Genomic DNA, 115,343 nt, shown 5'->3' on the forward strand with positions numbered 1-115,343 from the left:
ACCGGAAAATAGAACAACACCCAACACCACAGCATACAAAACCCATTTTTTTATTCCTTGTGATATGGTAGTGGTATACCCCACAAATAATAAAAGTAAAGCATGGTACATTTGATAACGTACACCTGTCTCAAAGCTCCTCAGACTCTCTTCAGGAATTAAGTCTTTAAGCCCATGGGCACCAAATGCTCCAAAAATAACACCTGTTACCCCCAAAAAGCAGCCTACAATTACTATTTTTCTATCCATGTTTAAATATTCTTAAAACGCACATCTAATTTTGTTAAATTCGCAAAACATAAGTCTATGACTAACTTAAATTTTGTAGACACAAAATTAATCATCCTAAAATAATATGCGAAAAATTTTAGTTATTGGTTCTGGTAAATCGTCATCTTATCTTTTAAAATATCTGCTGGATAAATCGGTTAAGGAAGAATTGTTTATTACCGTTGGAGATGTCCATATAGAACACGCAGAAAAGGTTATAAACGGCCATGTTAATGCCAGAACGATACCCTTGAATGTTAATGATGACGCCTCAAGAATGAATGCTATAAAAGCTGCCGACATTGTGGTTTCGATGTTGCCGGCACGATTTCACATTCAAGTGGCCAAGGACTGCATTACATTTAAAAAGCATATGGTCACTGCCTCCTATGTCAGTCAGGAAATGCAGGATTTAGATGAAGTGGCGAAGCACAATAACATTATACTTCTGAATGAAATTGGGGTGGATCCCGGTATAGACCACATGAGTGCCATGCAAGTTTTAAATAACATTCGCGATAATGGCGGTAAAATTATTCTGTTTGAATCGTTTACAGGCGGATTAATTGCACCAGAAAGCGACACCAATTTATGGAATTATAAATTTACATGGAATCCAAGAAATGTAGTTCTGGCAGGACAGGGTGGTGCTGCAAAATTTCTTCAGGAAGGAACCTATAAATATATTCCCTATCACCGATTGTTCAGGCGAACTGAATTTCTGGACATCGATGGTTTTGGAAGATTTGAGGCCTATGCAAATCGAGATTCACTAAAATACCAAAGTGCCTACGGATTGGATAACATTAAAACACTGTACCGTGGTACCATGCGACGTGTCGGATTTAGTCGGGCATGGAACATTTTTGTAGTTCTCGGAATGACAGACGATAGCTATACTCTTGAGGATAGTGAAACCATGAGCTATCGCGATTTTATAAATGCATTCCTTCCCTACCACCATACCGATTCGGTAGAGTTAAAATTACGTCATGCCCTAAAAATTGATCAAGATGATATCGTTTGGGATAAGCTTGTAGAGCTCGATATTTTTAATGCAGATAAAAAAGTTGGATTAAAAAATGCCTCGCCGGCACAGATCCTGCAGAAAATACTAATGGATAAATGGACACTGGCCGAAGACGACCGGGATATGATCGTTATGTATCATAAATTTGGCTATGAGCTCAACAGCAAAAAACACCAGATAGATGCAAATCTGGTGGTTCTTGGAGAAAACCAGACTTACACTGCCATGGCCAAAACCGTTGGTTTACCCGTTGCAATGGCTACATTGGCCATTTTGAATGGTCATATTACCACCCCGGGGGTCCAGATTCCTATTACCAAAGAAATATATGATCCTATCTTAAAAGAACTGCGAGAATTCGGTATCCGTTTTAAGGAAAAAGAAGTTCCCTATTTGGGGTATAATCCTCTAAATAATTAAGGAATATCGAAATCATTCCTCTCAAATGCTTTAATTTTCCTGGTCTGAATAATTTCAATTTAAAAGTAAATCCATATTTTTATCTTGAAATTAATAGAGCTATATGCGACGAAAAACTAAAACTGTTACCATAGATGGTATTGATAAAAAAATACTTCGAATGCTCATGGAAGATGCCCGAACTCCAATTTTAGAAGTTGCAAGACAAGTTGGCATTTCCGGTGCAGCCATTCATCAGCGACTAAGAAAATTGGAAAAGGCAAATCTTATTTCCGGATCACAACTCATTGTTAATCCAACTATTTTGGGATTTACAATGTGTGCCTTTGTTGGAATTTATTTTGATAAAGAAGCTGATGCACCGCTGGTAATAAAGTTATTAAAAAGGGTTCCCGAAGTCGTGGAATGCCATTACACCACTGGCCAATGGAATATCTTCTTAAAAGTACGCTGTAAGAATGGCGATCACCTTGTTCAAATTTTAAACACGTTGCAGGAGATACGTGGTGTTTCGAGAACAGAATCCTTTATTTCTCTCAATCAGGACATTGAAAGACAGGTAAAAATTTAGCCTATCGCATTTGTTGGTATAAATTACATGATGTAAATGCCGACTTGCTCACGACATATCAGCTTCAGGCTAAAGCCCCTCGAATAAATACTATCTACGTCAACTTTCAAAAAAGGGATGTAGCGTATCTCGCAGTAAAAAGAAGAGGTCCTAAAATACTTTGGAGTTACATGCGCATCAACCAAGAACGCATATCTACGTCTTGCTTGATAACCCGTCGTAAATCTTCTATTTTAACCCGTTGTTGCTCCATGGAATCCCTGTGGCGAATGGTAACCATACCGTCCTCCAAGCTGTCATGATCTACCGTAATACAAAATGGTGTCCCGACGGCATCCTGTCTCCTGTAACGTCGCCCAACCGCATCCTTTTCATCGTAGTCAACATTAAAATCCCACTTTAAATCTTCCACAATTTGTCGTGCGATTTCAGGCAGACCGTCTTTTTTTACCAAAGGCAGAACCGCAGCCTTAACGGGAGCCAAAACACTGGGTAACCGCAATACTGTTCGGGTTGTCCCATTCTCCAATTCCTCCTCTGTCAGTGCATTAGAAAATACAGCAAGAAACATGCGATCCAAACCAATAGAGGTTTCTAATACATAGGGGATATAACTTTTATTCTCTTCCGGATCGAAGTACTGGAGCTTTTTCCCCGAATATTTTTCATGCTGGCTTAAATCAAAATCGGTGCGGGAATGAATGCCCTCCAATTCCTTAAAACCAAATGGAAACTTGAATTCAATATCACAAGCTGCATCGGCATAATGCGCTAATTTTTCATGATCATGAAAACGATAATTAGTTGCTCCCAAACCTAGGCTTAAATGCCATTTCAACCTGGTTTCTTTCCAGTGTTCATACCATTTGTGTTGTGTCCCCGGTTTGATAAAAAATTGCATCTCCATTTGTTCAAATTCACGCATTCTAAATATAAATTGTCTCGCAACAATTTCATTCCTGAAGGCTTTACCAGTTTGTGCTATGCCAAATGGAATCTTCAATCGGCCTGTTTTCTGAACATTCAAAAAGTTAACAAAAATACCTTGAGCCGTTTCAGGCCGCAAGTACAGATCCATGGCACTATCTGCAGAAGCACCTAACTTGGTAGCGAACATGAGATTGAACTGTTTAACGTCCGTCCAGTTTTTGCTGCCAGTTAAAGGATCGGCTATTTCCAATTCTTCAATAAGTGCCTTAACATCGGCTAAATCATCATTTTCTAAGGATCTGGCCATTCGGGATAAGGTCGTGTTAATTTTTTCCTGATATCCCAGAACTCTCGGATTTGTAGACACATACTGTTCTTTATCGAATGCATCACCGAATCGTTTAGCAGCCTTAGACACTTCCTTCTCAATCTTTGCTTCAATTTTAGCGCAATAATCTTCAATTAAGACATCGGCGCGATAGCGTTTTTTAGAATCCTTATTGTCAATTAAAGGGTCATTAAAGGCATCGACATGACCAGAGGCTTTCCAAGTCGTTGGATGCATAAAAATAGCGGCATCTATACCTACAATATTCTCATGCATCTGCACCATGGCCTTCCACCAGTAATCACGAATGTTCTTCTTTAGTTCGGCCCCGTTCTGCGCATAATCATAAACTGCACTTAAGCCGTCATATATTTCACTGCTCTGGAATATATACCCGTATTCCTTCGCATGGGAGATTACCCTCTTAAAAGTATCATCTTGATTTGCCATAGGTGCAAAAATATAAAACCCTTTCAAACATAAAGCCTTCTCTATTGAATTTTGCATCATTTTCCTTGAGAAATAATTATATTCGTAACCCTGTGCATATGAATTACAGTTTTTTCCGAATTTTATCGATATGCTGAAGCCCCTAATCAATCTGTTTTTCCCTGAAGTATGTTGTGCTTGCCACAACCTTTTAAAGGATAACCAGGATACGATTTGCACTTCCTGCAGACATCAGTTACCGGTTACCAATTACCATTTTAACAATGACAACACTGTTGAAAAGGTTTTTTACGGACGGGTTAAAATTGAACAGGCTACGGCGCTTCTTAGATACGAGAAAAAGGGTCTGGTACAACAACTCGTCCATGGACTAAAATATAAAGGGTATGAAAGAATTGGTGTGCTGTTGGGTAATTGGCTCGGTGGAGAACTAAAAACGCTGAATAGCTATAATTCCATTGATCTCGTGATACCTGTTCCTTTACATAAAAAGAAATTACGAACGAGAGGCTACAATCAGGTAGCAAAATTTGGACAGCAAATAGCAAAAAAATTAGGCGCCTGTTATAGAGATGATATCCTGATCAAGACCACTCACACAGCATCTCAAGTCACTAAAAAACGAATGGCACGCTGGCAAGGTGGAGTCTCTCTGTTTGGTGTTCGCCATTTGGATACCATCGCGAACAAGCACATTTTGCTCGTTGATGATATCATTACCACTGGAGCTACGATAGAAGCTTGTGCCCAATTGTTGTCACAAGGCCATAATGTAAAAATTAGCGTTGCCAGTATGGCTATAGCCTAAGTCGTTTCGTCTTGTATTCGCGTTATAAAACACCCGATAATTAGGGATATTTAGGTCAGACTGGAAAACCTTCAAATGAAAAAATTCATGTACTTTTACCGAAATTTAAAACACTCCATGCAGAAGTCAATTTGGAATATCGTTTTATTCATATCAATAAGCTTTCTATTTATTACATGTGCCAATAAAGGCACACCCGGAGGTGGTCCGAAGGATGAAACACCTCCGGAAATTGTAAAGTCAGAACCGGATAATTTCTCAGTACATTTCAATACCAATGAAATCAAAATATATTTTGATGAGTATATAAAGTTAAAGGATATACAAAAACAGTTAATTATTTCGCCCCCAATGAAAACCCAGCCATTAATCAAACCACTGGGAGGGGCCAGTAAATTTATTACCATTACGATTTTCGATACACTTCAACCCAACACAACCTATGCCTTTAACTTTGGAAATAGTATCCAGGATAACAATGAGGGTAATCCTTTTTCTTATTTTCGATATGTCTTTTCTACGGGAGAATATATTGATTCCTTAACGGTAAGTGGTGCGATAAAGGACGCTTTCGATAAAGAAACAGAGTCTTTTGTGAATGTCGCCTTATATGAAGTCGATTCCACATTTAAGGATTCAATCATCTACAAGGAAGTTCCAAAATACATCACGAACACCTTAGACAGTCTAACTACTTTTACCATTGAAAATATAAAAGAGGGTAAGTATCTGCTGGTTGGTTTGAAGGATAATAACGGGGATAACAAATTTCAACAGAAGTCGGATAAAATTGCATTTCACGACAAGATCATAAATGTTCCTTCCGATACGACTTATGTCCTGAGATTGTTCAAGGAAGATATTGATTTCAAATCGATTCGGCCTAAATTGCTGGCCGGAGAAAAGATTGCCTTCGGATTTGAGGGCGATCACAAAAACATGAATATTACCCTTCTTTCGGAGGTTCCGGAAGATTTTGAATACAGAATTACCAAGGATGAAAAAACAGATTCCCTGTATTATTGGTATAAACCGAGATTGGAATCCGATTCATTACATTTTAAGGTCACGCATTTGGATTTTGAAACGGAATACATGGTGAAGATTAGTGATCAAAAACGCGACAGTTTAGTGATCAGCGCCTCCCCTTCGGGAATCATAGGCTTCGATGAGGCTTTTAAACTTCGCGGTTCAACACCCTTCATGAGTTTTGACGAGGCCAAATTCAGTATTATGGATAAAGATTCGACTGATGTACCCTTTTCTGCCATTTTAGATAGCGTACAGAACATGTACCATATAAATTTTGACAAAACGGAGGGGAATAAATATCGCATTCAGATTTTACCGGAAGCATTATTTGATTTATTTGAAAACACCAACGATACCTTAAACTATACTGTAAACACGAAAAAAGTGTCTGATTATGGTTATGTTCGCATCAATATGGTCAACGCAAAATATCCGGCAATTGTGCAACTTACGGACAGCAAAGGTGAGGTAAAAGCAGAACACTATGCCTTGGAATCCAAACCTTTGGATTTTTTGAATCTCAGTCCCGGAATTTATTCCATTCGCGTTATTCACGATGCTAATGGAAACAAAAAATATGACACGGGAAATTATCTCAAAAAGATTCAGCCCGAACACGTGAGTCATTTCGAAATGTCTGAAGAAGTACGTTCCGACTGGGGGCTTATAGAGACCCTTCAATTCAATCCAAACTAAAGTGATCTCTATCACTTAAGAACTGCAATTTAGTTCTGTAAAAATGAATGTGTTTCTTCTCTAAAGTTACAATTTCGATATGTTCTCGGTTGGGTTTCAGGGGGGTGATGGCATTTCCCAAAATGTCATAAACAGCCGAGTGACCACAATATTCATTTTGTGCCTCGTCAGTTCCAACCCGGTTAACCCCAATACAATAACACATGTTTTCTATGGCTCGGGCCTTTAACAATATATCCCAGGCCTGAATTCTGGGTTTTGGCCAGTTAGCGACATACAACAGAATGTCATACTCCTCAACATTCCTGGACCAAACAGGAAAACGCAAATCATAGCATATCAGCGGACATATTTTCCAACCCTTATAATCAATTATCAGTTTTTTATTTCCGGCTGTATACACCTTATGCTCATTTGCTAAAGTAAAGGTATGTCGCTTATCGTAATACAATAAAGCTCCGGATGGTTCGACAAAAATTAACCGGTTATAAAACCTGGTGTCTTCCGTAATTATAAGACTTCCAACAATTGCCGCTCTGGTTTTCATCGCTTTTTTCTGCATCCAACTCACCGTATCTCCATCCATTGGTTCTGCGACTTTCGAAGCATTCATGGTAAACCCGGTTGAAAACATTTCCGGAAGGACAATGACATCGACATCCTCCTTGATACTCTTTATTTTCTCTGATAGCTGTTTTCTGTTTTTTTTGGGGTTTTCCCAAACCAAATCAGATTGTATACTCGCTACTTTTAGAGGCTCCTGCATGGTTAAATAGAATTAATAATTTCTGCTGCCCGCTTCAGGGTATCATCCTTTTTCGCAAAGCAAAAACGCAATACCTTATGATCTAAATTATCTGTGTTAAAAACCGATAATGGAATCGAAGCAATACCAAAATCCCGGGTTAATCGTCTGGCAAAATCAACATCGTGTTCATCAGTGATAGCTGAATAATCAAGCACCTGAAAATAGGTGCCCCTGGACCGTTTGAAGCTAAATCTTGAATCCTTAATTAAATCCAGAAACAGATCCCTTTTCCTTTGATAGAATGCCGTTAAATTCAGATAATGTTCCGGGTTTTGCATAAAATCTGCAATCCCTTTTTGTGTGGGGTGATGCACACAAAAGACATTAAATTGATGCACCTGCATAAAGAGATCCATGAGTTCCTTTGGTGCGCAACAATAGCCAACACGCCACCCCGTATTATGAAAGGTTTTACTAAAAGAAAACACAACAAAACTCCGCGATTTTAACTCCGGATATAAGCACACACTCTGATGTTCTTCGCCATCGTAAATCATATGCTCATAGACCTCGTCACTCAGGACAATGATATTAGTGTTTTTAGTGAGATCCTGCAATTGAAGCATATCAGACTTCGATAATACGGTCCCCGAAGGATTATGGGGTGTATTGATGATCATCATTTTAGTTCGAGAACTTATCTTTTCTTTCACCTCATTCCAGTTTACCCCATAATCCACGGCTTCCAATTGTATGGATACGGGTACACCGCCGTTTAATGTCACTGCCGGTTCATAACTATCGTAAGCAGGTTTAAAAATAATGACTTCATCACCAGGCTTGACAAAGGTGTTAATAATCGTAAATATAGCCTGTGTTGCTCCTGCTGTGATCGTTATTTCAGACTCCGGGTGATAATTGACCTGGTATAACAAGTCCATTTTATTCGCAATGGCTTCCCGAAGCTCATGATTTCCATACATCGGAGCATATTGATTGTAACCCGAATTCATGGCCTTGCAGACTAAATCGGTGAGTTCCTGATCGCTTCCAAAATCAGGAAACCCTTGCGATAAATTAATCGCATTATACCTTTTGGCCAAGGTACTCATAATCGTAAAAATAGTAGTTCCTACTGCGGGGAGCTTGGAGGTATGCTGCATGGCATATGCATTAATGATCTATACCCCTAATTTAGTAAGTAATTCTTGTTTATAGGTCCTTCCTATGGGAATTTTATTTGAATTTATAAACAGTGTGTTACCGGAAATTTTATCGACCATCTTTGCATTTACAATAAACGATTTATGTACCTGTATAAACTGATGTTCCGGCAATTTTTCTGCCCAATTTTTAAGGGAATCGATAAACGATAATTTCTTATTCTCAGTAACTATGGTAACATAATTTCTTTCAGACTCGATGTAACATATGTGGTTGAGAACCAATTTATGAAATGTTTTGTCTACATTTAAGTAAACCGTTTCCTCACTGTGTTCATTATTCACCTTACTCGCCTCCAGTCTGATTTTTGATTTGTTGACCGCTTTTAAAAACCTGTCAAACGAAAAAGGTTTTACCAAATAGTCTACAATGGTGTCCAATTCAAAACTTGGAACTGCAAATTCAGGATAGGCAGTTGTAATGACAATTGCCGGAGGATCTTTAACCGTCCTAATAAAATCAATACCGGAAATATCGGGTAAATTGATATCCAGGAACACAAGGTCAATGTTTTCAGCATTTAATACTGAGTTGGCCTCAATAGCCGCTTTAAAAACACCTATTAATTTTAAGCTAGGGATTTTACTTATAAAACGTTTTATAATATTTTGGGCTGGAATTTCGTCTTCAATAATAATACAGGTCATAATTGGGTATACATGTATCCGATTAAAACATACTCTGATGTTCTGATGTCTAATTTATAAATTCATATTGAGTTGCACCTGAAACAAATCAGTTTTATCAATTTTTAAACTATAATTATCCTTATAGATTAATTCCAATCTTTTTTGCAGGTTTTTCAGACCAATTTTCAATGCGTTTGTCGACACTTTTAAGGGGTCAAAACTGTTCTTACAAAGAAAGTGCAGCACAGCCTTATGAACTTCTATATGTATGGTAATATCACTGTTCAGTGTGCTATGCTTAAAGGCATTTTCAATGATCGTTATTAAGAGTAACGGTGCGATCTCATAATCAAAAGAATCGATGGATTTGGTATACTTAATCTTCTTAACACCCTGAGTTCGCAACTCCTGAAACTTAATATAATTGTCTATAAATTCAATTTCCTTTTCCAGTGAAATGGTTTTTTCATTACTCTCATAGAGCACATGTTTAAGATTATTGGACAGCATTAGAATAAGGTCCGGGGCTTCAGCGGGCTTTTCCAAAGCATAGGAATAAATCGTATTTAAATTATTAAATAAGACATGAGGATTAATCTGCGATTTTAAAAATTTAAGTTCCATTTCAGCATGCTCCAGCTTTACAGCTTCAAATTCCTCCTGCTTATCTAAAAAACGGTAAAGCATCCAAACAAATGAGAAAAAGATGAGTGGCACCAGGCTTTGCCATAAATAGTCACTTAAACATTTAAAAACAGTACAGCCACATTGGGCAAAACTGTAACAGTACACCAGAGTTGCAAAAAAAGCTATGGCAACAAATAGTAATACATAAAGCAAATGCCATTTCCTTTTCACAAAAAAAGGCAACAGTAAAAAATGATTGAGATAAACGATCACCACCAGGATGGATACATATTGAAGGAACGGGTTATCTCGCCAATGGTATTCCGGAAACAAGTACAAAGAGACGACCACAAATAAAACCCAGAAGAGTAAATGCACCAATACTTGAGAAATATGTCTTCGATTCAGCACCATTGAAAATTGAAAATACATAGAATTAGCCTTAGACTCAAAAAATGATGTACAAAATGACTTTTCAAAGATACCAACAACACATTTGTATTGATCTGTGAGACATTTAAAAGAAATTCCATGTTTCTCCAAATAATCAAGATCAAAAGCACATGCCTTTATTCTAAGATCCAGAGTGATTGATAAGATGTCTATTTTAGCCTAGCCCAAATTAAAATAGGTTGACGCCATATCACGTATGCGATCACCAATAGCCAGGCAAGCGGTGGCGGCGGGTGATGGTGCATTAAGAACGTGAATACATCTTTGATTCCCAATAATTTTAAAATCATCCTCCATCGCTCCGTCCGCTCTCAAAAGCATGGCTCTTACACCAGACCTCCCTGGCTCAATATCCTCAAGTTTGAGTGAAGGAATCAAACGCTGCAAGGTTTTTAGAAATCGCTTTTTTGAAAAAGCCCTGCGGTATTCATTAATGGCAAATCCCGTGTGATTGTATAACAACTTCCATGTTCCGGAGTAACTAAGTGCATCATATGCGTCCTTCATATTAAAATCGGTTTTCCCATAACCCTCCCTTTTAAAGGTTAATACCGCATTAGGACCACATTCTACATCACCGTCGACCATTCTGGTGAAGTGCACCCCTAAAAATGGAAAAGCAGGATTGGGTACGGGATAAATCAAATTTTTAACCTTATTTTTTGCCGATTCGGTCAAATTATAATAATCGCCTCTGAATCCTACAATGCGCTCTCTCAAATGGAATCCGTCTTTTATGGCCAATCGATCTGATTGCAGGCCACCACAATAAATTATTTGATTCACCAGATAATTATTTTTCGAAGTCACTATGATTGATGTTTCAGAATTGTGATGAACTGTCAATACTTCCTCACCGAGGATAATTTTACTCTTCGGTTGCATGGTGGTTAGCAATTCAGCAAGTTTATTGGTAATCCCGATAAAATCAATTATTCCTGTACATGGCACCCAGATGCCGCCAATGCTATTCACATAAGGTTCGATATCTCTTACCTGATTTCCTGATATTTTAGCAATACCTTCGGTTCCATTGGCTTTTCCGTTTTCATAAATATGGTCCAAGTGGGGTAATTCCTCATCATCAACAGCAACCACAACTTTTCCACAGACATCGTGATTCACATTATAGGATTTTGCAAATTCAACTAATTGCCTTCGGCCACTCACACAATTCCTGGCCTTAGCAGATCCCGGCTTATAGTATAAACCCGAATGGATAACCCCGGAATTATGACCGGTCTGATGCGCCGCCAATTCCGATTCTTTCTCTATAAGCACCAATTTGAGATCCGGATATTTTAACTGGATCTTATAGGCGGTGGCCAGACCTATTATACCGCCTCCAACAATACCAATATCAAAGCTGTTTTCTAATTTCAACGAACTGTCTTTTTAAACAATATTCATCTTTTTGAGCAAAAATGAGGCGTTCATATTTTTACATATGCCCTGTTTTAATTTGTAGTCAAAATAAAGTTCTCCATTGACAATCTCGGCTTCAAAGAAATAATTTCTTACTTCCGCAAACTCCTTTTCTAATTCACACAGGCTTAGGTCATGAGTTGCAATAATCCCAGTAGCGTTTGTTTCAACCAGTTTTTCAACAAACTTTCTCGATCCAATGGCCTTGTCGGTGCTGTTAGTTCCCTTCAATATTTCATCTAAAACAATAAAATAAGGCGCTTTGTCAATTGTGTCCACTATAAATTTTAAACGGGATAATTCCGAAAAAAAATAGGAGCTATCATCTGTTAGAGAATCCCTGGTGCGCATACTGGTAATGAGTTTTATAGGACAATAAGTGCTCTTTTTTGCACATACGGGCAAGCCCATATTGGCCATCACGATATGTAAAGATACTGTTCTCAGAAAGGTGCTTTTACCAGCCATATTTGCCCCGGTAACAATAAAGAATTCCTCTCTGTCAATCCTAACATGACTGTCCACCCGTCTCGATGCATCCAACAGCGGGTGCCCTAGATCCTCTGCAACAATTATTGGGCCTTCTTCCTTTATCTCCGGAAATACAAAGCCAGGATGATTAAAGGCATAATTCCCCAATGTGTTGTAGGCATCAAAAAAAGAGACCACCTTAAACCAGTCTTCCACTTTGTCCGCATATTGGACTATCCACTGTTCAATCTTATAACTATTCCTGATGTCGTTAAGAAAGTACCCATTACCAAATATAGCCCCGATAAGATTGTTTCTGTTGTCCAAAGCATTCAAGGATCCGGAAAGTACTTTAAAAATTTTCGATGCTTCAAGGCTTTCAGACTGTATTTGTTGCTGTTTTTGTATTAGGAATTCAGAAGAAAATGTTTCACTCTCAATATAATCCAGTAGTAGGGCATATTGTTTAAAGGTATTTCTAACCTTATCGGTATGATATGCCAATAGGTTGACTTTCTTCAAATACCCGCCTGAAATCAACAGTCCAATAAGAAGCCAATTTGCCAAAACAAGGGGACTCGTAATAATTTGAAACGCAGTAAGAGCAATGAAAATAATTGATAATATGGTGAAGACCAAAGGTATCCAACGCATCGTTTTAGGTAGAAATGGCCTATGATTTTTAAGCCAAGAAATAATGTCTTCAGCAGGTGTTTGAATGGTAACAACACTGGAAGTGGCCTGATAGTATTGACGCCATTTTGGTTTTTTACTCAATTCTTTCACGGCCTCCTGCTTCATCATTATGTCCTCGACCGAATTTGCCTTTAAGGCCTTTACCAAGTGTTCCGTTCCCTCTTTCAAGGCAGTTCTGTTTATGAACTGAAAGAAGGAACCACGTCCGAACAAATCAATATCGGAACTGTAATAGTGACCGGGGTCCTGAAATTCCAATCCTTCATCACGATGGAGAAAACTTCCGGAGCCTATCTTTAGCTCTTCTTCATTTATTCCTGCCAGAGTGCTATTGAATTGATGCAAATGCTTCAGGTCCGTATATTTTAAAAGCAAGACCATAAAAACAGCAAGGCCTGTTCCTCCAATAAGCAAGGCCAGATACAAATGTTCAAAGGCGAAATAAACACCAAAACCTGTGATCACAAAGGTGGCCACCCGGTAGAAACTAAAAACCGTCATTTTTTTATAAATGCGTTCGGCTTCCGCTGTATACATCTTAAAGTGATCTTGATAATAGCTTAATGGCATGTGGTATGTTTAATATAAGTAAACGGTAAAGAAACAAAAAAGCCCTGAAACATTTCAGGGCTTATATTATTTTTTAGGCCGAACTAATCTCTACCTCCAAACACCTGGAATGCCCAGTACAGAAGGTTGGCCAATGCACCAATAGCAGCTACCAGATAGGTTCTGGCCGCCCATTTCAAGGCATCTTGTGAGCCTTGATACTCCTGCTGAGAGACCATGTTCTTGTTTTTTAACCAGGCCAAAGCACGGTTACTGGCGTCATATTCAACAGGTAGGGTAATAAAACTGAACAAGGTCGCAAAACCCATAAAGGCTACCCCCGCAGCAGCAACCCACCAGCCAAGTCCCATACCGGCAGCACCACCAAGTATCAGTCCTCCAATAATCAACCATTGAGACATCCCTGAGGTAACACTGACCACAGGTACCAAGGTAGAACGCATTTGCAACCAACTGTAAGCTTTGGCATGTTGCACCGCATGACCACATTCGTGAGCAGCGACTGCGGCAGCCGCAGCGTTACGCTGATGATACACCGATTCACTTAAATTCACCGTTTTGTTCTTAGGGTTGTAATGGTCGGTTAACTGACCAGGCGTCGAGATCACTTCAACGTCATAAATACCGTGATCCGCCAACATTTTTTCCGCAATCTCGCGACCACTCATTCCATTTCTCAAATGGACTTTCGAGTATTTTTCGAATTTTCTTTTTAAGGTATTACTTACTGCCCAACTCACCAGGGCAATTCCACCAATAATTATATAATATCCTAACATATGTTTTTAAATTTTATAATGAAGTAATATAGCAATAATCGCACCAATTAAAAAAAATGAAAGTTTGTCAGTCCTTACGCATTAATATCTCAAAATTCAACATGGGTACTTGGTCCAAAACGGTGCTGTCACCCCACGATATTCACTATCTTTCCCGGTACGACGATTACTTTTTTTGGTGTACGCCCCTGTAGCTGCTCCTGGGTCTTCTGATGGGCCAGAACAGTGGCCTCTATGGCTTCCTTGCTCATATCCAGTGGTAATTCCAAAGTAAAGCGGAATTTTCCATTAAATGAAATAGGATAATTTTTAGTGCTTTCCACCAAATGTTTTTCCTCGAATATCGGGAAGGGTTCTGTTGAAATCGACTCCTGATGACCCAATGCCTCCCATAATTCTTCCGCAATATGAGGCGCATAAGGAGATACCAAAATTAAGAGCGGACTTAAAATTTCTCTGGAATTGCACTTTTGAGACGTAAATTCATTGACCGCAATCATAAAAGTCGAAACGGTGGTATTAAATGAAAAATTCTCAATGTCCTCCTGGACCTTTTTAATGGTCTTATGAAGGGTTTTCAAATTTGCTTTTGACGCTTCCGAATCTGTTACCCTGAAGCCACTATCATCGTAATACAATCTCCATAGCTTTTTTAAGAAACTATGAACCCCCGTAATTCCAGCCGTGTTCCATGGTTTGTACTGCTCTAATGGCCCCAGGAACATTTCATATAATCGCAGACTATCGGCACCATACTGAAGACAAATGTCGTCCGGGTTCACAACGTTATATTTCGACTTCGACATTTTTTCCACATCCCTGTTTACCCTGATAACACCTCTTTTCGACTCCTCCTCAGTACCTATAAATTGAACATGTTCATAATTATAGTCCTTCATCCATTGTTTAATACCTGAAGCGTCAACCTCATCAGAGGAATTTACAAACTTTACATCCACATGAATAGGGTCTAACTGGATATCGGTCAAATCATCACCTGTAAATTGCCGTATCACTGCCAATGCCTCAGATTTACTTTCAGGGTTGTTGTAATCATTGTATAACGCCCCCGAGATAAAAAAATCAGGTTTTTCATTAATCCGGTATACAAAGGCGCTTGTCCCCAATATCATGCCTTGATTAATGAGTTTTTTTGCATATTCATCGTATGGTACCAGGCCTTTATCGAACATGAATTTTTGCCAAAAACGGGAATAAAGCAAATGTCCCGTAGCATGCTCACTGCCTCCTATGTATAAATCGACCTGTTGCCAGTAATTAATAGCCTCCTGCGAAAAGATTTCCTCATCGTTATGCGGATCCATATAGCGATTGAAATATTGCGAGCTCCCTGCCCAACCTGGCATGGTGTTTAGTTCCAAAGGATAAACGCCATTATCAGCATCTTCCGCTGATCCACTGGAATCCGATTGACACAGCGCATTGGAAACAACTTTGTGGTTTATGGTATCCCAAGACCAAACCGTGGCATTTCCCAGTGGTGGTTCACCGGTTTCAGTAGGCAGGTATTTTTCAACCTCAGGCAAGGTTATGGGTAAGTATTGCGCGTCGATCATCTGCGGCATTCCATTAACGTAATACACCGGGAAGGGCTCACCCCAATACCGTTGGCGACTAAACACCGCATCGCGCAACCTGTAATTCGTTTTGCCTTCGCCCTGACCCAGATGTTCCAATGCTTCAATGACTTTTCGGGTTGCATTTTCATAGTTTAGACCGTTAAGGAAATCACTGTTGGCTATAATGGTGTTCTCTTTATCGACAAAGGCCTCTTTTGAAATATCAACGCCTTCAAAAATGTTCGGAATGGGAATATTAAAATGTTTTGCAAAATCATAATCACGCTGATCACCACATGGTACGCTCATCACCGCACCGGTCCCATAACCTGCCAGCACATAATCTCCAATCCAAATAGGAATCGGTTTCCTGGTGAAAGGATGTTCAGCATAAGCTCCTGTAAACGCCCCCGTAACGGTCTTTACATCGGCCATGCGATCGCGTTCACTGCGCCTGGCTGTGGCGGCAATGTAGGCCTCAACTTCAGCCTTCTGTTCTGGCGTTGTAATCTGAGCTACGAGTTCATGCTCCGGCGCCAATGTCATAAAACTCACACCAAATATGGTGTCGGGTCGGGTAGTGAATACCGATATCACCAGAGATTCTTGGCCACCCTGCTCAGCCGGAAGGACGGGGAACACCACACGCGCTCCAACCGACTTACCAATCCAATTGCGCTGGCTTTCCTTGAGGGAATCGGTCCAGTCAATGGTTTCCAAGCCCTGAAGTAAGCGTTCTGCATAAGCAGAAATACGCATACTCCACTGGGTCATTTTTTTACGTATAACCGGGTGCCCTCCGCGTTCAGAAACCCCATTCACAATTTCATCATTTGCCAAAACAGTTCCCAGTGCCGGGCACCAGTTCACTTCGGTTTCAGCAAGATAAGTCAGCCGGTATTGCAATAAAATACGCTGCTGCTGTTCAGAGGAAAAGGCATTCCATTCATCTGCTGTAAACGTGGCAACAGCATCATCGCAAGCCGCAGAAACACCGGCATTACCCTCAGCTTCGAAGCGTTTGATCAATTCCGAAATGTCTTCAGCTTTATCTTCTTTCTTGTTATACCATGAATTGAACAGTTGAATGAAAATCCATTGGGTCCATTTGTAGTATTTAGGGTCCGAAGTTCGGACTTCGCGTGACCAATCGAATGAAAAACCGATTTGATCCAGCTGACGCCTATAGGTCTTAATATTTTCTTCGGTGGTAATAGCAGGGTGCTGCCCCGTTTGAATGGCATACTGCTCTGCAGGTAAACCAAAGCTGTCATAGCCTTGCGGGTGCAATACATTAAAGCCCTGATGGCGCTTATAGCGGGCATAAATATCGGAGGCTATATAGCCCAGCGGATGTCCGACATGCAGCCCTGCGCCACTCGGATATGGGAACATGTCCAACACATAGTACTTCGGCTTATCACTGTGATTTTCGGCCTTAAAGGTTTCATTCTTGGCCCAATACGCCTGCCATTTAGCTTCTATATCGTTGAAATTGTATCTCATAATTTTAGCCAACCGTTAACTCTTAAGCTTTTTAAAGGTTCATTCTTCGAAGGTGCAATCAAAATCCGCTTTTAATGGCCTTACCACTTGCGTAAAGATTGCACATGCCTCCCCGGGGAAGGACAATTTTAAAGTGGCAAATTTACGCTTTAAAAACTAACTGGAAAACCTTTGGTTTTATTTAATACCGGGTTTATGAACCAAAAAGTCATTTTGTATGATAATAGCCTTATTTTTACCCTGTTTTGAAAACCAAACCTCTGTGATCGCAAATACGCTTAAAGCTCATTTGGCCTTATTGGGTGCAAATCTCATTTACGGCTTCAATTATATTATTGCAAAGGGTATTATGCCGCATAAAATAAATGCCTCTGCATTTGTATTTATACGCCTTTTTTGTGGCACCATCCTGTTTTGGATAGTTAAGTCTGCCATAAAAGAAAAAGTGGCCAAAAAGGATATGCTTCGCTTAGTGCTTTGTGGTCTGTTGGGCGCTGCCGCCAATCAGTTGCTGTTTTTTAATGGCCTTAGCCTCACCTCACCCATAGATGCCTCTATTATAATGACCTCCACGCCCATCTTGGTGCTGGCATTTAGCGCCCTTATTCTAGATGAAAGATTGACTTATTTCAAACTATTGGGTACAATGCTTGCAGGTGTCGGTGCCATAGTCTTAATTGTACATGGGAATCGATCGGCCGGTACAAGTTCACTCCTGGGGAATATGCTTGTTTTCTTGAATGCCACAGCTTATGCCCTGTATTTGATAACGGTAAAACCACTAATGAAAAAATATAACCCACTCACCTTGATCAGCTGGGTATTTTTATATGGTTTTATTTTTATGCTGCCCTTTGGCCTGCCGGAAATTATAACGACCTCTTTTAAGGACTTTACCATCAGCACCATTTTGGCCATTGGATTTGTTGTTGTTTTCACGACCTTTTTCGCGTACCTGTTCAACATATATGCACTTAAGTATGTGTCTCCATCCGTTAATAGCAGCTATATCTACCTGCAACCGGTTGTGAATTTTGTGATCGTGAGTGTATACGCTGCACTTATCACCAACAGCGTGTATTCACAAGATATCGATATCGTAAAAATCATGAGCTGTATTTTGGTAATTACCGGCGTATATTTGGTCAGTAAAACGGGAAGACAGAAGTCCTTACTTTAGATATTGACAACAAATCTAAAAGTTTAGACGTTGTACATTGAAACACTTGAGAAACTTTATTACTTTTACGCGCAAACCCAATCTCTTATGAGTTCTTCTTTTGAAAAACATCAAAGGCGTCGGCTTATCTCTTCCTATTTTTCGGTGGTACTGAGTATTGCTCTGGTCTTGTTTTTACTCGGATTATTGGGTATGCTGGTACTGAATGCGAAAAAAGTTTCTGATCATTTTAAGGAACAGGTGGTATTGACCATTTACTTGAAAGATTCTGCGAAGGAAGTGGAAACAAATCAGCTTAAAACGAGTTTGGCCATGGCAGATTATGTAAAGTCCACCGAATATGTTTCAAAGGAGCAAGCCGCAGAATTTATGAAAGCTGAAAACGGTGAAGACTTTATGGATTTTGTAGGCTATAATCCTTTACAAAATTCAATAGACGTTCATTTAAAAGCGGACTTTGTGACTTCGGAACAATTGGAAAAAATAGCCATTGAGGCTATGAACAAGAATTTTGTCGATGAGGTGAGCTATGATAGCGATTTGGTGAATTTAATGAACAACAATGTTCAGAAAATAAGTTTTTGGGTTTTAATAATAAGTGGCATTTTTACCGTTATCGCTGTTCTACTGATTAACAGTTCCATAAGACTGTCCGTGTATTCGAAACGCTTTACTATCAAAACCATGCAGATGGTTGGGGCTACAAAACAGTTCATTCGCCGACCTTTTGTTTGGAAAAGTGTTCGATTGGGTATCATAGGTGCTGTCCTGGCATTGGCAGGGATGGCCGTGGTCCTGTATTATCTCAACAGAACATTCGTAGAACTAGGACTTTTAAATAACCCCTTATTGATAAGTTTGCTTTTTGTTCTGATTTTTTTGTTGGGTATTGTGATTACCTGGGTAAGCACCCATTTTGCCACGCAGCGATTTTTGAATTTAAAAACAGATGACCTTTACTATTGATCTTACTATTGGTGTTGTAATGATCCCACGATCCTCCTGAACCAACAGCACCTCCTTTTTTTAATTTTAAAAGGCCATTAAGACATCTGTTTTAAATAAAACCGTTACTTTGCAATATGAGCATTAAAGATTATGGGAGAAAAAAAACGTAAAGACAAGGTCAAACCAACCTTTGTTTTCGGTAAGAAAAACTACAAGTTTATGTTTATAGGTTTAGCCTGTATTGCACTGGGATTCATATTAATGTCCGGGGGCGGAAGCGACGATCCCAATGTGTTTAATCCTGAAATCTTCTCATGGCGACGTATACGGTTAGCGCCTACATTGGTGCTCATCGGGTTTGGTATTCAGGTTTATGCGATACTATTAAATCCCGAAAAGGACTGAGTTTGTCCTTTTGGCTCAACGATCAGATTAAATTTTTGGCAAACCGCTCTGCCATTTCCCTTAAGTAGTACGAACTGTTTGCCATGGCATCTTCGATATCCCTGGCGTAATTCATAACCGCATCTGTGTAATGTATTCCCAGCGTTTTTGCCTGATCCGGATCTAAATCGACGGCGCCGCATAAGGCGGCAATTTTAATGCCCTTCACCTCAGCCGAGGCCTTCACGCCTTGAATGGTTTTACCGGACAGCGTTTGTCCATCCAATCGTCCTTCACCTGTAATGATCCAACTGGCATCTTCTATTCCCGTATCAAATTGCGCCAGATCCTTAACAAGGTCAATCCCCGGTTGCAAGGTGCCATTCAAAAACAGCTTTGATGCAATTCCCATACCACCGGCGGCTCCGGCACCTTTTACAGACTGTGCATCGACTCCGAACTGGCGTTTCAGAACAAGAGAAAAACATTTTAAACCCTTATCCAAAAGTTTGATATCATCTTCAGACGCCCCTTTTTGTCGGCCATATACCTGGGCTGCACCATTTTCACCATACAAGGGATTTGTTACGTCACAGGCTATTTTAAATTCAACCTCGTTCAGTTTAGGATGTATTTGAGACATCTCTATTCTGGAAATAGCAGCTAATTGCGCCCCAATGGGTTTCACTTCCCTGTCATTGTTATCCAAAAAGCGATATCCCAAAGCCGTGGCCATACCAATACCGCAGTCATTGGTCGCACTTCCACCAATGCCCAAAAGGATGTGTTTGGCTCCTCTATTTACAGCATCCCTAATTAATTCGCCAGTTCCCAGGGTAGTGGCATTTTTACAATCAAATGTTTCCGGCTTTAGAATCTTTAATCCCGATGCCTCGGCCATTTCAATGAATGCCGTCCTTGTTTTCTCAGAATAGAAGTAAGTCGCCTCAACAGGCTGAAAAAAAGGATTGCTCACCTGAATGTGAAATGTTTCACCATTCAAATAATAATTCACAACTTCAATAGTACCGTCGCCTCCATCCGCCAAAGGTAATTTTATAATAGTAACATCTTCTTTTACCCTTTGTATCCCCTCCTCAACAGCATTGCAAAATTGTCCTGCAGTTAAAGACCCTTTAAACTTATCGGGCGCTATTACAATTCTCATAAATGTAATTTTAGTACTTTTAGTTCTATCAAATATACGTATTATGGAAATTTTAGTAACCCTGGTCATTGTGGTTATCGCGATGGTTGTGGCCGCCTCAAAGTACAAATTCCATCCCTTTTTATCCTTGATTTTAGCTGCTCTTGTTATTGGATTCGTCGGCGGACTTAATGAAGAAGAACTGACCTATGCCCTGACAAGCGGGTTTGGTAAAACCCTGTCGAGCATTGGCATTATCATTGCCTTCGGATCGATTATAGGTGCTTATCTGGAAAAAAGTGGGAGCGCCAAAGCCATGGGTGACTGGGCTTTGAAAACCATCGGTAAAAGTCGGTCGGTACTGGCCATGAATATCACTGGATTTGTGGTTTCCATACCCGTGTATTGCGATTCGGGATTCATTATCCTGTCCTCATTGAATAAAGCTATAAGCAAGCGCACCAAAATACCGATGGTCGTCCTGGCTGTGGCATTAGCAGCAGGATTGTATACGGCTCATGTGTTCGTGCCTCCTACTCCGGGTCCGCTGGCGGCCACTGCGGCCTTAGATGCCGATTTGGGCATGGTTATTATCCTGGGGCTTGCCGTTGCCTTTCCCGTTTCCTTGGTCGGATATTTCTGGTCAAAATTTTTACAACGACGTTACAGTTACAGCCCTGACAACGATAGCCAAAAAACGAAGATAACCGCATCTGAAAATGAAAAACCACCCAAAACCAGGTCTACCTTTATGCCTATAATTATCCCCATTATTTTAATTGCCCTGAAATCGGTTTCCAACTATCCCACCCATCCGTTTGGTGAAGGCCTGGTTTCTAAGATTATTAATTTTATCGGTAACCCGGTAATCGCTCTGTTGGTTGGTGTTTTTCTTGCCTTTACCTTAAAAAAGAAGGTCAAGGAGGCGACGCATTACGACTGGGTGACCAGTGGCTTAAAAGAAGCGGGAATCATTATTCTTATAACCGGAGCGGGAGGTGCTTTCGGTGCTGTTTTACAAGCCACAGGAATTGGCGACATTATCGGGAACACCTTTTCTGATATCAACCTCGGCCTATTTTTACCCTTTTTAATTGCGGCCATTTTAAAAACAGCTCAAGGATCTTCAACGGTATCCATCATTACAACCGCTGCCATTATGGCCCCAGTATTAGAATCTTTCGAGCTGGCTTCACCATTGGGAAGAACATTAACTGTGCTTGCCATAGGTTCAGGAGCCATGACCGTATCGCATCTAAATGATAGTTTTTTCTGGGTCGTAGCTCAATTTTCTGGAATGAATACAGCAACCGCCTTAAAAACCCAAACGGTCTCTACTATGCTTCAAGGGTTTTTTGGAATACTTTTAATCATGACCATTGGTTGGCTATTTATTTGATTCGATTTTTATGCGCCCTGATTATGTTTAGACATCATGATTAGCTATTTTTACCCCATGGATATAATTGATTCGATCATTCTTGGAATCGTTCAGGGGCTCACTGAATTTCTACCGGTTTCGTCCAGTGGACATTTAGAGCTGGGAAAAGCCATTTTAGGTGACCAAACGGTCCCCGAAGAACGTTTACTCTTTACGGTAGTTTTACACTTTGCAACGGCCTTAAGCACCATTGTTGTTTTCAGAAAGGATATCGTTATGCTTTTAAAAGGAGCCTTGAAGTTTAAATGGAATGATGATTTACAGTTCATTATGAAGATCGCAGTTTCCATGATTCCGGCAGTTGTTATTGGTGTTTATTTTGAAACGGAACTGGAACAGCTTTTTGGCGGTCAGATCCTGTTGGTGGGCTTCATGCTCATAGTTACGGCTCTGCTCTTGTTTTTAGCTGATAAATCGAAAAACACCACGAAATCCGTTTCATTTAAAAATGCCTTTGTAATTGGAATTTCACAGGCCATAGCCATGCTTCCCGGCATTTCAAGATCGGGTGCAACCATTTCGACTTCGGTACTGTTGGGAAATGACAAAACCAAGGCAGCTCGATTTTCGTTCTTAATGGTGGTGCCTCTTATATTTGGTAAGATTGCCAAGGATGTTTTGAGTGGTGAAATTTCCGCTGCGAACCAAAACTTTACGGTCTTAAGCATTGGGTTCATCGCTGCTTTCGTCTCAGGACTGTTTGCCTGCACCTGGATGATTGCCTTAGTTAAAAAAAGCAAATTAACGTATTTTGCCGTGTACTGTTTCATTGTAGGCTTAATTGCCATTGGAATTTCCATTTTTAAATAGAACTTAAACTGTGAAGTACAGCGAGGACCATTTCCTATCCGGACACGTATTGCTTATTGATAAGCCTTTAGAATGGACCTCGTTTCAGGTGGTCAACAAAATTCGCTGGGAAATCAGACACCAGTTCAACTTGAAAAAAATTAAGGTTGGACATGCAGGGACCTTAGATCCTTTGGCCACTGGACTCCTCCTGATATGTACTGGAAAAATGACAAAAAACATCAATACCTATCAGGCACAAACGAAGGAATATACCGGCACGATTACTATAGGACATACGACACCATCTTTCGATTTGGAAACAGCCATCACTAAAAGCTTTCCCATCTCCCATATTGATGAGCAACTCATTCATGCCACTGCCAAGACCTTTTTAGGCGACATCGAACAATACCCTCCGTTGTTTTCAGCGGTAAAAAAAGACGGCAAGCGATTGTACGAATTCGCACGAGCGGGCGAGGCCGTGTCTGTTGAAGCCCGGAAGGTAACCATTTCGGAATTCGAAATTCTTAAAATTGATATGCCATCTGAGGCCGATAATGCTTCCATAAATGTTGATTTTAGAGTGGTCTGCAGTAAAGGGACCTACATTCGATCTCTAGCCAATGACTTTGGCAAGGCCTTGGATTCAGGCGCCTATTTATCGGCTCTGAGGCGCACGAAAATTGGAGACTTCACAGTAGATGATGCCATAACGATCGAGGCCTTCGTAGATGCCCTAAAAGACTAAACTGCATTATTTTACGTATATTGGCTTACCAAACCAAATCAAAATAAGACGATTTGCACCTAACAGATCAACATAAAGCCCTACTTATAACGTTTCTTCTTTCCGGAACCGTTGTCCTTTCCGTATTTAATTTGAGCCTGAGAAAACAAAGTGCACGTGTTGCTGAAAGTTATTACATGCTTGAACCGGAAGAAGAGCTTACGGAAGAGGAAATTAAAATTCTGGAAGCCCTTGAACGACTCAATGCCTCGAAAGCAGAAACAAATCAGGCCTTCAATGAATCCCAACAAAGCAAACAATTTGCACAGGCCTATAAACCCATAGCTCCACCTGAAGATTATGTTCCTAAAACCACCGGGTATGTGGATGGTCCCAATACAGCGGCTAAACATTATGAGGAAACCGAGGTCGAAAAAATAAATGATGATGACATTTCTAAATTCAGCAAGGTAAACGAGCTTTTAAAACAGCAGCAAGATGAAGGAAACAATGCGAAAAGCACCATAAGTTTTTCATTAAAAGGCCGCAGTAAGGTCTATATTCCCATACCGGTTTATTTATGTGAAGTCGATGGAAAAATTGTAATTAACATAACCGTGAACGCCGAAGGGAATGTTACGGATACCTATGTTAATTCATCCTCAAATTCGAGTAACCAGTGTTTAATAGAACACGCTTTGGAGTATGCCAGGGAATCGATGTTCAGCCCCGATCCGAGTACACCTTCCCAGATCGGTTCAATTACGTTCTATTTTATTGGCAAAAACTAGGTGTTGAATCACAGAGCATCTGGGTAATATCCTCGATAATATTTTGACCCTTATTATTGTTATACCAGTGCTGTAAATCCGCTTTAAATTCAGGAGTTAACTCCCCATTTTCAGATATAAACCTGTTCACATAGTAGGACGCTTCACTCGGCCTTGGTCCAAAGGTATTTAACACTTCACCTGACAGATCATCGATCATAATGAGTTTAGGGATTGCGCGCTTACCATAGGTCAGAAAGGCATCCATAAGTTCAGGATTTTCATCTCTTAAAACGAGTCGTAAATCAATAGTGTCGCTTAAATCGGCAATGGCATTCAGAACGGGGATGACGTGGGCAGAATCCGGACACCAGCTTTCAGCGATAACCAGCCAGGTCACTTTTTCTCTGAACGATTGGATACGTTTCGCAGTTTTCCCTGAAAGTTTAATTTTCTTATCCCAACGTTTCATTCGGCTATAGTTCAGCTTGGTTTGTTGGATATTGATCTCGGTTTTCTCATCTCCCGTCGTTGACTGTTCATCTGCTAATTGACCGACTAACTCGCGGTACGCCTTATAAGACATACTCTTGCTTAAACTTTTTGCTAATAGCGTATCCATTTTTCTGTTTTATCAATATGGACAAATTTAATATCTTGCCCTAACGAATAAGATGATATTTGTCATGCTTTAGACATTTACCTTGCGAGATACTATGAATACAAAACACAAATGTGCCTGGTGCATTGGAGATCCCTTGTATGAAACCTACCATGACACAGAATGGGGCGTTCCGCTCTATGATGATAGGAAGTTATTTGAATTTTTAACGTTGGAGACCTTTCAGGCTGGTTTGAGTTGGATAACCGTATTGCGAAAACGCGATAATTTCAGAAAGGCTTTTGATGCGTTCAATTATAAAAAAATAGCCGAATACGAGCAGCCCAAAATAGATGCTTTATTACAAAATGCCGATATAATAAGGAATAAACTAAAAATAAATGCGGCTATAACCAATGCGAGAGCCTTTATGAAAATTCAGGAGGATTTCGGTAGTTTTAGTACCTATATTTGGGGGTTCGTTGATGGTAAGCCTATTAAAAATGAATTTAAAAGTCATAAAGAGATACCGGCCAACACCCCTTTAAGCGATACCATAAGTAAGGATTTAAAACAACGCGGATTTAAATTTGTAGGTACGACAGTAGTTTATGCCCACATGCAGGCAACGGGTATGGTGAACGATCATGAAATTGACTGCTTTAGATATCATGAAGTACAGGTATAAAATTTTTATCGTCCTGCTGCTCTGGTTCCAATACAGCGTGCAGGCACAGACCAAAAGAGAATATGAAGTTCGGATAGATGCAACAGCATTTCCTGATACTGCCATGGCCTTATTGAGAGCAATACCTCTAAAGGAGAAACGCCTAAAATATTTTAAAGAAACCAATCATGATAAGGTAAGTTACGAAGCCAAGTTTAAATTTAATAGAAAACGATACAGTGTTGAGTTTAATGAAGCCGGTCAATTGGAAGACATAGAAATCACCATAAAAAAATCAGAGATTCCCGAGACTGCCTTAACTGCCATTGAACAGTATTTGAATGCGCACTGCGATTCGCACCATTTTATCAAAATACAAAAGCAATACCCCCAAAAAGAACCTTTTACGGCACAACAAGTCCTGAAAAACGCATTGCAGAATAACAATAATGGGACTGTAAATTTTGAGATTGAAGTTGATATGATGACCAGAAAGAAACACACGGCCATGGAATATTTATTTAACGCTAAGGGAAGTTTACTTTCTCAACGCATAATTGAGCCCGCTTCATATCAACATGTTCTATATTAAATTTTATCCCTTCCTAATCCTGTTTCTTTATTCTTGTTTAGGCTTTTCACAAGACAACTTTTCACTCTTTTCAGAGCCATCAGTAGCGCTTAATTACGGGGCTTCAAACCGCTACAAGGGTCATTTCTCCTTTAAAGGAAGGGAATACTTATATAATGAGTCTCAGTTTTTTTTAAAGCAGCGCCAATTAGAAATTAATCATTTCTCAACATGGTCATTCCCCAGGGGGCAGAACATAAGTGTTGGTGTTCTTTTTAGGAATAGATCTTGGTTTGAGGCGTCGAGCAATGAGGTACGATTAACTGGACAATTCGGTACCAAGAGCATGCTGAATCATCTGAGAATAGGGCATCGGTTTCGTTTTGAAACGCGGTTTTTTGACACCATTACCATCTTGCGATTGCGTCATCGATTTGCCATTGATTTCGCACTGAACGGAGAAAAACTCGATATTGGTGAAGCCTATTTAATAGCCACAACCGAATTTTTATGGAGCCTGTCGCCCGAAGCTCCTCTTGTTGACAATCGTACGGGTGTTTATTTGGGATGGTACAAAACCATACAAATGAAACTGCAAATAGGACTTGAACATCAATTAAATGGCCTGAACCAACAGCTCACGCATAGCTTATATGTTTTGCCAATGGTTATATTTAATCTGTAATAAACGCTCTGAAATCCTGGTCTCGAGAGCGTAATGTTAGTCTCCTAAACCATCTTTCAGCACGGGATACCCCTATTTTATCACAACTGTTTTGTTCGAGGAGGCACTTTTAATGGCGGCGTCCAAAATTTCCATGACGATCATATTATTTTCAAGTGAGGACAAATCATATGGCGGGAGTTGCATGTCGTCTCGTATGACCGCCTTTAAAAATGAGAAGGGATCATGGTATGGCTTTGGGCGGTCCTCCAGTCTATGGGACTCCTGTTCGAATCCGTCATAACCTTTTGAGTACCGCACTCGAAGATCGTATTTATTATCGGCATATATCACACCTTCCACCCCGTAAATTTCCATATCCTTCCGTCCGATTGGCCAATTCCATGAGGGCTGGATGATCGCATTACCATGATCGTAGGTCAACAGGATAATGGCCTCGTCATCAACCTTGGGATTGTTTTCAGCCTGCAGTTGCTGGGTTATCGCTGTAACTGTATTTGGCTTGGCCCCGTCCATCAACCAGGTGAGCAGATTGGCTCCATAACATCCAAAATCGGTAATCGCCCCGCCGCCATTCAGAGTCGGATCGGTTAACCAGTTCAGAAATTCCTTATTTACACCAATCTTTTTTGGCCCCTTATGTCCATCCCTAACAATAACTTTGCGCAATTCCCCTATGGTATTCTCCTTCAATAGTTGATACGCCTTATGGTTGGTCGGGTACCAGGTGGTTTCATAATTGGTAAGTAATTTAATTTGATGCTTCTTCGCCAGTTTTTCCATGCTTTCGGCATGTTTTAAGCTTACCGCCAATGGTTTTTCAACCATGACATGCACACCCTTCGGAGCACATACTTCAACGATCTGTTTGTGGTCGAATATGGAACCAAAAGCCGTCACAACTTCGGGTTTTACCTCCAAAATCATCTGCTCCAAGGTGTCATAGACCAAAGTCATAGGGTAGCCATAGTGTTCGGAGTACCGTTTGGCCAGGGCTTTATCGGTTTCGACAATACCCACAATTTCAATGTCTTTTCGTTCCATTCCCGAAAGCAGGCCGTGCACATGTGAGTGACTCAGCCCTGCTATTCCTATTTTCAAAGGAGAATCCTGAGCATATCCATGGAAACAGAAAAGTAGCATGTAGCATAACATGCCCGCATTTTTTATCATCTTTGAAAGTGTCATTGGTCAGTACTTTAAATTAAAAACAAGATCCCATTCTTCATGGTTTACGTCCGAGGTATTCAACCGATGTTATCCGTTTGAAAAAAGTCTGATATAGTCGATCTTCAAATAATTTGGCCATTTGGTATCGCCTTCCGGTGCCTCGGTACGCGTTCCATTGTTGAGCACAATATACATGTTTTTTTGAGGCCATCCCGCTATTCCCTTTGCTTCCAGTCGGCGTACTTCTTTACCATCAATATACCAAATGGCATATTCCGAAGTCCATAAAAATCCATATACATGCCATTTATCGGCCTTAAATTTTTTATCAAATTCAGTTATAAAATAGGATGCCCATTTTTGATTCGGCCACGAATCATAGCATAAATGCATCCCCATAAGGTCCGGACCGCGATCATTGCGGTGACCAAAATATTCAAACAGGTCCCACTCCGGACACCAGGACAGGTCTTCGGGAATTAACCATACAGCCGGCCATACCTTTGTTCCCGTCGGAAATTGAGCCTTAAGTTCAAGATATCCCGTATTGAAAAACACTTTATGCATAGACATGACCCACCCCGAACTGTAAGCGAATGATCCTTCCGGACTGCTCCCCTTAATGTTTCGTTTTTGATTGCGTAATACTAAAAGACCATCTTCAATATAAACATCTTCAGGAGTGTAATAGGCGTCATATTTCTCATTCAACAGATAGCGTCCATGAGCTCCGGGGACCATATCGCCGGAAAGCGTATCCTTCAGACCAATAGTCCAAAAGGTCTTATCTAATTCTTGAAATGCATCTTCCCATTGTAAGCTGTAGCCAAGCTCACGGGCCTGATCAGGCAGGGCACCATCTGACCAATGAGCACCGGAAGGTTTAGCCTTACACCCCAATACCAGGCAAAGGCAATATATCGCGAGGAATGGTTTCAATGCCCCTAATCCTTGGCTACACATGTCAAATGCATTTAATTATTTTGTAACACGCCATAGTATTTATACCAAACACCCTATAACACCGCTTAAAGATATTCTAAAAAGGCCGCTCTCGAAATGTCTTCCGCACCCAAACGCTTAAGATGACCGGTGTACACCTGACAATCAATCAGGTTATAATTCGAATTTCGAATAAAAGTAATAAAACCTACCTTACTGGCATTGTTTTCTAAAGCAAACATACTCTCACCACAAAACACCCCGTTGTTCAAATCGATACCATATAGTCCCCCGACCAGTGCGCTGTCTCTCCAGACCTCTATCGATTTGGCATAGCCTAAATCATGGAGCCTGATGTAAGCCGCTATCATCTCGTTTGTAATCCAAGTCCCTTTCTGACCGCTGCGTTCGACTTTGGCACATTGCATGATAACCGCCCTGAAGGCTTTATTAACCGTTACCACCAGATCGGTTTGATTCAGAATTCGTCTCATACTCTTAGAGACCTTCAGATGTTCAGGGAACAGCACAAACCTTGGATCCGGAGACCACCATAATATAGGCTGTCGCGAATCGAACCAGGGAAATATGCCGGATTTGTAAGCCAGTAGTAATCGCTCCGTCGATAAATCGCCCCCTACAGCCAATAAACCCTCGGAAGTCGCCTGATCAACCGGGGGAAACCATATGTCGTCGGTTAAATAATACATGGTATAAACATAAAAACCTCTCAATAGGTAATGAAAGGTTTTTAAGCAAACCCTTCATCAACCCTCCCATTCCTGTTTTTGGAAAAGGATTTATGTGGCTCAGGGTATGCTATTTCTATGGGATTAAAAAGGTAAATCGTCGTGATCGTCCTCGTTTAGGTCACCGGCGGGTTCAAAGGCATCTGCCGGTGGAACGGGTGGTATATCATTCCCTAGGGCTTCCGGTTGTAAAGATTCTATTCTCCAGCCTTGAATACTGTTAAAATATTTCGTCTCGCCCTGAGGATTTACCCATTCCCTTCCTCTTAAATTAATACTGATCTTAACCTGTTGACCAACCTGATAGTTGTTTAAGAGTTCCGTTTTATCCTGTATGAATTCAACCAATACATGCTGAGGATATTGCTCTTCGGTCGTAACAACTATTTCTCTTTTTCTAAACCCATTTGAACCAAAGGTCTGGGTTTCACCAATCATTTTAATGCGTCCTTGAACTTCCATTGTTTCTTATTTATATCTGTTATTTAATTACTCACTTAATAAAATATGCCAGGCACTCTTTACATCCCCGTAGCTTAAATACTTTTGTGCCAGTTTGTGCTTTTCCATGCGTGATGCTTGCCTGAGATGAGGATAACGCTTTACTCTGTCATCAATAAAAGCGGCTACCTCGGCCTTAGTCGGTAAAGACTCGACATTGGCCAACATACCCAAATCGTTCCCCGTTAAAACGGTACTGTGTTTAATATCTTCTGGCAAATTATCGACACCTATCCCTAATGTCGACAGCGGTTTGGGTACCTCAAAAAAGCCCATTTTTGCGCGGCTGTAATAACTTCCCCCTGCTCTGGATACCAAATCCAGTTTTTCCTGGTTAATGGTTAAATCAGAGTTTAAAACCGTATTGTTTATATGAAACTTCAGCACTTCACAAATAATTAAATTTCCAGCACCTCCCTCAGCCCCTAAATGAATGATATCATTAACTTTACACTCAAATTGCACGGGAGATTCTGCAACTCTGAAGGGTTTTACCATTTCAGATGCCAGCATGGTAAATCCTGCTTTTTCAAATTCATTGACACCGCGGGGATATTCGGTACTGCTCAATGACATCTGCTGTACCATATCATAACTAACCACATTGATAACGACCTCTCTAACAGCCTCGACATTGACAAGGGTGTGTTTCACCGTATTATCTCTCACACGGCGTGAAGGCGAAAAGACCAGCACCGGCGGATTCGCACTAAAGACATTAAAAAAACTGAATGGGGAGAGGTTTGGATTACCCTCTTCATCCATAGTACTAGCAAAGGCTATAGGTCTTGGTGCAACAGCACTTAACAAATAACTATGCACTTTTCTCGTTTCTAAAGTATTGGGATCGAATGATGTGATCAACGGCTCTGAATTTCAACAAAAGTAACCAATCTCCTATGGAACTAAAAACCGATTTACTAACATCTTGCACAATAATATTAACAGAATTGCATTATATTACAGGTTTATAATTCGTGTCCATGATTTTTACCACATACAAAAACACATTACGCTGGATTATGATCGTGGCGTCCTTTGTTATTGTTTCCCTAATTCTATGGAACACCTATGTGTTTTTTCAAAACTTCAAGGCAGAAGAACGCAGTAAAATGGCCATTTGGGCCCAGGCTCAAAAAGAACTGAGCAAAAGTACGGACCTGAACCAGGATATTGGTGAACTTTCTATTGAAATTCTGCAAAGCAATAAAACCACGCCAATGATTATTGTTAATCAGGATGGCAGTTTCGATTCGAATAACATAACAGAAGAAAAAAGCAGGGACACCCTTTATATCAATAAACTTATTTCAAGGTTTCAGAGTGAATATGAACCCATTGAGGTAATCTATAACAATGAAGTACTCTCAACGATTTACTATGGCAATTCGGCCCTTTTAAACAAGTTAAAATATTATCCCCTGGCCCTATTGCTCATTATCATCTTGTTCAGTGCGGTGGTCTATTTCTTCTACCGAAGTAATAAAAATGCGAGTCAGAACAAATTATGGTCCGGGATGGCCAAAGAAACGGCGCATCAGATTGGTACCCCGCTTTCCTCATTGATCGGATGGGCCGAAATCTTAAAGGCGGAGGACGTTAATCCGAGTTATATCGTTGAAATAGAAAAGGATGTTGACCGGCTAAAGACGATTACTGAACGTTTTAGTAAAATAGGATCGGTTCCATCGCTTGAAATTGCCGATATTGTTGAGGAAACGACAGATTCTTTTGACTATCTGAAAGTGCGTTCTTCATCTCTTGTACATTTTGAAATGAATACGCCGGATCAAAAAATACCCGTATATCTGAACAGGCAACTTTACAGTTGGGCCATTGAAAACCTGGTAAAAAATGCAATTGATGCCATGAAAGGCAGAGGAAAACTGATCATAGATATCGTCGAACTTGAAAACACGGTTAAAGTAAGGGTAAAAGATAGTGGCAAAGGCATTTTAAAAAAGGACTACACAAAAATATTTGAACCGGGTTATACGACAAAGCAGCGCGGTTGGGGCCTGGGTTTATCTCTTACCAAACGTATCATTGAGGACTTCCACAACGGAAAAATAAAGGTTCTACATTCTGAAATGGGTAAAGGAACCACCATTCAGATTTCCTTAAAAAGAGCTTGATATGCAGGACCGATACATTCATATTAAAGACGTTGCCCTAAAAAACAATTGCCCGGTCTGCTATAACAATGAAGGGTTGTATTTAACATTTAAGCAACGCATCATCGATACAAAATTCTTTGAACGGGTCACCTCCGAAATAAGACATGAGCTTCATTGTAAAACATGTAACAGTCCGATATATCCTGTACAGTGGACTGATGATATCGAGCAGGTTTTTGAATATCTCCAAAGGTCATTTACACCCAAAAAAACCGCAACAACCTTAAAGCGACCCTCATGGATACTTCTATCAGGACTATTGATAGTCCTTGTTTCAGGGCTGTCACTGCTCCTTTACTATACTTTACAGGAATGATTTTATAGCCTTTGCCGTAGCTTCGAACGCTTCCGGTGTTAAAACCGCCTTTTCAATAAAACGGGCATCTTCCATACTGTGGAGCGGAATCAAATGGACGTGAACATGAGGTACTTCTAAACCAATGACCGTCATGCCAACGCGCTTACAGGGAACGGCCTTTTCGATAGCAAGGGCGACGCGACGTGAAAACGACATCAATCCGTTATAGGTGGCCTCGTCTAAATCAAAAATCTTATCTACCTCTTGCTTTGGGACACATAAGGTATGCCCCTTACTGTTCGGATTTATATCCAGAAAAGCGAAAAACCGGTCGGTTTCCGCAATCTTATAACAGGGTATTTCACCATTGATGATTTTGGTAAAAATAGAAGCCATGGGTATTGCTGTTTTAAGGTTGAATGTTTTTTTAAATCTTTTCCGGAACTTACTGGCATTTCACCTCCCCAATCGTTATGATCTCGAAATTTCCAGAATATCAAATTTGACAACGCCATTCGGGACTTGAATTTCGGCTACATCACCAACCGATTTTCCCAGCAGGCCTTTTCCTATGGGTGAATTAACGGATATTTTTCCAGCTGCCAAATCGGCCTCGCTTTCCGCTACCAGGGTATATATCATTTCAGCACCATTCGTTTGGTTTTTAATCTTTACTTTCGACAATACCAGTACTTTTGAGGTATCCAGTTGCGACTCATCAATCAGACGGGCATTGGCGAGCGTATCCTCCAACTTAGAAATCTTCATTTCCAAAAGACCTTGTGCTTCCTTTGCTGCATCGTATTCGGCATTTTCACTTAAATCGCCTTTATCTCTGGCATCAGCAATGGCCTGCGATGCCTTTGGTCGTTCTACATCCTTAAGTTGGCTTAATTCGTTCCTTAATTTTTTTAATCCTTCAGCTGTGTAATATGATACTTTACTCATAACATCATGGTTTTCTTTAATAAAAGATGCTGAATCCTCTGTCAACTCTATCAGTTGGGGTTCAGCATACAAAAAAAATCCCGCTTACACGAGATTGTACTACAAAACTACAAAAATTTAGGGACATTTGGTACAGGACTCTCAAAGTACTTTACTTGGGGGCGCTGTGAAAAAGTAAAACAGGATAAGGGAATAAACAAAATAATTACGGTAATTTGCGTTGTATAATAAAGCTGTTCTGTCATGAGATTTTTGATTTCCCTTGTTGTGGTTTTTGTGATTTTGGGTTGCAGTAGTTCCGACGAAAATGAAAATTGCAACTTTCTACTACCTATAAGTGTTAATGAAACAATTAACCTAAGTCTCCCCTTTTACAGTCAGTTGCAATTTGCAGGAAATTCGGTCTACATTCCCAACCTGGGCAACGGCGGCATTATAGTGGCAAGTACCGGAGCGGACTTTTATGCCTGGGATGCCAGCGATCCGAATCATGCGCAAACCAGTTGTTCTGTTCTGGTTAATTCAGGATTAAACGCTACCTGTGGCTGCGATGACAAAAACGAATACAGTTTGGTTAATGGGCAACCATTGAACAACGGGGCCTTACCATGTGGTTTGCGAAATTACCGGGTTGAACAAACCGGTACTACACTTAGAATTTATAATTAATATTGCCTTTATTGGGATTACCGCATTACATTTTTTAGATGTAGGCCAAACATCCTCATGCCCCGCTCATTCCTTTGAAATTTCATAAGCAGGGGAATGCAAAATTGTCCTGTGAATTTTTTAAATTGTCCTGTGAATTTTCAAAATTCACAGGACAATTTGGATGAATTGCAGTTACAAAATGAAAATACCTTAGTCAGGACTTTTACCAGCGGTGCCCATGATTGTCCTTTTTACAGGCCTTGAACCCTGAACTGCAATGTAAGAAGGCATCATGCATTCCTGCCAATTACGCAAGATACAAGGGTTATTGTGACAAACATTATACATTTTCACTAAAACTGTAATGTTATCCCAATCAAAAAATTGGTTGTGGCCTGAGGGTAATATCCCGCCCCCTCAATGGTCATGATTTCATTCGGATTGGACCATGTATCCTCATAGGTATAATAATACCCGTTGGATACGTACTTCTTATTAAAAATATTATTAACCAGCCCGGAAAGGACAACAGATTTAAACATCTTTTTAGGATCAATGCGATAGGACAGATTAAAATCATTTATAAAATAACTGTCTAATTTTGAAGCAGGCGAATCGACATTGCCCATATACTGCTCACCCACATATTTACTCAACAAAGCCAATTGTACATTTTTTACCGGTACAAAGCTGATGGTGTTTCCGAAGACTATTCCAGGAGAAAAGGAGATATTGGTATCGCCTAAATCTACCAGTGAACCATCAACTGAAGCTCTGTAATTTTTATTCTTGTTCGTACTTAATGCAAGATTGGTAGTTATAGAGATCGCATCGGTCAACTTAATATTGGCATCCAGTTCAAGTCCAAGGCGATAACTCTTTCCGCTTGTAGCCCTAACAGGGCTTCCAACATCATCAAGTGCTCCGGTTAATACCAATTGATTCTGATAAAACATGTAATACAGGTTAGTATTAACCGTCACTCCTTCAGTGCGATACCGCCATCCCAATTCGATATCGTTAAGGGTTTCATTCTCGGTGACACCGGCTTTAAAATCATCGCGATTAGGTTCTCTGTTGGCCCGGGCAAAAGAAGTATAAAAACTATGGTTTACCAATGGCTTGTAGGTTAATCCAATCTTTGGATTAAAAAACTCAAATTTGGCATCCGTTATAAAAACCGCCCTATCGGAGTTGATGCCATTTGTTTTATAGCTAACAAAACGTCCCTGTAAATCGATAAAGCCCGTTAACTTGTCCGTTACCCTGATGTTCATCTTCGAAAACACACTAAAATCATTTTTATTGGCATCCCCATCGTAATAACGGTCTCTGATCCTCGTATTTGGCGCCAGGTCGGATCCCCAAATCACCTCACCAAAATGATCGCCGATATAGTTGCTGAAAGAGATTCCCGAAATGACTTCAACTCCAGGGCGCTTATAGGTGATGTCGGCATTGGCCACATAGAAGTGGTTATCCAACCAGCGGCGAACAATGACATCGGACCCATCCTGAATTAAATTATCAAAATCTACAGCCGTTTCTTCTGCCTTGTACTGCTCGAAATACCCTTTACCTCTGGTGTAGTTCAGACCGATATGTGTAGACCAATTTGCATCCAGCTGTTCATTCCAATGGAGCTGGTAATGGTCCTGCCAATAGTTATCGGTTTCATTCTCGTAGGTGTACGGATTCTGACGACGATCTTCCTCCAGCTGTTCTGCCGTCAGCCCAAACCAGGCCTGATAGGTCTGTTCTTTGTTTCCAAAGGTCAATGCTTTAATAAGGGTATTGGCATCCTTATAGACCCCTTGGAGGAAATAGGATTTTAAATCGGTAAAGGCGCGATCGACATAACCATCGGAATAAATTTTGGAGAAACGCCCCGAGAATTCAAAATGCTCATTCAACAGACCGGTACTCATTTTTACGGTATGCTTGCGGGTATTATAGCTGCCGAAGCTATTCGAAATTTCGGCAAAGGCGGTTTCAGAAAAGGCATCGGTCAGTACATTTAAACTTGCACCAAAAGCTCCGGAACCGTTGGTTGAGGTCCCTACACCACGTTGCAGCTGCAAACTTTCCGTAGATGATGCGAAATCACCTAAATTTACCCAAAAGGTGCCCTGACTTTCCGGATCGTTGTATGGAATACCATTGATGGTTACGTTAACTCGTGTTGCATCGGTACCACGGACTCGAATTCCGGTATAACCCACTCCTGCTCCGGCATCGCTGGTGGTTACAACAGACGGCAAATAATTTAACAAGATGGGCATGTCCTGCCCTAAGTTACGCTTTGCCAAAGCCTCTTTAGAAATATTGGAATGGGTAATCGGCGATTGATCCTTCACACGGACGGCCTTAACCAATACCTCATCCAGACGTTCCGTCTGTGTTGAATCCTGCTCAGCCTGATACTGTTGCGCCATACTGGGACCGGATAGTACGAAAAGCGTTAGAAAAAGAAAGACGTTTTTCATCTCGATATAAATTACATTTAAACCGAATAAAAAGAGGTAATTATTCTTTCCAATTAAAAAATGTGTCACGTAAATCGCTAAAGTCATGTGGCACCTATGCCACAAATAGCCTTTAGATGCCTTCTTTACGCTATTCCCTAAACAGCATTACCTGTTCTAGGTTCAATGGGTCTGATCTCAGCCGATTTCTGGCACCCCTTTAGAGAACGGAGCAAATGTAATGAACAATGGACAATAAACCATGAATTAAAGGACAATAATTCTATGGAAGTTCAGGTGGCTTTCTGAATTCCTTTTTGTCGGATTGTTTTTGTTTGTTTTTGAGTCGCTTTGTAATCGCCGATTTAGGGACTTTTGTAGAAATTCTTTTTTTTGGTTTTTCCAGAGCTGACTCTAATAAGGCCATAAAACGCCTTGTAACAATGGTTTTATTTTTGTGTTGGCTTCGGCTCTCATCGCTCTGCAGGATCAATAGTCCGTCCTTTGATATTCTTTTTTTCAGTTTCTTGAGCAGCAGCAGCTTCTGTTCGTCATTAAAGGCGGCCGAGGCATTTAAATCGAAAACCAACGCCACCTTTGTTGATGTTTTATTGACATGTTGCCCACCGCTACCTGAACTTCTAACCGCTTTAAAAGTTAGCTCTTGCATGACCTTATGTTCCCATGTGCTCAATTTCCAGAATTTTGTAATTAGGTAAGGTCAGGGTAAACCATTACAGGATTACTGACATGTTGTGAAATTTCCATTTTCAGAGGTGTTGATGGGGTGCTTTCAGTAAATCATTAACCGTTTTAACCGGGTTAAAGGTGATTATAGGCACTTCTACAAACACCGAATTCCAATGTGCCATACCCCCATTCCAGAGACCGGGTCGTTCTAACACCTTAATATCAGTATCGAATCTGGACTTCACCGTTACAAAATAGGCCTCTTCATCAACAAAGTCTTTAAGGTTAAACACCTCTCCTTTATAATTCTTTATGCCACATACAAAATCGGTAGGGTTAAAATGTGTCGCATTCTTAACAATCGTGTTCTGTGTATCATCCTTTAAATTGATTTGAGCAAACTCAACAATCTGCAAAGAGCGGTTTCCATTGTTATCCTGCACCCAAAACGGACCTCCACCAGGCTCTTTCTCATTCTTTACAATTCCGCCTACACGTATGGGTCGGTCGAGTCGATTTTTCAAAAACGCAATTTTATCCTTTAAAGGCAGCCCTGAAAGCGCATCACCAATATCCAGGTTGAAGGTGTCTTTTAAAAATTCAAGTATGCGTTCTGCACTTTCTTCGTTGACATCACCCTGATCAATGGCCTTCAAAAAATCGAAGGCTTTCCCTTGTATCTCAATTAAAACCCCACCCAACACTTTTTTATACCAGGCTAATTCTTCATGATGCTTCGAAACGGTAACATTATCAATATTTTTAATAAAAATAATATCGTAGTCAAGGGCATTTAAATTTTCCAATAAGGCCCCATGTCCGGATGCCCTGAACAACAATTTACCATCAGGTTCCCTGTATAAGGCGTTATCCAATGTAAGGGTAATGGTATCTGTAAACTTTTTTTGATTTGAAAAGGACACACTGAATTTTGTTTTCGTCTGCTTTTCAACATCTTCTTCAATATATTTAAATTCGTCGTCGAATATCTTGTTATGATCCGGTGAAATGGTGAAATGCAAATGCGCCGTCTTATTCGACATGGCGTAGAGAGCGGCTTCAAACAGATGTTCTTCGAATGCGGTAGCCACATGCTGTTTATACCTGTGAAACGGCAGGAGCCCTTTGGGGAAGGAGCTGTAATTCAAACGGTTTTCATCGAGCATGGTTTTAATGAACTCTAACCGTTTCTTATCGTAGGAAAACGCGTTAAAATCGGAAAAAATCTCATGCAATCGGTGCACCACATCCTCGAAAAAAGGCAGTTTCTCCAAACCTGCAAAAAAAATGGCAAGCCCGGAATGCTTGTGCTTATTGATATAAGCATTGATCGTATCCCTTTCCGGATCGAAAGTCTTTAAAAACTGAAATAAGAATTTGAACATTCTGGTGGCAGCACCCGAGGCAGGTACAAATTTTACCATGGATAAGCGGTTACGATGGTCTTCAAAAACAGACACATAGCGGTTTTGGGTTTCCTCAGACAGCCTTAGAATACCATCGCCAACAGTTGCCGCCTTTACCAAATTGGTATATGAAACACCCTTTTTTATCATGTCGATCTGCCCTGTTACCGCTTCGGGTGTTAATCCAATTTCTCGAATTTGAGTACTATCTTTATCTGTGAATTTCAATACCTTTTTTCTTTAATAACGCATCAACATGTTTTACAGCAGTATCTAAACGCTCCTTCTTACTGCCTTTCAATAATACGTATGGTCTGTTTTGCTTAATTAACTCATTTTGAAATGCCCTAAACATTTCCATCCTATGGTTGGGCTTATCCCTCAAGTCGTCAGCTTCCCACGGGGTATCAATATATGTTAAAAAATATAAATCATAGGTATTTTCCAAGGCATATTTTTCAAGTATCGGATCACAACTACCCAAATAATAGGCCTCCGAATACACTTTGGTTTCCAACAGATCGGTGTCACAAATCAAGACCGTATCTGTTTTTTTGGCCAGTTCGTTTTCCAATCGCATTTGGCCTCTTGCTATCGGCAATAAATCCTCCGCCTCACAGGTCTTGCGCTCGTTATTCCATTTGTTCTGAAGGTATTCACGGGCATATTCCGGCACCCATATGGAATTGTAATGTCTTGCCAGTTGTCTTGATAATGTTGTTTTGCCCGTCGATTCGGGACCAAATAAAACAACCTTGATACAGTTTATCCCGATGTCCCGGGATTGTTTAAGTTCTTCTTCCATGCTAAATACCCTTGTATTGCCAATACTGTAAAGATAAGATACTGTAACGATAACATCCCCCAACCCCTGTATGCATAGAGTGGTACGGTAATTATATCTGCAAGTATCCACAGCGTCCAGTTTTCGAGTTTTTTATTCGCCATAAACCACATGGCCGTGAAAAATACACCTGATGTAAAAATATCGATGTAATTTGATGAATTGATCTCGGTACCATAGGCCCTGTAGACGATATAGGTTACAACCATAGTGAGTATGAACATCCCAAAACCAATTATTTTCTCTTTTGTGTTTGTCCTGGAAATGGGAACGACATAGGTGTCTTCCTTTTTTCGAGACCAGTTCCACCAACCATATATACTCATTACCGAGTAATAAAAATTCATCATCATGTCGCCCATTAATTCATCTTTCAAAAAGATGTAAACAGTTATTACAGTGGCAACAAGGCCTGTTGGATAGACCAAAATATTTGCTTTTTTTGCATAGACCACGCTCGCAATGCCAAAGAAAAAGGCAATGGCCTCCAACACGATTAAATAGCCTGGTCTGTTGTAATATGGTTCTAAAAAGAAATCAAAAATGGGGTTCATAATTATGTCGGTCCGATTTCACAATTTTCATATATAACAACCCGCGTTCTATTAGTTCGAACGCCTCTTTAATTTCTTGAGTAAGCAGTTGCATGACAACATCATAATCGCCATAGACCTGGGTGCTTAAAGGGTTTTCCAACACCTTCAAGCCGGAGTTTCTCAATTTTTTAATGAAATGGATTATGGCCGGTTCAAAATCGTCCTGCAAAGGGGTTAAAGTTAATTCTACTGATATCTTCATATGCTTTTTATTCATCATGTTGGTCAGATTTGTAAAGCTGAGCAACCTATTTTTTCAATTGGTTAAAAAACGCTTCGTTTTCTTCGAATGCCGTCCCTATAACCACCATATCCGCTCCAGCATTATAAGCGTCTTCCAACTGCTCTTTATTGCGAATCCCACCACCTGTAATAAGCGGAATCGAAATCGCTTTTCGCGTTGCGGAAATAATGGCCGGTGGAATCGGTTCCGGGGCACCGCTGCCGGCCTCCAGATAGATCATCTTCATGCCTAACAATTCTCCGGCTGTTGCCGTATTGACAATGGTTTCAAGATCATGTCGCGATAAGGGTCGTGTGTTGGTAACCTTTTCAACAGCTGTTGTTTTTCCACTTTCAATCAAGATATAACCCGTTGAAATAATTTCCAGTGTCGTACGAGGTATTCTCGACACCGCATCTACATGTTTACCTATTAAATAGTCGGGGTTTCTGCCTGAAATTAAAGACAAGAACAGTAATGCATCTGCATTGTCGGTGAGTTGGGTCACATCACCGGGAAATAATACTACAGGCAAATCCGTATGTGACTTAACGGCCTTAATAACAGGGGCTGTTCTATGGTCCTCGACAGTACTTCCTCCGACAAAAATATGAGTCGCAACCGATGCATTTACCTTTTCAAAAAAACCATTGCTATTTTGGACACAAAACTTATCAGGATCGATTAACACCGCCAAAAGTCTTTTTCCGGCTGTAATTGAATTTAACAGATTGTCATGAATGGCGTTCTTTTGAGTCACAAAAATCGACTATTTTAATTATGCTGTAAGGCATAGGCACAAGTAAAGCCCTCAAACTCCAATCGATGTGCCCTATATTTACGTTTACTATTCTCAAAATCGATCCATGCCGTGGTATCATCCTCGTCATAAGAAAATGGAATCACCAGACAATGGTTTTTAAAACTTAACCCCGGTGTAGCATAAAGCTTGTAAAGGGCTTCCTTGATACACCACAGAACGGTTAAATTTTTGATGTAATCTGAATCGTTCTCCTTGAGATAATCGAATTCATAATCAATAAACTTATGGGCGATCAATGCTATTTTGGGACGTTGCTTTTCCAGATCAATCCCCACCGGTTCATTGCTTAAAATGACCGCTGAAAACTGAAAAGAATGGGTTACAGATATATAAGTACCATCCTTAAGGTGGGGTTTCCCGAAATTGTCATAATAGAGATCGGCATCAGAATAGTCGAAAGACTGGAGTAAACACCTTACACTTAGGAAGCCCCGTTGATGGATCTCACTTTTCATACCCGAAACCCGTTGTTCGTTTTCCGGATTAAGACGCACCTTTCGTTTTAAATCCTCAAATGATTCTGTGATCTTCCAGATTTTAACAGTAGTTTGTGAATTAACAGCAATAGTTTTAAACAGAGGCATTTAATAATCTGAAAGTTATTGGTTATCTTTGCACCGCCTTAGGCACAATTGGTATTTTTGACTTTGCGAAGTTAACTATTTACCCCTTAAACCCAAAGGCTAGTAACATTTTAAAATAGAGAAAGAAAAATATGAATACGAAAACAATTCCATATGTACAGTACAAGGTAAAGGATATCTCCTTGGCAGATTGGGGCAGGAAAGAGATTGAATTAGCTGAAGCTGAAATGCCGGGACTTATGAGCTTGCGAAAAGAATATGGCGAGGAAAAACCCTTAAAAGGCGCTCGGATTGCCGGATGTTTACACATGACCATTCAAACTGCGGTATTGATAGAAACCTTGCAGGCCCTGGGGGCCGAGGTGACCTGGAGCTCCTGTAACATCTTCTCGACTCAGGATCATGCAGCAGCTGCCATTGCGGCCGCCGGAACATCGGTATACGCATGGAAAGATATGACCGAAAAGGAATTTGACTGGTGTATAGAACAAACCTTGTTTTTTGGTGAAGACAGAAAACCTCTGAACATGATTCTGGATGATGGCGGGGATTTAACCAATATGGTGTTGGACCATTACCCTGAGCTGGCATCAGGGATCAAAGGTTTGAGTGAGGAAACCACTACGGGCGTTCACAGACTGTATGAGCGTGTAAAACACGGAACCTTACCAATGCCGGCAATAAATGTTAATGACAGTGTCACCAAAAGTAAGTTCGACAACAAATACGGGTGCAGGGAGAGTGCTGTAGACGCCATTCGACGTGCTACCGATGTCATGCTCGCCGGAAAACGCGTGGTTGTTTGTGGTTATGGTGATGTTGGTAAAGGGACAGCGGCTTCATTCAGGGGAGCAGGGAGTATTGTAACGGTTACTGAAATTGATCCCATTTGTGCACTTCAGGCCGCAATGGATGGCTTTGAAGTTAAAAAACTGGAAACAGTTGCGCCAAAAGCCGATATCGTAATTACGACAACAGGTAATAAGGATATCGTTACAGGTGCTCATTTCAAGGCCTTGAAAGATAAAGCCATAGTTTGCAATATTGGGCATTTCGACAATGAAATTGATATCGCCTGGTTGAACAAAAATTATGGCCACACCAAGAATACCATTAAGCCTCAGGTCGATAAATATACCATTGATGGTAAAGACGTTATCATTCTTGCCGAAGGCAGGCTGGTCAATCTGGGTTGTGCGACGGGACATCCGAGTTTTGTAATGAGTAATTCCTTTACAAACCAGACCCTGGCTCAAATTGAACTTTGGAACCATAGTGACCGATACGAGAATAAGGTGTATATGTTACCCAAGCATTTGGATGAAAAAGTGGCCAAATTGCATCTTGCAAAAATTGGTGTTGAATTGACCGAGCTTCGTGAGGACCAGGCCGAATACATTGGCGTTAAGGTTGAAGGACCGTTCAAACCGGATTATTACAGATACTAAATAGGCTTCATGTTCTGATCGCTGTCAGGATGTTAGCATAACAGCATAGTAGAAACCCATACCCAATGTATGGGTTTTTTTTATTAATTTAAATGACTCCCCTTTCTAAAACCCATAGGACAATGAACAGTGAATTTAAACGGATACATATCTTAAATCAGCTCCTTACCACTATAGAGGCCTACATCCCTCTAAAGGACAAGAAAGCGACCAGCGTCTCTAAAGCCACAGTGGGCTGGCAGTTGGATCATTCGCTAAAAGTGTTTAATGCCGTAAGTGATTCCATTGCGAATTCAGATCCAAAAGCATATAGACATCAATTTAATTTCTGGCGTACTGTACTATTCCCCATATGTTACATACCGAGAGGCAGGGCCAGAGCCCCTAAATTCGTATTACCACCAGAAGTTATTACCAGCGGGGACCTAAAAGATCAGATAACTATGGCAAAGCGGCATATTGAAATACTAAAGTCCCTTCCTAAAAGAGCCTATTTTAAACATTTTGTCTTCGGCATGTTATCAAAACATCAAACGCTCCGATTCTTGGAAATGCATACCAAACATCATTTGAAAATTGTGAAGGACATTCTCAGCGTACAGGATTAATGCATCGATTTTCCAATGCCTTTCCATGACATGCCCTAAGGATATGGTTGATCTGTCAGTTGGTTGTGCATGCCATCGGACCAGCTAAATAGCCCGCCATTGATCTATTGAAGTCGCATCTCATTCCCATGCTTTATCAATCCAATTTCCCGTGCCAAAACAAAAAACCCTTTCTGAGTTCAGAAAGGGTTTAATCGATTGTAATAAAGCGGTTCTTAAGCTTCAAATGGATCTATTGAAACATAAGACTTGTTGTCTTTTTTCTTGGTAAACTTTACAATACCATCGACTTGGGCATGTAAGGTATGATCTTTACCGGCATATACATTATCACCCGCATGGTGCGTATTACCTCTTTGTCTAACGATAATATTTCCTGCTACTGCAGCCTGACCTCCAAAAATCTTAACCCCTAGGCGTTTCGATTCTGATTCTCTACCGTTTTTCGAACTTCCAACTCCTTTTTTATGTGCCATTGTATTTCGATTTTATGTTTTTGTATTAACTTAATGCGGCAATTAACTCGGCTTTCTTCATGGAAGAATACCCTGTTAGTCCTTTAGCTTTTGCCATTTCTCTCAATTCAGCAACAGTTAGTTTGCTTAAATCCTGAGTTGTTTCTTCCTTTTTAGGTCCCTCTGCTTTTGGCGCTGCTTTCTTCTCAACAGGCGCAGTTGAAACATCTGCTTTTGTTGTCTTACTTGCAGAAGGTTTGGCTCCGGAGGCTGCAATACCTTCAATTATAATTTCTGTTAGAGCCTGACGATGGCCATTTTTTACCCGATACCCTTTTCGTCTTTTCTTTTTGAAAACTATAACCTTATCACCTTTAAGGTGCTTTAAGACTTTCGCACTTACCTGTGCTCCGTCTATAGCCGGGGCGCCAATAGTTACCTTGTCACCATCGCCAACCAAAAGAACATTGTCAAAATCTACTTTCTTACCTTCTTCAGCCTGCAAACGATTAACAAAAACTTTTTGGTCTTTTTTAACTTTAAATTGTTGCCCTGCTATCTCTACAATTGCGTACATAGCGTAACGTTTTTATTAATAAGTTTATGAAATATTGTGCCTGCCTGTCGGAAGGCGGGTGCAAATATACTGCTAATTAATTAAACTACAAACGTTTTGGCTATTTTGAGCGCATGTTTTTGCTGTTTTTAAATAATTGCATTACGGTAAGTGTGCATACGACCGTTGTTGCGAAACCCATAATAGCAACAACTGCAGTGATCATCCCCACGTTGGTGTCAAAACCGCCTTTAATAGTTGCCAGCAATTCAGGAATGAATTCGGCATTAATTTCGGTGGCATATAAAAGAAAAAAAACTGTAAATAAGATGGTCGCTACTCCTCCTGTAATCAGACCCGTTTTAAAGCCATCGGCATATGTAAAGGTTTCCCCGTTTTGTAATTTATAAACCCTAATGGCCTCAAAAATTCCGAAGGCGGTAATTACAGCATTAAAAAAACTGAAAACAGGATTTGTATGCCTATGAAACAAGGCCAGTACTAAAAAATAAGCTATCAATACAGCGCTTGTAACCAAACCAAAGCGCAAGGGAAGGGATAATTCTTTCATCTAATTCTGTTTTTTTGTTAGCAAAATATTTTTTTGAACACCACTTTTTATTCGGCTAAATTCGATTTATTCTATCCCGATACGTTTATATTTAAACTGGAATGATCCTTTTAAATGTCGTGAAAAATACCGAATAAAACAATTTTTAAAAAGGCTAAAACATTTTCCGTTAAGTTATAAATCCTTAATTTTGTGTTTGAAATCATACGAAAAAGATAGCATTACATTGTCTAATCTTTAATTGAACTTATGAATTATTTTAAGCATATACTGACCTGCACGTTACTGGTTTTACTACTGGCAAGTTGTAAAAATGAGGTGCAACCCGAAGTTAAAACGGTACAGGCAACTCCCGTCGTCACAAAAGATCCCAATGCGTCCTATGCCAAGGCCGAATTCACTGTTGAAGGTATGACCTGTGCGATTGGCTGTGCTGCAACTATTGAGAAAAAAATTGCTAAAATGGAAGGGGTTACCTATGCCAAAGTTGATTTTGATAAGAAATTGGCCATGGTCGAATATAATGATGCCCTTGTCAATCCAGATGCATTGATCAAAACGGTAACTGATGTTGCCGATCTGTACACCGTCAAGGATATGAAAACGGTTGACGCTTTTTCATCACAATAATTACTGACCCATTGTATTGATAGGGACCGATCGGCTTAAACGCGAATTTGGCTGAAGCGTTCTGTATTATTCGATGGATTGCCATTGCACCGTTTCCATGATGTGCTTTATATCCTGTTGTAAATAGTGTGCTGCCGGTAATATGGAGTCGTAGTTCGGTTTCGCATAGAAATAGAGTGACCCGGTTAAAAAATGACGCATGCTGTCTGTAACGTAAAACTGGGACTGGGAGGCTGCATTACCCCCTACCTCGTAAAACATCCCGTACAGTTTTTTCTTATCATAAATAAAGGCCTGTTCCCGTATTTCATCCGCTTTTATGGTATGCTTCTGGGTGAAATTTTGTGCATCCTTTAAAAAAGCAATTAGATTTTCCCTGCGTCCTTCAATGGCCTTGTAGGTCAGGTAAATGGTTCCCTTCATATTCGGATACGACAAATCTATTCCATAACTCCGGGTCGTGCCTTCCACCTCCCTAACCGACAATTTGGTGGCCCAATTGTTTTTTTCAAATGTAAAGGGCAGGTCAATGTCCACCCTGGTATAGTCAGCCTGAGGGTATTCCAGTCTCAAAAACGCTCTTGGTTTGGGTACAGGATTATCTTTACAGGACAACATCCCAAAACTTTGCATCAGAATAAGGGCTATCACTAAATTAGCAACACGTCTGTTGTAGTTCATAGGTATAGCATGTTCAGTTTTAGTTGTCATTTGGCCTTCTTCTATTTTATGGTAAACTTTAAGAGCTTGATACGCTTTTTGTCCAGAGCCTCGATGGTAAAAACGTAATCTTCAAAATGTATTTTACTGTTCAATTTTGGGAAACTCCCTGAAATTTCAAGCACAAAACCGGCTATTGTTTCTGCTTCACCTTTATTGGCTTCAAACAGCGATTCGTCCTCAATTTTCGTAATCTTATAAAAATCCTTCAATGCGGTCTTCCCTTCAAAAACAAAGTTTTTATCATCGAGTTTGGAATACATCAGATCTTCATCGTCGAACTCATCACTGATATCACCAACGATTTCTTCGATAATATCCTCCAAACTAATTAAACCGGAAGTGCCCCCATATTCGTCGACCACCACGGCTAAATGCACTTTCTTTTCCTGAAACTCCGCCATGAGATCATCCAGTTTCTTATTCTCCGGAACAAAAAAGGGTTCTCTTATGAGTTTGGTCCAATCGAACTGCTTTCTGTCGATATAGGGTAATAAGTCCTTCACATAGAGTATGCCCTTGATGTTGTCTATGTTGTCGTGATAAATAGGTATCCTGGAATAGCCATTAGCGATGATCTCGGGCATTATTTCGGTGTATTTTGAATCTATGCTCAAGGCAAATATATCAATGCGTGGTCGCATAACCTGTTTGGTGTCGGTATTGCCAAACGATACGATCCCCTTTAAAATCTTTTGTTCTTCCTTGGTGGTGTCCTCCTCACTGGTGAGTTCAAGTGCCTGGGATAACTGATCGACACTCAGATTTGATTTCTTTTTCCCGAACCTATTGTGTATCGCCAGTGTAGCGCTGCGCATAGGCAAACTAATCGGAGAAAAAAAGAGGTCTAAAAAGCGTAGCGGATAGGCCATGAAACTAGCAAATTTAAGCTTATTCCGACTGGCATATATCTTGGGCAGGATCTCACCAAACAATAAAATAAGAAACGTCACTAAGATAACCTCCAGAAGAAATTTCAAACTTATCTTGAACACATACAGATCGAAGACTAAATCGACATGACTGAATAGGGTCTCCCCAAGAAATGCAAATAATATAACGATAGCGATGTTAATGAAATTATTAGCCACCAATATCGTAGCCAGTAGTTTTTTAGGCCGGTCCAACAGTTGGGAAATGATCTGAATACGTTTTGGATTCTGTTCCAGTCCATCCTCAATATCGGTTCGATTAAGAGAGAACAGGGCCACCTCGGCTCCAGATATCAGGGCCGAACATATTAATAGCAGAATTAACAAGACAAAACCGAAGGTCATTGAAAAATCAATGGCCAGAAACAATGAGGTGCAACTCGAAGGGTCGGGATCCAAACAATTAGAAATTGGTTAAACAAAAAATGATCATTTCCTAAAATGGAAGATCATCATCTTCATCACTTATCGGCTCAATACTGGGCTCCTGAACGCTTTTCTCCTGAGACGGAGATGCCGGACCAACGGCATTGGCTTCGCTCTCGGCTTTTGTTGTTAGAAACGTAAAATCGGTACATTGAATTTCTGTCGAGTATCTGTCATTGCCCTTTTCGTCTTGCCATTTTCTTGTTTTAAGACGTCCTTCAATGTAGACTTTATCGCCTTTGCTCAAATACTTCTCACAAATTTCCGCACCTTTATTACGTACCACAATATTATGCCATTCGGTATTGGTAATGCGCTCGTTGGTTTGCCTGTTTGTATAGGTTTCGTTGGTAGCTAAAGGAAAACGTCCAACACAACCACCCCCTTCAAAATAATGCATTTTCACTTCATCTCCTAAATGCCCAATCAGCATGACTTTATTCAATGTCCCAGACATAACTTTTTTAATTTTTAGAAAGCAAAATTAGTTATTTGCTTTGCATTTTTTTAAAATTAATAAAAAAATATGATTGCCTTTACGATTCGATTAAAAATTAAAGGCCTCTATAAAATTTCCTATTAAGACCGGAACGGCAAAATTATGAATATTCCGAATCAAAATCGCCTGATCCTCCAAATTATCGACCCTCAGAATCCAGAATTTTGTATATAAATGTTGATGAGACAGTTTATGAATCACCATTTGATCATTGAATAAATGCAGTTCAAATTTTTTATCCTTTAACATCTTATGATCCTTCAGCAGGGCCTTCAAGGTCTTATAGCCTGTTTCCTTTTTGGTTTCTATGAGCGGAAATTGATATAAATTCTGCCAAATGCCTTTGTCGGTTCGCTTCTCAAGAACGGTTTTCCCGTCATTCGATAAAAACACCAAAAAATTAAAATACCGTTTCTTTATTCTCGTTTTTTTGAGCTTAATGGGTAATACATCCACTTTGTTTTGGTGGTAGGCCACGCAATGCGCGTTAAGCGGACAATCCTTACAATCCGGGTTTTTGGGTCGACATTGTATGGCTCCAAACTCCATAATGGCCTGATTGAATTGGGCAGGACGATCTTTATCGATTAAATCTTGGGCCAGCCTTTTAAATGTTGTTGTCCCTTCAGCGGTATTCACAGGAGTGCTTATTCCAAAATATCTTGAAAGTACCCGATATACATTTCCATCGACCACCGCAGCAGGTTCATTAAAACATATGGACGCAATCGCGCTCGCGGTATAATCGCCCACCCCCTTCAATTTAATCAAATCTTTATATTGCTTCGGGAATTCACCCTGCAGCTCATTAACAATAAATTTGGCAGTAGCATGCAAATTCCTGGCCCTGGAATAATAGCCCAGGCCCTGCCATAATTTCAGGACTTCACTCTCTTCGGCCCTGGCAAGATGAAATACGGTAGGATAATGGCTTAAAAAAGACTCATAATAGGGAAGGCCCTGTGCTACCTGTGTTTGTTGCAAAATAATTTCGGAGAGCCAAATAGGATAAGGATGGGTGGTCTCTCGCCAAGGCAGGCTACGCTTATTAACTGAATACCAATGCATTAAAATATTTGAAAATCGAGTAGCCATAAATTCATCAAAGCGTAAAAATAAACGTTTATTATCTTAAATTTTAATGAATTAGGTTTGAAATATTGAATTTTAAATTCCTATATTTGCATCCCTTTTAAAACCATAATAATAACTAATAAATAAAATATAAAAATGACGAAGGCTGATTTAGTAGCAAAAATTTCTGACAAATTAGGAATTGAAAAAGGTGATGTTCAAGCGACTATTGAAACATTTATGGAAGAAGTAAAATCTTCTTTGGAAGGCGGTGATAATGTATATCTTAGAGGTTTTGGAAGCTTCATCATTAAGACCCGAGCTGAAAAAACAGGAAGGAACATTTCCAAAAACACAACTATTAAAATTCCAGCTCATAACATCCCTGCATTTAAGCCTGCAAAAGTGTTTGTTGAAGGTGTGAAAACCAATGTGGAAGTAAAATAAAAAATAGATATGCTGTCCTGATATATTTCGGGATCAGTTTATAAGAAGTATTAATAATTAAAGACACTATTTATGCCAAGTGGTAAAAAACGCAAAAGACATAAGGTAGCGACGCATAAAAGAAAAAAACGCAGGCGCGCTAACCGTCATAAAAAGAAAAAATAAACCGAAAAAGTAGTTAGGGCAACTACTTTTTTCGGTTTTAAAGTACTCAAAAACGTTCTTTGAAATGAGCTTTCTCAAATAGAAGCTCGTCGGATTTAAAAAATCCTGTGAAACAACACCGATTGCACACTTGACTTTTAAGTAGACGTAATCAGGGTGTTGATCTGAAAGTTTAGCTTTTTCTTAAACCTTCAGATATAAAATATTGTTTAATCCATCCCGCAAGGCGGGATAAAAATTAACCAAATGGAAAAAGAATTGATCATTCGATCTAGTTCCAACGATGTTGATTTTGCCTTATTAAAAGATGGAAAACTTATTGAATTACAGAAGGATGAAGATAGTAACAACTTTTCTGTTGGCGATGTGTTTATAGCCAAAATACGAAAAGCTGTTCCAGGACTAAACGCCGCATTTGTTAATGTGGGTTATGAGAAAGATGCGTTTTTGCACTATCATGATTTAGGGCCTAAACTCCCTTCGCTTCTGAAATTCACAAAACGTGTAAGCACAGGTAAACTAAGAGATTTTTCTTTAAAGAATTTCCCATTTGAAAAAGACATCGATAAAAACGGTAAAATTGCCGATGTCTTAAAATCTAATCAATCGCTATTAGTACAAATAGTAAAAGAACCCATATCTACAAAGGGGCCCAGGATAAGTTCAGAACTTTCCATTGCCGGTAGATATATTGTTTTAGTTCCTTTTTCGAGCCGTATCTCGATTTCACAAAAAATTGAAGATAAGGATGAAAAAGACCGCTTAAAACGATTGGTAAAAAGTATTGTACCTCAAGGGTTCGGAATTATTGTTCGTACTGTAGCACAAGGCAAAAAAGTAGCTGAACTAGATAAGGATTTACAACATTTGCTGAACCGTTGGACAGCGATGTGTAAAAAGCTACACAGAGCACATCACCCGAGTAAGGTTTTAGGTGAAATGAATAAGGCCTCGTCCATTTTACGAGACATATTTAACGACACCTTTACCGGAATTACTGTAGATGATGAAGCGCTTTACTATCAAATAAAAGATTATGTGCAGGAAATTGCACCGAAAAAAGAATCCATAGTTAAATTGTATCAGTCTAATGTTCCCATTTTTGAAAAATTTGGGATTGAAAGACAAATAAAAACCTCTTTCGGTAAAACCGTTTCGATGGCGAAAGGCGCTTATTTGGTAATAGAACATACCGAAGCCCTGCATGTTATAGATGTAAACAGCGGTAACCGGTCTAATAAGGCCAACAGCCAGGAGGATACAGCACTGGAAGTCAATTTAATTGCTGCAACTGAAATTGCCCGACAGTTACGCTTGCGTGACATGGGTGGTATTATTGTCATCGATTTTATAGATATGACCAGGGCCGGTAACAGACAGACCTTGTTTAATCACCTTCGCGATGAAATGAAGGACGACAGAGCTAAACACAAAATATTACCACCAAGCAAATTCGGTCTGATACAAATAACAAGACAGCGTGTACGCCCGGAAATGAACATTAAAACCCGAGAGGAAAACCCTAACGGGATTAACGGATCTGAGGTAGAGGCCCCTATAGGCCTGGTACAAAAAATTACGCACGATCTTGAACGACTATTCAAAAAAGACTATAAAAAGGTGACCTTAAACACACATCCTTTTATAGCAGCCTTTTTAACAAAAGGTTTTCCATCTGTACGTTCAAAATGGTTTTTTGAACACAAAAAATGGGTTAAAATTTTACCAAGAGATGCTTACACCTATCTGGAATACCACTTTTTCGATAAAGATGGTAATCAAATTAAATAATTAAAAAAACCCGCAACTTGTTAAAGTTAGCGGGTTTTTTGTTATCCTTAACAAATTAACGTTTTAATAATTATAGTGTACTACCCTTCCGTTCAAGGCCTGTTGGTTCCTGTAGTTATTAAGGGGCATGGCTTCCTTAAGTGTTAACACTTCAGGCTCAGACAAGATAAAGGGCTCTTTAAATACGATCCAGTTCACATTCTCTGTACACGGTGGGGTTGTTAAAGATCCACTGTAAGAATAGTAATGCTTGTCATTTAACAACAGACAGGATAGATCAATTTTTTGATGTATCTCTTTTGAATCTCCGCTTTCCAGAGGCAAAAAACTTTCAAAAAACTCGAACAACTGACTTTCGTATCCTTCTTCTCCAAAAATACCCAATACCGTTATTTCTCCCGTTTTACCAACATGTACCAGGTGCATCTCTATAGGGTAAATAATCCCATTGATTTTGTGCTCTGAAGGTTCGTGAAAATGGATTTGCTTCAAATAATAGGTCTTGTTTTTATAATTAATTGAATCGCCTTCTTCAAAATTAAATTGAATGGAGTGCCCGTTATTATCGACATGGCTTAAGAGTGTACTCGGTGTATATAATATGTGTAAATCGTCCTTATTCTGGACAGAATCTACTGTGGTGTGAACAATATTTATCGGCGATTGGTGCTTGCCGCCACAATCTGAGTTTTTCTCTATCTCGACCCAGTGTTCCGGCGATGTTTCGCCGGAGTAACTCCAATGTAAAGCTTCATGTTCGGAAATTAAGTGTGTTGCCTTTTTGGTGTTATTGCAAGATACTACGGCACACAGGACTGTACAGCCTAAAAGTATTTTATTAACTGTCATGACGAATAGAAAACGAATGATGTACTGCAAAGTTACCTATTGTTCCTTTTATAAAAACTTACTTTTGTCAGCTTTTGTGTTTTTTTTAAACACTATTTATGCAAGGCCTTCCTTCAGATATTTAGCGTCGTAATGGTTTCTAAATATGACTAGGTAATTAGGGTGCCGGATTGGGAATGGTATTGTGAATCGCATTGATTTCAGACAACACCGCTTCGTCTAATGTCATATCAATACTTGCTATATTCTCCTTAAGCTGTTCTAAACTCGTAGCACCAAGAATATTACTGGTTACAAAGGGCTGCTGATTAACAAAGGCCAGTGCCATCTGGGCGGGACTCATATGATAGGCCCTGGCTAATGCAACATAGGCATCGGTGGCCTTTTTGGTGCGCTCCCCGCTATAGCGCCTTAACTGCGGAAAAAGATTTAACCTGGAATTGGCAGTAGCGGTACCATCAGTGTATTTACCCGTTAGCATGCCAAAAGCCAAGGTCGAATAGGCCAATAGGCCAATGTGCTCTCTCAAGGAAATTTCGGCCAGATCGCCCTCGAAGGTTCTGTTCAGAAGGGAATAAGCATTCTGTATGGTAATCATACGAGGCAGCTTGTGCAATTTATGTTCTTCGAGATAACGCATGACACCCCAGGCTTTCTCATTGGATACACCCACATGCCTGATCTTTCCCGCCTTAATATAATTGTTGAGTGTTTGAAGCACCTCGTTAAAATTGTCTTCCCATGCGTCCGAAGGATCGTGAACATAGCCCAGTTTTCCAAAGGTATTGGTGAGGCGTTCCGGCCAGTGCAATTGATACAGATCGATATAATCAGTCTGCAGTCGTTTCAGTTCTTTGTCGACGGCGTCCTTAATAGATTCGGGGCTGAATCCTGTTGCCCTAATGTGTGCTACATAATCACTGGTCCGTCCGATTATTTTACTGGCAATAACGACCTTATCCCTGCGCCCTGTTTTCTTTAACCAACTTCCTATTATTTCGCTGGTACGCCCTTGTGTTTCTGCGTTGGCCGGAACCGGATACAATTCTGCTGTATCAATAAAATTAATTCCTTTATCAAAGGCATAATCTAACTGTTCGTGCCCCTCGGCTTCGGTGTTTTGACGACCCCAGGTCATTGTCCCCAGGCAGAGTTTACTCACTTTGATATCTGTAAAGGGAAGGTTGGTATAGATCATTTCGATGCTTTTAATTTCATTTATTCATCGTTTAAAGATAAAAAAACCTTTAAAAGCACCATGGCCTTAAAGGTTTTCTGTTTCATATCATTGGCATATCATCCAGTACAAGCGCTAAAAATATGATAAGCAACCTTACTCAATCCTACCGAATGCCTTCTGAATTCTATGCGATACGCGCCCTAAAGAAGCTGTTTAATTCTCATTTAACAAACGAGACAATTCATCTAACTTTGGTGTCAAGATGACTTCTATGCGCCTGTTTTTGGCACGTCCTTCAGGTGTATCGTTAGTGGCAATGGGGGCATGCTCTCCGCGACCCGCAGCCGTAAGATTCTCCGGATTTATATTATTGTTCTCCCGAAGTATATTCACTATGGCCGTAGCACGCTTTGTCGACAGATCCCAATTGCCTTTTAACTGACCTGAACCTTGATAGGGCACATTATCGGTATGGCCTTCAATAAGAACTGCAATGTCGGGGTTATCGCCAAGAACGCTTCCCAATTGCATTACTGCCCTGCGTCCTTCCGATCCTACAGCCCAACTTCCGGACTCGAATAACAACTTGTTCTCCATGGATACATAAACCTTACCATCGCGTTGCTCGACCGTTAAGCCCTTGCCTTCAAAATCGGTTAAGGCCCTGGAAATGGCATCCTTTAAAGCAGACATGGCGGCATCTTTTGCAGCGATCACACTTTCCAATTCAGCCACCCGATTGGAACGGTCCTCCAATTCTCTCTTAAGCTTCTCCAAACGTGCATTCTCTGCAGCCAAGGCTTGTTCTTTAGCTTCCAACTGCGCCAATAATTCACGGTTTTTTTGTGAATTGGCTGCTATGGCAGCAGAACTGTTTTTCTCTAAAGCATCATACGAATTTTTTAAGGCCTCATAATTGGCCTTTGTGGCACTGTAATCTGCCTGCAATTGATCGCGTTGTGCCACTGCCTCATCATAGGCAACCTTAAGTTGTTTCAATTCATTTTCTACCGCATTCTTGCCCCTTTTTAATAACTCATTTTCATCGGACAGCTTGCGATTCTCTTTCTTTAAATTTTCATACTTTGCCTCTAAATCCTTATAAATTTTTGGTGAAACACAGCTGGAAACAATAGCTATGAATAGAACGGCAATAACGGTTTTTCTTATCATTTTACAGGTTCAATAATTGGTTTATGATTTTATTTCAACTAATATCGGACAATGGTCACTATGTACAGCGTCCGAGAGTATAACGGCTCTTTTTATATTTTCTTGTAATGGTTTGGCTACCATGGCGTAATCCAATCTCCAGCCTTTGTTATTCGCTCGCGCATTTGCACGATAACTCCACCAGCTGTACTGTTGTTTTTCAGGATTTAAATAACGAAATGAATCTATGAATCCGCTATCTATAAACTCTCCGATCCACTCACGTTCAACAGGTAAAAACCCTGAAACATTTTTCAATCCTTTAGGGTTATGGATGTCTATTTCTTCGTGACAGATATTATAATCACCACAAATAATAAGGTTCGGAATATCCTGTTTAAGCGCATCTATATACGCCTGAAATAGATCCATATATTCCAACTTATGGCCTAAACGTGCATCATTGGTTCCCGATGGCAAATACAAGCTCATAACCGACACGCTTTTCCCTCCCACCATATGAGAAGGAAAATCGACACGCAAATTTCGACCTTCGGCATCCATGGACTCAATTCCCGTGCCATACTCGACATGATCTGGTTTTATTTTACTTAAGATAGCCACCCCGCTATACCCCTTTTTCTGGGCGCTAAACCAATACTGATGGGTATACCCTATATCATTAAACATATCCAAATCCAACTGTTCCTTTAAGGCCTTTATTTCCTGCAGACAAACAACATCCGGATTCGCTGCCTTTAGCCAATCCAGAAACCCCTTGTTTATAGCGGCACGAATGCCATTGACATTATAGGATATAATCTTCATGTGCTTTATTTAATAATTGTATTTTCCTTTGGTTTACAAAGTGGACTGCTTTTGGGCAAAAGCGTTTAATTTCAGCTAAAATAAATAATACCTTACTTTTACACTATGAATAACCATAGGAGTTTTAATAAAAACTATTAACAATAAAAGTTTAAACTGTTTGTTTTAATACGTGATGAAATACACACTTACTTTTATGGTGATCTGTATCGGCATTTTCGGGTTCGCCCAGGACCGAAAAAGCAATTATAGAGCTATTAAAGTTGCTGTTAAAGATACAATAAGAATTGATAGTGTTAGTATCAATCCACATTGGTTTTCCGTGACAACCAAAGACAGTCTGATTCTTGATTCTTCTTACTATCGAATCGATTTTCCCAAGGCTATTTTAACCTTAAAAAAACCCATCACAGCCGATTCCATTCTCATAAATTATTTGAATTTTCCCGAGTTTCTAACGGAATCCTATAAACAATTGGATGAAGCGCTTATCGTTGAAAGCACAGGTCCTACCGAAAAATTATATCAATTGTCTGAAACCAATCGCAATAAAGATTTCATTCCCTTTGACGGCTTGTCCACCTCGGGAAGTATTTCCCGAGGGGTTACCATCGGGAACAATCAAAATTCAGTACTCAACAGTGAACTCGATTTACAAATTACGGGGAAACTCAATGATAAGGTGTCTCTGCGTGCCTCCATACAAGATGCCAATATTCCTCTACAGGAAAGCGGTTATTCACAACGACTTGATGAATTCGATCAAGTCTTTATTGAACTGTACAGCAACAATTGGAACGTGCGAGCAGGAGACATTGATTTGGAGAATTCGAACTCCTATTTTGCGAATTTCTCCAAACGGGTCCAGGGCCTGTTCATTAACGCGAACTTAGGTCGGGAGGACAACAGGACGAACCTGTTTGCCGCGGGAGCCCTGGTAAGAGGCCAGTTCAATACAAGCCAGTTTATTGCCCAGGAAGGCAACCAGGGGCCTTATAAACTTCAAGGCCCTAATGGCGAATTGTTTGTTCTTATTGTATCGGGAAGTGAAACAGTCTATGTTAATGGTGTGGTCGTAAAACGTGGTGAAGATCAGGACTACATCATCGATTATAACGCGGGAGAACTCATTTTTAACCCAACATTTCCAATTACGTCGGAAATGCGGATTACGGTCGATTACCAGTTTACCGAAAGGAACTATTCCCGTTTGGTAGCCTATGGCGGCGGTAGCTTTAAAAATAATAATCTTACGATTGGGGTTTCGGTATATTCCGAAAACGATGCCAAAAACCAACCGCTTCAACAAAATTTATCGGAAGAACAAGAACAAATATTATCCAATGCCGGGGATGACAGAACCTTAATGGTGGCTCCATCTGAAAGTCAGGAACCATACAGCGAGAACAGGATTCTTTACAAGAAAGAACTTATAGACGGTGTTGAGGCCTTTGTGTTTTCGAATAACCCGGAGGATGAACTGTACCTCGTTACTTTCAGTCTGGTGGGCGACGGCCTTGGTGATTACATTTTAAGCAGCAGCAACGCCATAAGCAATATCTATGAATTTGTAGGCACAGGTCAGGGTAATTATGCCCCTGTCGTTCAACTCATTGCTCCTTCAAAATTACAACTGGCAGTGCTTAACGGAACCTATCAGCCCGGTGAGCGAACCCAAATACGTTTCGAGGTTTCGGGCAGTAAAAATGATTTAAATTTGTTTTCAAATATCGACGATAGTAATAATGATGGTTTCGCGGGTAAGTTAAAGGCAGAGCATGAACTTATAAAAAGGGACAGCGCCTGGTCTGTCAGTACGTATATTGATGCCGACTATATCGATACCAATTATCGCACCATTCAGCGTCTGTATCGGGCAGAGTTTAACCGCGACTGGAACTTAGACCAACCCCAGGGCAACACCATTGTTGGCAACTTAGGAAACCAGAAACTTATCTATTCCGGTTTTAAAGTCCATCATCCCGAAAAAGGACTGTTCGATTATCAATTTGAGCATTTAAATTTTTCGGATGGATTTAATGGTAACCGGCATGTTATGCATGCGAATTTGACATTGAATAAATTTCATATGATGTCAAACTTTAGCAGTTTAAGTGCACGCTCAAATAGAAACACATCCGCCTTCACCAGGTCATACAATCGCATTACCTATAGTATGCGCAAAAATTGGCTGGGAGTGAAACTCGCCCATGAGGACAATGAACAATATGAAAATTCCACTGAAGTCCTGACCCCCTTAAGTCAAAAATTTAAATCCTATGCATTTTTTACAGGTATTGGTGACAGCACCAAGGTGTATGCTGAAATAGGTTATAAGCACCGCATAAACGATAGTATCAGAAATAACAGGCTGCAGAAGGTCAATACATCGAACACGGTTTATTTGGATTCCCGAATTGTTCAAAACCAAAACACAAACTTATCGGTCTTCATAAATTACAGAACTTTAAAGGATGTAGAAAGCCGAGATAAGGACGAACACGCGTTAAACTCCCGCTTACAATACAACCAAAAACTTTTCAAACAACTCATTCAGTTCAATACACTTTTTGAAACCAATTCCGGAAACATGCCCCGACAGGACTTTACCTACGTTGAAGTAGAGCCCGGACAGGGTAATTACACCTGGATCGATTACAATGCCAACGGTATTCAAGAACTCGAGGAATTTGAAATTGCACAATTCCAGGATCAGGGTAAATATGTAAGGGTGTTACTCCCGAACCGGGTTTTTATTAAGACCCACCAAAATCGCTTCAGTCAAACATTCACCATCAATCCTTCCCAATGGGCTGTATCAGAAAACCGCTCCAAAAAATTCTGGTCGCATTTTTACAACCAGTCCAGTTATTTGATCGACCGAAAAATTGCTCAAACTGACAACGATTTCAATCTTAATCCATTCAGTACAGACGACGACAATCTATTGGGTTTACAATTAAATTTCAGAAATGTGTTATTCTTTAACAGGGGCAAACAGCGTTACACAACTTCTTACACCTATCTGTCCAATGAATCGCGTAATATATTATCTGTCGGTTTTATTGAAAACAACTTAGAAAGTCATCAGTTCAATTTTACGCATAAAATACAGGAGAGTTGGTTAATAACTTTAACATCGGCTTTCGATAAAAATGAAAGTATCAGTGAAAATTTTGCGAGTAAAAACTATGATTTTGACGAATCCAGATTTAATCCAAAATTATCCTACCTTTTTGGGGAGAATTCACGTTTTGATATGTTCTGTCAATTTGCTAAAAAGACGAATACAATAGACAACAAAGAAGCATTGGAACAACAAAAATATGGCATCGCATTCACCCTGACAAAAACTGAAAAAGCTGCCATAAATGGGGAATTCAATTATTTTTCGAACAGCTTCAATGGAAATCCAAACACCCCTGTTGCTTACCAAATGCTGGAAGGGTTGCAACCCGGTACTAACTTTACCTGGTCCCTTTTGGCTCAAAAAAAATTAACCAAGTTTCTCGATCTTAACTTAAGTTATTTTGGGAGAAAAACAGCAACCAGTAAAACCATACATACGGGAAGTGTCCAGCTGAAGGCCTATTTCTAAAAGGACATGATATCTATTTTTCTAAAGACGGATATAATTTGCTCGACGGCATGGGTATAAAACTCCGGATGAAGCCTTTCAAAATCGTCCGTTGGTTCGTGGTAATCCTCATGGTCTTCGACTCCAAAGTATAAAAATGGTATGCCCTTTTTATGGAATGATCCATGATCTGATGAATAGATCCAGTTGTCTTTACCATCGTAACCGTCATGACCGGTGAGAAGTGTCAATTTAGCACTGTATGGCTTATAGTTCGAAAAGAGCGATTTAAAATTGACATGGGTATGGGAACCCACGACATACAATTCATTTTTATCGCTTCTTCCAATCATGTCGAGATTAATATTTAATATGATTTTTCTAAGGGGAATCCTGGCATTGTTAACAAAGTATTTCGATCCCTGAAGCCCTAATTCTTCTCCATCAAAAGCAGCCACTATCACAGAATACTTTGGTGGATTGGACTTAAAAAACTCAGCAAAACTAAATAAGGCAGCCACGCCAGAGGCATTGTCGTCTGCACCATTGTAGATTTTGCCTTGTCTAATACCTTCATGATCGTAATGCGCACTGATAACGATATACTTGTCCGGTTTTGATGTCCCTTTAATAAGTCCCAGAACATTTACGCCTTTGTATGTATTTCCGTTATTATAGAACATAAATGCTTGTTCATAGGTCTTGCCAAAAGGTTGTATATCCAATTTATGAAACTCGTTAACAATATACCTTCCGGCTTTAACACCCCCTTTTGTTCCAGTACGTCTGCCTTCAAAAGTATCCGATGATAATGTCTTTACATGCCGGAGCATAACCTCTTTTTTAAACAGCGGGGTATTCGATAATGGACCCTGGGCAAAACCGCTGGTTTGACATACCAAATAAAAAAAGGAAATAAAGAAAATGTAGTGTCTCATGAATCGCTTTACAATTCCAAAACTAACAAAAAAGACCCACATCTCATGATATGGGTCTTTCAATATCGAACTAAAAGGTGTTTTTAGATATGAGCCTTCATCAACTCGCGGTTCATTCTTGCAATAGTATCGAGGGAAATTCCTTTAGGACACTCAATCTCACAAGCTCCGGTATTGGTACAATTACCAAAACCTTCTAAATCCATTTGTGCTACCATGTTCTTCACACGATCGACAGCCTCTATCTGACCCTGTGGCAATAAAGCATACTGACTCACCTTGGCTCCAACAAACAACATCGCACTCGAATTTTTACATGTGGCCACACAAGCACCACAACCAATACAGGTAGCAGCATCCATAGCCTCATCCGCAGCGTGTTTCGATATTGGAATGGTATTGGCATCCTGAGTATTTCCGGATGTATTAACAGAAATATAGCCTCCTGCCTGTTGGATCCTGTCAAAGGCACTTCGGTCTACTACCAAATCCTTTATAACAGGAAAAGCTGCAGCCCTAAATGGCTCTATTGTAATGGTATCACCATCTTTAAACATCCTCATATGCAACTGGCAGGTCGTAATGCCCCGATCGGGTCCATGTGCTTCCCCATTGATATACATGGAACACATTCCACAAATACCTTCACGACAATCATGATCGAATGCTATTGGGTCCTCTCCCTTACTGATAAGCTGCTCATTTAAAACGTCCATCATTTCGAGAAAAGACATATGTTCAGATATATCCGAAACGTCATAATCGACCATCTGTCCTTTTGCAGAAGCGTTCTTTTGTCTCCAAATTTTTAATTTTAACTTCATAGCTTTGCTTTTTTACGTTGTCTACAACCTTTATTTATAGGAACGTTGTTTTAATTCAATGTCTTTAAACTCTAATTGCTCTTTATGTAAAACTGCATCGGCAGGTTCGCCTTTGTACTCCCATGCAGCAACAAAAGCGTAATCTTTATCATTGCGTTTTGCTTCTCCTTTTTGTTCACCGCTTTCCTCAACGGACTCTTCCCTAAAATGTCCTCCACAAGATTCATTACGCATTAAGGCATCCTTCGCAAATAACTCTCCCAACTCCAGAAAATCGGCCACACGTCCGGCTTTTTCCAGTTCCGGGTTCATTTCGTTTGCCTGTCCGGGAACTTTGACCTCTTTCCAGAATTCTTCACGAATTTCCTTTATTTCAGTCATGGCCTCTTTCAAACCTTTTTCATTTCTCGTCATACCGACTTTATCCCACATGATCTTACCAAGGCGTTTGTGAAAATAATCCACCGTTTTAGATCCCTTGTTATTAATGAAGAAATCGATTCTATCTCTTACCGCTTTTTCGGCTTCATCGAACTCCGGAGTATCAGTCGGGATCTTTCCAGTACGAATATCATCAGACAGGTAATCGCCAATGGTATATGGCAATACGAAATATCCGTCGGCCAGACCTTGCATTAAGGCAGATGCTCCTAAACGGTTGGCGCCATGATCAGAGAAATTGGCCTCCCCTATACAGTAACATCCCGGAATAGTTGTCATTAAATTGTAGTCTACCCAAACCCCTCCCATGGTATAATGTGTTGCCGGATAAATCATCATCGGGGTCTTATATGGATTTTCATCAACGATCTTCTCATACATTTGAAAAAGATTACCATATTTTGCCTCCACTATCTTTTCACCCAGCTCCGTTATCTTTTCTTTTGATGGATTCGTTATGTTGAGGATTTTAGCTTGCTCTTTGCCATAGCGCTCAATGGCATGTGCAAAATCAAGATAAACAGCCTCTCCTGTAGCATTTACCCCATAACCAGCATCACAGCACTCCTTCGCCGCCCGTGAGGCAACATCTCGAGGGACTAAGTTTCCAAATGCGGGATAACGTCGTTCTAAATAGTAGTCCCGCTCCTCTTCGCTGAGTTCAGTTGGCTTTTTCCTTCCTTCACGAATGGCCTTGGCATCGTCAAGGCTTTTTGGAACCCAAATCCTACCATCGTTTCTCAAAGATTCGGACATTAAGGTTAATTTAGACTGATAGTCTCCAGAACGAGGAATACACGTCGGGTGTATCTGTGTATAACATGGATTGGCAAAATAAGCCCCTTTCTTGTGGATTTTCCATGCAGCGGTAACATTGCTTCCCATGGCATTTGTAGATAAGAAATATACATTACCATATCCTCCTGAAGCAATCACTACGGCATGAGCAGAATGACGCTCAATCTCGCCGGTCACCAAATTTCTCGCGATAATACCACGAGCCTTTCCGTCTACAACCACAAGATCCAGCATCTCATGACGGTTAAACATCTCTATTTTACCACGTGCTATTTGGCGGTTCATCGCCGAGTAGGCTCCAAGCAATAACTGCTGACCGGTTTGTCCTTTGGCATAGAAAGTTCTTGATACCAAAACCCCTCCAAATGAACGGTTATCCAACAAACCACCATAATCTCTTGCAAATGGAACACCTTGGGCAACACACTGATCTATGATATTGGCAGATACCTCAGCCAAACGGTATACATTGGCCTCACGCGATCTGTAATCCCCTCCTTTTACAGTATCATAAAACAAACGGTACGTTGAGTCTCCATCACCCTGATAGTTTTTTGCAGCATTAATACCTCCCTGGGCAGCTATAGAATGAGCGCGACGCGGAGAATCCTGATAAGCAAATGCTTTAACATTATAGCCCAATTCTGCCAAGGTGGCAGAGGCGGAGCCGCCGGCTAAACCCGTTCCTACAACGATAACATCTATAAGGCGTTTGTTTGCCGGATTAACAAGGTTAATTTTATCTTTATAAGTTGTCCATTTATCTTTAATTGGACCTTCTGGAACTTTTGAATCTAATGCCATATCTCTAATGATTAATGGTGATTAAAATGATGATAAAGCGCAATAATAATAAACCCAAGAGGAATTATTACGGCATAAGCTTTACCTAAATTTTGAAGTGCTCTTTTACGGCCGGCTGTCGATCCCATGGATTGAAAAGCAGAGGTAAAACCATGCCCAAGATGTAACCCTAAGAGAATAAAAGCAACCGAATAGGCTACAACCCTCCAAATGGGAACGAATTTTTCCACTAATTCATGGTAATAACGTGTCGGATCTGCGGGTTCTACATTAATATACTTGACGTTAATCTCATGCACCCAAAAATCAGCAAAATGTATGACCAGAAATGCGAGTATAACCAGACCACTGTACATCATATTTCGACTCATCCAAGTAGAATTTGCAGCGCCATTATTTTTGAAATAGGTCACTTTTCGTGCCTTTTTGTTCTTCCATTCCAAAATAAAACCCAACACAAAATGAAACACCACCCCAAACAACAAGACCGGCTGTAATGCGAATTGAACTAAAGGATTGGTTCCCATAAAATGAGAAAGTTCATTAAATAAATCGGCACTAAAAACAGAGGTCATGTTGACCGTTAAATGAATTATTAAGAAGAACATGAGGAAGAATGCAGATAAAGCCATAGCCACTTTTCTTCCAATCGAAGATTTAAAAAATCCGCCCATTATACCAAAGTTAATTTTTAAAACATACAAAGGTAGTTATGGGCAGAATTATAGACAAATAACCATGATCAAGTTTTTATTATTTAGAATCATTCCTAATAAGAAGCAATAAAGTCATCTATTATTATTTTTCTAGACTTTGTTTGCTTAATTTTATAGTCTTAAATAGCACCATTCATGAAATACGATCCTATAGAAAATTCCCTGTTTATTAAGAACCGTAAACATTTCACAGCCAAAATGAAACCCAATAGTTTGGCCGTTTTCAATTCGAATGATATTTATCCTATAAGTGCCGACAGTACAATGCCATTTGAACAGCATCGTGATATTTTTTATCTCAGTGGCATTGATCAGGAGGAAAGTATACTGGTGTTATTCCCGGATTGTCCCAAAGAAAAACATCGCGAAATATTATTTCTGAAGGAAACCAATGAGCACATCGCCATTTGGGAAGGTGAAAAATTAACTAAAGAAAGAGCGCTTGAGGTTAGTGGCATTGCGACTGTGTATTGGTTAAAGGATATGGAAAAGATCATGTTCGAAATCATGACCCAATGCGATACCGTTTACATCAATACCAACGAACATTATCGTGCCTCTGTTGAAACTGAAACAAGGGAGGACCGCTTTACCAAATGGTTAAAGCAGCGATACCCAGCCCATGCGGTGGCTAAAAGTGCTCCTATTTTACAACGCCTGAGATCCGTAAAGGACCCCATAGAAATAGACTTAATGCAAAAGGCCTGTAACATTACTGAAAAAGGATTTCGACGTATTTTAAAATTTGTGAAACCAGAGGTTTGGGAATTTGAAATAGAGGCGGAATTCATGCATGAATTTCTTCGTAACCGTTCCAAGGGATTTGCATATACCCCCATAGTAGCTTCCGGCAATAATGCGAATGTGTTGCACTATATTGAGAATAATAAGCAATGCAAATCAGGTGATTTAATTTTATTGGATGTCGGAGCTGAATATGCGAATTACTCCAGTGACATGACCAGAACAATTCCGGTTTCCGGACGCTTTTCGGATAGACAAAAGGCAGTCTACAATTCCGTAAATAGGGTGAAAATAGAAGCTACAAAAATGTTGGTCCCAGGCACAGATTGGGCAGAATATCACGTTGAGGTCGGTAAACTTATGACCAGTGAATTACTGGATCTGGGCCTCATAGATAAAGCCGATGTACAAAATGAAAATCCGGATTGGCCGGCCTACAAGAAATACTTCATGCATGGCACAAGCCATAATATTGGTTTGGACACCCATGATTACGGCATCTTAACCGAACCGATGCAGGCCAATATGGTGTTTACTGTTGAACCCGGTATTTACATCCCCGAAGAAGGTTTTGGTATTCGTTTAGAAGATGATGTCGTCATTCAAGAACAAGGAGCCCCTTTCAACCTTATGAAAAATATTCCAATCGAAGCAGACGAGATTGAACATATTATGAATTCTTAAGTGGATTAAAAGCTAATCCATCCGATTAAAAATGTAAAGGAGGCATTTAAAAAACGCCTCCTTTTTATTAGAACAAAACTAAGTTTCGGAAATTTAAAGAGTGACTAATTCAAATAAATAATCGTTTAGTTTGTTCAGTGTGGTAATTTTATCTTTTGAATGGATGAGCAGTGAAATATTGTTTCGGCTGCCTCCGTAAGAAATCATTCGAATTTTAACATCCTGTAAAATCTGAAATAACTTAAACGTACTTTCATGATTTACGATAGAATGTCCAACCAAACATACAATGGTTTGGTCCTTATCTACCTCTATAGAGGCAAATTGCTCCAATTCGGCTACTATGTTCTCTAAATTGCTATCATCATCAATAGTCAGCGACACCGCAACTTCAGAAGTTGTTATCATGTCTATTGAAGTTTTGTGTGTTTCAAAAACCTCAAATACTTTCTTCAAAAATCCATGTGCCTGAAGCATGCGCCCGGACTTGATCTTAATGGCAGTAATTTGATCCTTTGCAGCAATAGCCTTAATACCATTTTCGAAAGTCTCACCTGATATTAGGGTACCGAAGGCTTCAGGATCCATAGTGTTTTTCAAACGGACCGGAATACCATCTTTACGAACCGGTAAAACGGTCTGTGGATGTAATATTTTTGCCCCAAAATAAGCAAGCTCTGCAGCCTCATCGAAGGACAGATTGGAAATGGGATGTGTATGCGCCACATATCTGGGGTCATTGTTGTGCATCCCGTCGATGTCAGTCCAGATTTGGACCTCCTCAGCACGGATAACCGCTCCTATAATAGTTGCCGTATAATCACTTCCTCCACGTTGCAAATTAGAGATATTATCTGATTCATCTAAACAAATAAAACCCTGGGTGATATATATATCTGCCTGCGGAGTAGCGTCCCATACCGCTTTAAACTGCTTTTGGATGTATCCTAAATCCGGTTCCTTGGCGTCGTTAATTTTCATGAAATCCAAGGCCGGTAATAACGCAGAACGAATGCCTTCCTGATTTAAGTAGGCATTAAAGATATAGGTGGAAAGCAGCTCCCCCTGAGCCAAAATTTTATTCTCCAAGGTTATCGTGAACTCGGAACAGGTCGACTCCACCAGGAATTCAAAAATTGTATTTGTATATTCTTTTACATCCAGGTTCAAATCCTTATCCGAAAGAAGTACATCAATAGTTTCAAAATAAGAGGCGTGCAACGTATTGATTTTTTCCATGGCGAGATGAGGGACCTCATTCAAGATATCATTAGCAATAGAAACCAAAGTGTTTGTTGTACCAGACATGGCAGAAAGCACAACAATCTTCTGTTTGCCATCTGAAATGATATCTTTGACATGCTCCATATTTTGAGCAGACCCAACCGATGTACCACCAAATTTTAAAACTTTCATTTATCTCCCGATATTACCTTTTAAACTCGTAAAGCCCTGACGCTTTTTACCTATCGCGTTTAATAGCGTCCTGATTATCATCAATGGAGCAGCAAAAATAGAATGCAGAATCACATAACTACTATTTATTAAAAAAAAGGTTTATATTTACACATAATGTTAAATAATTAACAACAGAATTGTAATTATGAAAACTGTATCCAATTGCGTTGAGGACATACTGATTTCCCAACCTTATCTTGAGGAGGCCCTGTCCAGAAACATTATTAACTATAGTGCCTTGGCCGTTGAATTAACCGAACCCATTAGTAACATGTTAAAAAAGGAGGTGAAATCCGGTGCTATTATGATGGCCCTGAGACGTTATAATCCACCCCCGGCCTTATCCAATTCGATAAAAATGAAACGCGTTATTCAGAATTTGGGTGATATAACGGTCCGTTCCAACCTCACTGATTTTACGGTGAAGAATTCGGATACCCTCATCGATAACCATGCGAAAGTTCTCGAGCGCATCAATAAAGAATCGAAACTCTTTTATACATTTACAAGGGGGATCCATGAAAGTAATATTATCATATCAAGCAGCTTAAAAGATTTTGTACTGGACCATTTCAAAAGGGAGTCCTTTCTAGCCATTCAGGATGGGCTAACTGCCATCAGTATCAATCTGCCCGAAGACAACTCCAAAATTGCCGGATTGTACTATCACTTTTTTAAACGATTGGCATGGGAAGGTGTCGTACTCTATGAAGTCCTCTCAACGACCAACGAATTTACCATTTTGGTCGAAGACGATTATGTCGACAAAGCCTTTACCGCCATAAAGAAAGTAAAATCGTGATTATAACATATAAAAATACCCCTATCTTTTATAGCGATGTCGGACAGGGTAAGCCGGTAGTTCTTCTTCATGGCTTTCTGGAAAATTCTTCGATCTGGGCACCATTTATAAAGCACCTATCCAAACACCATCGTATTATTTGTATCGATCTCTTAGGACATGGACAATCACATTGCATGGGTTATATCCATACCATGGAAATGATGGCCGATGCCGTTCATCATGTATTATCGCATCTTAAAATAAGTACATGTGACCTTGTTGGTCATTCAATGGGCGGTTATGTAGCCTTGGCTTTAATTGACAATTACCCCCAAACGGTTAAAGGCGTACTCCTGGTAAATTCAACCTCCCAGAATGATAGCGACGAGAGACGAGAAAACAGGGATAGAGCAATAGCCGCCGTTAAACATGATCACAAGACATTTATCAGAATCGCTGTGTCTAACTTATTTAACCCTGAACATAAATCAAAATTCCAGCAGCAGATTGAAAAAGTCACAGAGGAGGCCTTAAAAATACCCGTTCAAGGTATTATCGCCGCTTTAGAAGGGATGAAAATAAGAAAGAACCGAACCGAGGTAATAGGTAAATTTGAACACAAAAAAGTCATATTTATCAGTAAAAAAGATCCGGTATTAGACTATAATTCCCTATTGAAAGAAGCTCAAAATGCAGCACTTAAAATTGTAGAATTTCCCGATGGACACATGAGTTTTATCGAAAATGAAGTCCTATTCTCTCAAAATTTGATGCATTTCATCGAATATTAAGCATATTTTAACGAATAATTTAATAATTTTTGCTATGTTTACCGTGTCTTAAATCTTTGATCATGAAAAAAACTACTAGCAAACCTACTTTTTTTTCCAAATTGTACTGCCATATTTTTGGACATGATTATCATGTGTCCAAAAAAGTAACACGCCATGTAAAGGAATATAAATGCTGCCATTGTAAGAAAGAATTAACCACAAACAGCAATGGTAAACTTACCGAACTCACCTCTACATTTAAAGAGATTAATGATGTTCTTGAGTTCATGTATCACAAAAAAATCAGCAGGATTAGACATAAAATGTACAGTACGCCCGCCGCTTAGGGCCCTTTGTTAATTTCTCGTTTTTTTCTACCTTTAACTCCCTTGTTTGAAATGAGTTAATAGCAAAAATATGAGAAACCTTTATTGCTCGTTATTTGGTCATGAATACAAAATAACAAAGCATGTTACAGGGCACGTAAAAGAATATGAATGTAGCCACTGTAACAAACAATTTACTACGGATCAATCTGGACATATTATAGCCCTTACTCCCAAGTACAGAGAGATCAATTCCGTCCTAGAAAGAATACATCTTAAAAAACTAAAAAAGAAGAAACTCCAGGTTCATTAATCATTAAAGTTTTTCCAGCCTTGTGCTTTTAGCGCAATTCTAGTTTCTGCTCTTGTTATCAAATGTATTCCATTCTCTTTTTCGGTCATATGTCCAATAACGGTAAAATTTGGGTTCCCTTTTAATTTGGGATAATCCTCTTGAGAAATTGTAAATAAAAGTTCATAATCTTCCCCACCATTCAAAGCTACTGTTGTACTGTCTATCTGAAACTCCTCACAAACTGAAATGACCTGAGGATCTAAGGGTATCTTATTTTCATATAAATCACAACCAACCGCACTTTGCTTGCACATATGTAATATTTCAGATGAAAGTCCATCGCTAATATCAATCATGGATGTTGGCTGTATCTCAAGATCCGCCAATAGTGCAATAATATCTTTTCGAGCTTCAGGTTTCAGTTGTCTTTCTACAATATAGCCATACGGTGTTAAATCGGGCTGATTGTTCGGATTCACCTTATAAACCTCCTTTTCGCGTTCCAACACCTTTAAACCTAAATAGGCACCTCCTAAATCTCCCGTCACAACCAACAAATCATTGGGTTTAGCTCCCGATCTGTAGACCACCTCTTCATCCGACGGCATTCCAATGGCGGTCACCGATATCAACAGACCCGAGGTTGAAGATGTGGTATCACCACCTACAACATCTATATTATACAACTTTGCTGCAGTTTCAATGCCCTCGTAGAGTTCCTCTAAGGCCTCCACAGGGAATCGGTTGGATACCGCTATAGACACAGTGACCTGTGTTGCCACTGCATTCATGGCACAGACATCAGATACATTTACGACTATCGCTTTATAACCAAGATGTTTCAAAGGCATATAACTCAAATCGAAATGGACACCCTCCACCAGTAAATCCGTTGTTACAACAATATGTTTGTTTTTTGCATCTATTACGGCGGCATCATCTCCAACACCTCTGACCGTTGAGGGCTGCCTTATTTCAAAATTTCGAGTAAGGTGATCAATTAATCCAAATTCACCAAGATCACTTAGTGGTGTTCTTTTTTGGTTTTTATCTTCTATCATCTTGCAAAAATAAGAAGGTATCTGAACTTTGCATTCAATATTCATTAAATTATAGCGTTATAATTTTTATTAAACCCTCTAAAAATCCGTATTTTTCACGTTAAAATCCATAGAGATTTAAACTTCTATCTTTTTATCCCTTACATTTGATTAAAAATAGCAGCTATGAATTTCTCCCAAATGATAACACCAACCAGGTCTCTTTATGTCATGTTAATCGCCATTTTTTGCCTGCAGTCTTGCGATAATGAACCTGTTGAGGCATTAGTGAACGAACCAACCGTATTGTTTACCTGTGAAAACGGATTAGCAGATATTTATCCGTGCAATGGATACGATCTCATGGCACATCTCCCATTAAGTGTTTTCAACGCAACCAGTGGCAATGATTCCTGGGGCTGGACAGACCCAGCGAGCAGTAAGGAGTACGCCATTATGGGATTGGATAATGGAACCGCATTTGTTGATATTACGAACCCGATGGAATCCATTTACCTTGGCAAATTGCCTACGAATAGCGTGAGCACTTCCTGGCGCGATATTAAGGTGTATAACAACCATGCCTTTATTGTTGCCGATAATGCCGGTACGCATGGTATGCAGGTCTTCAATTTGACGCGACTACGCAGTGTTAAGAACGCCCCGGAGACTTTTACAGCTGACGCCACCTTTACCAATGTTGGAAGTTGCCACAACATTGTGATTAATGAAAATGAAAGCATAGCTTACCTCGTGGGTTGTGATTCCTATGATGGCGGCGTTGTATTTATTGACATTTCAAATCCGACAAACCCGGTTGAATTAGGAGGTTATGCCGATTTAGGTTATACCCATGATGCTCAGGTTGTGACGTATAATGGTCCTGACCCTGATTATATTGGAAGGGATTTGTTTTTTGGAAGTAATGGTAATTATCTGGGGTCCAATACTGTAGTAATTTTGGATGTTAGCGATAAATCGAACGTCCAGTTCATTTCTCAAGTAAGTTATCCAAATCCGGGCTATGCCCATCAAGGCTGGTTTACAGATGATATGTCCTATTTTATTTTTGGTGACGAGCTGGATGAACAGATTTTTGGCAATAACACTGCAACGTTTGTATTCGATTTTAGAGACCTTGATGCACCTGTCCTTTCCTCTACCTACTACGGACCAACATCGGCAATAGACCACAATGGCTATGTGAAAGGCAATAGCTTTTTTCTTTCCAATTACAATGCAGGTTTACGCGTGCTGGATATCACCAATATCGGGGCTGCTAGCAATGCCATGACCGAGGTTGGATTTTTTGACACCTATCCGGAAAATAACAATACGGGATATCAGGGGGTCTGGAGTGTTTATCCTTTTTTTAACAGTGGAAATATTGTTATAAGTGACATAGATCGCGGATTATTCGTGGTTAAGAAAAGTGATTTATAACTCTACATGATATGCTCCGTAATCATCTCATACACGTCCTTTTGTCTGGTGTCACCCTCATGCTTATTGGCTGTTCAACTGGCGGAACAGATGGGACTTCAGTTCAGGCGCAAATCACTTTTATAAAAACACTTGGAGGTTCAAGCAACGACAGTGGCAGATCTATTATAAAGACCTTCGATGGCGGATATGTTATCGCCGGTCATACTCAAAGCAGTGATGGAGATATCGCGAATAAATTAAACAGCTCTTTTGATTATTGGATCATGAAATTTGACGCTACTGATACCTTACAATGGCAAAAGACCTATGGAGGTAGTGATCAGGATCGCGCTAATGACATTATTCAAACGGAAGACGGCGGATTTGCAGTATTGGGTTTTAGCAATAGCGCAAATGGAGATGTTACAGAAAATGAAGGCCAAACGGATTACTGGCTGCTTAAATTGGATGGTTCAGGCAATTTATCCTGGCAAAGATCATTTGGTTATTCTGGTGTAGACAATGGCATTTCCATGATTCAGACCAGGGACGGGGGATATTTATTAGCAGGTATTCTGGATGTCTCTGCTTCTGGCGGACTTGGCAACAGCAGATCAGCTTTGAGTAAGAAACATGCCGGTGGTGATTACTGGGTCATTAAATTGGATCCAATGGGAACTATGCAATGGAGTAAGTATTATGGTGGTAATTTTACAGATACACCAAATGGTTTATTTCAGACAGCGGATAATGATTACATTATAGTTGGTTTTTCAGATAGTAATGATGTTGATATTTCGAATAACCAAGGGTCTTATGATTTTTGGATTATTAAAATTTCCGAAACCGGTGATTTGATATGGGAGCACTCTTATGGCGGAAGTGAAATCGACGAGGCCTGGGGTATCATCGACTCAGGCAATGGCAACTATCTTATTGTAGGAAATACCAGAAGTAACGATAAAAACGTGACTCAAAATAAGGGCGCAGCCGATTTATGGCTCATCAAAATAAATGACGATGGCAATCTATTATGGGAAAAATGCCTGGGTGGAAGTAATTTCGATCAAGGACAATCCATTTCAAAATCTCAGGATAATACCTTTATCATTTCCGGAAATTCGAGAAGTACCGATGGGAATGTATCTGAAAACAAAGGACAAAATGATGCCTGGATTATGAAAATTGATGGCAATGGCAATTTAGTATGGGAAAAATCTATTGGAGGTTCCGGCATCGATCTCGCATTTGATGCTGTAACCTTGAACGATAATAGTATTGTGGCTGTTGGTGCATCCAACAGTACCGATCAGGATATTGAGATAAATAAAGGGTTTACAGATTTACTGCTTATTAAAATAAATGACTAGAGCTGTTCCGATACTATTACTATTTGTGGTCTTGTTTTCCTGCCAGAAAGACAATGACGATAACGCGTCGAATGTCTCCATAAGCTTCAATTTTATGCACCATTGGGATGGGACAGCTGTAACGAATCAAGATTTTAATAGGATCAAGTTCATAAACGAAAATGGCGAACAGTTAAGTATTGAACGTTTGCGTTATTTAATTTCAGATGTTACGCTTAAAAATCAAAACGGAGAGGTGTTGGTCATCGATGACTATAATTTGGTAGATGTTACCAATTCCGAAAATTTGACCTTTTCTCCTGAGGCTCTAATTCCTACAGGAGTTTACAGCAATATCTCATTTACTTTTGGTTTTAAGAATGAAAAAAATAGTGATGGTGCTTATCCGGACTTAAATTCAGCCTCTTGGAACGTACCTCAGATGTTGGGAGGAGGGTATCATTATATGCAATTCGATGGAAAATTTTTAAATAGTACCAACACAGAACAGGGGTTTAATTATCATGCTATTCGTGCGGTGGACGATCCAGGGGATAACCCCGTTTTTCCGCAAGACACTTTTATTATTGTTAATTTGGGTCCGGTCACGATTACAGACACTCCCGTGTTTAACATTGAAATGAATATTGCCGAGTGGTTTAAAAATCCAAACACATGGGATTTAAATATGTATAACCAAATGTTGATGCCTAACTCAACAGCTCAGATCATGATGTTTGAAAATGGGCAACATGCCTTTAATTTAAAAACGATCGAACAATAGGATTTGAAAAAAAGATTGACATATTATAGCCTTATTTTTGCCTGCATCTTCTGGACCTGTTCCAATGAAGTTGTAGAGCGGTATACTCCGACACCTGTTGCCCTGGAGATCCCCGCCCTGTTTGAGGATAGGATCCTGAATCCCATACTCCCAGTAGACAACCCACAAACCGCTGAGGGCATTGCACTGGGTAAAAAATTATTTTTTGATCCCATATTATCGGGTGACAACACACAGGCCTGTGCCGATTGTCACGCGCCTCAAAATGCCTTCAGTGATGCCGACAGATTCAGTGAAGGCATTGATGGCTCAATTGGTAGAAGAAACTCCATGCCTTTGTTCAATCTGGCATGGAATTACGAAGAAAAATTCTTCTGGGACGGCCGTGTTTTTAGTCTTGAACATCAGGCATTTCAACCTGTTACAGATCCGACTGAAATGAAAAACACCTGGGCTAATGTCATACTTAAACTGCAGCAGCACCCGCAATATCCAGGTCTATTTCAGCAGGCTTTTGGTAATGTAACTATAGATTCTACCCTTGTAACCAAAGCTATAGCGCAGTTTGAACGCACCTTAATATCCTCCAACTCTAAATTTGATGAATTTCTATTGGGTAGATCGGATCTGAGTCCAGCAGAGCAACGCGGATTTAATGTGTTCATGGATGAAAATAAAGGCGATTGTTTCCATTGTCATGGTAGCGACAACAATCCGCTGTGGACCGACAATCAATTTCACAACAACGGATTGGATGCCACCTTTACCGATCTGGGTTTGGGCAAGTTCACCGGCGATCCGTCTGATAACGGCAAGTTTAAAACACCTTCACTTCGAAATTTGGCGTTTACGGCACCCTATATGCACGACGGTCGATTTGCGACATTAGAAGAAGTGATTCATCACTACAGCGAAGGATTAAAACCATCCCCTACGATTGACCCGCTGATGAAAAAGGTGGCACAGGGAGGCGTCCGATTAACAGAACAGGACAAATCCGATTTAAAGGCGTTTCTCCTATCCCTATCGGATTATGATTTCATAAATAATCCCGACTTCAACGATCAATAACGAAAAACTATCAACCCATATACCAATATAATGTTAGGTTGTGTGGTTTTGCAGGACTTATATTGTATATTTGCACTCTATTTAGAAGTAATCTAATTAAGAATTATGATAAAAGTTTCAGAAACAGCTAAGAAAAAGGTCATTGAATTAATGGCTGAAGACGGCTACAACCCTTCCAAGGATTTTATTCGTGTAGGTGTAAAAAGTGGAGGTTGTTCTGGACTGTCCTACGATTTAAAGTTTGATACAGAACAACACGATGAAGACAAACTATTTGAGGATAATGGTGTGAAGATCATTGTAGACAAAAAAAGTTTTTTGTACCTCATTGGCACCACCTTAGAATACTCTGGTGGGTTAAATGGAGCCGGTTTCGTTTTTAACAATCCCAACGCGAATCGCACCTGTGGATGTGGAGAATCGTTTTCCCTATAAGCGCATCTAATAATCCAACAAATAAAAGTTTAAAACCCTATCTCGAGATATGAGTAAGTATACCGAAGACGATTTAAGAGAAGAATTAAAAACCAAGGAGTACGAATATGGTTTCTACACCGACATTGAATCGGACACCTTTCCCAACGGGTTAAATGAAGATGTTGTTCGGGCCATATCCAAAAAAAAGGAAGAACCGGAATGGATGACAGAATGGCGATTGGAATCTTTTCGGATTTGGCAGGAAATGACCGAACCGGAATGGGCAAATGTAACTTATAAAAAACCTGATTTTCAAGACATTTCATACTACTCTGCTCCAAATAAAAAGCCTAAATACAACAGTTTGGATGAAGTGGACCCCGAGTTATTGGAGACCTTCAATAAATTGGGCATTTCCTTGGATGAACAGAAAAAGTTAGCCGGTGTGGCCATGGATGTGGTTGTTGATTCCGTTTCGGTAGCAACAACGTTTAAGAAGACTCTAGCGGAGCAAGGCATTATTTTTATGAGTATTTCCGAGGCCATCCAGGAGCATCCCGACCTCGTAAAAAAATATATTGGCACCGTAGTTCCCAAAAAGGATAATTTTTATGCTGCCCTAAATAGTGCCGTCTTTAGTGATGGTAGTTTCTGCTATATTCCAAAGGGTGTCAAATGCCCCATGGAGTTGTCGACCTACTTTAGAATTAATCAGGCAGGCACAGGGCAATTTGAAAGGACGCTTGTCATTGCGGACGAAGGAAGCTATGTGAGTTATCTCGAAGGTTGTACAGCACCAAGCCGGGATGAAAACCAATTGCATGCCGCCGTAGTAGAATTGATAGCCCTGGAAAATGCAGAGATAAAATACAGTACGGTTCAGAACTGGTTTCCCGGTGATGCCGAAGGAAAAGGCGGGGTTTACAATTTTGTAACCAAAAGGGGGCTATGTGAGAAGAATGCTAAGATATCCTGGACACAGGTGGAAACGGGATCTGCCATAACATGGAAATATCCGAGCTGCGTACTGAAAGGAGATAATTCGGTCGGTGAATTCTACTCCATTGCCGTGACCAATAATTACCAGCAGGCCGACACAGGTACCAAAATGATCCATTTGGGTAAGAACACAAAATCTACGATTATTTCCAAAGGGATTTCAGCAGGTAAATCTCAAAATAGTTATCGCGGACTTGTACAGATTAATTCCCGTGCTGAAAATGCTCGAAATTTTTCGCAATGCGATAGCCTGTTAATGGGGAATCAATGTGGTGCGCACACCTTTCCATATATAGAAGCCAAAAATAAAACGGCGAAGGTGGAACATGAAGCTACGACCAGCAAAATAGGCGAAGATCAAATCTTTTATTGTAATCAAAGAGGAATCGATACCGAAAAAGCCATAGCCTTAATTGTAAATGGCTTTAGTAAGGAAGTGCTTAACAAGCTCCCCATGGAGTTTGCTGTTGAAGCTCAGAAATTATTGGAAATAAGTTTGGAAGGATCTGTTGGATAATGGTAAATCATTTACATATCGGATTATGAAGATCTTAAAAATCTATATGCAGAATACAACGATGAAAAAACTGTTTTTTATAAGCCTTATCGCGGTGGCATTTTTAAGCTGTAAGAACGAAACAAAATCGACTGAAGCAACAGGCTCTCAGGTTTCGGCGGAGGGTCCGGAACGCACGGCAAAGCAAAGTGATGGTCTGACCCTTTTAAAAGGAGATTTTGTGTACTATGACGGAGCGGCCGTCCTTCAGACCCATGCCAATATTTACGGCGTATTTGTAACCGATAAAATGCATGAATTGGAGAAACTGGTGCAGGAATATAAAACCGCTCCAACCGATATGATCCCTGTAGAAATAAGAGGAAAAATTACGGATCAGAAAGACGATAAAATTCTTTGGGAACATAAAGTAGAAATTGTTGAAATACTCAATGTTTATGAGCCAAAGAAAGAGGATAACGATGTTGTTAAATTAAGTGAATAGATTATAACGTTTTTAAAATTATATAATGTTAAAAATTAAAAATTTACACGCAAGTGTTGAAGACAAGAACATCCTACAGGGTATAAACCTTGAGGTAAAGCCAGGAGAAATACATGCTATCATGGGGCCTAACGGATCGGGCAAGAGTACATTGGCCGCTGTAATCGCCGGTAAAGAGGATTATGAGGTCACCAAAGGCAGCATTGAATTTAATGGGGAGGATATCGGTGATCTGGATGCGGAGGAGCGTGCTCACAAAGGGGTGTTTTTATCCTTCCAATATCCTGTTGAAATCCCCGGGGTGTCGGTAACCAATTTTATTAAAACAGCCATAAATGAATCGCGTAAAGCCCAAGGTCTTGATGAAATGCCTGCCAAGGATATGTTGAAGCGCATTCGTGAGAAGGCGGATTTATTGAAAATCGATAGAAAATTTTTGTCCCGTTCATTGAATGAGGGCTTTTCAGGTGGTGAGAAAAAACGCAATGAAATATTTCAAATGGCCATGTTGGATCCAAAACTGGCCATACTGGATGAGACCGATTCCGGTTTAGATATCGATGCACTCAGAATTGTCGCGAATGGGGTTAACAAATTAAAAAATAAAGATAAGGCCATCGTTGTGATTACGCATTATCAACGACTCTTGGACTACATCATACCAGATTATGTACATGTAATACACAATGGAAAGATTGTAATATCCGGCACCAAAGAGCTGGCCCTTGAACTGGAAGAAAAAGGATATGACTGGGTAAAGCAAGAAATGGTCTAACCAATTCTTGGGTTTAAAGTTTATTATTACAGGTTTCATGTAAATGGCAACTGTTAAAAGATTCGAAGATTTAGAAATTTGGCAAGAAGCCAGAAAACTATTCAATCAGATCAAAGATGTTGCAAATGAAACTGCTTTAAAAAATGATTTTAGATTAAAAGATCAAATTAAAGCCTCTTCGGGTTCAGTCATGGATAATATTGCTGAAGGTTTTGAAAGGGATGGCAACTTAGAATTTAGACAGTTTCTTTCAATAGCTAAAGGTTCAGCAGGAGAAACGAGGTCACAAATATACAGAGTTTATGATAGCATGTATATTTCAGAAGAAAAAATGAAACTATTAGTGAATGATTATGAAAAGTTAAGCAAACGTATTTCGGCTTTCATTTCATATCTCAATAAAAAAGATTTTAAAGGGAACAAGTTTAAATAACATGTACAGAAATAGTCTGAAACTTTAAACTTGAAACACTATAACATATGGAACTAAAGGAAAAACTATTATCATCATTTATGATATTCGAGGACAAGGTAGACGACGATACCTACGTGCACGATGTTCGAAATGATGCGATAAAATCATTTGAAGACAAAGGATTCCCTACCAAAAAAGAGGAAGCGTGGAAATACACCTCTTTGAATAAAATCCTAAAGGAAGACTATTGCGTATTCCCAAGACAAGAAAATGCCCTGGAATACAGGGATGTAAAAAAATATTTCATTCACGAAATAGACAGCTTTAAAATTGTTTTCATAGATGGCAAATATTCTTCTCACCTATCGCAAACCACACATGAAGGCATGGATGTCTGTTTGATGTCTGCTGCATTTTCAAAGCCAAAATACCGTTTGGTCATAGAGAACTATTTTAACAAAGCCGCGAGTAAAGATAGTTTGCCATCATTAAATACAGCTTTTTCTAGTGAGGGCGCCTACATCTATATCCCCAAGAATAAATTGGTTGAAAAACCCATTCAAATTATCCACTTGTCAACAGGAAATGAATCGGCCCTGATGCTTCAACCAAGAAACTTAATTGTTGTCGGGGAAAATTCATATGTGCAAATTATAGAACGCCATCAGAGTTTAACGGATAATCCTGTTTTAACGAACAGTGTTACTGAAGTTTTTACACATAAGCGGGCTATAGTTGACTATTACAAAATCCAGAACGATAATTTTAATGCCTCATTGATAGACAACACATTTATAAAGCAAAAACAGGAGAGCATTGCCTCCATGCACACCTTCTCGTTCGGTGGTAACCTGACGCGAAATAACCTGAACTTCTACCAGGAGGGTGAACGTATTGACTCTACATTAAAAGGTGTAACCATTATTGGGGATAAACAGCATGTCGACCACAATACCCTGGTCCATCATATCGAACCCAATTGTGAAAGTCATCAGGATTATAAAGGTATTTTTTCCGATAGCGCCACAGGAGTGTTTAATGGAAAGGTGATCGTTGAAAAAGAAGCTCAAAAAACAAATGCTTTCCAGGCTAATAATAATATTTTGGTAAGCGATAAAGCAAGTATCAATACGAAACCTCAGCTGGAAATTTTTGCCGATGACGTGAAGTGTTCACATGGTTGTACCATTGGCCAATTGGATGAAAATGCGCTGTATTATCTGCGCACACGAGGTATTCCGGAAAGAGAGGCCAAGGCCCTCTTAATGTATGCCTTTAGTAATAATGTATTAAGTTCGGTAAAAATCCCTGAGTTAAAACAGCGCATCACCAAAATTATTGCCAACAAACTCGGCGTAAATATTGGCTTCGATTTATAATACATCTGCCAGGTATGCCCAACACGACTCAGTATCTCAAAACAATGCTACCAAATGCCCCATTGAAGGGTTGAATAGATGATCATGATTGACGTTGAAAACATTCGAAAAGACTTTCCTATTCTTTCGCGTAAAGTTAATGGCAAACCCCTGGTCTATTTTGACAATGCGGCTACATCGCAAACCCCACAACAGGTCATTGACTGTATTGTAGACTATTATTCGAATTACAATGCCAATATCCATCGCGGGGTACACAGTTTAAGCCAGGAGGCCACAGATGCCTACGAACATGCGCGGCAAACCATACAAAGACATTTCAATGCCAGATATTCCCGTGAAATCATTTTCACTTCAGGAGCAACCCATGGTATAAATCTGGTTGCCAGTGGATTTTCTTCCTTTTTGCAGAAGGGCGATGACATTCTGGTTTCAGCTCTCGAACACCACAGTAACATTGTGCCGTGGCAAATGCTCTGCGAACGTACGGGAGCAACATTGAAAGTGATTCCCATGAATGAGGAGGGCGAACTGATCCTTCCGGAATTTGATAAACTGCTTTCTCCAAAGACAAAACTTGTTTTTGTAAACCATATTTCCAATGCTCTGGGGACCATTAATCCTATCGAATACATCATTGAGCAAACGCATCAGGTTGGTGGCGCGGTTTTAATTGACGGTGCACAGGCCTGTCCACACATACGACCGGACATGCAACACTTAGATGTCGATTTCTATGTGGCTTCAGCGCATAAGATGTGCGGCCCGACGGGTGTGGGTATCCTATATGGCAAGGAAGACTGGTTAAATAAACTACCTCCTTATCAGGGCGGTGGAGAGATGATAGCCGAAGTCACTTTTGAAAAAACCACCTATGCCGAACTACCGCATAAATTCGAAGCTGGAACACCGAACATTAGCGGTGGCATTGCCTTTGGTGCTGCCATCGACTATATGAATGCCATTGGTTTCGATGCTCTTGCTTCCTATGAAAACGACCTGCTTCATTATGGAACCCAAAAACTCCTTGAGATTGAAGGCCTGAAAATTTACGGGACATCCCCGCAGAAAACGGCTGTCATATCTTTTAATCTTGAAGGCATTCACCCCTATGATGTGGGTACCCTTCTGGACAAAATGGGTATCGCCGTACGTACGGGACACCATTGTGCGCAACCTATTATGGATTATTTTAAAATCCCGGGAACCGTGAGAGCCTCCTTTGCTTTTTATAATACCAAAGCCGAAATTGACGCCTTGGTAGAGGGGGTGAAAAAGGCCAAAATGATGTTGTCCTAAACGTATATATTTTTCATATCAATAGGCATAAGTACAGATATTTAGGTGTTTTTATCGAAAACTTGATACTTTTAAATGAATTTTGTTAAAGCATTGACAATAATTTATACATTAGTGTTACTAAGAATTAAAAACCATCAGCAATGAAACACCTCCTCTTAAAAGTTACCGCTCTTTTTTTGTTGGTTGTATCCTGTAACAGTAATGATTTAGAGCCGGCGCCAAAGGCCATGGAAATTGATATGAGTGATTTTTTTGTCTATACCGACACCTCTACGGATATCATGTCAAAAGCTACCGATAGCAAGGACAAAAGAAGAAATTGCCATACCATGATCAACTTAAACAGGCTTTTGGATGAAAATCCGGGTCTGGAAAAGAAGATGTATGCCATCGAATACCAGACAAGAAAATTTATTGCCTCTAAAAAGCCTTCGGGAACACCCGGTGGAGGCCCTCCAGGAGGTAATGAGGATCCTGATCCCGAACCGCCGGTCGCCTATGATGGCACCATAACCATACCTGTTGTAGTGAATATAATAGAAAAAGAACTTGGACAAGTAAAAGAGAGTCAAATTAGTTCACAGATCGACATCTTAAATGAAGATTTTAACAATGCCAATCCGAATACTTCGGGAGCACCTGATAATTTCAAGAACCTTGTCGCGGACTATAACATAAATTTTCAACTTGCCGGGGTTAACAGGAAGGAATCAAGTAAAAACAGCTGGGGGACCAGGGATGCCATGAAGTCATCCAAGAAAGGTGGGATTGATGCCACCGATCCTGCACACAATCTCAACATATGGGTCTGTGAAATTGGTGGTGGTATATTGGGCTATGCACAGTTCCCCGGAGGTCCGGCAAAAACGGATGGCGTTGTAATAGGAATTGACTATTTTGGCGAAACCGTTGGCGCATATGGAGATGGAAGAACCGCAACACATGAAATTGGTCATTGGCTGAACCTAAGACACATATGGGGTGATGGCGGGTGTTCTGTTGACGACTTTGTGACTGACACCCCTGTTTCAGATGGTCCGAATTATGGTTGCCCCGGGGAAACCACAAATTGCGGAACCATAGATATGACCATGAACTACATGGATTATGTCTATGATAACTGCATGTATATGTTTACTATTGGCCAAAACGATAGATCCAGAGCTTTATTTGCAAGCGATGGATACCGAAGCAGTTTTGTAAATGCAAACTAATCGATGATTTGATATAAAATAATAAGCGCCTGGTCTGGCGCTTTTTTTGTATACTCAACAATAAAACGTACTCATGAAGCTTATAGTCCTGTTCGTCTCATTGCTTTTATTCCATACGGACTGTAATAAGGTTACGCCATATCAGGAAGCTATGCAGTTAGATTACCTGATCACATCCAGGGGAATTTACAGGCACATAAGCATTACGGAAAAATCCATTTCAACACAGAACAAAAGATTTGGAGACACCATACATAAAAAATGTCCTGCCAAGGCATGGGAAAGTATTACGAGTATCATAAAAACCCTGTCGTTGGAATCCTTAGACGATCTGGAGCCCCCTTCAAAAAAACATCAGGTTGATAGGGCTGCTCTTGCAACCCTAACCATACAATACAAAGGCAAGGTGTATCAAACAAAGGGATTTGACCATGGTAATCCGCCGGAAGCAATTGCTAAACTTGTTAAAGAAATCCTATCTATTTCAGAAAACATTGAATAGCACGTTTACTTATTGTATTTTTGCTTAAAAATTTGTGATTGTGAGCATTGAAAATATACAGAATGAGATCATTGAGGAATTCTCGATGTTCGACGACTGGGAAGAACGTTACCAATATATGATCGATTTGGGGAAAGATTTGCCCCTCATTGACGACCAATACAAAACGGAGAGCAACATCATTAAGGGATGCCAGAGTAAGGTTTGGGTGCATGCGGAATTGAAGGACGATAAAATCGTGTTCACTGCTGACAGCGACGCGATCATTACCAAAGGGATCATTGCCATACTTATTCGTGTATTCTCGAATCAGCACCCGAAAGCTATTATAGATGCCGATACCAGTTTTATCGATAAAATCGGATTAAAGGAACATTTATCACCAACCCGTGCCAATGGGCTGGTGAGTATGATAAAACAACTTAAAATGTATGCCATTGCATACCAGACACAGTTAAATTAGTTAGTAATTTGTTTTTGAGGTTTCCCTGAGGTGGAAGACCAAAAGAACAAGCTTATATAAAGATTGAAAACATGAGCGACTCAACCATAGATACTGCAGTATTAGGAGAAAAGATAGTGAACGTTTTAAAGACAATTTACGATCCTGAAATTCCCGTGGACATATATGAACTCGGATTGATTTATGACGTGTTCGTCAATGAGGCCTACGATGTCAAAATCCTGATGACCTTAACCACACCCAACTGCCCCGTTGCAGAAACCTTACCGCTGGAAGTCGAAGAAAAAGTAAAGTCTCTAAATATGGTTAAAAGTGCGGAGGTTGAAATAACCTTCGATCCGCCATGGACGCAGGAGCTTATGAGTGAAGAAGCCAAGTTGGAATTGGGGATGCTGTAATTAAGCGGTGATCCGGATTCGTTACCTCTTTTAGTGACACACTATTAATTCTTATTTTGATGAACGACATTGTAAATCGCGTTGCCAACAGTCAGCTAATGACCCTGGATTTAGAGGATTATTATCCTGAAGGGCAGCGCCGGGTATTGGATATCAAGGATTGGTTGTTTGAAGGATTGGTCCTTAGAGAAAAAGATTTCAGAGCGCAGGTCTCCAATTATGACTGGTATCAGTTTAAGGATGCTTATGTGGCCCTAACCTGCAGCAGCGATGCGATCATCCCGGGCTGGGCCTATATGCTTTTAGACATTCAACTGGAACCTTTTGCCAAGCAGGTGGTTATCGGCGACCTCGAGGACCTTGAAACTGCCATCTACCGGGAGGTCATTTCGAACTTGGAGGTTTCCCAATTCAAGGATAAACCTGTTATCATTAAGGGCTGCTCTAACAAACCTGTTCCGAAAAATGCCTATATTATGGCCATACACAAACTCAAGCCTGTTGCTAAATCTATCATGTATGGCGAAGCCTGTTCTTCAGTACCTCTTTTTAAAAAGAAGTCTTCTTGAATTTATCGCGTATATAAAAGTTTCTTTCTATTATCTTTGTGAAAATTTAATTCCTATGAAAATGATAAAATCCCTATTCGTCGTTACTCTGTGCTGCGTTTTAAGTATCACACTACAAGCACAAACCAAGGAAGAACTTCAAACTCAAAAAGCCGAAAAACAGGCTGAAGCTGATGCCGCATTAAAAGAAGTTAAAGCTATTCAAACCAAATTAGATGCCTTACCCGGCTGGCGTGTCGGGGCCTTTGGAACCATAGGTGGCAGCTTATCAAACTTTAAAAATTGGTATGCCCAGGGGGCACCAAATAATGCTTCGGGAAATTTCGGGATTACATTTAACGGGTATGCCAATCTCATTGAAGAAAAATTCTTCTGGAGAAACGCCCTAACCACCAACTTAAATTGGGTGAAATTAGATAATAAGGATATTGATACCGATGAGGATAGTTTTAAACCAACGACCGATGTGTTCAATCTCTCCTCCCTGTATGGTAGAAACCTGAGTAAAACATTTGCCATTTCAGGTCTTATGGAATACCGCACCACACTGCTTGATAATTTTAACGATCCGGGCTACCTTGATGCCGGTATTGGTGGAACGTGGACGCCCATTACAAACCTCATCGTTGTTGTTCATCCATTGAACTACAACTTTGTGTTTAGCAGTGGTGATACCGTATTTGAGTCGTCCATGGGAGCTAAAATAATTGCAGATTATACCAGAACAATCGGTGCAGTGAACTTTAAAACCAATTTATCCATGTTCCAGAGTTATAAGAGTTCCGACTACTCCAACTGGACCTGGACCAATTCCTTTAGCTATACCTTGTGGAAAATGATTGGTGTCGGTTTTGATTTTGGTCTGAGAAGCAATAAACAGGAGGCCTTAAATTATGCTTTGGGGCAATTCGATCCTACGGCAATTCCGGCTGAAGAGGAACCTACCTTTGAAAATATCGACAACAAACTACAAACCTATTACACGATAGGACTAAGCTATAAATTTTAGAACTGGTCTCTGCCCATTTAGAAGGATTTATAAGGTTGTAGTCATCTCATCAATCTTCTTTGATTACTCTACTTCATAATGATAGTCGGGGTATAAAAAGTGGTTGTAGGGAAATCGTGTCACATGTATGTCCCTCACGGCATCATAAACCCGTTTTTTAAACTCATCCAGGTTTTTCTTGTTGAGTGCCGAAATGAAGAGGGCATTGTCGCCCACCTTGCTCATCCATGTGCGCTTCCAGTCCTCCAGGGAATAATGCTGTTCCGTTTTCTCGATTTCCAGATCAGCTTCATCAAACGGTTTTGCCTTATAGGCATCAATTTTATTGAACACCATTATGGTCGGCTTATCGCTGCTATTGATCTCACCTAAAATTTTATTCACGGATTCTATATGTTCCTCAAAATTAGGATGGGAAATATCGACGACATGCAATAACAGATCGGCCTCTCTTACTTCGTCTAGTGTACTTTTGAAACTCTCTACCAATTGTGTAGGCAATTTCCGTATAAAACCAACGGTATCACTTAACAAAAAGGGTAAATTCTGAATGACCACTTTCCTTACCGTGGTATCGAGCGTGGCGAACAATTTGTTTTCGGCGAATACCTCGCTTTTGCTGATGACATTCATTAGGGTGGACTTACCCACATTGGTATACCCCACCAATGCCACACGTACCATTTTGCCTCTGTTTCCCCGTTGCACCGCCATTTGCTTGTCGATGGTTTTAATGCGCTCTTTCAGCAGGGCAATCTTATCGCGAACTATCCGTCTATCGGTCTCAATTTCAGTCTCCCCGGGACCGCGCATCCCAATACCCCCTTTTTGGCGCTCCAGGTGGGTCCACATACCCCTTAACCGCGGCAGTAAATATTCGCATTGTGCCAACTCTACCTGCGTCCTCGCGTAACTGGTCTGGGCCCGCTGAGCAAAGATGTCCAGAATTAAATTGGTCCTGTCCAGCACCTTTACATTAAGTATCTTACTGATATTACGCTCCTGGGCAGCAGACAGCTCATCATCGAATATGGCCGTTCCAATATCATGCTCATCAATAAAGCGCTTCACAGTATCCAATTTCCCTGACCCGATAAAGGTCCGGGGATTGGGTATGTCCATTTTTTGGGTAAAACGCTTAATGACTTCGCCTCCTGCGGTATAGGTTAGAAACTCCAACTCGTCCAAATATTCCCTGGACTTGGCCTCATCCTGTTCCTTGGTAATGATCCCTATCAATACGGCTCGCTCTAAGTCAATATCCTTTTTCTCGATCATATCATTAAATAATATGCAAAGTTACACAATTACAGAGATTTTAATTTTTATATTGTTAGAGATAATTCTAATTATGGCCACACCCGCTCCTTTTGATCCTGTTCGGGAAGACATGCAAACCATCGCCTTTTATAACCTGGAAAATTTATTTGATCTGGCTGACGACCGTTTGACCAATGACGGCGATTTTCTGCCCGGATCTAAAAAGAAATGGACCTATAAAAGGTATCAAAACAAGCTTCGAAAACTGGGGTTCGCCATATCAAACATTGGGAAAGAAGAAACCGGCAAACATCCCTCAATAGTAGGATTGGCCGAAATTGAAAATGCAAAGGTCATAGAGGATCTCATATCATCTCAACATTTAGAGCAGTGTAACTACAGTTACGTGCATTACGATTCGCCGGACGAACGCGGTATTGATGTGGCCCTCATTTATGATGACGCCCATTTTGAGGTTTTGGAGTCGGCCTCCTTTAGTGTTCATCTCAGGGATGCCAATGGCACCCCCGATTATACCCGTGATATTTTATTGGTATCCGGCCTTCTGGATGGTATCCATGTACATGTTATTGTGAACCATTGGTCATCGCGACGCGAGGGCGAAAAGGAAACGGAAGCCAAGCGTCTGGCCTCATCCGAAAAGGTAGGTGAGATCATTAGATCGCTACATCAAAATTTCCATGATCCTAAGATTGTGGTGATTGGTGACTTCAATGATGAACCCCATAATATCAGCATCAGACAGCTGATCCATGCGCATAACCTATACAACCCTATGGAGACGTTGCGCTCCTACAGTCGGGGGACGGTGTTCTACAATGGAAAATGGAACGTGTTCGATCAAATTTTCCTGAGTATTAACTTTTTACAGAGCAGCCAAAGTGATTTCGAATTTTTCAAGGCCGAGATTTTCGATGAGGACTTTTTAAAACTGTTCAATGGGCCGTACAGGGGCTCCCCGTTCAGAACCTATGTCGGTAAAAGATACAAAGGGGGCTATAGCGACCATTTTCCTGTATACAGTATTCTGAAGCGCTGAGTGCCTGAGATGATTATCCCTTCAAAACAGGTGGACTAATTGATCAGGTTATTGTAACAGGGGTCGATCCTCTTCCAATGTTTGATTGGTTAAATCCTTAATCGTTGGGTATATGATATCAGGTTTTTCAGTTTTTTCCAGAAAGTCTCTAAAATCTTCAGCAAAAGCCATTCTACGGTGTATCCACCATTCCTGTGTGCCCTTATGATGAAAATACCCGGTCATTGTATTCATATGACTTGACCAAAGTCTTTTATCTAATACAGATAACTTATGTTGATAATACATGTTTTCCCAATGCCTGAACAGCTGAATGAACAGATAGTTAGAGGTTCTTTTATCGTCTTCATTCAGACTATCCCATGAATTTACAGCACTTTCCATTAATTTACCTAATGCAGGATTTTCAATCATCTGTCTCAAATATTCCATATTGGTTGTATTTAAGGAATCGGAATAATTTGCCTTTACTGCTGTTGTGTTTTTCTTTATCTGATAGGCAAGGACAAATACAGACAGAATGACTCCAAGGTTGGCAACACTATTAATTATTATCTCATAGTTCATATCAATCCGGTATTATTATGTACAGCAACAGTAACTATATGAGCCCATTTAATGGTTTATACACTGTGCTCTGTACGGTTATGTATTACAATTCAATTTCGTATATCCTTGATGCTCCTCCCCAGGGATGATACCCTTTTCCTATGTATTGAAATCCATACTTTTCATAGTACCCGATATGCTCTGTACACAGATATACGTATTCAAAACCTGCTGCTTTGGCATCTCTCTTTGCGTAATCTATGAGCAATGCACCATAGGCATTCCCTCTATGCATCTTATCTATAAAGAGGGCATTAATCCAGGGATATAAATCGCCTCTGCTTATAAAATCATTCGTAATCAGTCCGGCGCAGCCAATGATGTGGTCCTCATTTCGTAATAAATACCATTGCGGTAATGCATTTTTAGCAGTCAGGCTATGACTGATACAGTCCTCATAGATCACAGGCAGAACATCCGGCCAACTTTTTTGGAAATAGGCTATGGCTTCATCCTTAAATTCCGGGGTTTTTCTTACGGATATGATTTTCATTTTATCAATTCGGTTAAGGTAAGACCACTATAGAACACTGTTAATGTAATTTAAAGATCAATTGCACACAAATCGTAATATACATCAATACAAGGCTTCATCACAACAAATCGACTACTAAAGAACAACGGCCATGTCCTAAATCGTATACACGCCTAGAGAATCCTAATATGTAAGATCTGATCTGATAATATCAAGACCGAACTCACGAAAATTATAATAATTGCTGTCCAGGTATTAAACTTCCAATTTAAATTATACGTTTTTGATATCTTATAAACCAGAAAAAATAAGAATACACTAACAAGAATGGATAATGTAAAAACCCCTATTCCAAAGAATTTACCGATTCTTCCTTCATCATTAGGATTGATGAAATTCATCCCTCCTGCAAGTAATCTCATGTATAAAGGGGTGAACAAGAAGGGATAAATGGTCTTATTCCAGCTATTTTTCATAAGAACTACAAATACAATTACAGCCTGAATAACAGTGATTAAAGGCCCTGAAGCTGAAATGTAAACGTTATGCACATCAGTCCAATTATGTCCTGACACCGGGGATACCGAGTTGAGTCTCAAAATGGATTCATATCCCAGTGATTCACTTGTTATCCAATGCGTAAATTCATGGATAATCCAGGTAAAGAATACAGCACTCGAACATGCTAAAATATATTTCCAGGTTATTTTTTGATCGGCCATATTCAATACATTTTGCACAACTCTTTATACATTACCAATATAGGTATTTATACTATTGGATATATCTATTTTGTATCCAATTTTATCCAATACCTAATTTGTTGAATAAGATCCTAAAGATACTACATTAAAATCTAGTATGTCCATGCAAAGCATCTTCCATGAATAGGAAGATGTGTTGTCACAATATTCAGTTCATACATTCCCCTGGGAACACCAATGTTTACGGGGCTTAAAAAACATGCGCAGGAAATAAAATTGCTTCCGTATAAAATGAGGAAAACATAGGTACAAAACTGGGAAAACATAAGCATAAAATCCGGAAGCCACAGGCATGGATTTTTTGTTCGATGCCCTTAAGTATTACAGCAAGCGCTTCGGGTTACGGTTGGTATAAATTCCATCGGCGTGAAAATATGCATTAACCTACACCACAACCACAAGTTTACAAAAAAAACAATGACCACAAAATCTTGTCTTTTGAAGCCATTGAATTTATATTTTGTTATGGGCTTTTTATTCTATAATTATTTCCTCTAGCTTTAATGAATTTTCACCATGTGTAAACAACCCTTTTACTTCGTCTTCATTAGCTAAAGCGTTTGATAGATTTTCACATAAATCATTGCAATCAATATCAATTTCATCTAACAGAGTAAAACCATTTAAAATATCCCCATACACAAAATTTGGTGGATTGATCATCGAAACGCTCCTTAATGTTAAGGTAAAAGGTGTCACGTCTTGAGTTGGTGTCTTTGATATAATATCTATTAATTCATATACAATAGAAGAACCATCAGCTGGTGGGTTATTTAGAGATTTTTTTATAACTTTTAATTGATATTCAAACCCAAATTCATAAACAAATCCATCAATACCATCATATATATATGACCAGTTATCTGTCCCAATATTTTCATTTTCTTGAACCATTAATACTAATGTTTTATCTAAACCTATTGCAGTGAGCTTATAATGGTTGACTTTTAGTATTGCTTCTTGAGCAGATTCATCATTACTACAAGATAGTATAACTATAGATACGATAAATAAAAATAATTTTTTCATATTTGTGAGTTTTATAAGTTTGTCCAAACTATTCCGCTAGTATGACCGTCCAATAAGTTTGCCTCTCCAGGCTGTCTTATAAGTTGGCTAGCATAGTGGCTGTATTTAAGAAGTTGTTTTCTTCCATTTCTTATATGTCGCATGGAAACATATATTTCGTTTCCTGCAGAGCCAATGTCAACGAGTCTATCATCTATACTGGCATAAGCTGGCATGGCTAAAGTAGTAAAAGAGCCATTATCTTGATATAGTCTAATTCCACCATCTTGTAAAACCCAAGGTCGTCCTACTAAATCCACAGTAACTCTTTTACCCTGTATATTACTAGCAATAAGAGACCAACTGTTGCCATTTTTTTTATAAAGGTTTGTTTGTCGAGTATTATTAGCTAAACAATAGATGTTGCCTCCACCTTCAGATATATCAATGGTAGTGTACCCCCTTATGCCTGTATTATATCCTGAAAAATTTGTTAGAATTTGACCGCTGGAAGTTATATCAACACAAGTGGGAGCATTCGATCGATAGCTCTGTATCACTACATTATTCTTGTATAAATCAACATAATACCGTCTTCTCTTTAGATAAACAACATCAGAATTATTATTGGCTCCAATATCTAGTATATCATTATAAGGATCATTTATTGGCTTTATTTTGTTTGGACCTGGGTACATGTCTGTTAAACCGTTTATGTCAGTATTTGACAGTCCTGATCTTTGAGTAGAAAATGTAGATCCATCTAGTTTAGTTATTGTTGGTAAAGAAGTACCAGGGAGATTGAAAGCCCAAGAACTATACATCATTATAGAACCAAAATTAAAACTACCATAATTATGTGCCAGTTCAGTTTCAAAATTAGGTTTTGCATCTGGTATTATATTCTGCCAGTGGATAATTATGTGATCATCTCTATCAGGTCTACTTTGTTCATGAAAAACACCCAATGCATGGCATATTTCATGTACTATTGAGCCCCTTATACAGCCATCTGCTAATCTTATTAATTGTCTGCCCCCAGTCATACCGATATACGATGAACAACCATCTGAAGTAACAAAATCAATATAGTTTCCTGTTGCAGTTTCATTAAATCTAATGTTAGTGTTTAGTTCAATATGGTTAATTGCCCACAAAATGTCATCTCTCCGATGAGGAAGCGAAATATTGAAATTTACCGTACTGTTTGTCCACCGTCTGGATAAGGCTGCAATTGCCTTGTTCTGCATATTCTTATCGGTGTCGGTAACAGTCGTGTCTTCTTTTTTCAAATGTTTTACTAGTTCTTCAGATATTAATATGTCTCCTTCGAAGACTTTAAAATTGTCAATTTCCAAGTAATAAAACGTTTTTCCGTCTTTCGTCTCAAAAGATTTCTGTTCACCTGTTCTGTTTGGAAATGCAATTTCTTGCTCGAACTTTGACAGTTTAGGTTCAGTTAGATTAGGATTATCAAGGTCGTTAGTACAGGAAACAACCAAGACACATAGACATAATTTTAGAATTATTTGTTTCATATTAAAAGGGTTAAATCATTATACCTACTCCCGTTTTTAGTCTTTTTTCGGTTCGTTCCGACCGTCATAGGGTATAAATTGCCCATAACATAAATATAAAAATGCATTAGTCGCTTATTCAACATAGTCGATTGAAACATCATCCAGTTCATAAACACCATCAAACCCATCCCTTCCGCTACCGGTATATTTAAAAGCAATATGAATGGTCCCTGAAATACAAGATAGATCAACAGTCCCAGAAGGCAGCCATTCTACAAAGGAATCGGAATCCTTAACCACATAGGCATCGCCTAGAATAAACCAATCGGCACTAACAACACTTCCTTCATTACCGTCCCAATTGGATGCATATAACACTTCCAGATAACTGCTATCCGCCTGACTATTGGAGGTTTTAAATCGAAGTGTAGTACCAGGGTGCAGATCCAGATTAATCGGTGGTGTTATTAACCAGGCTATGTTACTGACATCTCCGGAACTGGCTGATTGAAATCTTGCTGATCGCCCCAATGAGGCATTAGCAGACGAGGACGTCCAAGCTTCCCAGGATTCCGATCCTTCCTCGATATAATTAGTCCATCCATTCCCTGAAATGGGATTGTTGTTTTTTTGTGATTCAAAATCTTCGAAAAACAAATTTGCCGTACCTGGTGCAGCTGCCGTGCCACAACCAAACTCTAAAGGATCACAACGCTCCGAACTATCGAAATGAATATCTGCTGAACTGTTTGGAATCAGCACGTTAAATTGATCTCTATAATCGCGGCTGTAAATTCCTGTAATGCTTCCTTTACCCTGAGGCACCATCAGGGCTTTAAAATCTGAGAACGTACTGGTTTGCATAACCATTTGAATACCGGAATCGCAACCTTCTAACAAACGGTAACCGTCATAGTCGTCAAAAGATTCACCGGCAAAAGTTGCCCCAAGTTCGAATCTGTTTAACTGCATATTATGCATTTCAATGAGCGTGTTTTCAAAGGTTTCTGATAGGGTATCCAAACTAACTGTTACTGGCAATATATTGACCACATCGTTTGTTCGTATTACAATATCTCGATATTCAGAAGCGTGAATTTGTTTTACCTTTACGCCTTCTCCTTTTCCAATAACCAAAACGCCATTTACTTTTCCAACGGTAAGTCCTTTTAATTTTACGAATACGCGTTGTCCAAATTGATAGATATCTGAGAGACTTGTATCATTAATTTCAATTTTGAATCCCAATCTTGGATCGGAATCGGGATTGCCATCACCCGTTTTGTTCTGAATGATAAGTTCCTTATAAAAGTTACCCGCTCTATCGGTTGAAATCACATAGCCCTCTATATATATGTCGTCCTCTATTAAAACACTCGCTTGGCCATCATTGACGGCTTGTTCATATAATGATTTCACCGCTTTAAAGGAAGTTAATTGCTCCATTGGGATATTTGGATTTTGTATTGAAATATCAGGTGCTGCAAAACGATCATCCTGAAGGCAGGACCAACACATAAAAATCAGAATGAAATAGCTTATTATGCGCTTATGCTTCCTATTATTCATTGCTAATACAAAATCCATAATAGTACGGTTACATTAGAATCTATAATTCATATTTACAAAATAGGTGGTACCCTGGCCAAACCAGTATTTCGAACCAAATACAGGCACTTCCAATGCCCTATCGTCTCTTAATTGTCTGTAGTTTGCATTTCTTCCCTGTTCGAAACCACCTGTTTTGTAAATTTCATCCAATACATTATTAATACTCACAAACAGCCCCAAATAGGTATTCCCTAGTCTCCAGGATTTACCACCTGCAAAATTCACGACAAAATAATCATCAAATTTTTCCTGCTTAAGCAGCTCTTTCGCTAAAGTTTCATCATAATCATTAAAAGGAATCCCATCAAAATCTGATATAAAATTTGAGCTTCTCAATAATGGATTGATATCGATATATATGTCGGAAAAGTAATTTACAGTAGTACTGAACCACCAATACCTCGGATCACGATATTCAAAACCGAATGAATACGCATGCTGGGGACCATTGGCGAGCTTATAATTTTTTAAGTATGATTGTCCATAATCGTTAAAACCATCAACGAATCCAGCATTTTCAGCGCTTTCATCCGGTACAGCTGTTAAGAATAAACTCGGATTGTTGCTGTAAGTAAATTGACCAATCGATGCCGCTGTATGCAGTTTAACAGAAGGATTCACTGATACCTCCAGACCAAATTCCAGGCCTAAATAATTCTTATTAACACCTTGCAATATTTCCTGAATGAAAACAGCATTGTCTCCCCCAACGCCATCTGCAAAATAAAAAGCCAACTCATTGTCATCTTTAATAGTTGTATAATAGCCGGTGAATTTTGCATTTAAATTTGGTGATCTGTAATGGTAAGCAGCATCAATTGAAGCCAACTTTTTCTCAATAATATTGGGAACCACATTATTATTCTGCCTGGGGTTGGAGTATGAATTACGCAATGAAGGTGCCTTATGGACATAAGCTAGATTAAAACCAAAAAGGTGTTTACCCGTTAATTTGTAGGTAACACCTCCTTTAGCTCCAAAGCCCAAAAAGTTTTGTTTCTCTCCCTTACCAAATGAGGTATCTGGAAATGCTCCATTTTGATATAATCCTTCTCTCAGGTATTGCGTGCCACTTACACTTCCAGCCAGATAAAAATCGACCGTTTTGTATCTAAATTCCACCTGTGAAAAGACATTAAAAACATGAGCGGATAAAATAAAGTTGTACTTAAATTTATCTCCTTCTGTTACTAATCGGTTCGGGTTGAGCAAATCATTCTGACCTTCAAAAATTCCGGTGGAAAAGGGATTTACATCTAAATAGGTGTCTGCCCCCAAAAGATCAATTACCAAAGCAAAATTTTCGGATTTTAATTGTTTGAAACTAACCGAGGCATCAAATAGGATGTTTCCATTTATCTTTGTATTTAATATCGTATTAAAACTAAATTGCTCATCATTTGTACGATCCTCATACAAGACATAAGTAGCATTATGCCCATTATGAGTACCGTTCGTATTCGCTTCATACAATCTGCTCCAATCAATTTGTCCTTTATCTTTGAACGCCTTTAGAGCTAAATAGGCAGACCCTAAGTCATCAGGAAAATTTCGTTCAAAGTAGCTGGGCAATTTTTGGTAATACGCCGGACTGGGATTTGCTCCGCCGCCTTCTGACAGACCTTCAATTGATGTAGAACCACCGTAGTCTAATCGGCTATCTCCCCTTTTTCCGAATTGATAGGCCAAATTCGTATGTATTGATGTCTTTCCCGATACATCCCAATAATGGCTAAAAATAAAAAAGGGTTCTTCGATGTGCTTCATCCTTGAGTTTCGCTTTTTCCCATTTTGCCATCCCCAATATTCATTGTACCTGATTCCTTTTAAATTGAAAACTTCTTCTGTTTTTGGAGAAGACTTACCCCGTTTATTTGGGCTATAAACCGATACAACGTTAATCCTGTGTCTATTTGAAATTTTTTTTTCAACAGAGGCAAGAAAAGAATGTGATTCATAGGGTGTACCTTCTGTAAAGCCTTCATTCCCCCATCGTCTTCCCATTGATAAAGCAAATGCCCAGTTATTTTTTAATACCCCGGAAGCATAACTTGTCATAAAGCGATTCTTATAGCTTCTGTTGGAAAATGAGTAGGTTAACCGACTTCCCTTTCTAATTTGTGATGCTGTGAGATTGATATTTGTGGTTCTCAAAACACCACCAAACCCATAAGATGAGGGTGATATTCTCCACGAAAGCTCTTGATTGGCCATAACATCATTCAAGCCACCCCAGTTACTCCATTGTGGTCTGTGATCATATACCTTATTCATCTCGATACCATTAATAAAAATCGATCCAAATTCAGAATCCAAGCCTCTGGCCCTGTAAAAGGAGGGGCTAAATTGAAAAGCCACTGTTCTTTGAAAAATATCCAGAGTAGATGTGAGTAAACCGGATACTGTATTCATATCTCCTGCGACTTCATTAAGTTCTTGATCCGAGAGGGGTGTTGTATATAAATCAAGGGAAGTCACATCGATGTCTAATGTCATATCTGCAATATTAACGGTTTGACCTTCATTAACCAGTATAGGATATGTCCTGGTCAAATATCCTTCTTTGGAAATTTTTAGAATGTGTTCACCGAAACCTATATTCCAGTTGAATTCGAATTGCCCTAAGGTATCGGTATATGTGAAATGTTCAGTTCCTTCAACTGAAACCATGGTATTAGCAACTGGTTTGAAGGTAAATGCTTCCTTTACACTCCCTTTGACAATTGTGAATTGTGCAAATCCCATCAGATTGTCGAATAAGATGACACCAAGTATTGTAAGTTTTATCTTTAAATATCTCGTTGAAATAATACTAAACAGGTTACGTTAATGACTACAAACATAGCTATGCTCTAGGATTTCATACCTCTGAATTGCACTTAATTGTAATGAAATATGTTCGAATGAATAAATTACATGTATCCGTATTCTTAATAATGGCCCTGCTATTACAAAATGCGTATGCTCAGGAAAAAAAATACATCATCCATACCATAGGCTTTTATAATCTAGAGAACCTATTTGACACAATAAATGATCCCAATACTTTTGATGAGTACAGCCCCATAATGGAAATAAAAACGAATAAATCCGAGGTTTATAGAAAGAAAATAACCAATATGGCGAAGGTCATAGCCGATATGGGTTCTCAATTTACACAACATGGTCCATCCCTTTTGGGCGTAGCTGAAATTGAAAACGTTATGGTTTTGGAAACCTTAGTGAATCAACCGGAATTAGTGGATAAAGATTTTGGCATCATTCATTTTAATTCCCCCGATGTCCGTGGAATAGATGTCGCCTTGCTTTACCAGAAAAAATTATTTACACCCACCCATTCCAGCCGTCATGAACTAAAACTTTTCGATGTTTCCCATGCAAAACACGATTATACCCGAGACCAACTTTTGGTAAGTGGACTGCTAACTAATGAACAAATCCACATCATCGTCAACCATTGGCCCTCCAGAAGAGGAGGAGAAGACCGAAGCAGATATAAACGCTTAGCTGCCGCAAAACTCAATAAACATATTATAGATTCCTTACAAAGTAAAAACCCAAATGCCAAAATAGTTATTATGGGTGATTTCAACGATGACCCCTGTAATGACAGTTTCAAAACTATTTTAAAATCCAAAAGACATAAAAAAGAGGTTGGTTTTAAGGGCATTTATAACCCTTTTGAAAATTTCTTTAAACGCGGCTTGGGGACCACTGCTTATCGCGATAAATGGAGTTTATTTGACCAAATATTGATTACAAAACCCTTATTAGGGAATGATTACAGCTCATTTCGGTTTTATAAAGCCGGGATATTCAATAAAGATTATGTCATCAACCAAAAAGGACGGTATAAAGGTTATCCCTTTCGAAGTTTTTCAAATGGCCGTTTTACCGGTGGGTTTAGCGATCACTTCCCCGTATATATTTACCTCATCAAGGAAGCGCGGTGATTAAGACCATCACCTCCACCATGGAACGTTGAAAGTCTCCTTTCCGCAAAGCTCTAATTCCACCAGGTATCCCATGGGATCCTTGACAGCAGCAGTATGAGTGCAATAGCGTAGAAAATAGCAAGGTTCTTGAACTTTGCCCCCGAGGTCAGTCTCCTCTTATGCTTCGAATAGCCTATGGTTATTAATACCACGGCAATGATATTGACCGAGGGATGCTCCACGAGATACAAGCGGGCCACAGCATCGCCCATTACACCGCCTCCCAAGGCACTCCAGACCTCAAATCGGGGGGATACGAAATAGAGCAGTAATCCAATTAATAACTGGATATGCGACACGATTAAGGTAAACAGCGATATTCTAAAATCCTTTGCACCATATTCCATATCCGAAACCAATTTGAACACGGCATTTCCGGTGCTGAGAATTAATATGAATAATACCAAATAGGCCCAATAGGAATGTAAACTGAGAACGGTTTCGTAAAACATACTTTTCGTTTATTTTATTTTAGCAAATGTAACAATAAAAGCCATAACATCCGACCTCCTGTCAGGTGATCCGCCTCTTACTCCCATTTATTTTCAGCATCGTTACCGCCCCAGATCAGGGTAGCAAGATAGGGGTTGTCAATAAATGGGTTCCTGTTCCCCTGTGCTGCATAGATCACCGAATTTCTCTGCTCCTCAAACGGGGACACGGGGTCTTCAATATTCCATTTGATAAAGAGTTCTATGGTGCCCACCTTGTCAAAGGTCTCCCCATATCGAATGTTGAGATACATGACCATTCGGGCGACGTCACCCTTCCAGTCATCCCCGGGATACCAGGTCTCCCCTTCGAGTTTGTAGGTGCCACTGCCATCAGCAAAGGGATAATTGAGCCTTGCGCTGTTCACATCGGCATCACAGACCCTGAGGTGATGCAGATCGGTTACAGCATCTGTAGCCTCAAGCAAGGATTGCGGATATATGTGTTCTGTATTAAAAGTCTGCGGTGAATAGGGGTTCGTACCAGAGGTATATTCCTCCCAATACCGGCTTTCTCCGGAGTACATCAATATCACATTATCCGCATTGTTCAGGTCCTCATCCGCATTATACAGGTGTTCATGCCGCTGACCGTAGGATAAAATGGTCGTGTGGTTGGATGTGGTATGCCCACTGAGTTCATCGAACATTAGATCCGATGCTTCAGAAAAAATAACACCACTGTAATAGGCAACCAACTCCGATGGGATGTTAAAGGGTATTGAGGTAACGACGTTAACAGTGACCACTGCGGTATCGCAAGAATTGGAGGGCTCGTCGTCGTCGCAAATGGTATAGCTAAAACTATCCTGTCCGATAAAGCCATTAGGGGCCGTGTAACTTATGGTGCTATCGCTATTCAAAACAACAGTTCCCTGTGTGGCGCTGTCATCAACAGCAGTCACCTGAGCGTCATCAATAAGTGTATCATTAACCAAAACTTTATCTAAAATCCGCGTACTGTTTTCAAGGACATTCACCACATCGTCTTCAGCAACAGGATTGCCTTCATCCGTAACGGTGATGGTTACCGTGCCAGTGGAACAATTCTTAGGTGTATCGTCATCGCAAAGGGTGTAGGTAAAGGTGTCTTCACCGACAAAACCCGCTTTTGGCGTATACAGATAATGGGTGCGTTCATCGGTTACGGTACCACCTTCTGAGGTCGTTGCATCAAAGCTATCGATCCGGGCATTATCCACTACAGTATCATTATTCAATAGGTTATTCAGCTCAAGTTCTGTGTCTTCCACAGTAGTGGCAGTATCGTTTACGGCAACCGGTTTCCCATCATCCGTTGGAGTGGGGTTCGGATCAGGATTGGAAGCATCATCGCCTCCTGAACTGCAGTTACAATACAACAGTACGATTAAAATAGACCATATCAACTTTTTCATAACCTAAATGTAAAATTTTTAAAGATAAAATATCCCCAAAAGGCCTAACACCATTTTGGGGATATTTGAATTAAGGTATCTATTACCTGTTAATTATTTCTATTGAAGTACCCAAACACCGTCTGTTTTGATAACGCCTAGGCTTTCAGTTCCACTGGAACCATTGTATATATCGAAAGTGACTACGTACTTTTGACCTTCTGCAGCATTAGGATCCAAATTATCCAAAACAAACCCTAGAGCTTCGGCAATCATACTGTCAGTCCACTCGGCAGCATTACCCGGTCTTCTCTCAAAATTACCATAATTATCCATACTCGTTGTTGCGGCGGGATATTTATCTTTTAAAGACTCAACGATCAACGCATAATCCGACGTAGCCAATGTATATTTAATAGTGTTATCTGGAACCCACGCCGTACCGTCATGTCCAAACTGCAAGGTAAGATTTGCTTCATTTTCATATACGGAAAAAGAGGTTCCATCAAAAACAAAATTACTCGTATAACTTCTGGTTACACCACCTCCCCGATACAGTTCATACATGGCTCTAACAACATCCCCAGCTTCTCTTGGGTCATATTTATAGACATCCAACAACTTAATAGGCATCTTTGCTGCAGCTTCATCATGACTTGAGAAATTAGGAAAACTTTCTCCCATTTCATTATATTCGTCTTCTGTAAAACCGACTATTCTTTCCCAGTTATCATTTTCATAAGCGAAACCATCCGTTAAGGTACTCTCTCCTCCAGCGTAATAACGATATCTTAAAGACACAAAATCACCTTCACTGGGTGACGGGTAATTCGCCTCTAAATAATCGAAGACGTGATAATCTCTATCAAAATTACCATATGTTTTTCCGGTTATGGCATTATGTTCTGCATCAGATAATTCATAGACATCCTCACTATAGGTATCAACCGGTGCATACAACTTATAAGTAACCAATGCGGAAGATCCTTCGCCTAATGCAGGATACTTCTCAGAAAGAAAACCTGGTAGCATAGATTTGGCATCTTCTTCTGTATCAAAATTACCATAGTTTAAACCTAAATCTTCATAGTCATCATCTGACAGCGTCAATACGACATCACCCGAAACAGTTAAGGTTTTATTGGCGTTAATGTCATCATGAATATCCTCAAGAGGATTACATCCTGTAAAAACTAATCCTAATAAAAGGATAACTAAATAAACTAATTTTTTCATTTTCATCTTTTTTTAAAATTCAAGTCTTAATCCTACACTGTATGTTCTACCAGGACCGTAATATACTAAGGCGGTCGCTGAAGTTCCATCTACATCATTGGCATCAGAGATGTATTCAGTGTTAAACACGTTATTAATTTTTCCATTTAAAGTGGCTTCAAATGCTCCCATTTCAAAGGTGTGTCTCAATCCTACATCGAATAATCCAAAATCAGGGAGTTTCCATACATCCGGTAAATCAGCACTTCCTCTGTTCGTAACATCATAGGATGAATAATTATCTCCTGCAAAATTATAGTCGATATAGATGTTGGACCTGGTCGCCAATTTATAATCTGCACCCAAAGCAAATGTAGTCTGAGCTGCATCACCAACTTTTAAATCTTTGGCATAAACCTCGATAAAATCTACTTCATCTCCCTCTTGGTCTCTTACGGATGCCGATACATTACTTTTCCATTTCCAATCCCCTAAGGAAGCCATACCTGTTAAAGTTAAATAATCTGTTGCTTTAAACCTAAAATCCACTTCAATACCTTGATGTAAAGCATCAATACCCAATAAGTTATAGAATACTGGTTCATCTCCTGTAGGTATAAACCCGGAATATGTTTTATCTAACCATTTCGTATGATAAATGTTAACATTTGCACTTAATTTTTCTCCTCTGAAACCATAACCCAGTTCAGCACTAAACACCTTTTCATTTTCGGCATCTTGATTAGGTTCAATTCCATCTTCATCTAAAAATACGGAGTCCAGGAATGGCGCTTTTGAAAAATACCCGATATTCACAAATATATTGTTATTAACATCTAAATTGTAATTACCCCCACCTTTAATACTGAAGCCAAAAAAGTCAACACCAACTGATGACCTGGTTCCTGTAATCTCATTATTCATGAATTCCTTCTGCTTGTAATTGGTATTCGAGATATCTCCGGCCATAAATAAATTTAAATAGTCATTAACCTGATATTCCGCTTGTCCAAAAACACCATATCTGTTCACAATACCGTCATAATCCTTATTGTATTTATCACCTACTCTTAATGGTTTACCAAAGGCGAAGGTGTCTGTTTCATTATCCAAAAAGAAATCTCCCCCGAGTAAATCATCAACCTCATACCAGTGGGAGCCTATATAATAGCGAGCATCAAGGCCTCCAGAGATAACCAGGTTATCGTTAATGGTATTTTTATATGATGATAAAATTCCATACCACTCATGTGAGTTTCTGGATGAAGAAATGATGTCCGAAGATCCGGCAACTCCATTGGCTTTGTTTTCTTCAACAATTCTGTCGAAATCAATAGGTTGCAATCCCGTTCCACCTATCCTATATTCTGCCGATCCAATTTTTGAACCTTCATCTCTTCTTCCTCCACCTGAACCAAATGAAGCATAGAATGCAGTAGAAAGCGCGGAATGATCATTAATATTCCATAAATGATTGATAGACATTTGCGGCTTATGATAAAAATTATAGGATTGATGATAAATTTCCCCATTCTTATAACCCCAATCCTTATTCGCCTTTTGTGGACCAGAGTCCGTGTCTTGCAACTCAGCAATCGTTGAGCGATTGAAACGTTGTCCATGTTCCTGTTGTGCACCAAATGCCGTAAAAGACAATCGATGATTGTCGCTCAGTTGTTGTGACAAACTAATAAAATAGTTATATCCAAAAAACTCAGTGCCATCTACAAAGCCATTCCCTGAGATTTTCGAAGCAGAAACCGTAGCGGCAAAACCCTTATCTGTTAAACCCGTTGAATAGGTCATTCCATATTTTAAATACCCATCATTAGCAATAGAGGAAAATACATTTCCCCCCTTTTCGGCATCGGTACTTTTAGTTATAATATTAATGGTACCTCCAACCGAGGGCACAGCAACCTTAGAGGCTCCTAATCCCCTTTGGACCTGCATGGAGGAAGTAACATCGCCGAGACCGGCCCAGTTGGACCAATACACACGCCCGTTTTCCATATCGTTTACCGGAACCCCGTTTATCATTACAGCCACATTTTCTGAATCAAATCCTCTCAAGTTTATTCTTCCATCACCATAACCTCCACCAGCTCTGGTTGCATAAACACCCGGTGTGGATTTTAAAATTTCAGGAAACTCCTGAGTACTTAATTTTAAAGAAATATCTTCAGATTTTATTGTTGATACCGCAACAGGTGTCTTCCTATCCACCGCAACGGAAGCTATAATTTGAACTTCCTCCAAGCCTATTTGACTGGATTCCAGTTCAACGTTTCCTAAGTCAGCATCCCCGGAAAAAGAAAGTGTTTTAGTTGTATAACCAACATAGGTAATAATAATTTCCCCTGAAGAACTTTTTGTTTGAAGGGTAAAGTTCCCATCGAAATCAGCGGTAACACCATTGGATGTACCTTTTTCGATAATATTAGCCCCTAAAAGCGGTAAGTCCGTTCCCTGTTCTACTATTGTACCGGAAATCGTGCTTTGCGCCATCATGACCGTAGTGCATAGAAATGCCACAGCCACCAATAAAAATTGCGTCGTTTTTTTCATAATTAATTATTTGAATTAGTCACTGCAAAAATAAGGATAATGACCTGATTATCATTATTTAAATGTTAACAAATTTAACATTTGTTAATAACTAAAAAAACTATTAACATTTTTGATGTTAATAGTTTTTTAGCCCTAAATATTTGGTATTATCTTATTTTAAGAGCCTTTTTTATAATGATTCAATAAATTGAATGTTGAAGGATCGTGTTTATTAACAATGGTACTGTTAAATTCCTGTAAAATTTTCGTTGCCAATTGCTTTCCGAGCTCCACACCAAACTGGTCGTAACTGTAAATATTCCATATAATGCCCTGAACAAATATTTTATGTTCATACATGGCAATGAGCTTTCCTAAACTTTCCGGGGTCAGTTGGTCTATAAAGATGGTGTTGGTGGGTTTATTCCCTTCAAAAACCTTAAACGGAATGATGTCCTGCTTCGTGCCTTCAGCGATAACCTCCGCCTCAGATTTACCGTTTAACAGGGCTTCGGTCTGTGCCAGAAAGTTGGATATCAATTTATCCTGATGGTCCTGATTCCCATGCAGGGAATTGACAAACCCAATGAAATCGGCAGGGATCAATTTCGTTCCCTGATGAATCAACTGGAAAAAGGCATGTTGTGCATTCGTTCCCGGTTCGCCCCAAATAATGGTGCCTGTCTGATAGTCTATTGGATTACCGTTCCTGTCAACACTTTTACCGTTGCTTTCCATGATACCCTGCTGCAAATAGGTTGCAAACTGATTGAGGTATTGCGTATAAGGGATAATGGCTTCGCTTTCAGCCTTAAAGAAATTGTTGTACCAGACACTGATCAGTGCCAGTACAACCGGAATGTTTTTTTGAAACGGTGTATTCTTAAAATGGGTGTCCATGGCATTGGCCCCTCGCAGCAGACCCTCGAAATGATCGTATCCCAGGGCCAAACTTATGGTTAACCCCACTGCACTCCATAATGAAAACCGACCGCCTACCCAGTTCCACATGGGAAACACATTAGCCTCGTCGATACCAAAGCCTTTAACGGCCTCCAGATTTGTGGACACAGCTACAAAGTGCTTGGCGATATCCTCCTGTGTTGCCGTGTTTAAAAACCACTGTTTTATGGTTGTTGCATTAGACAGGGTTTCCTGGGTAGTAAAGGTTTTGGACACCACTACAAATAATGTGGTTTCCGGATTAAGTGCCTTGATGACCTCATTGACATGATCGCCATCTACATTACTCACGAAATGCGTGGTCAAATGGTTTTTATAATAGTGTAGGGCGTCTACGACCATTGCAGGACCAAGATCCGAACCGCCAATTCCTATATTGACCACATCGGTAAATGCTTTTCCAGTATACCCTTTTAAGGCCCCACTTACAACCTGGTTTGTAAAGTTCCTGATCTTCTCCCTGACCTCATAAACTTCCGGAATCACATTGACGCCATCAACATAAAAGGCATCTGATCTGGCTGCTCTCAGTGCGGCATGCAATACCGCACGTCCTTCTGTTCGGTTTATTTTTTCACCGGAGAACTGACTGGCAACAGCGTCCTTTAGTTGCACTTCCTCGACTAAGTCCAAAAGCAATTGCAGCGTCTCCTCGGTGATCCTGTTTTTTGAATAGTCAACATAAAAGTCTTCCCACTGGATCGCCAAATGATCAGCTCTGTGTTTATCTTTAAGAAACAGATCTTTCATATGAACATTCGAAACCGTCTCATAATGCGCTTTCAGTTTTTTCCATGCCTGTGTGCTTGTCGGGTTGATTCCAGGTAGTGCCATATTATGATGCTGCTTGTTTAATTGTAGGTTTTCCCAATTCCTCTTCAGTGGGCCTTTCAGGTTCGAAAAATATATTATCCAGTTGGTATTTAACCGGTTTAATGAACTCTAAATATTTTTCTTTTAGTTCCTCTGCCATAGGTTTGGCTTCCGGCAATTTCTCCCTGAAGGGATCGACCTGTCTGCCATTTTTCCAAAACCGGTAACAGACATGGGGGCCTCCGGTATTACCGGTCATGCCTACCAGACCGATGACATCGCCTTGTTTGACAAACTGTCCCACTTTCGCCTTACGCCTGCTCATGTGCAGGTACTGGGTCTCATAGGTGGCATTATGTCTGATTTTTACATAATTGCCATTCCCTCCTCTACGGGTCGACTCGGTTACGGTACCATTGGCTGTCGCCCGGATCGGTGTTCCCACCGGTGCCGCAAAGTCGGTTCCCTTGTGCGGACGCACTTTATACCCATAGTAGGCAATGCGCCGTTTTAGATTGTAACGCGATGATATCCTGCCAAACGCTATTGGCGATTTTAAAAAGGCACGGCGCAGGTTTTTGGCCTCCTCACTGAAATAATCGACAATCCCCTTTACGGAATCGGTCGTAAAGCGAAATGCATAGAACGGTTCATTATTATGTTCGAAGTAGGCTGCCTTTACATCATGAACGCCACCATAAATGGTATCGTCAATATATTTATCTGTATAAATGACCTTAAAGCGATCGCCTTTCTGCAACCTGTTAAAATCGATCGTCCAGGCATAAATTTCATCTGCCAACTTATTGGTCAATACCGGACTGATGCCCTGCGCATCCAAGGTCTCCGAAATACTGCTGGTAATAACTCCGGTCAAGGTTTTTTCAACATAGGTAATGGGTTTTTTCCTTTTGTAGGCATGAATGGTATCTTTAAAATGAATCACCACGTAGTCTTCTTTGGATGGCTGATAGATAAACAGTTCGGGCAGTTGCAAAGAGTCTTTAGAAAACAATAAGGTATAGGGTTTGCCTATCTGTAACCTTCTGATATCGAAGGTGTCCTTTGCCTTTTCGGCGATATGAAAAATTTTAGGATATCCGATTTTATTGCGTTCCAAAATCTGCCCAAAACTATCCCCTTTTCTGATGGTATCCCGCTTAACGATGTAGTCGTTCAATTTAAAACCAAATTCGAATACCTCCCTGGGCGGTTCTACTTTTGCTATCTCTTCCTTAACTTCTGATTTTTGCTCATCGTTTTTGCAGTTGAATACGATAATACCGATGACTGCTAAAATTAAATATTTGTTCCCCAATCTTTTAGTTCTTTTTTTGTCCATAATTCCGGAAAGAATATTCGCTTTTGATATTTTGGATGCATGTATTTTACCCATTCACTACCCCCGGTCGCCTCGGCTGTTTTTCCGCCTATGTTTAAATAGTGATTTGCGGTATGATAATGTGCCATGACCCATTTAATGTTTACCGTATAATCGTAATGTCGCATGGCCTTAACTAAAGCCTTATCTGCCCTTACTTCGGAAGGTAACCCTTTAAATTTGGTCCACAGATTGTTTCTGTTATAAAATTTGGTAAATCTAATAAATTCGTCCTTATATCGTTCTTCAAAAACTGTTAAAGTATAGGACTTCTTCCCCGTTTTGTAATCTTTGCCAGCCGCCTGCCAATACAGGTGTTCGAAAGCATTCTCGTAGGACGAATTTCGATCGATGGTATCTCGAAAACGCTTGTCTATCAAATTAATGAGTTCGGTGGAGGCAAACTCGATTTTTCTGTATTGTGCACTTTGAAATCCGCTTGCCGGAGTCAATGTGGTTCTGAACTTATTGTATTGTGCTACATCCATACCATCTTTCATGATACTGAAAGAGGAGGTAAGCACATCAAAATACCGGCTTACTCGCATTATTTTATCGGCAAAAACAGAAGCTGTGAGCTCAGGATGCTTAGCCACCTGTTCTATTTCGCTTAAAATCATTTTAAAGAGTAATTCGGTAACCTGGTGGTACATAATAAACACCTTCTCGTCGGGAAGGGAGGTTCTGGTTACCTGAAGATTTAACAACACATCCGTTTGAATATAATCCCAATAGTTCATGGGTTTACTGTGCAGAAGTCCGTCGAGATGCGTGTCGAGATCCTGACCTAAACTTTTATATTTTTCTTCGAGTGCGTCCGTAATCCCCTTTTTAAGCATGAATTATCTTTTAACAACAATTTTAAAAGGATGCTTTAAGCCTTTAAAAGCCTCCAAATCGGCTCTGAGCGATCCCACTGCCAGATCGGCCTTAATGCGCAAAGGTACTTTATTTTTATCTTTTGAAACCCAAAGCGTCAGACTTTCCTCCTCTTTAAATACGCGTCCCGCCATGACATAGGGTCTGAATTTCAAAGCCTCGACCGTTCCGAAATCCGTATTAATTTCGTCTTCTCCTAAATACCTCAATTTGAAGCCATAATTTTCCTCGTCAAAAAACATGTCCACTCTAACTTCATCTCCTTTTTTTAACTTTTCGGTATCCAGGTTGTTTCGAAGGTAGTAGAAGGTCGATACCATATCCTGAATATTGGGTTTGGTATCGAAAACGGATTTTTTATTGTGTTTTTTATCGTTGACAAAAGCCTTATTGTTTTCCTGGTCAAACTCAATCTCGATATCCTTGGTATGCCCTCCTTCATCTATATTTCTTATAAAGAAATAGGGTCTTATGGTATACCTGTCGAAATAACTTTCATAACGATCCCTTACCTTAAAAAACCACTTGATCATTCCGGTGGTCCATCCCTTACCTGTTACGTGATACACGTCCTTGCCATCATAAAGGGATTCCTTAACCGTAAGCGTGGCATTTCCGGCCTTCAAAAAACCAGAGTAGCTCATCTTAAATTTAAACCATTCGCCACCGCCAAAGGCCGATTCTTCAGTTTTGGCCTTCATGAATTGCGTCTGGGCCATCCCTATCTGAGCAACAAACACCAATAAGAGTATGACTAGTTTCTTCTTCATAGTTTTTACAGAATTGCACATCTTCTGTCCCTGTTCAGAACAAAAATTACAATTTCTGTTCCAAAAGTATTAAAACAATAAAACTCCATCAAAATTAATTGATGAAGTTTTATGTCCTAATGATTTCAAGTTTATAGTGTACCCCGCTTGGCCTGCTCTCTTTCAATGGACTCGAAAAGCGCCTTAAAGTTACCGGCACCGAATCCTCTGGCCCCCATACGTTGAATAATCTCAAAGAACAGGGTTGGTCTGTCTTCAACCGGTTTGGTGAATATTTGAAGTAAATAGCCTTCATCGTCGGCATCGATCATTATGCCCAATGATTTCAGGGTTTCAATATTTTCACGCAACTGGTGGCTATGGGCCTCCAATCGTCCGGGAACCGCTTTATAATAGGCTTCAGGCGGTGTAGACAAAAACTCAACACCTCTTGATCTGAGTTGACTCACGGTACTTATAATATCGTCTGTGGCCACTGCAATGTGCTGCACACCGGGACCTTCATAAAAATCGAGATATTCCTCTATCTGCGATTTCTTCTTACCTTCGGCCGGTTCGTTGATCGGAAATTTGATGCGTCCGTTACCATTGCTCATTACCTTACTCATAAGCGCAGAGTATTCGGTATGAATTTGCTTATCGTCGAACGACAGGAAATTTTCAAACCCCATCACATCCTCATACCATTTTACCCAGGTATTCATTTGGCCCCATCCAACATTTCCCACCATGTGATCTATATATTTCAAACCTACCGGAGTAGGATTGTAATCGCTTTTCCACGCGACGAAACCGGGTAAAAAGGCCCCCTTGTAATTTTTCCGTTCAACGAACATATGAACGGTTTCTCCATAGGTATAAATTCCGGCCCTGACCACCTCACCGTGTTCATCCCGTTCCACGGTGGGCTCCATATAGGACTTGGCACCGCGACTGGTCGTTTCCGTATAGGCCTTACGGGCATCCTCAACCCAAAGCGCAATGACTTTTACACCATCGCCATGTTTCACGATATGGTCGTTTATGGACGACTTGCTGCTTAAGGGTGTTGTAAGTACCAAGCGGATCTTGTCCTGTTTCAGAACATAGCTTACCGTCTCCTTCGATCCTGTCTCCAAGCCTTTATAGGCATAGGATTGAAATCCAAATGCCGTTTTATAATAATGTGCTGCCTGTTTGGCATTACCGACATAGAACTCCACATAATCCGTTCCGAGAAGCGGCAAGAAGTCCTGTGCCCCTTCAAATATTTTCTCCAATCCGTAGTTTACTGATTTTATCTCTTTGCTCATGGTATGCTGTTTTATCCTTCCCACCAAAATGGGATCGTTTTATTTTATATTCATTTTTTATTTCGTGAATTCCTGGTATAACCGAAATGATCCGCTATTCCAACCACGATTTGTAATAGTCGTTATCAGCTATCTTCATGGCCTCTTCCGTAACCATTAAGGGTTTGAACGTGTCAACCATGACCGCCAACTCATCGGTCTTTACCTTGCCAATACTTCTTTCGGCCGCCCCCGGATGTGGTCCGTGTGGTATTCCTGCGGGATGCAGGGAAATATGGCCTGCTTCAATATCATTCCTGCTCATGAAGTCACCATCTACATAATACAGGACCTCATCACTATCAATATTGCTGTGATTGTATGGTGCCGGTATGGATTGCGGATGATAATCGTATAATCGCGGCACAAAACTGCACACAACGAAGGCATTCGTTTCAAAGGTCTGATGCACCGGAGGTGGTTGATGAATGCGTCCGGTAATGGGTTCGAAATCGTGTATTGAAAATGCATAGGGGTAGTTATACCCATCATAACCAACAACATCAAAAGGATGAGATGCATAAATCATTTCAATGATTTCGCCTTTCTTCTTTACCTTCATTAGAAAGTCTCCCGACTCGTTGTATGTTTCCAATTCCTGGGGCTTACGGATATCGCGCTCACAAAAAGGGGAGTGTTCAAGCAACTGCCCAAACCAGTTGCGATACCGCTTAGGGGTATAAATAGGGCTGTGGGATTCGACAATGAACAACCGATTATCTGCTGTGTCAAAATCGATTTTGTAAATGATCCCACGAGGGATCAAGAGGTAATCCCCGTATTTAAAATCGAGATTTCCAAACATGGTCCGCAACTTCCCCGTACCTCTATGGACAAAAATGAGCTCATCCGCATCGGTATTCTTATAAAAGTAATTTTTTGTGGATTCCTTTGGCGCCGACAAAACAATGGCACAGTCCTGATTTACCAGTACCGTTTTCCTGCTTTCTAAAAAATCTTTTTCAGGCTTTACCTGAAAGCCCTTTAACCTGTAGGACTGGATGTTGTTGGACTTGGCAATTTTAGGGGCCACACTGTACTGCTTTTTTATGGCTTTAACCTGTGTTGGACGCTGTTCGTGATAACTGTTGGAATACATGCCGTCGAATCCAATCGTACCGAACAACTGTTCGTAATACAAACTTCCATCAGGCTTTCTAAATTGTATATGACGCTTGTGGGGTATCTTCCCCAAAGTATGATAAAATGGCATTTATTTAATTATTAAAAGTTAGGTACTGAAAGTTTTACTTAATAAAACTTAAAAATCAAATACATATAAAAATACAAAAAAATGCCTGCTTACTCAGGATTTCTCTTGATTAGATAGTGTAGAAATAACAATAAATCGTTCCAAAACAAATGCATAGATAGCAAATATCGTAATTTTTTTAAGGGGATTAAAACCAAAACCCGACATTGAAATACCAAATACTCTTCTTTTGTTCCGTCGAATAGGAATATTTGGCCTGAATTGGACCAATAAATGTGTCCAAGGCATAACCTATGGCATAACCCCTGTAATCCGGAAGGGTGAACCATTCTCCGGTCTCGAATATATCGTCTTCAACATTGGCCCAATTGCCTTCCAGAGTAATATGGTGGTTTTTAAATATCTCATAATCCGCCATTGCGGCGGCCTTAACATAACTATTCCCGGTAAGCGATATAAAATCGTATCCCACAAACGGAATAAAATTATTAATCAGGTTATTCCCGAAGCCTCCTAAGGCAAAATCAAGGGTCTGTGTCGATTTATCGCCAAGCTTAAAACCACCGCTAACCCCCAAATTAATGGCTAGCTTGTCATGTATTGAAAACGCATAGCCCATTTTGGCCTTTGCTATCGAGAAGTCTTCAAAGCCTTCATTAAAATGGGAGGCCGCAAAATAAAGATGTACATCACCATCGAAATACACCCCCCTCTTAGGAAAATACCTATTGTCATAAGTATCTAATTTCAGCGTACCAAAGACACTGAAATAATCCGTGTTTTCAAATAAAAACGCGTCGTTCGGGTTTGTTGTGCTAAGGGTTTCAGATTTCACTTCCAGGCGCTTATGCTCAAAACCGAGGCCCAGGGCGAAATCTTTCCTGAAAAGCGTTTGTAAATAAAACTGATTGGTCTGGTCTTCCAGTTCCACATCTATCTTGTTAATTCCGGAGACCTCTATTTCATTCTCATCAAGTAACAACTGCGCACTAATCCCTTTATTAAAGGCGTTATATCGTGACCGTAATCCAATACTCCAGTAGAAGCCCTTGTCGATCAAATACTCGAAATTATAGCGCACATGATCCCCTAAAACAACATCCAGGGAAGCAATATCATTATTAAATAAGAATCGCTTTTTAGTCACGTTTATCAAGGCTGCACTTTTATAGAGATCGTCGTAATGAATTCCAAGTTTCAAAAAGGTCGTCGGTTGTGATTCACTGACATTGGCAAATAAATTATAGGCCTCCTCCTGTTCGCCTTTGACGATTTCGTAGTAAAAGGAATCGAAATTATTTGTGGCGACCAGATTGTTCACCCCCTTTTCAAAGGTCTTGTAACTTATCTTTTCACCACCTTTAATTTTCAATTTCCCCAGAACATAGGCTCTCGTATAGCGCTTATTTCCCTTGACATAAATTTGATTTATCTGGATACTGTCCCCAATTTCCTTTTTGACTTTAGCCCTGTAAGGACGCTCCTGATGTTCGAGGATCGTCTTGAGTTCCTCTGCTTTATCAAGTGCCGCTTCTTTACCGTTTTTTACAATCAACGCCCCTTCGTCAAATGACACCACGGTAAAATCTTTAATATCGGGTTTTATATAGATATCCGTCTTTTTCGATTTTACCTTCATGGTATTGATGGTCCTGAAATTGTTTATCTGACGCAAGACATCCGGTGCAGCAGTGAGTTCATCCCGTTTACGTAAACCGTCCTGAACATCTATTCCAATTATAATATCTGCACCCTTGGCGCGCAATTCATCGATGGGATAATTATTGACCACCCCGCCATCTGTTAGAACCATATCACCGATTACCACCGGTTGAAAGAGTGAAGGCAAGGCGCCGCTGGCCAATATCGACTGCGTTAAATTCCCCTGATTCAAAATAACTTGTTCACCAGTTTCTATATTGGTAGCAATACAAAAAAATGGAATAGGCAGATTATCGAAAGAGTCAATGTGGCTGACATGAAGTAAAAGCTTGGATAGCGCATTATAGGCATTTTGTCCTCTCGATAAGGCTGATGGCAACTTTATTTTAAAGTTTTCAAAAGGCAGGGAAATGGCATATTTTTCAGAATTGCCGCGTTCATAAAACGCCTTCGAAGCCCTGGGCAGTGCATCGTTAATGATGGCATCGAAATTAATCTGTCTAAAAATCGAATCCAACTCATTTCCGGAATATCCGGAAGCATATAAAGCCCCTATAATTGCACCCATACTGGTTCCTGAAACATAATCAATCTTTATCCCCAGGCTGTCTATTACCTGTAGCGCCCCAATGTGCGCCAAGCCTTTGGCACCGCCACCACTTAGCACCAATCCTACTTTTTTAGTAGGACGTTCCTGCATGTGGAATTGCGCATGCATCTGAACACATACAAAAACGCTAAGCATTAATATGTTAATTTTTAATTTCAATACCTCTTTTAAATAAATTCCATTAGAACTAAAAAGCAAAGGGCTTTTTAAAATTAACTTCATTACTCCGGATGATAATAGCTATACACCTTTTCTGCTCGTGACGGACCGACGACCGCTTCGAGTTCATCCAGTTTCGCATTTGCCACTCGCTTGACCGATTTAAAATGCTTTAATAAGTCGACAACTGTTTTCTCACCCACACCATTGATCGTTTCCAGTTCCGTGTTTAATGCTTTTTTACTTCGTTTATTCCTGTGATGTTCAATACCAAAACGGTGGGCCTCATTACGTAACTGCTGTATAACTTTCAAGGTCTCGCTTTTTTTATCTAAATATAAAGGAATTGGATCATTCGGATAGAATAATTCCTCCAATCGTTTGGCAATTCCAATAATAGCTATTCTGTTTCTAAGGTTCAGAGTCTCCAAACTTTTTAAGGCCGACGACAACTGTCCTTTGCCTCCATCAATTATGATGAGTTGTGGCAAAGGCTGGTTTTCATTCAACAAGCGCTTGTACCGACGGTAAACCACCTCTTCCATTGAGGCATAATCATCGGGACCTTCTACGGATTTAATATTGAAATGCCTGTAATCCTTTTTACTTGGTTTGCCATTTTTAAACACCACACATGCAGCGACCGGGTTGGTTCCCTGAATGTTACTATTATCAAAACATTCTATATGTCTCGGTTCATTTGGAAGCCTGAGATCGGCTTTCATTTGCGCCATAATGCGGTTAGCATGCCTTTCAGGATCCACAATTTTTAGTTGTTTAAACCGTTCCATCCTGAAATATTTTGCATTGCGAAGCGATAAATCCAAAATATGTTTTTTATCCCCAAGTTTTGGAATTGTAATTTTTATTTCATCTCCCAGGTCAACCTTAAATGGCACATAAATTTCTTTAGATTTAGAATGAAATCGTTGTCGGAGTTCCGTAATTCCAAGCTCCAGCAATTCTTTATCTGTTTCATCCAGTCGCTTCTTCAACTCCAGGGTATGAGATCGGATAATGGCACCATATGATAATTGTAAAAAATTAATGTATCCATAGCTTTCATCACTCACGATAGTGAAGACATCCACATTGCTGATTTTTGGGTTTACAATTGTAGATTTCGCCTGATAGTTCTCTAAAACTTCAATCTTTTCCTTTATTCTCTGGGCTTCCTCGAACTGCATGTTTTTAGCAAATTCCTGCATTTGATGTTTAAACTGATGTAAAGAATCTTTGAAATTCCCCTTTAAAATTTGCTTAATCGCCTTAATATTTTCATTGTATTCTGCTTCTGTTTCCAAACCCTCACATGCCCCTTTACAGTTTCCTAAGTGATACTCCAGACATACCTTAAATTTACCGGCATTAATTTTTTCTTCTGATAACTGATAATTACAGGTGCGTAAACTGTACAGTCCCTTTATCAAGTCCAGAAGAGTTTGTACTGTCTTTACATTGGTATATGGCCCAAAATAGGTACCACCTCCTTTAAACACGCGCCTTGTCGAAAAGACTCTGGGAAATCGTTCATTTTTAATGCAAATCCAGGGATAGGACTTATCATCTTTAAGCATCACGTTGTATCGCGGTTTATGCTTCTTTATCAAATTATTTTCCAAAAGCAATGCGTCGGTTTCAGTTTCAACCACTATATGCTTTATTCGAAAAATTTTTTTAACCAGGACTTTGGTTTTGCCATTTTCGTGCACTTTGTTGAAATAGGAGCTCACCCTTTTCTTCAAATTCTTGGCTTTTCCGACATACAATATTGTGCCCTCCTTATCAAAATATTGATAA

Annotated in this window: 110 protein-coding genes (2 of these 110 only partly in view); 46 read left to right on the forward strand and 64 right to left on the reverse strand. The window is 39.9% G+C overall.

The genetic code is table 11. The annotated features are described in order from the left end of the window. Positions 1-249, reverse strand: the 5' portion of a protein-coding gene (locus MR041_RS02785) for a DUF423 domain-containing protein (RefSeq protein WP_242092058.1). Its footprint begins 153 nt before the window's first position; the window shows 249 of its 402 coding nt (coding positions 1-249); it begins with the start codon at positions 247-249; its stop codon lies off the left edge, out of view. 106 nt (positions 250-355) lie between these two features. Between MR041_RS02785 and MR041_RS02790 the strand changes: the two genes are divergently transcribed. Both MR041_RS02790 and MR041_RS02795 read left to right on the forward strand, forming a co-directional pair. Next, a complete protein-coding gene (locus tag MR041_RS02790) occupies positions 356-1,720 on the forward strand; it encodes a saccharopine dehydrogenase family protein (RefSeq protein ID WP_242092059.1) in 1,365 nt (454 codons plus the stop codon). A 103-nt stretch (positions 1,721-1,823) separates the two neighbouring features. Next, positions 1,824-2,291 carry an Lrp/AsnC ligand binding domain-containing protein gene (locus tag MR041_RS02795; protein ID WP_242092060.1) on the forward strand — a complete coding sequence of 156 codons (468 nt, stop codon included), beginning with the start codon at positions 1,824-1,826 and terminating at the stop codon, positions 2,289-2,291. Positions 2,292-2,457: 166 nt separating this feature from the next. Here the strand turns inward: MR041_RS02795 and MR041_RS02800 are convergent, their stop codons facing one another. Further along, on the reverse strand, positions 2,458-3,999 hold the full coding sequence (locus MR041_RS02800; protein ID WP_242092061.1) for a glycine--tRNA ligase: 1,542 nt from the start codon (positions 3,997-3,999) through the stop codon (positions 2,458-2,460). A gap of 130 nt (positions 4,000-4,129) precedes the next feature. Between MR041_RS02800 and MR041_RS02805 the strand changes: the two genes are divergently transcribed. Next, positions 4,130-4,807 carry a ComF family protein gene (locus MR041_RS02805; protein ID WP_242092062.1) on the forward strand — a complete coding sequence of 226 codons (678 nt, stop codon included), beginning with the start codon at positions 4,130-4,132 and terminating at the stop codon, positions 4,805-4,807. Positions 4,808-4,924: 117 nt separating this feature from the next. Continuing rightward, a complete protein-coding gene (locus tag MR041_RS02810) occupies positions 4,925-6,535 on the forward strand; it encodes an Ig-like domain-containing domain (RefSeq protein WP_242092063.1) in 1,611 nt (536 codons plus the stop codon). Here MR041_RS02810 and MR041_RS02815 read toward each other — a convergent pair. From MR041_RS02815 to MR041_RS02850, 8 genes are all read right to left on the reverse strand, one after another. Continuing rightward, positions 6,522-7,301 (reverse strand): amidohydrolase, encoded by a 780-nt coding sequence (locus MR041_RS02815; protein ID WP_242092064.1) that lies wholly within the window; start codon positions 7,299-7,301, stop codon positions 6,522-6,524. The genes MR041_RS02810 and MR041_RS02815 overlap by 14 nt on opposite strands. A 2-nt stretch (positions 7,302-7,303) precedes the next feature. Then, positions 7,304-8,446, reverse strand: coding sequence for a methionine aminotransferase (locus tag MR041_RS02820; RefSeq protein WP_242092065.1), 1,143 nt, complete (start codon positions 8,444-8,446; stop codon positions 7,304-7,306). Between the two features lie 18 nt (positions 8,447-8,464). Next, positions 8,465-9,154: a LytR/AlgR family response regulator transcription factor gene (locus tag MR041_RS02825; protein WP_242092066.1), complete on the reverse strand. Its 690-nt coding sequence runs from the start codon at positions 9,152-9,154 to the stop codon at positions 8,465-8,467. A 54-nt stretch (positions 9,155-9,208) separates the two neighbouring features. Further along, positions 9,209-10,195 carry a sensor histidine kinase gene (locus MR041_RS02830; protein WP_242092067.1) on the reverse strand — a complete coding sequence of 329 codons (987 nt, stop codon included), beginning with the start codon at positions 10,193-10,195 and terminating at the stop codon, positions 9,209-9,211. 180 nt (positions 10,196-10,375) lie between these two features. After that, positions 10,376-11,599 carry an L-2-hydroxyglutarate oxidase gene (gene lhgO, locus MR041_RS02835; protein ID WP_242092068.1) on the reverse strand — a complete coding sequence of 408 codons (1,224 nt, stop codon included), beginning with the start codon at positions 11,597-11,599 and terminating at the stop codon, positions 10,376-10,378. 12 nt (positions 11,600-11,611) lie between these two features. Then, positions 11,612-13,378, reverse strand: a complete 1,767-nt coding sequence (locus MR041_RS02840) for a MutS-related protein (RefSeq protein ID WP_242092069.1) — start codon at positions 13,376-13,378, stop codon at positions 11,612-11,614. A gap of 83 nt (positions 13,379-13,461) precedes the next feature. Then, on the reverse strand, positions 13,462-14,157 hold the full coding sequence (locus MR041_RS02845) for a zinc metallopeptidase (RefSeq protein WP_242092070.1): 696 nt from the start codon (positions 14,155-14,157) through the stop codon (positions 13,462-13,464). 128 nt (positions 14,158-14,285) lie between these two features. Then, the gene (locus MR041_RS02850; RefSeq protein ID WP_242092071.1) at positions 14,286-17,243 is read right to left on the reverse strand and encodes a leucine--tRNA ligase; all 2,958 of its coding nucleotides are present in this window, start codon (positions 17,241-17,243) and stop codon (positions 14,286-14,288) included. A 217-nt stretch (positions 17,244-17,460) separates the two neighbouring features. Between MR041_RS02850 and MR041_RS02855 the strand changes: the two genes are divergently transcribed. From MR041_RS02855 to MR041_RS02865, 3 genes are all read left to right on the forward strand, one after another. Then, complete coding sequence (locus tag MR041_RS02855; RefSeq protein ID WP_242092072.1) at positions 17,461-18,423, forward strand: DMT family transporter; 963 nt, start codon at positions 17,461-17,463, stop codon at positions 18,421-18,423. Between the two features lie 87 nt (positions 18,424-18,510). Next, a complete protein-coding gene (locus MR041_RS02860; RefSeq protein WP_242092073.1) occupies positions 18,511-19,389 on the forward strand; it encodes a cell division protein FtsX in 879 nt (292 codons plus the stop codon). A gap of 132 nt (positions 19,390-19,521) precedes the next feature. Then, positions 19,522-19,776, forward strand: coding sequence for a DUF3098 domain-containing protein (locus MR041_RS02865; RefSeq protein ID WP_242092074.1), 255 nt, complete (start codon positions 19,522-19,524; stop codon positions 19,774-19,776). 22 nt (positions 19,777-19,798) lie between these two features. On the opposite strand, the gene MR041_RS02870 is transcribed toward MR041_RS02865, so the two are convergent. Then, a complete protein-coding gene (locus MR041_RS02870) occupies positions 19,799-20,923 on the reverse strand; it encodes a glycerate kinase (RefSeq protein WP_242092075.1) in 1,125 nt (374 codons plus the stop codon). A 43-nt stretch (positions 20,924-20,966) separates the two neighbouring features. Between MR041_RS02870 and MR041_RS02875 the strand changes: the two genes are divergently transcribed. Genes MR041_RS02875 through MR041_RS02890 form a run of 4 tightly spaced genes read left to right on the forward strand, consistent with a single transcriptional unit; the run spans position 20,967 to position 24,653 of the window. After that, complete coding sequence (locus MR041_RS02875) at positions 20,967-22,301, forward strand: GntP family permease (protein WP_242092076.1); 1,335 nt, start codon at positions 20,967-20,969, stop codon at positions 22,299-22,301. A 57-nt stretch (positions 22,302-22,358) separates the two neighbouring features. Beyond that, on the forward strand, positions 22,359-23,153 hold the full coding sequence (locus MR041_RS02880) for an undecaprenyl-diphosphate phosphatase (RefSeq protein ID WP_242092077.1): 795 nt from the start codon (positions 22,359-22,361) through the stop codon (positions 23,151-23,153). Positions 23,154-23,163: 10 nt separating this feature from the next. Continuing rightward, positions 23,164-23,883, forward strand: a complete 720-nt coding sequence (truB, locus tag MR041_RS02885; protein ID WP_242092078.1) for a tRNA pseudouridine(55) synthase TruB — start codon at positions 23,164-23,166, stop codon at positions 23,881-23,883. Between the two features lie 53 nt (positions 23,884-23,936). Further along, positions 23,937-24,653: a hypothetical protein gene (locus MR041_RS02890; protein WP_242092079.1), complete on the forward strand. Its 717-nt coding sequence runs from the start codon at positions 23,937-23,939 to the stop codon at positions 24,651-24,653. On the opposite strand, the gene MR041_RS02895 is transcribed toward MR041_RS02890, so the two are convergent. Continuing rightward, positions 24,637-25,254: a thioredoxin family protein gene (locus MR041_RS02895; protein WP_242092080.1), complete on the reverse strand. Its 618-nt coding sequence runs from the start codon at positions 25,252-25,254 to the stop codon at positions 24,637-24,639. The two genes, MR041_RS02890 and MR041_RS02895, sit on opposite strands and share 17 nt — an antisense overlap. A gap of 94 nt (positions 25,255-25,348) precedes the next feature. Here MR041_RS02895 and MR041_RS02900 point away from each other — a divergent pair, with 94 nt between their 5' ends. The 3 genes from MR041_RS02900 to MR041_RS02910 are packed head-to-tail and all read left to right on the forward strand — an operon-like array spanning position 25,349 to position 27,156. After that, the gene (locus MR041_RS02900; RefSeq protein WP_242092081.1) at positions 25,349-25,921 is read left to right on the forward strand and encodes a DNA-3-methyladenine glycosylase I; all 573 of its coding nucleotides are present in this window, start codon (positions 25,349-25,351) and stop codon (positions 25,919-25,921) included. Then, a complete protein-coding gene (locus MR041_RS02905) occupies positions 25,905-26,492 on the forward strand; it encodes a hypothetical protein (protein ID WP_242092082.1) in 588 nt (195 codons plus the stop codon). Before MR041_RS02900 ends, MR041_RS02905 begins: the two co-directional genes overlap by 17 nt. Further along, entirely contained in the window at positions 26,479-27,156 is a 678-nt protein-coding gene (locus MR041_RS02910; RefSeq protein WP_242092083.1) for a DUF2490 domain-containing protein, read from the forward strand. The genes MR041_RS02905 and MR041_RS02910 overlap by 14 nt, the downstream gene beginning before the upstream one ends. Before the next feature lie 72 nt (positions 27,157-27,228). On the opposite strand, the gene MR041_RS02915 is transcribed toward MR041_RS02910, so the two are convergent. The 5 genes from MR041_RS02915 to MR041_RS02935 all read right to left on the reverse strand — a co-directional run bounded on the left by MR041_RS02915 (position 27,229) and on the right by MR041_RS02935 (position 31,379). Next, positions 27,229-28,344, reverse strand: coding sequence for a Gfo/Idh/MocA family protein (locus MR041_RS02915; protein ID WP_242092084.1), 1,116 nt, complete (start codon positions 28,342-28,344; stop codon positions 27,229-27,231). A 69-nt stretch (positions 28,345-28,413) separates the two neighbouring features. Next, entirely contained in the window at positions 28,414-29,289 is an 876-nt protein-coding gene (locus tag MR041_RS02920; protein WP_242092085.1) for a glycoside hydrolase family 16 protein, read from the reverse strand. A 65-nt stretch (positions 29,290-29,354) separates the two neighbouring features. Next, positions 29,355-29,978 carry a leucyl/phenylalanyl-tRNA--protein transferase gene (aat, locus tag MR041_RS02925; protein ID WP_242092086.1) on the reverse strand — a complete coding sequence of 208 codons (624 nt, stop codon included), beginning with the start codon at positions 29,976-29,978 and terminating at the stop codon, positions 29,355-29,357. A 123-nt stretch (positions 29,979-30,101) separates the two neighbouring features. Next, positions 30,102-30,479: a DUF3127 domain-containing protein gene (locus MR041_RS02930; protein ID WP_242092087.1), complete on the reverse strand. Its 378-nt coding sequence runs from the start codon at positions 30,477-30,479 to the stop codon at positions 30,102-30,104. Positions 30,480-30,506: 27 nt separating this feature from the next. Then, positions 30,507-31,379, reverse strand: coding sequence for a flavin reductase family protein (locus tag MR041_RS02935; protein WP_242092493.1), 873 nt, complete (start codon positions 31,377-31,379; stop codon positions 30,507-30,509). Between the two features lie 122 nt (positions 31,380-31,501). Here MR041_RS02935 and MR041_RS02940 point away from each other — a divergent pair, with 122 nt between their 5' ends. Further along, complete coding sequence (locus MR041_RS02940) at positions 31,502-32,653, forward strand: sensor histidine kinase (RefSeq protein ID WP_242092088.1); 1,152 nt, start codon at positions 31,502-31,504, stop codon at positions 32,651-32,653. A gap of 1 nt (position 32,654) precedes the next feature. Next, the gene (locus tag MR041_RS02945) at positions 32,655-33,011 is read left to right on the forward strand and encodes a hypothetical protein (RefSeq protein WP_242092089.1); all 357 of its coding nucleotides are present in this window, start codon (positions 32,655-32,657) and stop codon (positions 33,009-33,011) included. Here the strand turns inward: MR041_RS02945 and MR041_RS02950 are convergent. Together MR041_RS02950 and greA are read right to left on the reverse strand one after the other, a co-directional pair. Next, positions 33,000-33,389 carry an HIT family protein gene (locus MR041_RS02950; RefSeq protein ID WP_242092090.1) on the reverse strand — a complete coding sequence of 130 codons (390 nt, stop codon included), beginning with the start codon at positions 33,387-33,389 and terminating at the stop codon, positions 33,000-33,002. The two genes, MR041_RS02945 and MR041_RS02950, sit on opposite strands and share 12 nt — an antisense overlap. Positions 33,390-33,464: 75 nt before the next feature. Continuing rightward, positions 33,465-33,941: a transcription elongation factor GreA gene (greA, locus tag MR041_RS02955; protein ID WP_242092091.1), complete on the reverse strand. Its 477-nt coding sequence runs from the start codon at positions 33,939-33,941 to the stop codon at positions 33,465-33,467. A gap of 243 nt (positions 33,942-34,184) precedes the next feature. On the opposite strand from greA, the gene MR041_RS02960 reads away from it, so the two are divergent. Then, the gene (locus MR041_RS02960) at positions 34,185-34,610 is read left to right on the forward strand and encodes a Rieske (2Fe-2S) protein (protein WP_242092092.1); all 426 of its coding nucleotides are present in this window, start codon (positions 34,185-34,187) and stop codon (positions 34,608-34,610) included. A gap of 335 nt (positions 34,611-34,945) precedes the next feature. Here MR041_RS02960 and MR041_RS02965 read toward each other — a convergent pair whose 3' ends face one another. The 8 genes from MR041_RS02965 to MR041_RS03000 all read right to left on the reverse strand — a co-directional run bounded on the left by MR041_RS02965 (position 34,946) and on the right by MR041_RS03000 (position 42,223). Continuing rightward, on the reverse strand, positions 34,946-37,078 hold the full coding sequence (locus tag MR041_RS02965) for a TonB-dependent receptor (RefSeq protein WP_242092093.1): 2,133 nt from the start codon (positions 37,076-37,078) through the stop codon (positions 34,946-34,948). A 262-nt stretch (positions 37,079-37,340) separates the two neighbouring features. Continuing rightward, on the reverse strand, positions 37,341-37,751 hold the full coding sequence (arfB, locus tag MR041_RS02970) for an alternative ribosome rescue aminoacyl-tRNA hydrolase ArfB (protein ID WP_242092094.1): 411 nt from the start codon (positions 37,749-37,751) through the stop codon (positions 37,341-37,343). A 76-nt stretch (positions 37,752-37,827) separates the two neighbouring features. Then, a complete protein-coding gene (locus MR041_RS02975) occupies positions 37,828-39,381 on the reverse strand; it encodes a DUF4301 family protein (RefSeq protein WP_242092095.1) in 1,554 nt (517 codons plus the stop codon). Continuing rightward, complete coding sequence (locus MR041_RS02980; RefSeq protein ID WP_242092096.1) at positions 39,365-39,958, reverse strand: AAA family ATPase; 594 nt, start codon at positions 39,956-39,958, stop codon at positions 39,365-39,367. Before MR041_RS02980 ends, MR041_RS02975 begins: the two co-directional genes overlap by 17 nt. Continuing rightward, entirely contained in the window at positions 39,919-40,551 is a 633-nt protein-coding gene (pnuC, locus tag MR041_RS02985) for a nicotinamide riboside transporter PnuC (RefSeq protein ID WP_242092097.1), read from the reverse strand. The genes MR041_RS02980 and pnuC overlap by 40 nt, the downstream gene beginning before the upstream one ends. Continuing rightward, the gene (locus MR041_RS02990; protein WP_242092098.1) at positions 40,535-40,795 is read right to left on the reverse strand and encodes a thiamine-binding protein; all 261 of its coding nucleotides are present in this window, start codon (positions 40,793-40,795) and stop codon (positions 40,535-40,537) included. Before MR041_RS02990 ends, pnuC begins: the two co-directional genes overlap by 17 nt. Positions 40,796-40,841: 46 nt before the next feature. Further along, positions 40,842-41,576 carry a phosphoglycerol geranylgeranyltransferase gene (locus MR041_RS02995; RefSeq protein ID WP_242092099.1) on the reverse strand — a complete coding sequence of 245 codons (735 nt, stop codon included), beginning with the start codon at positions 41,574-41,576 and terminating at the stop codon, positions 40,842-40,844. A 14-nt stretch (positions 41,577-41,590) separates the two neighbouring features. Continuing rightward, positions 41,591-42,223, reverse strand: a complete 633-nt coding sequence (locus MR041_RS03000) for a 4'-phosphopantetheinyl transferase family protein (RefSeq protein WP_242092100.1) — start codon at positions 42,221-42,223, stop codon at positions 41,591-41,593. Between the two features lie 131 nt (positions 42,224-42,354). Here MR041_RS03000 and ahcY point away from each other — a divergent pair, with 131 nt between their 5' ends. Both ahcY and MR041_RS03010 read left to right on the forward strand, forming a co-directional pair. Continuing rightward, positions 42,355-43,671 carry an adenosylhomocysteinase gene (gene ahcY, locus MR041_RS03005; protein WP_242092101.1) on the forward strand — a complete coding sequence of 439 codons (1,317 nt, stop codon included), beginning with the start codon at positions 42,355-42,357 and terminating at the stop codon, positions 43,669-43,671. A gap of 122 nt (positions 43,672-43,793) precedes the next feature. Further along, positions 43,794-44,279, forward strand: coding sequence for a DUF1569 domain-containing protein (locus MR041_RS03010; RefSeq protein ID WP_242092102.1), 486 nt, complete (start codon positions 43,794-43,796; stop codon positions 44,277-44,279). A 215-nt stretch (positions 44,280-44,494) separates the two neighbouring features. Here the strand turns inward: MR041_RS03010 and rpmA are convergent, their stop codons facing one another. The 3 genes from rpmA to MR041_RS03025 all read right to left on the reverse strand — a co-directional run bounded on the left by rpmA (position 44,495) and on the right by MR041_RS03025 (position 45,861). After that, positions 44,495-44,755: a 50S ribosomal protein L27 gene (gene rpmA / locus MR041_RS03015; RefSeq protein ID WP_242092103.1), complete on the reverse strand. Its 261-nt coding sequence runs from the start codon at positions 44,753-44,755 to the stop codon at positions 44,495-44,497. Between the two features lie 25 nt (positions 44,756-44,780). After that, on the reverse strand, positions 44,781-45,311 hold the full coding sequence (gene rplU, locus MR041_RS03020) for a 50S ribosomal protein L21 (protein WP_242092104.1): 531 nt from the start codon (positions 45,309-45,311) through the stop codon (positions 44,781-44,783). Between the two features lie 100 nt (positions 45,312-45,411). Continuing rightward, a complete protein-coding gene (locus MR041_RS03025) occupies positions 45,412-45,861 on the reverse strand; it encodes a DUF4199 family protein (protein ID WP_242092105.1) in 450 nt (149 codons plus the stop codon). Positions 45,862-46,110: 249 nt separating this feature from the next. Here MR041_RS03025 and MR041_RS03030 point away from each other — a divergent pair, with 249 nt between their 5' ends. Next, a complete protein-coding gene (locus MR041_RS03030; protein WP_242092106.1) occupies positions 46,111-46,491 on the forward strand; it encodes a heavy-metal-associated domain-containing protein in 381 nt (126 codons plus the stop codon). 66 nt (positions 46,492-46,557) lie between these two features. Here the strand turns inward: MR041_RS03030 and gldD are convergent, their stop codons facing one another. From gldD to mutY, 4 genes are all read right to left on the reverse strand, one after another. Further along, on the reverse strand, positions 46,558-47,172 hold the full coding sequence (gene gldD, locus MR041_RS03035; RefSeq protein ID WP_479686165.1) for a gliding motility lipoprotein GldD: 615 nt from the start codon (positions 47,170-47,172) through the stop codon (positions 46,558-46,560). A 41-nt stretch (positions 47,173-47,213) separates the two neighbouring features. Next, positions 47,214-48,542: a gliding motility-associated protein GldE gene (locus MR041_RS03040; protein ID WP_242092108.1), complete on the reverse strand. Its 1,329-nt coding sequence runs from the start codon at positions 48,540-48,542 to the stop codon at positions 47,214-47,216. A gap of 37 nt (positions 48,543-48,579) precedes the next feature. Next, positions 48,580-49,026 (reverse strand): single-stranded DNA-binding protein, encoded by a 447-nt coding sequence (locus tag MR041_RS03045; protein WP_242092109.1) that lies wholly within the window; start codon positions 49,024-49,026, stop codon positions 48,580-48,582. A 90-nt stretch (positions 49,027-49,116) separates the two neighbouring features. After that, entirely contained in the window at positions 49,117-50,163 is a 1,047-nt protein-coding gene (mutY, locus tag MR041_RS03050; RefSeq protein WP_277926307.1) for an A/G-specific adenine glycosylase, read from the reverse strand. Between the two features lie 135 nt (positions 50,164-50,298). On the opposite strand from mutY, the gene MR041_RS03055 reads away from it, so the two are divergent. Then, a complete protein-coding gene (locus MR041_RS03055) occupies positions 50,299-50,589 on the forward strand; it encodes an HU family DNA-binding protein (RefSeq protein WP_242092111.1) in 291 nt (96 codons plus the stop codon). Between the two features lie 411 nt (positions 50,590-51,000). After that, a complete protein-coding gene (locus MR041_RS03060; RefSeq protein ID WP_242092112.1) occupies positions 51,001-52,545 on the forward strand; it encodes an Rne/Rng family ribonuclease in 1,545 nt (514 codons plus the stop codon). Between the two features lie 63 nt (positions 52,546-52,608). Here MR041_RS03060 and MR041_RS03065 read toward each other — a convergent pair whose 3' ends face one another. The 4 genes from MR041_RS03065 to MR041_RS03080 form a co-directional block, all read right to left on the reverse strand. Beyond that, positions 52,609-53,394 carry a carbonic anhydrase gene (locus MR041_RS03065; RefSeq protein ID WP_242092113.1) on the reverse strand — a complete coding sequence of 262 codons (786 nt, stop codon included), beginning with the start codon at positions 53,392-53,394 and terminating at the stop codon, positions 52,609-52,611. Positions 53,395-53,551: 157 nt separating this feature from the next. After that, the gene (locus MR041_RS03070) at positions 53,552-54,592 is read right to left on the reverse strand and encodes an NADP(H)-dependent aldo-keto reductase (RefSeq protein WP_242092114.1); all 1,041 of its coding nucleotides are present in this window, start codon (positions 54,590-54,592) and stop codon (positions 53,552-53,554) included. Positions 54,593-54,787: 195 nt separating this feature from the next. Continuing rightward, positions 54,788-55,747 (reverse strand): OmpA/MotB family protein, encoded by a 960-nt coding sequence (locus MR041_RS03075; protein ID WP_242092115.1) that lies wholly within the window; start codon positions 55,745-55,747, stop codon positions 54,788-54,790. A gap of 21 nt (positions 55,748-55,768) precedes the next feature. Continuing rightward, complete coding sequence (locus tag MR041_RS03080; RefSeq protein ID WP_242092116.1) at positions 55,769-56,554, reverse strand: exodeoxyribonuclease III; 786 nt, start codon at positions 56,552-56,554, stop codon at positions 55,769-55,771. A gap of 175 nt (positions 56,555-56,729) precedes the next feature. On the opposite strand from MR041_RS03080, the gene MR041_RS03085 reads away from it, so the two are divergent. Then, positions 56,730-60,152, forward strand: coding sequence for a hypothetical protein (locus MR041_RS03085; RefSeq protein ID WP_242092117.1), 3,423 nt, complete (start codon positions 56,730-56,732; stop codon positions 60,150-60,152). Here MR041_RS03085 and MR041_RS03090 read toward each other — a convergent pair. The 4 genes from MR041_RS03090 to MR041_RS03105 all read right to left on the reverse strand — a co-directional run bounded on the left by MR041_RS03090 (position 60,149) and on the right by MR041_RS03105 (position 64,610). After that, positions 60,149-61,069, reverse strand: coding sequence for a M28 family peptidase (locus MR041_RS03090; protein ID WP_242092118.1), 921 nt, complete (start codon positions 61,067-61,069; stop codon positions 60,149-60,151). The two genes, MR041_RS03085 and MR041_RS03090, sit on opposite strands and share 4 nt — an antisense overlap. Positions 61,070-61,152: 83 nt before the next feature. Beyond that, positions 61,153-61,893 (reverse strand): succinate dehydrogenase/fumarate reductase iron-sulfur subunit, encoded by a 741-nt coding sequence (locus MR041_RS03095; RefSeq protein WP_242092119.1) that lies wholly within the window; start codon positions 61,891-61,893, stop codon positions 61,153-61,155. 30 nt (positions 61,894-61,923) lie between these two features. Beyond that, positions 61,924-63,936, reverse strand: a complete 2,013-nt coding sequence (locus tag MR041_RS03100; protein WP_242092120.1) for a fumarate reductase/succinate dehydrogenase flavoprotein subunit — start codon at positions 63,934-63,936, stop codon at positions 61,924-61,926. An 11-nt stretch (positions 63,937-63,947) separates the two neighbouring features. Further along, a complete protein-coding gene (locus MR041_RS03105) occupies positions 63,948-64,610 on the reverse strand; it encodes a succinate dehydrogenase cytochrome b subunit (RefSeq protein WP_242092121.1) in 663 nt (220 codons plus the stop codon). A gap of 177 nt (positions 64,611-64,787) precedes the next feature. On the opposite strand from MR041_RS03105, the gene MR041_RS03110 reads away from it, so the two are divergent. Continuing rightward, positions 64,788-66,080, forward strand: coding sequence for an aminopeptidase P family protein (locus MR041_RS03110; RefSeq protein ID WP_242092122.1), 1,293 nt, complete (start codon positions 64,788-64,790; stop codon positions 66,078-66,080). 93 nt (positions 66,081-66,173) lie between these two features. Here the strand turns inward: MR041_RS03110 and MR041_RS03115 are convergent, their stop codons facing one another. Continuing rightward, positions 66,174-67,496, reverse strand: coding sequence for an aspartate kinase (locus tag MR041_RS03115; RefSeq protein ID WP_242092123.1), 1,323 nt, complete (start codon positions 67,494-67,496; stop codon positions 66,174-66,176). 187 nt (positions 67,497-67,683) lie between these two features. On the opposite strand from MR041_RS03115, the gene MR041_RS03120 reads away from it, so the two are divergent. From MR041_RS03120 to MR041_RS03130, 3 genes are all read left to right on the forward strand, one after another. Next, positions 67,684-68,340, forward strand: a complete 657-nt coding sequence (locus MR041_RS03120) for a hypothetical protein (RefSeq protein ID WP_242092124.1) — start codon at positions 67,684-67,686, stop codon at positions 68,338-68,340. After that, entirely contained in the window at positions 68,337-69,113 is a 777-nt protein-coding gene (locus MR041_RS03125; RefSeq protein ID WP_242092125.1) for an alpha/beta fold hydrolase, read from the forward strand. The genes MR041_RS03120 and MR041_RS03125 overlap by 4 nt, the downstream gene beginning before the upstream one ends. 62 nt (positions 69,114-69,175) lie before the next feature. Continuing rightward, complete coding sequence (locus MR041_RS03130; RefSeq protein WP_242092126.1) at positions 69,176-69,442, forward strand: hypothetical protein; 267 nt, start codon at positions 69,176-69,178, stop codon at positions 69,440-69,442. A gap of 288 nt (positions 69,443-69,730) precedes the next feature. Here MR041_RS03130 and thiL read toward each other — a convergent pair whose 3' ends face one another. Continuing rightward, positions 69,731-70,777: a thiamine-phosphate kinase gene (thiL, locus tag MR041_RS03135; RefSeq protein WP_242092127.1), complete on the reverse strand. Its 1,047-nt coding sequence runs from the start codon at positions 70,775-70,777 to the stop codon at positions 69,731-69,733. Between the two features lie 165 nt (positions 70,778-70,942). Between thiL and MR041_RS03140 the strand changes: the two genes are divergently transcribed. The 17 genes from MR041_RS03140 (at position 70,943) to MR041_RS03220 (ending at position 85,828) form a co-directional block, all read left to right on the forward strand. Next, entirely contained in the window at positions 70,943-72,199 is a 1,257-nt protein-coding gene (locus tag MR041_RS03140; protein WP_242092128.1) for a choice-of-anchor B family protein, read from the forward strand. Between the two features lie 11 nt (positions 72,200-72,210). Next, positions 72,211-73,551 carry a hypothetical protein gene (locus MR041_RS03145; RefSeq protein WP_242092129.1) on the forward strand — a complete coding sequence of 447 codons (1,341 nt, stop codon included), beginning with the start codon at positions 72,211-72,213 and terminating at the stop codon, positions 73,549-73,551. Beyond that, entirely contained in the window at positions 73,544-74,314 is a 771-nt protein-coding gene (locus MR041_RS03150; RefSeq protein ID WP_242092130.1) for an MbnP family protein, read from the forward strand. The genes MR041_RS03145 and MR041_RS03150 overlap by 8 nt, the downstream gene beginning before the upstream one ends. 3 nt (positions 74,315-74,317) lie before the next feature. Further along, entirely contained in the window at positions 74,318-75,385 is a 1,068-nt protein-coding gene (locus MR041_RS03155; RefSeq protein ID WP_242092131.1) for a cytochrome-c peroxidase, read from the forward strand. 105 nt (positions 75,386-75,490) lie between these two features. Further along, positions 75,491-75,820 carry a HesB/IscA family protein gene (locus MR041_RS03160; RefSeq protein ID WP_242092132.1) on the forward strand — a complete coding sequence of 110 codons (330 nt, stop codon included), beginning with the start codon at positions 75,491-75,493 and terminating at the stop codon, positions 75,818-75,820. A gap of 49 nt (positions 75,821-75,869) precedes the next feature. Next, positions 75,870-77,318, forward strand: coding sequence for a Fe-S cluster assembly protein SufB (sufB, locus tag MR041_RS03165; RefSeq protein WP_242092133.1), 1,449 nt, complete (start codon positions 75,870-75,872; stop codon positions 77,316-77,318). A 25-nt stretch (positions 77,319-77,343) separates the two neighbouring features. Then, complete coding sequence (locus MR041_RS03170) at positions 77,344-77,802, forward strand: hypothetical protein (protein ID WP_242092134.1); 459 nt, start codon at positions 77,344-77,346, stop codon at positions 77,800-77,802. Positions 77,803-77,827: 25 nt separating this feature from the next. Then, complete coding sequence (gene sufC / locus MR041_RS03175; protein ID WP_242092135.1) at positions 77,828-78,577, forward strand: Fe-S cluster assembly ATPase SufC; 750 nt, start codon at positions 77,828-77,830, stop codon at positions 78,575-78,577. 43 nt (positions 78,578-78,620) lie between these two features. Continuing rightward, positions 78,621-79,010, forward strand: coding sequence for a four helix bundle protein (locus MR041_RS03180; protein WP_242092136.1), 390 nt, complete (start codon positions 78,621-78,623; stop codon positions 79,008-79,010). A gap of 47 nt (positions 79,011-79,057) precedes the next feature. Beyond that, positions 79,058-80,371: a Fe-S cluster assembly protein SufD gene (gene sufD / locus MR041_RS03185; RefSeq protein ID WP_242092137.1), complete on the forward strand. Its 1,314-nt coding sequence runs from the start codon at positions 79,058-79,060 to the stop codon at positions 80,369-80,371. 84 nt (positions 80,372-80,455) lie between these two features. Next, positions 80,456-81,670, forward strand: a complete 1,215-nt coding sequence (locus MR041_RS03190) for an aminotransferase class V-fold PLP-dependent enzyme (protein ID WP_277926308.1) — start codon at positions 80,456-80,458, stop codon at positions 81,668-81,670. Positions 81,671-81,813: 143 nt separating this feature from the next. Continuing rightward, a complete protein-coding gene (locus tag MR041_RS03195; RefSeq protein WP_242092138.1) occupies positions 81,814-82,887 on the forward strand; it encodes a zinc metalloprotease in 1,074 nt (357 codons plus the stop codon). 73 nt (positions 82,888-82,960) lie between these two features. Beyond that, positions 82,961-83,389, forward strand: coding sequence for a hypothetical protein (locus MR041_RS03200; protein ID WP_242092139.1), 429 nt, complete (start codon positions 82,961-82,963; stop codon positions 83,387-83,389). A 40-nt stretch (positions 83,390-83,429) separates the two neighbouring features. Continuing rightward, positions 83,430-83,852 carry a SufE family protein gene (locus MR041_RS03205; protein WP_242092140.1) on the forward strand — a complete coding sequence of 141 codons (423 nt, stop codon included), beginning with the start codon at positions 83,430-83,432 and terminating at the stop codon, positions 83,850-83,852. Positions 83,853-83,923: 71 nt separating this feature from the next. Then, complete coding sequence (locus tag MR041_RS03210; protein WP_242092141.1) at positions 83,924-84,250, forward strand: DUF59 domain-containing protein; 327 nt, start codon at positions 83,924-83,926, stop codon at positions 84,248-84,250. Positions 84,251-84,309: 59 nt separating this feature from the next. Further along, the gene (locus tag MR041_RS03215) at positions 84,310-84,819 is read left to right on the forward strand and encodes a DUF2480 family protein (RefSeq protein WP_242092142.1); all 510 of its coding nucleotides are present in this window, start codon (positions 84,310-84,312) and stop codon (positions 84,817-84,819) included. 61 nt (positions 84,820-84,880) lie between these two features. Next, positions 84,881-85,828 (forward strand): DUF3078 domain-containing protein, encoded by a 948-nt coding sequence (locus MR041_RS03220; RefSeq protein ID WP_242092495.1) that lies wholly within the window; start codon positions 84,881-84,883, stop codon positions 85,826-85,828. Between the two features lie 63 nt (positions 85,829-85,891). On the opposite strand, the gene hflX is transcribed toward MR041_RS03220, so the two are convergent. Continuing rightward, the gene (gene hflX / locus MR041_RS03225) at positions 85,892-87,106 is read right to left on the reverse strand and encodes a GTPase HflX (RefSeq protein WP_242092143.1); all 1,215 of its coding nucleotides are present in this window, start codon (positions 87,104-87,106) and stop codon (positions 85,892-85,894) included. Positions 87,107-87,179: 73 nt separating this feature from the next. On the opposite strand from hflX, the gene MR041_RS03230 reads away from it, so the two are divergent. Beyond that, positions 87,180-88,148 (forward strand): endonuclease/exonuclease/phosphatase family protein, encoded by a 969-nt coding sequence (locus MR041_RS03230; protein WP_242092144.1) that lies wholly within the window; start codon positions 87,180-87,182, stop codon positions 88,146-88,148. Positions 88,149-88,196: 48 nt separating this feature from the next. Here the strand turns inward: MR041_RS03230 and MR041_RS03235 are convergent, their stop codons facing one another. The 7 genes from MR041_RS03235 to MR041_RS03265 all read right to left on the reverse strand — a co-directional run bounded on the left by MR041_RS03235 (position 88,197) and on the right by MR041_RS03265 (position 96,880). After that, positions 88,197-88,715 carry a hypothetical protein gene (locus tag MR041_RS03235; protein WP_242092145.1) on the reverse strand — a complete coding sequence of 173 codons (519 nt, stop codon included), beginning with the start codon at positions 88,713-88,715 and terminating at the stop codon, positions 88,197-88,199. 85 nt (positions 88,716-88,800) lie between these two features. After that, on the reverse strand, positions 88,801-89,250 hold the full coding sequence (locus tag MR041_RS03240) for a GNAT family N-acetyltransferase (protein ID WP_242092146.1): 450 nt from the start codon (positions 89,248-89,250) through the stop codon (positions 88,801-88,803). A 155-nt stretch (positions 89,251-89,405) separates the two neighbouring features. Then, complete coding sequence (locus MR041_RS03245) at positions 89,406-89,954, reverse strand: hypothetical protein (RefSeq protein ID WP_242092147.1); 549 nt, start codon at positions 89,952-89,954, stop codon at positions 89,406-89,408. A gap of 516 nt (positions 89,955-90,470) precedes the next feature. Next, the gene (locus MR041_RS03250) at positions 90,471-91,025 is read right to left on the reverse strand and encodes a DUF4377 domain-containing protein (RefSeq protein WP_242092148.1); all 555 of its coding nucleotides are present in this window, start codon (positions 91,023-91,025) and stop codon (positions 90,471-90,473) included. Between the two features lie 11 nt (positions 91,026-91,036). Then, complete coding sequence (locus MR041_RS03255) at positions 91,037-92,542, reverse strand: M12 family metallopeptidase (RefSeq protein WP_242092149.1); 1,506 nt, start codon at positions 92,540-92,542, stop codon at positions 91,037-91,039. Between the two features lie 114 nt (positions 92,543-92,656). Further along, a complete protein-coding gene (locus MR041_RS03260; protein WP_242092150.1) occupies positions 92,657-94,111 on the reverse strand; it encodes a DUF5689 domain-containing protein in 1,455 nt (484 codons plus the stop codon). A gap of 15 nt (positions 94,112-94,126) precedes the next feature. Then, a complete protein-coding gene (locus tag MR041_RS03265; protein ID WP_242092151.1) occupies positions 94,127-96,880 on the reverse strand; it encodes a carboxypeptidase regulatory-like domain-containing protein in 2,754 nt (917 codons plus the stop codon). A gap of 158 nt (positions 96,881-97,038) precedes the next feature. On the opposite strand from MR041_RS03265, the gene MR041_RS03270 reads away from it, so the two are divergent. Next, the gene (locus MR041_RS03270; protein WP_242092152.1) at positions 97,039-98,088 is read left to right on the forward strand and encodes an endonuclease/exonuclease/phosphatase family protein; all 1,050 of its coding nucleotides are present in this window, start codon (positions 97,039-97,041) and stop codon (positions 98,086-98,088) included. Between the two features lie 53 nt (positions 98,089-98,141). Here the strand turns inward: MR041_RS03270 and MR041_RS03275 are convergent, their stop codons facing one another. From MR041_RS03275 to uvrC, 12 genes are all read right to left on the reverse strand, one after another. Beyond that, positions 98,142-98,582: a hypothetical protein gene (locus MR041_RS03275; protein WP_242092153.1), complete on the reverse strand. Its 441-nt coding sequence runs from the start codon at positions 98,580-98,582 to the stop codon at positions 98,142-98,144. 77 nt (positions 98,583-98,659) lie between these two features. Continuing rightward, complete coding sequence (locus tag MR041_RS03280; protein WP_242092154.1) at positions 98,660-100,018, reverse strand: endonuclease; 1,359 nt, start codon at positions 100,016-100,018, stop codon at positions 98,660-98,662. A gap of 99 nt (positions 100,019-100,117) precedes the next feature. Then, on the reverse strand, positions 100,118-101,233 hold the full coding sequence (locus MR041_RS03285) for a hypothetical protein (protein WP_242092155.1): 1,116 nt from the start codon (positions 101,231-101,233) through the stop codon (positions 100,118-100,120). Positions 101,234-101,245: 12 nt separating this feature from the next. Continuing rightward, the gene (locus MR041_RS03290) at positions 101,246-103,780 is read right to left on the reverse strand and encodes a TonB-dependent receptor (RefSeq protein ID WP_242092156.1); all 2,535 of its coding nucleotides are present in this window, start codon (positions 103,778-103,780) and stop codon (positions 101,246-101,248) included. 159 nt (positions 103,781-103,939) lie between these two features. Continuing rightward, complete coding sequence (gene pgi / locus MR041_RS03295) at positions 103,940-105,559, reverse strand: glucose-6-phosphate isomerase (protein ID WP_242092157.1); 1,620 nt, start codon at positions 105,557-105,559, stop codon at positions 103,940-103,942. A 1-nt stretch (position 105,560) separates the two neighbouring features. After that, complete coding sequence (locus tag MR041_RS03300; protein ID WP_242092158.1) at positions 105,561-106,880, reverse strand: M23 family metallopeptidase; 1,320 nt, start codon at positions 106,878-106,880, stop codon at positions 105,561-105,563. Then, entirely contained in the window at positions 106,838-107,758 is a 921-nt protein-coding gene (locus MR041_RS03305; protein WP_242092159.1) for a tryptophan 2,3-dioxygenase family protein, read from the reverse strand. Before MR041_RS03305 ends, MR041_RS03300 begins: the two co-directional genes overlap by 43 nt. A 3-nt stretch (positions 107,759-107,761) precedes the next feature. Further along, positions 107,762-108,568 carry a DUF3108 domain-containing protein gene (locus tag MR041_RS03310; RefSeq protein WP_242092160.1) on the reverse strand — a complete coding sequence of 269 codons (807 nt, stop codon included), beginning with the start codon at positions 108,566-108,568 and terminating at the stop codon, positions 107,762-107,764. 131 nt (positions 108,569-108,699) lie between these two features. Next, positions 108,700-109,860 carry a 4-hydroxyphenylpyruvate dioxygenase gene (gene hppD, locus MR041_RS03315; protein ID WP_242092161.1) on the reverse strand — a complete coding sequence of 387 codons (1,161 nt, stop codon included), beginning with the start codon at positions 109,858-109,860 and terminating at the stop codon, positions 108,700-108,702. Positions 109,861-109,954: 94 nt separating this feature from the next. Further along, positions 109,955-111,112: a homogentisate 1,2-dioxygenase gene (locus MR041_RS03320; RefSeq protein WP_242092162.1), complete on the reverse strand. Its 1,158-nt coding sequence runs from the start codon at positions 111,110-111,112 to the stop codon at positions 109,955-109,957. A gap of 187 nt (positions 111,113-111,299) precedes the next feature. After that, positions 111,300-113,519, reverse strand: coding sequence for a patatin-like phospholipase family protein (locus tag MR041_RS03325; protein WP_242092163.1), 2,220 nt, complete (start codon positions 113,517-113,519; stop codon positions 111,300-111,302). Positions 113,520-113,605: 86 nt separating this feature from the next. Further along, positions 113,606-115,343, reverse strand: the 3' portion of a protein-coding gene (gene uvrC, locus MR041_RS03330; protein ID WP_242092164.1) for an excinuclease ABC subunit UvrC. It continues 56 nt past the right edge of the window; the window shows 1,738 of its 1,794 coding nt (coding positions 57-1,794); the start codon falls outside the window, past its right edge; its stop codon occupies positions 113,606-113,608.

Source organism: Aestuariivivens sediminicola (assembly GCF_022662015.1).
Lineage (GTDB): Bacteria > Bacteroidota > Bacteroidia > Flavobacteriales > Flavobacteriaceae > Aestuariivivens > Aestuariivivens sediminicola.

Bases quoted from the DNA above. Each gene is read 5' to 3' on its own strand.
- MR041_RS02795 (WP_242092060.1), top strand. From the start codon at position 1,824: ATGCGACGAAAAACTAAAACTGTTACCATAGATGGTATTGATAAAAAA.
- MR041_RS02980 (WP_242092096.1), bottom strand. From the start codon at position 39,958: ATGGAAGAAGAACTTAAACAATCCCGGGACATCGGGATAAACTGTATC.
- MR041_RS02790 (WP_242092059.1), top strand. From the start codon at position 356: ATGCGAAAAATTTTAGTTATTGGTTCTGGTAAATCGTCATCTTATCTT.
- MR041_RS03025 (WP_242092105.1), bottom strand. From the start codon at position 45,861: ATGAAAGAATTATCCCTTCCCTTGCGCTTTGGTTTGGTTACAAGCGCT.
- MR041_RS02850 (WP_242092071.1), bottom strand. From the start codon at position 17,243: ATGAGATACAATTTCAACGATATAGAAGCTAAATGGCAGGCGTATTGG.
- MR041_RS02805 (WP_242092062.1), top strand. From the start codon at position 4,130: ATGCTGAAGCCCCTAATCAATCTGTTTTTCCCTGAAGTATGTTGTGCT.
- hppD (WP_242092161.1), bottom strand. From the start codon at position 109,860: ATGAGCAAAGAGATAAAATCAGTAAACTACGGATTGGAGAAAATATTT.
- aat (WP_242092086.1), bottom strand. From the start codon at position 29,978: ATGTATTATTTAACCGACGACATATGGTTTCCCCCGGTTGATCAGGCG.
- gldD (WP_479686165.1), bottom strand. From the start codon at position 47,172: ATGAACTACAACAGACGTGTTGCTAATTTAGTGATAGCCCTTATTCTG.
- MR041_RS03010 (WP_242092102.1), top strand. From the start codon at position 43,794: ATGAACAGTGAATTTAAACGGATACATATCTTAAATCAGCTCCTTACC.
- MR041_RS02945 (WP_242092089.1), top strand. From the start codon at position 32,655: ATGCAGGACCGATACATTCATATTAAAGACGTTGCCCTAAAAAACAAT.
- MR041_RS02855 (WP_242092072.1), top strand. From the start codon at position 17,461: ATGATAATAGCCTTATTTTTACCCTGTTTTGAAAACCAAACCTCTGTG.
- MR041_RS02840 (WP_242092069.1), bottom strand. From the start codon at position 13,378: ATGCCATTAAGCTATTATCAAGATCACTTTAAGATGTATACAGCGGAA.
- MR041_RS03235 (WP_242092145.1), bottom strand. From the start codon at position 88,715: ATGAACTATGAGATAATAATTAATAGTGTTGCCAACCTTGGAGTCATT.
- MR041_RS03260 (WP_242092150.1), bottom strand. From the start codon at position 94,111: ATGGATTTTGTATTAGCAATGAATAATAGGAAGCATAAGCGCATAATA.
- MR041_RS03075 (WP_242092115.1), bottom strand. From the start codon at position 55,747: ATGATAAGAAAAACCGTTATTGCCGTTCTATTCATAGCTATTGTTTCC.
- MR041_RS02910 (WP_242092083.1), top strand. From the start codon at position 26,479: ATGTTCTATATTAAATTTTATCCCTTCCTAATCCTGTTTCTTTATTCT.
- MR041_RS03140 (WP_242092128.1), top strand. From the start codon at position 70,943: ATGAATTTCTCCCAAATGATAACACCAACCAGGTCTCTTTATGTCATG.
- MR041_RS03095 (WP_242092119.1), bottom strand. From the start codon at position 61,893: ATGAAGTTAAAATTAAAAATTTGGAGACAAAAGAACGCTTCTGCAAAA.
- MR041_RS03115 (WP_242092123.1), bottom strand. From the start codon at position 67,496: ATGAAAGTTTTAAAATTTGGTGGTACATCGGTTGGGTCTGCTCAAAAT.
- MR041_RS03070 (WP_242092114.1), bottom strand. From the start codon at position 54,592: ATGATCTATACCAACCTTCCCTTTACAGATATCAAAGTGAGTAAACTC.
- MR041_RS03145 (WP_242092129.1), top strand. From the start codon at position 72,211: ATGCTCCGTAATCATCTCATACACGTCCTTTTGTCTGGTGTCACCCTC.
- ahcY (WP_242092101.1), top strand. From the start codon at position 42,355: ATGAATACGAAAACAATTCCATATGTACAGTACAAGGTAAAGGATATC.
- MR041_RS02920 (WP_242092085.1), bottom strand. From the start codon at position 29,289: ATGTGTAGCCAAGGATTAGGGGCATTGAAACCATTCCTCGCGATATAT.
- MR041_RS02930 (WP_242092087.1), bottom strand. From the start codon at position 30,479: ATGGAAGTTCAAGGACGCATTAAAATGATTGGTGAAACCCAGACCTTT.
- MR041_RS02915 (WP_242092084.1), bottom strand. From the start codon at position 28,344: ATGACACTTTCAAAGATGATAAAAAATGCGGGCATGTTATGCTACATG.
- MR041_RS02895 (WP_242092080.1), bottom strand. From the start codon at position 25,254: ATGGATACGCTATTAGCAAAAAGTTTAAGCAAGAGTATGTCTTATAAG.
- MR041_RS02905 (WP_242092082.1), top strand. From the start codon at position 25,905: ATGAAGTACAGGTATAAAATTTTTATCGTCCTGCTGCTCTGGTTCCAA.
- MR041_RS03270 (WP_242092152.1), top strand. From the start codon at position 97,039: ATGAATAAATTACATGTATCCGTATTCTTAATAATGGCCCTGCTATTA.
- MR041_RS03065 (WP_242092113.1), bottom strand. From the start codon at position 53,394: ATGACAGTTAATAAAATACTTTTAGGCTGTACAGTCCTGTGTGCCGTA.
- MR041_RS03245 (WP_242092147.1), bottom strand. From the start codon at position 89,954: ATGGCCGATCAAAAAATAACCTGGAAATATATTTTAGCATGTTCGAGT.
- MR041_RS03170 (WP_242092134.1), top strand. From the start codon at position 77,344: ATGAAGATCTTAAAAATCTATATGCAGAATACAACGATGAAAAAACTG.
- MR041_RS02800 (WP_242092061.1), bottom strand. From the start codon at position 3,999: ATGGCAAATCAAGATGATACTTTTAAGAGGGTAATCTCCCATGCGAAG.
- MR041_RS03055 (WP_242092111.1), top strand. From the start codon at position 50,299: ATGACGAAGGCTGATTTAGTAGCAAAAATTTCTGACAAATTAGGAATT.
- hflX (WP_242092143.1), bottom strand. From the start codon at position 87,106: ATGATCGAGAAAAAGGATATTGACTTAGAGCGAGCCGTATTGATAGGG.
- MR041_RS03210 (WP_242092141.1), top strand. From the start codon at position 83,924: ATGAGCGACTCAACCATAGATACTGCAGTATTAGGAGAAAAGATAGTG.
- MR041_RS03320 (WP_242092162.1), bottom strand. From the start codon at position 111,112: ATGCCATTTTATCATACTTTGGGGAAGATACCCCACAAGCGTCATATA.
- MR041_RS03195 (WP_242092138.1), top strand. From the start codon at position 81,814: ATGAAACACCTCCTCTTAAAAGTTACCGCTCTTTTTTTGTTGGTTGTA.
- MR041_RS03280 (WP_242092154.1), bottom strand. From the start codon at position 100,018: ATGAAAAAGTTGATATGGTCTATTTTAATCGTACTGTTGTATTGTAAC.
- MR041_RS03060 (WP_242092112.1), top strand. From the start codon at position 51,001: ATGGAAAAAGAATTGATCATTCGATCTAGTTCCAACGATGTTGATTTT.
- MR041_RS03100 (WP_242092120.1), bottom strand. From the start codon at position 63,936: ATGGCATTAGATTCAAAAGTTCCAGAAGGTCCAATTAAAGATAAATGG.
- MR041_RS02965 (WP_242092093.1), bottom strand. From the start codon at position 37,078: ATGAAAAACGTCTTTCTTTTTCTAACGCTTTTCGTACTATCCGGTCCC.
- MR041_RS02880 (WP_242092077.1), top strand. From the start codon at position 22,359: ATGGATATAATTGATTCGATCATTCTTGGAATCGTTCAGGGGCTCACT.
- MR041_RS02940 (WP_242092088.1), top strand. From the start codon at position 31,502: ATGATTTTTACCACATACAAAAACACATTACGCTGGATTATGATCGTG.
- MR041_RS02990 (WP_242092098.1), bottom strand. From the start codon at position 40,795: ATGAAGATATCAGTAGAATTAACTTTAACCCCTTTGCAGGACGATTTT.
- MR041_RS02845 (WP_242092070.1), bottom strand. From the start codon at position 14,157: ATGTTAGGATATTATATAATTATTGGTGGAATTGCCCTGGTGAGTTGG.
- rpmA (WP_242092103.1), bottom strand. From the start codon at position 44,755: ATGGCACATAAAAAAGGAGTTGGAAGTTCGAAAAACGGTAGAGAATCA.
- MR041_RS03030 (WP_242092106.1), top strand. From the start codon at position 46,111: ATGAATTATTTTAAGCATATACTGACCTGCACGTTACTGGTTTTACTA.
- MR041_RS02875 (WP_242092076.1), top strand. From the start codon at position 20,967: ATGGAAATTTTAGTAACCCTGGTCATTGTGGTTATCGCGATGGTTGTG.
- MR041_RS03220 (WP_242092495.1), top strand. From the start codon at position 84,881: ATGATAAAATCCCTATTCGTCGTTACTCTGTGCTGCGTTTTAAGTATC.
- thiL (WP_242092127.1), bottom strand. From the start codon at position 70,777: ATGATAGAAGATAAAAACCAAAAAAGAACACCACTAAGTGATCTTGGT.
- MR041_RS03325 (WP_242092163.1), bottom strand. From the start codon at position 113,519: ATGCTTAGCGTTTTTGTATGTGTTCAGATGCATGCGCAATTCCACATG.
- pnuC (WP_242092097.1), bottom strand. From the start codon at position 40,551: ATGAACCCCATTTTTGATTTCTTTTTAGAACCATATTACAACAGACCA.
- MR041_RS02865 (WP_242092074.1), top strand. From the start codon at position 19,522: ATGGGAGAAAAAAAACGTAAAGACAAGGTCAAACCAACCTTTGTTTTC.
- pgi (WP_242092157.1), bottom strand. From the start codon at position 105,559: ATGGCACTACCTGGAATCAACCCGACAAGCACACAGGCATGGAAAAAA.
- MR041_RS03045 (WP_242092109.1), bottom strand. From the start codon at position 49,026: ATGTCTGGGACATTGAATAAAGTCATGCTGATTGGGCATTTAGGAGAT.
- MR041_RS03160 (WP_242092132.1), top strand. From the start codon at position 75,491: ATGATAAAAGTTTCAGAAACAGCTAAGAAAAAGGTCATTGAATTAATG.
- MR041_RS02810 (WP_242092063.1), top strand. From the start codon at position 4,925: ATGCAGAAGTCAATTTGGAATATCGTTTTATTCATATCAATAAGCTTT.
- MR041_RS03230 (WP_242092144.1), top strand. From the start codon at position 87,180: ATGGCCACACCCGCTCCTTTTGATCCTGTTCGGGAAGACATGCAAACC.
- MR041_RS03255 (WP_242092149.1), bottom strand. From the start codon at position 92,542: ATGAAACAAATAATTCTAAAATTATGTCTATGTGTCTTGGTTGTTTCC.
- MR041_RS02960 (WP_242092092.1), top strand. From the start codon at position 34,185: ATGAGATTTTTGATTTCCCTTGTTGTGGTTTTTGTGATTTTGGGTTGC.
- MR041_RS03285 (WP_242092155.1), bottom strand. From the start codon at position 101,233: ATGAAAAAATTAGTTTATTTAGTTATCCTTTTATTAGGATTAGTTTTT.
- MR041_RS03250 (WP_242092148.1), bottom strand. From the start codon at position 91,025: ATGAAAAAATTATTTTTATTTATCGTATCTATAGTTATACTATCTTGT.
- MR041_RS02870 (WP_242092075.1), bottom strand. From the start codon at position 20,923: ATGAGAATTGTAATAGCGCCCGATAAGTTTAAAGGGTCTTTAACTGCA.
- MR041_RS03080 (WP_242092116.1), bottom strand. From the start codon at position 56,554: ATGAAGATTATATCCTATAATGTCAATGGCATTCGTGCCGCTATAAAC.
- MR041_RS03305 (WP_242092159.1), bottom strand. From the start codon at position 107,758: ATGCTTAAAAAGGGGATTACGGACGCACTCGAAGAAAAATATAAAAGT.
- rplU (WP_242092104.1), bottom strand. From the start codon at position 45,311: ATGTACGCAATTGTAGAGATAGCAGGGCAACAATTTAAAGTTAAAAAA.
- MR041_RS03130 (WP_242092126.1), top strand. From the start codon at position 69,176: ATGAAAAAAACTACTAGCAAACCTACTTTTTTTTCCAAATTGTACTGC.
- MR041_RS02900 (WP_242092081.1), top strand. From the start codon at position 25,349: ATGAATACAAAACACAAATGTGCCTGGTGCATTGGAGATCCCTTGTAT.
- MR041_RS02830 (WP_242092067.1), bottom strand. From the start codon at position 10,195: ATGTATTTTCAATTTTCAATGGTGCTGAATCGAAGACATATTTCTCAA.
- MR041_RS03110 (WP_242092122.1), top strand. From the start codon at position 64,788: ATGAAATACGATCCTATAGAAAATTCCCTGTTTATTAAGAACCGTAAA.
- MR041_RS03200 (WP_242092139.1), top strand. From the start codon at position 82,961: ATGAAGCTTATAGTCCTGTTCGTCTCATTGCTTTTATTCCATACGGAC.
- MR041_RS03190 (WP_277926308.1), top strand. From the start codon at position 80,456: ATGATTGACGTTGAAAACATTCGAAAAGACTTTCCTATTCTTTCGCGT.
- MR041_RS03275 (WP_242092153.1), bottom strand. From the start codon at position 98,582: ATGTTTTACGAAACCGTTCTCAGTTTACATTCCTATTGGGCCTATTTG.
- MR041_RS03105 (WP_242092121.1), bottom strand. From the start codon at position 64,610: ATGGGCGGATTTTTTAAATCTTCGATTGGAAGAAAAGTGGCTATGGCT.
- MR041_RS03265 (WP_242092151.1), bottom strand. From the start codon at position 96,880: ATGGGATTTGCACAATTCACAATTGTCAAAGGGAGTGTAAAGGAAGCA.
- MR041_RS03215 (WP_242092142.1), top strand. From the start codon at position 84,310: ATGAACGACATTGTAAATCGCGTTGCCAACAGTCAGCTAATGACCCTG.
- MR041_RS03150 (WP_242092130.1), top strand. From the start codon at position 73,544: ATGACTAGAGCTGTTCCGATACTATTACTATTTGTGGTCTTGTTTTCC.
- greA (WP_242092091.1), bottom strand. From the start codon at position 33,941: ATGAGTAAAGTATCATATTACACAGCTGAAGGATTAAAAAAATTAAGG.
- sufD (WP_242092137.1), top strand. From the start codon at position 79,058: ATGGAACTAAAGGAAAAACTATTATCATCATTTATGATATTCGAGGAC.
- MR041_RS03085 (WP_242092117.1), top strand. From the start codon at position 56,730: ATGAAATACACACTTACTTTTATGGTGATCTGTATCGGCATTTTCGGG.
- MR041_RS03290 (WP_242092156.1), bottom strand. From the start codon at position 103,780: ATGAAAAAAACGACGCAATTTTTATTGGTGGCTGTGGCATTTCTATGC.
- MR041_RS02825 (WP_242092066.1), bottom strand. From the start codon at position 9,154: ATGACCTGTATTATTATTGAAGACGAAATTCCAGCCCAAAATATTATA.
- sufB (WP_242092133.1), top strand. From the start codon at position 75,870: ATGAGTAAGTATACCGAAGACGATTTAAGAGAAGAATTAAAAACCAAG.
- MR041_RS03300 (WP_242092158.1), bottom strand. From the start codon at position 106,880: ATGGACAAAAAAAGAACTAAAAGATTGGGGAACAAATATTTAATTTTA.
- MR041_RS03120 (WP_242092124.1), top strand. From the start codon at position 67,684: ATGAAAACTGTATCCAATTGCGTTGAGGACATACTGATTTCCCAACCT.
- MR041_RS02950 (WP_242092090.1), bottom strand. From the start codon at position 33,389: ATGGCTTCTATTTTTACCAAAATCATCAATGGTGAAATACCCTGTTAT.
- MR041_RS03090 (WP_242092118.1), bottom strand. From the start codon at position 61,069: ATGAGACACTACATTTTCTTTATTTCCTTTTTTTATTTGGTATGTCAA.
- MR041_RS02860 (WP_242092073.1), top strand. From the start codon at position 18,511: ATGAGTTCTTCTTTTGAAAAACATCAAAGGCGTCGGCTTATCTCTTCC.
- mutY (WP_277926307.1), bottom strand. From the start codon at position 50,163: ATGGCTACTCGATTTTCAAATATTTTAATGCATTGGTATTCAGTTAAT.
- sufC (WP_242092135.1), top strand. From the start codon at position 77,828: ATGTTAAAAATTAAAAATTTACACGCAAGTGTTGAAGACAAGAACATC.
- MR041_RS03240 (WP_242092146.1), bottom strand. From the start codon at position 89,250: ATGAAAATCATATCCGTAAGAAAAACCCCGGAATTTAAGGATGAAGCC.
- MR041_RS03310 (WP_242092160.1), bottom strand. From the start codon at position 108,568: ATGAAGAAGAAACTAGTCATACTCTTATTGGTGTTTGTTGCTCAGATA.
- MR041_RS02820 (WP_242092065.1), bottom strand. From the start codon at position 8,446: ATGCAGCATACCTCCAAGCTCCCCGCAGTAGGAACTACTATTTTTACG.
- MR041_RS02815 (WP_242092064.1), bottom strand. From the start codon at position 7,301: ATGCAGGAGCCTCTAAAAGTAGCGAGTATACAATCTGATTTGGTTTGG.
- MR041_RS03000 (WP_242092100.1), bottom strand. From the start codon at position 42,223: ATGCCTCTGTTTAAAACTATTGCTGTTAATTCACAAACTACTGTTAAA.
- MR041_RS03180 (WP_242092136.1), top strand. From the start codon at position 78,621: ATGGCAACTGTTAAAAGATTCGAAGATTTAGAAATTTGGCAAGAAGCC.